The organism is Xanthomonas sp. LF02-5, assembly GCF_034105325.1.
In the GTDB taxonomy this organism is placed as follows: Bacteria; Pseudomonadota; Gammaproteobacteria; order Xanthomonadales; family Xanthomonadaceae; genus Xanthomonas_A; species Xanthomonas_A sontii.
In genome coordinates, this window is record NZ_JAXGGF010000007.1 from 1 (window position 1) to 113,775 (window position 113,775).

The following is a 113,775-nucleotide window of genomic DNA, read 5'->3' on the forward strand; positions in this document are numbered from 1 at the left end:
ACGGAACAACGCGGTGCGCGGCGCACGAATACCGGAAACGCCAACGCTTGGATGGGTGAAGCGCGGCCACCGAGGCCGCGCATCGACGACTTACTTGACCACGCGCAGGCGCGGCCGCTTGCCGGCGTCGTCGGAACCGCCCGGCCGCGGCGGTGGCGGGGTGTCGTCGCCCGGCGGCTCGCTGGCGCCGTGGATGTCGTCCGGCAGCGCCATCCCCTGCCCGGTCTCGCGCGCATACACGGCCAGCACCGCGGACATCGGCACCTGCACCGGGTAGCTGACGCCGCCGAAGCGGGCGGTGAAGCTGACCCCGTCGTTGTCGATCTGCAGACGCACCACGGCGCGCTCGGCGATGTTCAGCACCACCCGCCCGTCCTTGACCGCGCTCGGCGGCACCTGCACGCCGGGCAGGCCCGCATCCACCAGGATGTGCGGGGTCATGCCGTTGTCGTTGATCCATTCCACCAGCGCCCGCAGCAGGTACGGGCGATGGCTGGTCATGCGGGAAGTGTCTTCGGTCATGCGCCCATTCTACGTGCCGGCGCGCAACGCCGGTACAGCTCGGAACACAGCGGGGACGGCGCGACGCACGGCATCATGCCGGCAGGTCGCGCAGCTTCTTTTCCTGGTCGGTCAGGCTGCGGATGAAACCGGGATTGCGGAAGATGCGGTTGCCGTAATCCTCGATCGCCTTGCCGTCCTTCGGCAGCGGGATATCCAGCGCCTGCAGGCGCCAGATGATCGGCGCCATCGCGCAGTCGGCCAGGCTCATCTCCGGATTGAGGAAGAACTTGCTGGCCTTGAACAGCGGCACCGAGGCGGTCAGCAGTTCCTTCAGGCGCTTGCGCCCGGCTTCGGCCTGGGCCTTGTTGCCGAGCTGGATCGCCTGCACCTGCGGCACCCAGTCGTGCTCGATGCGCAGCATCGCCAGGCGCAGGCGCGCGCGCGAAAGCGGATCGACCGGCATCAGCGGCGGATGCGGATAGCGCTCGTCCAGGTACTCGCTGACCACCGAGGCGGCGTACAGCACCAGCTCGCGCTCGACCAGGGTCGGCACCGAGTGGTAGGGATTCAGGTCGATCAGATCTTCCGGCGGATTCTGCGGATCCACCGCCACGAAATCGTAGGTCACGCCCTTGGCCGCGAGCACCAGGCGGACGCGGTGGCACAGGACATCATCCGTGGAGGAAAACAACGTCAAGGTATTTCGCATGCGCAAACTCGCCGCCATTCAAGGCTCTCCCACGGCCGGAATCCGCCGGCCGCATCGACGCCGCCAGCACATTGCGGACGGTCGTCACGGCCCCTGAGTGTGCAACCCTCGCTCACAAAAGCCAATAGGATGAACAGGGGATCGGCTCAGCAACGGTGCAGCCGGGACGCGGCCGAAACGGCCGCGACTCAATGCACGTCCTTCCAGTATTCCTTCTTCAACAGATACGCCAGGAAGGTCAGCAGCGCCAGGAACAGCACCACCCACACGCCCAGGTTCTGCCGCTTCAGCGCCGCCGGCTCGCCGGCGTATTCGAGGAAATTGCTGATGTCGCGCACCGTCTGGTCGAACTCGACCGGGCTCTGCTTGCCCGGCGTCGCCAGTTGCAGCCGCTCCACCGGCTTGTCCACGCCCGGCTGCTCGGCCTTGCCGTAGACCGGCTGCTGCAGGCCCTGCAGGTCCCACAGCGGATTGGGCATGGAGGCGTTGGCGAACAGCTTGTTGTTCCAGCCCAGCGGCCGCGACTGGTCGAGATAGAACGACTTGAGGTAGGTGTAGACCCAGTCGGTGCCGCGCACGCGGGCGATCAGGCTCAGGTCCGGCGGCGCCTTGCCGAACCATTTGGTCGCCGCATCGTGCGGCATCGCCGTCTCGATGTGTTCGCCGATCTTGGCGCCGGTGAAGTTGAGGTTGTGCATCACCTCGTCCTCGCTCAGGCCCAGATCCTCGGCCATGCGCTGGTAGCGCAGGTACTTCAGCGAATGACAGCCGGAACAGTAGTTCATGAACAGCTTGGCGCCGCGCTGCAGCGAGGCGCGGTCGCCCAGGTCGTTGCCGGCCTGCAGGGTGGCGGCACCCTCGGCGGCCATGGCCGAGGCGGACAGCAGCAAGGCCGACGCGACGCCGGCGAGCACAGCGATCAGGCGCTTAGTCATGGCTGCTCACCCGCTCCGGCACCGGCTTGGTTCGATCCAGCGAGGTCCATATCGGCATCGTCAGGAAGAAGGCGAAATACAGCACGGTCAGCACGCGGCCGATGTAGGTCTCGATGATCTCGGTGCCGGGGCCGGAACCGATCACGCCGAGCCAGACGAAGCACACCGCAAGAATCCCCAGCATCACCCGCGAGATCCAGCCGCGGTAGCGGATCGACTTGACCTTGGCGCGATCCAGCCACGGCACCAGGAACAGGATCGCGATGGCCGAGAACATCACCAGCACGCCGCCGAGCTTGTTCGGCACCACCCGCAACATCGCGTAGTAAGGGGTGTAGTACCAGACCGGCTTGATGTGCTCCGGCGTCACCAGGCGGTTGGCCTCGGTGAAGTTGTCGTGCTCCAGGAACAGGCCGCCGAAGCCGGGCGCGAAGAAGATGATGAAGGCGCCGATCATCAGCAGGAAACCGACGCCGACCAGGTCCTTGACCGTGTAGTACGGATGGAACGGGATGCCGTCGGCCGGCTTGATCGGGCTCCAGCGATTGCCCTTGGGCCCCTTCTTGATCTCCACGCCGTCGGGATTGTTGGAACCGACCTCGTGCAGCGCGCCCAGGTGCAGCACCACCAGCAGCAACAGCACCAGCGGCAGCGCGATCACGTGCAGGGCGAAGAAGCGGTTGAGGGTGGCGTCGGACGGCAGGTAGTCGCCCATGATCCATTCGGTCAGGCCGTTGCCGATCACCGGGATGGCGCCGAACAGCGAGATGATCACCTTGGCGCCCCAGAACGACATCTGCCCCCAGGGCAGCACGTAGCCCATGAAGGCTTCGGCCATCAGCACCAGGTAGATCAGCATGCCCAGGATCCACACCAGCTCGCGCGGCTTCTTGTAGCTGCCGTACATCAGCCCGCGGAACATGTGCAGGTACACCACGATGAAGAACAGCGAGGCGCCGGTGGAGTGCATGTAGCGGATCAGCCAGCCCCACTCGACGTCGCGCATGATGTACTCGACCGAGTTGAACGCCTCGGCCGCGCTGGTCTTGTAGTGCATCGTCAGGAAGATGCCGGTGACGATCTGGTTGACCAGCACCACCATCGCCAGCGAGCCGAAGTAGTACCAGAGGTTGAAGTTCTTCGGCGCGTAGTACTCGGTGACGTGCTTGCGGTAGAACGGCATCAGCCCGGGAGCGCGCTCGTTGACCCAGTCGAACACGTTGCCCGCGGTGCGGGTGAGGATGTTGTCGGCCATGACTTACGCCCCTCCCTTCGCGGACGCGCTCGGGTCCACGCCGATCACCAGCGTGTTGTCGTCCTGGTAATGGTGCGGCGGCACCAGCAGGTTGATCGGCGCCGGCACGCCCTGGAACACGCGGCCGGACATGTCGAAGCGCGACTTGTGGCAGGGGCAGAAATAGCCGCCCTTCCAGTCGGGGTCGTAGGGTTCGGGGCGGATCTCGGCGACCATTTCCGGCGAGCAGCCCAGATGGGTGCACAGGCCGACCAGCACCGAGACGTCGGGCTTGATCGAGCGGTACTCCGGATTCTTCAGCACGTAGTCCGGCTGCTGGTCCTTGTTGGTGGACTCCGGATCCTTGAGCCGGCTGTCCAGCGACGGCAACGCATCGAGCATCGCCTTGGAGCGCTTGACGATCCAGATCGGCTGGCCGCGCCATTCCAGGATCAGGCGCTGGCCTTCCTGCAGGGCGCTGATGTCGGCGGTGACCGGCGCGCCGGCCAGCTTGGCCTTTGCGCTCGGATTCCAGGACTTGATGAAAGGAACCGCGACGAACCCCGCACCGACCGCGCCCACGACGGACGTGGTGGCGGTGAGAAAGCGGCGGCGTCCTACATTTACAGAATCGTTGACCCCATCGTTGGCCATCCGGCACTCCGATCTGTGATTGGGTAGCGTGAGGCTGCCAGCAGCTCGGTGGGGGTCGAGCCGCACTGAATCCACTGCAGTGTAGCGGAACCCTTAACGCGCCGACAATGGACGCGCAACGCCTCCTGCCGGGCCGCGGCGACGGCTCAATGCGCGGTCGCCAGCACGCCGCGGTAGCGCTCGGCGAGCACGCCGACCCGTTGCACGTAGCGTTGGGTCTCGCTGTACGGCGGCACCCCGCCGTGTTTGTCTACCGCGCCTTCGCCGGCGTTGTAGCCGGCCGCGGCCAGGCTGAGGTTGCCGTTGAAGCGCTTCAGCAGCCACGCCAGGTACTGCACGCCGCCGCGAATGTTTTGCGCTGCATCAAACGAATCGCTGACGCCGAAGCGGCGCGCGGTCGGCGGCATCAGCTGCATCAGCCCCTGCGCACCGGCGCGGCTGAGGGCCGTCGGGTTGTAGGCGGACTCGGCGTGGATGATGGCGCGCACCACCGCTTCGTCGACACCGTACTCGCGCGCGGCGGCGGCGATCTCGCTCTGGTAGGCGGTGGTGTTCAGGCGCACCGCACCGAAGTTGACCCCCGGATTGGCGCAGGCGTAGCAGGTTTCCATGAAGCTGTAGCGGATCGTGCGCACCGCGCCGAGATTGGCGACCTGGGTCGGACGCGCACTGGTGTAGTGGCGCACGCCGTCCTTCATGTACGAATACAGCTGACCGCTGACCAGACGCCGTGGCGCGCCACTGCTGCTGGGCGACACCGGGGCGACCCGGTTGGGCACGGCGTTGGCGGTCACCGGGGCCGGGGCGGCGACCGGCGCGCTGATCAGGGTGGCCGGCGCCACGGTGCCGGCGCTGGCGATGACGCCGCGGCTGGGCGGCCGCTCGGTGCTGGCCCTGGCCGGCGCCGGCGCCGGGGCGGTCCGCGCGGCGCGGCGGTCGGGGGTGTAGCGGCCGATCACGCTGCAGCTGGCGCCGGACACGCGCTTGCTGCCGTAGCTGGGCACGCCGTCGTTGCCGGTGCACTTGTACAGGGTGCCGGCGCTGGCCGGCGCAGCCGTCAACGTGGCGAGTCCCAGCCCCAGGAGCCACAGCATCCCCTTCATGGCGGCGAGTGTCCCAACTTCCCCGCCGCTTGCCAAGTCCGCACCGCCCGGGGCCGGAGCAGCGCCGGGCGGCCAGTGCGCCCTCCCCGTCCGTATCACCTACTCCACCGGTGCCGGCTCCGGCACCTGCTCCAGCAACGCGTTCAGCGCCCCGCGCAGCGCCGTCCGCACCTCGGCCGTGGCCTCCAGACCGGCGAACGGCACGCCGATGGTCAGCAATTGCGCCGCCAGCCACGGCACGGCGTCGGCCAGCAGCGACAGCCGGCAGTGGCCGTCGGCCTCGTCCTGCAGAGTGCCGCACCACAGTGGAATGCGCGCCCCCAGCTCGGCGGCGCTGCCACGCAGCCGCACACTGAGGGCGAAACCCATCGCCTGCGGGCTGTAGCGGATCGCCGCGTCGACCATGGCCGCCGGTTCCTGCGGCGGCAGGCGCAACGCCACCGCCGCGCCGAGCTGCAAGGGCGGCACGATGCGTTCGGCGCGGAAGGTGCGCCAGTCGGCACGATCGCGGTCCCAGGCCAGCAGGTACCAGCGGCGGCCGGCGTTGACCAGGCGCAAGGGTTCGACCAGCCGCTCGCTGGCGCGCCCGGAATGGTCGCGGTAGGCGAAGCCGAGCAGGCGCCGGTCGCGGCAGGCGCTGGCGACCCCGATCAACACCCGCGTGTCCGGCCGCAGCGGATCCTGGCCCAGCGCCAGGGTCGCCCCCTGCAAGGCCTCGGCGCGCTGGCGCACCCGCGTCGGCAGCAGCGGTTCGAGCTTGGCCAGCACCCGCACCGCGGTGTCCTCCAGGCCGGCCATGCTGGCGCAGGCCGCGCGCAGCGCCACCGCGACCGCCACCGCCTCGTCCTCCTCGAACAGCAGCGGCAGCATCTGTGCGCCGGCCGCCAGCCGGTACCCGCCGCCGATCCCGGCCGCAGCCTCCACGGTGTAGCCCAGCGCGCGCAGCCGCTCCACGTCGCGGCGCAGGCTGCGCCGGTCCACGCCGAGCCGCGCGGCCAGCTCGGCGCCGGACCACAGCCGGCGGGTCTGCAGCAGGGCGACCAGGCGCAACAGGCGGGCGGCGGGCGATGACATCGGCGCACGCTATTGCGGACAGGATCTGTCCGCAATGGGGTCTAGGGTGTGCAGACCGACATCGAGGAGCCGCCCATGACCAGCGACCGCCACATCACCCTGTTCCACAACCCGCATTCGCGCTCGCGCGGCGTGCTGATCCTGCTCGAGGAGCTGGGCGCCGACTACGCCATCGAGCGCATCGACTTCGATCGGCAGGCGCAACTGGCGCCGGACTACCTGGCGATCAACCCGATGGGCAAGGTGCCGGCGATCATGCACGCCGGCGCGGTGGTGACCGAGCAGGGCGCGATCTACCCCTACCTGGCCGACCTGTATCCCGAGGCCGGGCTGGCACCGCCGATCGGCGACCCGCTGCGCGGCCCCTACCTGCGCTGGCTGGCGTTCTACGGCGCCTGCTTCGAGCCGGCCCTCGTCGACCGCGCGCTCAAGCGCGAGCCGCCACCGCGGGCGATGTCGCCCTATGCCGACTGCGATACCGTGCTGGCGGTGGTGGACGCGCAACTGGCGCGCGGCGACTACCTGCTCGGCGCGCGCTGCAGCGCCGCCGACGTGCTGTGGGGCAGCGCGCTGGGCTGGATGCTGCAGTTCGGCCTGCTCGACCCGCCGGCGCCGACCCGCGCCTACGCCGCGCGCATGGCGGCGCGGCCGGCGGTGCAGCGCGCGCTGGCGGTGGATGCCGCAGCGGGCTAAGAGTGGCTGACAGAACGTCGCGAGCAGTCGCCAGGTGGGTGCGGACGGCGCGGAGGAACCGCAGTGTACGAGTGGTACATGAGGATTCCGAGCACCGTCCGCGCCCGCCTGGTGGCTGCGCAGTCGTTTTGTCGGCCACGCTTGGACCTGCGCCCGCGCGCGGGCACGAGTAGACTAGCCGGCTTCCTTTCCACCCGCCTGGATTAAGCGCCATGCCCGGGACCGTCCTGCATCCCCTGCCCTCCGCCGGCACCGCCGCCGCACCCGCGCCGGTGCGCGGCAAGCTGTACATCAAGACCCACGGTTGCCAGATGAACGAGTACGACTCGGCCAAGATGGCCGACGTGCTCGCCGCGTCCGAAGGCCTGGAGCTGACCGACAACCCCGAAGAAGCGGACGTGGTTCTGGTCAACACCTGCTCGATCCGTGAGAAGGCGCAGGAAAAGGTGTTCAGCCAGCTCGGCCGCTGGAAGGCGCTGAAGGCCGGCGGCAAGCCGGTGATCATCGGCGTCGGCGGCTGCGTGGCCTCGCAGGAAGGCGAGGCGATCGTCAAGCGCGCGCCCTACGTGGACCTGGTGTTCGGCCCGCAGACCCTGCACCGGCTGCCGGAGCTGATCCGCGCGCGCCGCGAATCGGGCAAGTCGCAGGTGGACATCAGCTTCCCCGAGGTCGAGAAGTTCGATCGCCTGCCGGAGCCGCGCGCCGAAGGCCCCTCGGCCTTCGTGTCGATCATGGAAGGCTGCTCCAAATACTGCTCGTTCTGCGTGGTGCCCTACACCCGCGGCGAGGAGATCAGCCGCCCGTTCGAGGACGTGCTGGTGGAAGTGGCGCAACTGGCCGCCCAGGGCGTGCGCGAGATCAACCTGCTCGGCCAGAACGTCAACGCCTACCGCGGCCCCTACGCCGACGCCGAGGCCGGCGAGGAAGCGCAGGTCGCCGACCTGGGCCTGCTGATCCGCAGCATCGCGCAGATCGAGGGCATCGGCCGCATCCGCTTCACCACCTCGCATCCGCTGGAATTCAGCGACTCGCTGGTGGAGGCCTACCGCGACGTGCCGCAGCTGGCCAACTACCTGCACCTGCCGGTGCAGGCCGGCAGCGACCGCATCCTCAGCGCGATGAAGCGCGGCTACACCGCGCTGGAGTTCAAGCAGAAGATCCGCAAGCTGCGCGCGGTGCGTCCTGACATCTCGATCAGCTCGGATTTCATCGTCGGTTTTCCCGGCGAGAGCGACGCCGACTTCGACAAGACCATGAAGCTGATCGAGGACGTGGGCTTCGACCAGAGCTTCTCCTTCATCTACTCGCGGCGCCCGGGCACGCCCGCCGCCGACCTGGAAGACGACACCCCCGAGGCGGTCAAGCACGCGCGGCTGGCGCGGCTGCAGGCGCACATCAACGCGCATGCGCAGCAGATCTCGCAGGGGATGATCGGCAGCGTGCAGACCGTGCTGGTGGAAGGGCCGTCGAAGAAGAACCCGGCCGAACTGACCGGCAAGACCGAGAACATGCGCTCGGTGAACTTTCCCGGCCACCCGCGCCTGATCGGCCAGTTCGTCGAGGTGACGATCACCGAGGCGCTGAGCAATTCGCTGCGCGGCCGCCTGCGCCTGGCCGAGGACGACGCCGCGGCCTGAGCGGCGCCGGGCGCGCGCTAGTCGAGCGCGCTGAGGAAGCGCTCGCCGCGCGGGCCGATCTGCACCGCCCGCGAATCCGGCACGCGCCGGGCCAGGCCGGTGTCGAAGAGATACCGGAGCAAGGCGCTGCCCAGCGCACCGGCGACGTGGTCGCGGCGCTCGCTCCAGTCCAGGCACGGCCGGCACAGCGGCCGCCGCGACGCACGCAGCGCCGCCACGTCGATGCCGATCGCCGCGCACCAGGCGGCGCCGGATGCGCTCAAGGCCATGCCGTCGCCGCACAGCAGATACCCGCGCGCTTCCATCTGTTGGCGCCAGCGGATCGCCAGTTCGCCGGCAAGGTGGTCGTAGCACACCCGCGCCCGGCGCAGACCGGGATCCGCCGGGCCGACCCGCCGCGTCATCGGCGGCGGCGCCAGTCCCATCATCGCCTCCACCGCCGCGGCGACGTCTGCGCCGGCCAGACGGAAATAGCGGTGCCGCCCTTGGCGGGCCACCGCGAGCAAGCCGGCGTCGACCAGTTGCGACAGGTGCCGGCTCGCAGTCGACGGCGCCACCGCGCCGTCCAGCGCCAGTTCGCTGGCAGTGCGCGCCTGTCCGCTCATCAGTGCCGCCAGCATGCGACTGCGCGCCGGGTCGCCGAGCAGAAAGGCGGCACGTGCAAGCAGGGTGTCCTCGCTCATGCTTCGATTCTAGACGAAGCATGCCGCCACGCTGGCGCCTACCTTGCCTGCTCCCCACACGAGGCAGACGCATGACCGACACGCTGCACCACTACGCTTCGCAGTTGCGCTGGACCGGCAACCGCGGCAACGGCACCGCCGACTACAGCCACTATGGCCGCGACTACACGCTGCAGATTCCCGGCAAGGCGGCACTGCCAGGCAGCGCCGACCCGCTCTTCCTCGGCGACCCGGCGCTGCACAATCCGGAAGACCTGTTCGTCGGCGCTCTCGCCGCCTGCCACATGCTCACCTACCTGGCGCTGTGCGCGCATACCGGCATCCAGGTGCTGGCCTACGAGGACCAGGCCCAGGGCTGGCTGGTGATGCGCCCCGGCCACGGCGGACGCTTTCGCGAGGTGGCGCTGGCGCCGCGCGTGACCATCGCGACGGACAGCGACGCGCACCGCGCACAGGCCTTGCACGCACAGGCCCACGCGCAGTGCTTCATCGCCAACAGCTGCGCCATGCTGGTGCGTTGCGAGGCGACGATCGTGCGCCCGGGCGAGCCGCCGGAGGCCGCGCGATGAAGGACGTCGAAATCCACCTCGAAGAACGCCCCGGCGCTCTGTCCGCCATGGCCCAGGCACTCGGCGCGGCCGGCATCAGCATCGAAGGCGGCGGCGTGTGGCGCGTGGACGGGCGCGCGGTCGCGCACTTCCTGTTCGATGCCGCCGCACCGGCAAGCGAGACCTTGCGCGCGCACGGTTTCCACGTGGCCGCCGAACACCCGGTGGTGAGCCTGCGCCTGGACCAGGACACGCCGGGACAGCTCGGCCTGCTGACCGGCATGCTCGGCGCCGCCGGCATCAACATCGCCGTGCAGTACAGCGACCACCACGGGCACCTGATCCTGGTCGTGGACGACCCCGCCGGTGCACGCGCGATTGCGGACGCCTGGATGCAGGCGCGCGACGCGCGGTGTTTAGACGGCGCTGGCGATGGTGATCGCCGCCAAGGCACGTCATAACCGATCCTGGAAAAGACGAACGCCGTTGCCACGGATGCATCGCCGGCCGCACGGGTGCGATTTTTTCGCCAGCACAGGGCGGCGCCTTGCGTGGCAAGGCGTTCGCGCGGTTGTCCACAGGCTTTTGGACAATCGATCCACATGCATTGTGGACAACGTTGCCATTGCCGCGGCGCGCAGGTCCGGGCGGTGGCGGGGCACGTGCGCTTGCAGATCCGCAAGGCGTACCTCGACCGCACCGGCGGGCCGACGCCGACGTCGCCGCCGCGCGCCCTTCACTGGCCCGGCTACGCGCCGCGCGCTACCCTTTGCGCCCCTCTTTTTTTCGACGTCGCCGCCGGCGGCGCGCGCCCGCCATGACCACCCCCGCGCAACGCGACTTCACCCTGGATCCCGCCGACACCGAGCGCCTGGCCAACCTGGCCGGCCCGTTCGATGCGCACCTGCGGCAGATCGAACTGCGCCTGGGCGTGGAGATCTCCAACCGCGGCAACGTGTACCGGGTGACCGGGCCGGAGCCGGCGGTGGCGGCGGCCGAGCGGCTGCTGCAGGCGCTGTACGCCGAGGCCGACCACGTCGCCTTCGACGACCAGGAAATCCACCTGCGGCTCAACCAGTCCAACGTCGACCAGGTGACGCAGCGCGCGTACCAGCCGCAGGACGTGGCGATCAAGGTCAGGCGCGGCACGGTGCGCGGCCGCGGCGCCAACCAGGCCAAGTACCTGCACCAGATCGCCACCCACGACATCAACTTCGGCATCGGCCCGGCCGGCACCGGCAAGACCTTCCTGGCCGTGGCCAGCGCGGTGGAAGCGCTGAACGAATCGCGGGTGCAGCGCCTGATCCTGGTGCGCCCGGCGGTGGAGGCCGGCGAGAAGCTGGGCTTCCTGCCCGGCGACCTCACCCAGAAGGTCGACCCCTACCTGCGCCCGCTGTACGACGCGCTGTACGAGATGCTGGGCGTGGAGAAGGTGGTCAAGCTGCTGGAGAAGAACGTCATCGAGATCGCGCCGCTGGCGTACATGCGCGGACGCACCCTCAACGACGCCTACGTGATCCTGGACGAGGCGCAGAACACCACCATCGAGCAGATGAAGATGTTCCTGACCCGGCTCGGCTTCGGCAGCACCGCCGTGGTCACCGGCGACCTGACCCAGATCGACCTGCCCAAGCACGTCAAGTCCGGCCTGCGCGATGCCGTCGAGGTGCTGCACGAGGTGGACGGAGTCAGCTTCACCTTCTTCGAGGCGCGCGACGTGGTCCGGCATCCGCTGGTGGCGCGCATCGTCAACGCCTACGAGAAGCGCGACGTGGTCGACCGCGCCAGCGGCCCATCCGCATGATCCGGCCCTGGCCCGGCCTGCTGGCAGCGCTGCTTTGCGTGGCCGGCGGCGCCAGCGGCCAGCCGCAGGATCCGCCGCCAGCGCAGGATCCGGCGCCGCAGCGCGTCGCCCTGGCGCAATCGCTGACCCCGCCGTGCCTGTCGATCATGCAGGACGCGGCCAGCATCGGGCTGCCGCGCGACGTCCTCGAGCGCGCCGCGGCGATCGCCCGTACCTCGCCGACCGCGCCGCGCGACGACGAGGCGCAACGCCTGGCCTGGATCGCCGGCACCCGCGCGCAGGCGCTGCTCGATGCGGCCGAAACCGCCGGTGCGACGCGCGACCGCTTCGGCTGCAACGCGCTGGCCTACGCAAAGGTGCCAGCGGACAGCCTCTACCTCGTCGGCCAACTGCTCGAACACGGCCAGGCCGCGGTGTGGCTGCCCGCGTCGGGGCGCTTCGCCGCCACGGTGGACATCCGGCGCGACAATCCGCAATGCCAGCGAGGCCCGATGGGCAGCCTGGCCTACCGCGTCGACGACGAAAAGACCCCGCTGCTGTTCCTGGTCGCATGCGTGACTTGAGCCTGCTGCTGCGCGCCTGTCGCGGCACTCCGTAGCGACCGCACGCACCACACGGCAGTGACCGACGTACACTGCGATGCTGCTGCCGTGCACGGGGAGGTGCCATGTTCCAGCGATCGTCGTCGTTCGCCTTTCTGCTCTGGCCGATCCTGGCCACTTGCGCCGCGCCAGCGGCTGCCGCCACGGCCGCGCCGCCCGCAGCAACGCCCGCGCGGCCCTTCGTCGAAACCAGCTACGTGGTCGCTCCCGACACCGTGGGCGACTTCAGCCTGCGCAGCAGCAAGTACGACCCGGCCGCCAAGGCCGCCGGCGCCGGCTTCCTCTACGTGCTGAAAGGTCATCCGGAACTGACCATCAACGTGTTCGTCTATCCCGCCGGACAAAAGGAATCGGCGCGGGCCATCGCCGACGGCATGGCGGGCTTCCGCGCCGATCTGGCCGCAGCGGTCTCCGGCGGCACCTACGCGGAACTGCACGAACTGGGCGCGCAACGGTTCGAGCTGGGCATCGTCGTCGAACCGGCGCCGAAGGCCGCCAGCGCCCTGGATAAGGCGCTGGTCGCGGCGATCGCCGAGGCCCAACGTGTGCCCGGAGAAAAGCTGCGGATGGAACTGCGCCTCGACCCGGAGGATGCACCGGCCCGCTCCAACGGCTATCTGTTCTACAAACAGCTCTACTACTTCAAGGTGCGCGTGTCGGCCGCTGCGCAGGACATCGGACCGGATGCCTTCGACACCCTCGCCGACCAGGCGGCGCGCGCGCTTGTGCCCGCCATCCAGGTGACCAATGTCGGCGGCTGCGCGACACCGACCATCCAGATCGACCCGAACGGCAAGCCGGAACAGGCGGCACTGCAGCTCGTCCGCCAGAGCACCCTCTACCAGGGCTTCAACTGCAGCAAATCCGCCGCAGACGCTGGCATCGACCGCGCGGCAGGCAATGCCGCCGTGATCGAGATCGCCTACGACGCCGGCGACTGGGCGTCGCCCTGAGCGCGCGTTAGCGCGATACTGTGGCTCCCACCGCAGCACCCGGCCGTTCCGCCATGACCAAAGGTCCCGTCCGCCTCGATGTCGGCGTCAGCTACGCCCTGCCCCGCGCCGGGCTGCCGGCGGCGCCGAGCTTCCGCAAGTGGGTCGCCGCGGCACTGAAGGGCCGCATCCGCGAGGCCGACCTGGCGATCCGTCTGGTCGACGACCGCGAAGGCCGCGCCCTCAACCAGCACTACCGCGGCAAGGACTACGCCACCAACGTGCTCAGCTTCCCGGCCGAACTGCCCGAGGGGTTGCCGAAGGGCGTCAAGCTGCCGCTACTCGGCGATCTGGTGATCTGCGCACCGGTGGTGGCGCGCGAGGCCGCCGAACAGGACAAGCCGCTCAACGCGCACTACGCGCACCTGACCGTGCACGGCGTGCTGCACCTGCTCGGCTGGGACCACGAGGACGACAAGGAAGCCGAGGCGATGGAGCAACTGGAGCGCGAGATCCTGGCCGACCTCGGCGTCTCCGACCCCTACGCCGGCGAGCGTTGATCCAGCGACGCCGACACGGCACTCTTCTGATCTTCCGCAGGAGATCGCCGCGCATGGATGCACCCACCGCCCCGCAATCCAGACAGGCGAGCGCGTCGCAGCGCCGGCACGGCATCGCCGCCTTGGTCCGGACGATCGCCCTGTGCTGCCACGTCTACCTCGGCCTGATCCGGCCAGCGCCCACGTTCGGCGGCAGCGGCGTCCTGTCCGCGTCCAGTCAGGCGGCATTGGGCCTGTTGACCCTGCTGGTGCTCGCGACCACCCCGAGCGCTTGGCGCTGGCTGTACCAGCGCCGGCACCGCACAGGCGCCGAACCAGTCCGCATCCCGGTGCGCGCCGGACGCGTGGCCCTGTTGTGCCCGCTGGCGTTCGCGGCGTGGCAGCGCCTGTCCGGCCTGCGCCGGCATGTCGATGCCAACAACACGCTGCTGGCGTTGTCGCTGCTGTTCCTCGCCGCCGGATTGCTGACCCTGCCTAACGCATGGCAATGGCTGCGGCAGGCGCGGCGCTCGACCAACGTATCCGAACCGAATTCCTCTGCTAGGTAATCGGGCTCTTCCGTCCTGCCTTGCCAATACCAGCCGCACGCTGTCCATCTGGAATGGACGAAAGCGTCATTGCGACACTGCGGCAACACCCTCGCACAGACCGCGTCCCGACCCCGGTGTCGTCCCGCCCTGGTCAAGCGCAGGCGCCGGCGGTAACGTGGCCGCGCGGCGATCGCCGCAGCCCCGTTTTCCTTCGAGGTTCCGTGCGTTGATCCGTCCCTCGCTCGTCCTGCTCGCGCTCGCCTGTGTCGTCCCCGCCGCTGTCGCCGCGCCTCCCGCACCACCGACTGCAGCGCCTGCCGCCACCGCAACCGCCGATCCGGCCATCGACCTGCCAGCGCTGCTGGAATGCCGCCAGCACGTGGCCGACTTCACTGCACTGGCGCCGCTGCTGGCCGATCCGCTGAAGGCGGTGGCGCACGGCTGGCGGCCGCTGCCGCAGTCCAACCTGTTCATGACCGAGTACGCGCTGACCCGGCCGATCCAGGTGTTCGGCTACAGCAGCGAGCGCATCGCCTTCTCCGGCGCCAGCGTGATGGCGATCCTGGACCTGCCCGACCCGCGGCCGCTGGCCAAGCGCCTGAATCTGGAAGCGGCGGTGGACACCCCGGAGAAGGCCATGTTCGGCCGCGAAGTGCTCAGCCGCGACGTCCACGATCCCAAGACCGGCGAGCCGATGATCGAGTCGATCATCCTCAGCGTGTCCACGGTGAAATCGCACCCCGGCAAGACCCTGGCCGGCTGCAGCTACAGCCTGGACCTGCCCGAGGAGCCGGGCGCGGAACCGGCACCGGACGCGCTGCACACGCCGGCCAAGGGCGGCTGAACCCGCGCCGGCGGGCCGCCGGTACCGGCCGCCGACGTCGCGATGCTGTCGCGAGCGCCCTGCTAGACTTGCGGTTACCGCCCGTTCGACCGGGCGCCTACCCACAGAACATGTCAGAAGACGGACCGAGTAGTACCTCCCCGGAATCCCACGAAAAACGTCGCGGCTGGCTGGAACGCCTGACCTCGGTGTTCTCCGGCGACCCGCACACCCGCGACGATCTGGTCGAGGTGCTGCGCGACGCGCAGCACGATGGCCTGATCGCCGCCGACACGCTGCGCATGATGGAGGGCGCGCTGTCGGTCTCCGAACTCACCGTCGGCGACGTGATGGTCTCGCGCGCGCAGATGGTGTCGCTGCCGGTGGAGTCGCGCTTCCTCGACCTGATGAAGCAGGTGGTCGAATCCGGCCACTCGCGCTTCCCGGTGCATGGCGAGAACAAGGACGACATCCTCGGCATCCTGCTGGCCAAGGATCTGCTGCGCGGCGTGGTCGCCGACCACGGTCCCGGCACGGTGCGCGAACTGCTGCGCCCGGCGGTGCTGATTCCCGAGTCGAAGAAGCTCAACGTGCTGCTCAAGGAGTTCCGGCTCTCGCGCAACCACATGGCGATCGTGGTCGACGAGTACGGCGGCGTGGCCGGGCTGGTGACCATCGAGGACGTGCTGGAGCAGATCGTCGGCGACATCGACGACGAGCACGACGACGCCGAGGACGAGGCCTCGCTGATCGCTGCGCAGGCCGACGGCCAGTACGTGGTGGATGCGCTGACCCCGATCGAGGATTTCAACGAGCGCTTCGGCGCCGACTTCCCGGACGACGACTACGACACCGTCGGCGGGCTGGTCACCGAGGCGATCGGCCACCTGCCCGAGACCGGCGAGGAACTGACCCTGGGCCGATTCGCGTTCCGTGTGGCGAAGGCCGACGCGCGCCGGGTGCAGGCGTTCCACGTCACCATCCTGCCGCCTCCCGCGCAGGACGGCGCTTGAGCACGCACCGCGTGCCGCGCATGCGCGCGGCCTGCTGGCTGGGAATGCTGCTGGCCCTATGGACCGGGCTGGCCTTCGCGCAGACCGCGCCTGCGGATCCGGCGGCACCGCCGCCGCTGGCCGCCCCGCCAGCGCCGACAGTGCCCACAGCCGACGCCAGCGACCCGGCGCCGCGCATCGGCGTGGCCACGATGCAGCCCGGCGAAGTGTTCTTCGAGCGCTTCGGCCACGACGCCATCGTGGTGCTCGACCCACGCACGGGCCAGGCCACCTCGTACAACTTCGGTTTCTTCGACCCCAGCGAACCGGGCTTCGTCGGCCGCTTCGCCGCCGGCGACATGCGCTACTACCTGGTCGCGCTGCCACTGCAGGAGGACCTGGAGCAGTACCGCCAGGCCGGCCGCGGCGTCGACATCCAGTGGCTGGACCTTGCCCCGGCGCAGGCACGCGCGCTGCAGCAGGCGCTGGCCTGGCGTGCGCGCCCGGAGAACGCGCGCTACCGCTACGACTACTACACCGCCAACTGCGCCACGATGGTCCGCGACGCGCTGGACCGGGCCATGGGCGGCGCGCTGCACGCGCAGCTGTCCGGCCGCTCGCGCGGCAATACCTACCGCAGCGAATCGGTGCGCCTGGCCTCGCCGGCACCGTGGATGTGGCTGGGCTTCGACCTGGGCCTGGGCCCGTACGCCGACAAGCCGCTGTCGCGCTGGGAAGAGGCTTTCGTGCCGATGCGCCTGGCCGAGAGCCTGAGCGAGGTGCGCAACAGCGAAGGCCGCCCGCTGGTGCAGGCGCGCCAGCAGTTGCTGCCGCAGCGGCTGCCGCCGGAACCGCCGGAACAATTGCGGCACTGGTGGCCGTGGCTGCTGGTGGGGCTGGTCGCGGCGGCGGGGGTGCTGGCGCTGGGCCGCCGCCCGCGCTGGCTGGCCGCGCTGGCGCTGCCGTTCTGGCTGCTGTGCGCGCTCGGCGGCGCGGTCCTGCTGTACCTGTGGGGCTTCAGCGAGCATCGCGCCGCCTGGGGCAACCGCAACCTGCTGCTGCTGGATCCGCTGTGCCTGCCGCTGCTGTTCGGCGGTCTTGCCGTGCTGCGCGGGCGCCGCCCCGGACGCTGGTTCGACGTGCTGCTGTGGCTGGTGGTGGCGCTGGCCGGTGCCGCGCTGCTGATCCACTGGCTGTCGATGCTGCAGCCGCAGTTCAACCTGCAATGGATCGCGCTGCTGCTGCCGGTGCACGCGGCGCTGGCCTGGGCGCTCACCCGCCCTCGCCCGCAGCGCTGATACCGTCGACGCCACTCGCCCCGCGCGCCTCAGTCGAACCCGCTCCCGCCATGGCCTCCGCGACCGCCAATCCCGCCTGCGTCATCAACTGCGTGCACTACGACGGCCACGGCCGCCGCCACGACATCGCCCTGGAGCAGATCAGCGACGTGCTGGCCGGCCACGACGACGGCTTCGTCTGGGTCGGCATGTACGAGCCCGGCGACGCGGTACTGCAGCAGCTCAAGGAGGAATTCCAACTGCACGAACTGGCGATCGAGGACACCCGCAAGGCGCACCAGCGGCCGAAGGTCGAGGCCTTCGGCAACTCGCTGTTCCTGGCGGTGCACACCGCGCAGGTGATCGACGAACGCATCGTCTACGGCGAAACCCACGCCTTCCTCGGCGCGCGATTCCTGCTGACCGTGCGCCACGGCGCCTCGCTGCCCTACGCGCCGGTGCGCGAGCGGCTGGAACGCGAGGCCTCGCTGATGAAACTGGGCCCGTCCTACGCGCTGTACGCGGTGCTGGACTATGTGGTGGACAACTACCAGCCGATCCTCGACGCCTTCCGGCAGAGCCTGGAACGGCTGGAGGCGGACATCTTCGCCGAGTCGTATCGGCGCGACACCGCGATCCGTCTGTACGAACTCAAGCGCGAACTCAACCAGATGCGTTTGGCGGTGGCGCCGCTGCAGGACGTGCTGGCGCACCTCAAGCGCCACCCCGGCCCGCTGATCGCCGAGGAAGTGCGGTTGTACGTGCGCGACGTGCTCGACCATGCGGTGCGCACCAACGACGCCATCGACACCCTGCGCGAAATGCTGGGCACCGCGCTGAGCGTGAACCTGTCGCTGGTCACCCTGGCCCAGGGCGAGACGGTCAAGCGCCTCGGCGCCTGGGCCGCCCTGCTCGCCGCTCCGACCCTGATCACCAGCTGGTACGGCATGAACTTCAAACAGATGCCGGAACTGGAATGGCCCTGGGCCTACCCACTGATGGTCGGCGGCGTCGCCGCGGTATGCGTGGCGCTGTATGTGGCGTTCAAGCGGGCGAGGTGGTTGTGAGCCGCCGCGCAGCGGCGGCGGGAATGGAGAAACGGGAATCGGGAATGGACAGCGCGCCGCAGTCGTGATGTAACGCTGCATCGTTAGGCGTGCAGCAATCATCCGTGACAGACGGCGCCATCAGGCGCCGCCGCTTCTCCCATTCCCAATTCTCCATTCCCGATTCCCACTCAAGCCACATACACCGACTTGATGTTCATGAACTCATGGATGCCATGCTCGGCCAGTTCACGGCCGAAGCCGGAGCGCTTGATGCCGCCGAACGGTAGGCGCACGTCGCTCTTGACGATGGCGTTGACGAAGGCGGCGCCGCACTGCAGCTGGCAGGCCACGCGTTCGCCACGGGCGCGGTCGGCGGTCCAGACGCTGCCGCCGAGGCCGAAGGTGGTGTCGTTGGCCACGCGCACGGCTTCGGCTTCGTCGGCCACGCGCAGGATCGCCGCGACCGGGCCGAACAGTTCCTCGTCGTAGGCCGGCATGCCTGGCGCCACCTGGTCGAGGATCGACGCCGGATAGCCGGCGTGGCTGCCGCGCTCGGGTTCGCAACCGAGCAGCGGCGTCGCGCCCTTGGCGACGCTGGCCTGCACCTGCTTGTGCAGTTCGTCGCGCAGGTCCTGGCGCGCCATCGGCGCCAGCGTGGTCGCCTCGTCCTGCGGGTCGCCGAGGCGGCGCTCGGCCGCGGCGGCGACAAAGCGGCGTACGAATTCGTCGGCGATCGCCTCCACCACCACGAAACGCTTGGCCGCGATGCAGGTCTGCCCGGCGTTGTCGAAGCGCGACTTCACCGCCGCGGCGACGGTAGCGTCCAGGTCGGCGTCGTCCAGCACCACGAAGGCGTCGCTGCCGCCCAGTTCCATCACGCACTTCTTCAGCTGCCCACCGGCGTTGGCGGCGATGGAGCGGCCGGCGCGCTCGCTGCCGGTCAGGGTGACCGCGGCCACGCGCGCATCGCGCAGCACCTCGGCGGCCTGGTCGTTGTCGATGTGCAGCACGTCGAACACCCCGTCCGGCACGCCGGCATCGGCCAGCACCTTGCGGATGGCGTCGGCGCAGCGCGGCACGTTGCTGGCGTGCTTGAGCAGGGCGACGTTGCCGGCCATCAGCGCCGGCGCCAGGAAGCGGAACACCTGCCAGATCGGGAAGTTCCACGGCATCACCGCCAGCACGCAGCCCAGCGGTTCGTAGCGCACGTAGCTGCGCTGCGCATCGGTGACCACCGCCTGCTCGCGCAGGTACTCGGCCGCGTGCTCGGCGTAGTAGTCGCAGGCCGCGGCGCACTTGTCCAGTTCGGCCAGGGCCTCCTTGCGCAGCTTGCCCATTTCCGCGGTCATCACCCGCTGGATCGCGTCGCGCTGTTCGCGCAGTTGCGCACCGACCTTGCGCAGCAGCGCGCCGCGCTGCTCCAGCGGCGTCGCCGCCCAGCCCGGAAACGCCTGCGCCGCAGCGGCCAGGCGCTGTTCGACGGCGGCGGCATCCATCAGCTCGAGACTGTATTCGACCTGGCCGTTGGCCGGATTGACGGTGTCGTAAGGCATCGCGCGGACTCCTGGAAAAGTGTCCGGCCAGCCTAGCGCCGTGGACGTTGCGGCGACGTGGCGATGCCAGAGAGCGCGATGGCTCACAGTGTTCCGCGTGGCCTGTATGAGTCGACTGTCATGCAGCAGCCAGGAGCGACGCTCCGTGCTTTCCGATGGCGCAATGCGTCGGGACTGAAGTCCCTCCCACAGTGCACCAGGCAAGCTCGCCGCAAGATCCCGTGGGAGCTGCTTAAGCCGCGACAGGCCTTACCGGCAATGCGTGTCGCGGCTGACGCCGCTCCACGGAAAAGCAGCGCACATCATCCCCCCTGCTGTTGCGCCAACTGCATGTCGCGCTGGCGGCGCTTCTCGCTGCGCGCCATCAGCCACCAGCCAACAAACGCGGCGATCGAGACCGCCAGCACCATCAGCGTGGCCAGCGCGTTGATCTTGGGCTTCAGGCCCATGCGCACCGAGGAGAACACGGTCATCGGCAGCGTGGTCGAATCCGGGCCGGCGACGAAGTTGGCGATCACCACGTCGTCCAGCGACAGGGTGAACGCCAGCAGCCAGCCCGACACCAGCGCCGGGGCGATGATCGGCACGGTGATCAGGAAGAACACCTTGAGCCGGTTGGCGCCAAGGTCCATCGCCGCCTCTTCCAGCGAGCGGTCCAGTTCCTGCAGGCGCGAGGACACCACCACGGTGACGAAGGACAGGGTGAAGGTGACATGCGCGGCCCAGATCGCCATCACCCCCTTGGGCGGGATGCCGAGCACGCCGCCCATCGATACCAGCATCATCATGATCGACAGGCCGATGATCACCTCCGGCATCACCAGCGGCGCGGTCACCAGCGCGCCGAACAGGCTCTTGCTGGGGAAGCGGCGGAAGCGGGTCATCGCCATCGCCGCCAGCGTGCCGAGCACCATCGACGCGGTGGCGGTCCAGAACGCCACCTTCAGGCTGATCCACGCCGCCTGCAGGATCTGCCGGTCGCGCAGCAGTTCGCCGTACCACTTGGTGGAGAAGCCGGCCCACACCGTCGCCAGCTTGGAGGCGTTGAACGAATACACCATCAACAGCAGGATCGGCAGGTACAGGAAGGCGAAGCCGGCGCCCAGCACCGTCCAGCGCAATACCCTGCCCATGCCGCCGCGCGCGCCGCTCATGCCTGACCGCCTTCGAGCTGGCGCTGCTGGTAGCGGTTGAAGATCAGGATCGGCACCATCAGCAGCGCCAGCATCGCGATCGCCACCGCCGAGGCGGTCGGCCAGTCGCGGTTGTTGAAGAACTCGCCCCACAGCACCCGGCCGATCATCAGCGTGTCCGGGCCGCCGAGCATCTCCGGGATCACGAACTCGCCCACCGCCGGGATCATCACCAGCATGCAGCCGGCGACGATGCCCGGCCGCGACAGCGGCAGGGTCACGGTCAGGAACGCCTTCCACGGCGGCGCGCCGAGATCGTAGGCGGCCTCGAGCAGGCGCTGATCGAGCTTGACCAGGGTCGCGTACAGCGGCAGCACCATGAACGGCAGATAGCAGTAGACGATGCCGATGTAGGCGGCGACCGGCGTGTACAGGATATGAAGCGGCGCATCGATCAGGCCCAGCGCCAACAGCGCCCGGTTGAGCACGCCATTGCTGTCGAGGATGCCGATCCAGGCGTAGACGCGGATCAGGAACGAGGTCCACGACGGCAGCACCACCAGCATCATCGCGATGTTGCGCGCCGACGGCGACAGCCGCGCGATCGCGTAGGCCATCGGGTAACCGATCAGCAGGGTCAGCGCGGTGGAGATGCCGGCGATCTTGATCGAGCCCCAGTAGGCCTCGATGTACTGGTGGTCGCGCAGCAGCGCCAGGTAGTTCTGCAGGGTCAGCTTCAGCGTCAGTGCGCCGTCGCGGAACTCCAGCAGTGCGCTGTACGGCGGGCTGCGGATCGCCTGCTCGGCGAAGGAGATGCGCAGCACGATCAGGAAGGGGATCGCGAAGAACAGCAGCAGCCACAGGTACGGCGCGGCGATCACCAGCCAGCGCAGCGCCGGTAGCGACCCCAGGCGCAAGCGCTGCTGCAGGCGCAGCCGTGGCGTCGGTTGCGGCGGCACCGGGACGACGGGCGCGCTCATGCGGTCAGCACCACGCCGTCGTTGTCGTCCCACGACACCCACACCGTGTCGCCCCAGGTCATGCCTTCGCTGTCCCAGCGCTTCTGGTTGGCGAAGTTGGATTGCACGCGGATGCCGCTGGGCAGGCGCACGTGGAAGATCGAGTGGCTGCCGAAATAGGCGATGTCCTCGATGGTGCCGCGCGCCTTGTTGTAGGTCTGCTCCGGTTCGCCCTTGGTGATCCAGACCTTTTCCGGACGCACCGCGAACGCCACCTCCTGCCCTTCCACGCCGGTGATGCCGTGGCTGATGTAGATCGGCACCGGGAACTGCGGGCAGAGCACGGTCACGTGGTCGGGATGGTCCTCGCCGATGCGGCCCTCGAACATGTTCACCGAGCCGATGAACTCGGCGACGAAACGGCTATTCGGCGACTCGTAGATGTCGCCCGGCGTGCCGACCTGGCGGATGCGGCCCTGCTCCATCAGCGCGATGCGCGTGGCCATGGTCATCGCCTCCTCCTGGTCGTGGGTGACCATCACGCAGGTCACCCCCGAGGTCTCGATGATCGAGACCAGTTCCAGCTGCATCTGCGAGCGCAGCTTCTTGTCCAGCGCGCCCATCGGCTCGTCCAGCAGCAGCAGTTTCGGCCGCTTGGCCAGCGAGCGCGCCAGCGCCACGCGCTGCTGCTGGCCGCCGGAGAGCTGGTGCGGCTTGCGCTTGCCGAGCGTGCCCAGCCGCACCAGCTCCAGCATCTCGCCGACACGGCTGGCGATGGCGCTGCGCGACAGGCCGTCCTGCTTCAGCCCGAAGGCGATGTTCTGCTCCACGCTCATGTGCGGGAACAGCGCGTAGGACTGGAACATCATGTTGAGCGGGCGCTGGTACGGCGGCAGCCCATCCAGCGGCTGGCCGTCGAGCACGATGCGGCCGCGGCTGGGCTGCTCGAACCCGCCCAGGCAGCGCAGCAGCGTCGACTTGCCGCTGCCGGAACCGCCGAGCAGCGCGAAGATCTCGCCCTGGCCGATGTCCAGATCGATGTCGTCCAGCGCGACGAACCCGTCGAATTCCTTGCGCAGGCCGGCGATGGACACATAGCCGGCGCCCTTGGCCGGCGGCGGTGCCGGCAGATGGTCGGTTCTCGCTTCGCTCAACGCCATCGGTGATTCCCCGTGAAGCACGCCGTCGTGCGGAGCGCCGCTGCGGCGGCGACCGCGGCGCGGTGAGCCTCAGTGTAGCCGTGGGCACCGCGTCGGCGATACCGCGGCGGCCACGCCGCGCGGCGGCGCGGGATTCGGGAGTCGGGATTGGGGATTCGCAGAAGCGGCGCGCTTACTGCGCCGTGGCTGGCGCTGGCGCGGACGCCGATGCCTGCGGTTCTCCCCAGCCCAGGCCCAGGCTCTTCTGCAGGGCCACGTAGCGCAGCAGCACCTGGGTATGCGCCTGCAGCGCACTGTCCTGGGCGGAGGCCTGCTGGCGCTGCACATCCAGCGCATCGATCAGCGACGAGGCGCCGGCGGCATAGCGTTGCTGCAGCAACGCAGCGGAACGATCGGCCGAGGCGGCGGCCTTGTCCGCGGCCAGCGCCTGCTGGCGCGCGGCGCCGAACCGCGCCAGGGCGCCGTTGGCATCCTGCAGCGCGGCCAGCACCGTGCCTTCGTAGGCGGCCAGCCGCGCGGCGTTGCCGGCGCGGGCCTGCTCGACCTTGGCGCGGGTGCCGCCGAAATCGAAGATCGACCAGCGCAGGAACGGCGCCACCACGCTGTTGACGGCGTCGCGACCGAGATCGCCCGGCGAGGTCGCGGCCATGCCGATGTTGCCCAGCAGCGTGACCTGCGGGAAGTACGCGGTCAGCGCTTCGCCGATCTTCGCCGACGAGGCGGCCAGCTGGCGCTCGGCGCGGCGCACGTCCGGGCGCCGGCGGATCAGCGCGCCGGCGTCGTCCACCGGCACCGTCGCCGGCAGCGTCGGCAACGGCCGGTCGGCGGCCAGTTCGGCATCGAGCGCGCCGGGCTCGCGGCCGATCATCAGCGCCAACTGGTCCAGCGCCACCTGCGCCTGCGCCTGCAGGTCCGGGAGTACCGCTTCCTGTTGCTGCAGTTGCGCCTGCGCGCGTTCCACCTGCAGGTCGGCGTCGGCGCCGCGCTCGCGGCGCTGCCGGGTCAGCTGCAGGGTCTGCCGGGCAGCCTCCAGGTTGCGCTGGGCCACGGCCATGCGCGCACGCGTGCTGCGGTAGCCCAGGTAGGCCTGCCCCACTTCGGCGGCAATCTGCACCTGGGTGTCGGCGAGGTCGGCCTCGTCGGCCTGGGCATCGGCCAGTGCGCCCTCGCTGGCGCGGCGGCGGCGGCCGAAGAAATCCAGTTCCCAGCTGGCATCGATGCCGACGCTGTAGAGCTGCGCGCGCGGATCGATCTCCACCGGCTGGCCGGTGCCGGCGGCGATGCTGCCCAGGCGGTCGGTCAGCGCATCCGGCGCGCGCGCGTTGAGATAGGCCGCGTTGGCGCCAACGCTGGGCAACTGCTCGGCGTGGCGCTGGTCGACCAGCGCGCGCGAGGCGCGCAGGCGCGCCTGCGCCACCCGCAGGTTCGGGCTGTGCTGCAGGGCCTGCTCGACCAGCATGGTCAATTGCGGATCCTGCAGGGTGTCCCACCAGCGCTGCGGCGGCGGTGCCGGCACCACGCCGGCGGCCGCGGCCGTGGCATCGGCGCGGTGCAGCCGCGGCTGCGCCAGCGCCGCCTCGGCCACCGGCGGCGGCTTCACGTAGTCCGGGCCGAGCATGCAGGCCGACAGCAGCGAGGGCAGCGCGGCGGCGACGAGAACGCGGGAGAAACGCAGGGCCATGGAATCCTCAATGCATCGCGAGCGGAGCGCCGCCCTTGGGCAGCGGCTTGAGCAGGAACGCCAGCGGGATCGTGCAGACCACGATCACCCCGAAGATCCAGAACAGATCGTTGTAGGTCATCACCAGGGCCTGCTGCTGCACCAGCCGCGCCAGTTGCGCCAGCGACTGCATCGCCGCGCCGGCGCCGGACACCGACTGCAGTTGCGCGGCGATGCCGTGCAGGTAGTCCTGCGCCAGCGGCGAATTGGCGGTGGTGCCGCTGCCGAGCATCTGCGTATGGAACACCATGCGCCGCTCCTGGAAGGTGGAGATCAGCGCCAGGCCGATCGAGCCGCCCATGTTGCGCGCGGCATTGAACAGGCCCGAGGCGTCGCCGGCCAGGTCCGGCGGCACCGAGGAGATCGCCGCCTGGTTGAGCGACATCATCGCCAGCGCCAGCCCGCAGCCCTGCAGCAGCTGCCCGGCGACGAAATGCATGCCGACCGACTCGGCGGTGAGGTGCATGTTGACGAAGCAGGCCGCGGCGAAGCAGCTCAACCCGCCGAGCACCAGCACGCGCACATCCACCGTGGTCAGCAGCTTGGGCATCATCGGCATCAGCAGCACCGTGGGGACGCCCGACAGCAGCACCACGTAGCCGGACTGCTCGGTGTTGTAGCCGGAGATCACCGCCAGGAACTGCGGGATCATGTACATGACCCCGAACAGGATCATGCCTACCGCCATCACCATCACGAACACCGCGCCGAAACTGCGCTGCAGCAGGATCGACAGGCGGATCACCGGCTGCCGGCTGAGGAATTGCGAGCCCACCAGGGCGATGAAGCCGACCAGCGACACCACGCTCAGCAGCACGATCTCGGTGGATTCGAACCAGCGCTCGCGCTGGCCTTCTTCCAGCACCACGGTGAGCGCGCCCAGTCCGGCGGTCAGGCCGAAGATGCCGAGCCAGTCGGCGTCGAGCAGACCGCGCAGATACATGCGCTCGTGCGGCAGCCCGAGCAGCAGCAGCGCCACCAGGCCGGCACAGACCGGCACGTTGAGGAAGAACGCGTAGTGCCAGCTCACGTTCTCGGTGAGCCAGCCGCCCAGCAGCGGCCCGATCACCGGACCCAGGATCACGGTCATGCCGAACAGCGCCGTGCCCAGGGTCTGCTGCGCCGGCGGCAGGCGCGTGGCGACGATGGTCAGCGCGGTGGGGATCAGCGCGCCGCCGGCGAAGCCCTGGCCGACCCGGCCGAGGATCATCATGGTCAGGCTGCTGGACAGCCCGCACACCACCGAGAAGAAGGTGAACAGCAGCGCGCAGATCAGCAGGAAGTTGCGCAGCCCCAGGGTGCGCACGAACCAGCCGGTCAGCGGGATCATCACGATCTCGGCGACCAGGTAGGAGGTCGAGATCCAGGTGCCCTCGGTGCCGCTGGCCCCGACCTCGCCCTGGATGGTCGGCAGTGCGGCGTTGACGATGGAGATGTCCAGCGTCGCCATGAACGAACCGATGGTGCCGGCGGCCACCGCCAGCCAGGCCCCGGTGTCGGCCTTGCCCGGCGCCTGCGCGCCAGCCGCCGCGGCCGCTTCGCTCACGGGGTGCGCCCGCGCGGGGCGACCGCATCCTGGCCCTGCGCGTCCTCTTCCTCCACGCGCTCCTTGGCATCCTTGGCGCTGCGCGTATCGACCGTCACCGTCACCGACATGCCCGGCACCAGCACCTTGCGCGCCTCGGCGCCGGCCTTGAGGCGGATCCGCACCGGCACCCGCTGCACCACCTTGGTGAAGTTGCCGGTGGCGTTCTCCGGCGGCAGCAGCGCGAACTGCGACCCGGTACCCGGGGCGATGCTCTCGACCACGCCATCCAGTTCCACCCCGGATAGCGCATCGACCTCGATCCGCGCCGGCTGCCCCGGCCGCATCAGCCCGACCTGGGTTTCCTTGAAGTTGGCGCTCAGGTACAGCGCGTCCACCGGCACCACGCTCATCAACCGGGTGCCGGCCGCGACGAACTGGCCGACCTGCACGGTCTTGTCGCCGATGCGGCCGGCGATGCGCGCGGTCAGGCGGGTGTCCTCCACCGCCACTTCCGCCTGCGCGGCGTCGGCCTGCGCCTGCACCAGCCCGGCGCGGGCCTGGTCGAGCTTGGCGCTGGTGCCCTGCACCTGGCTCTCCGCAGCGACGACCTGGGCCTTGGCCGCGTCGAACTGCGCCTGCGCGCGGTCGCGGTCGTGGACGATGCTTTCGTAGTGTTCGTGGGTGTCGGCGCCGGACGCGGCCAACGGCCCGAAGCGCTTGGCCTCGCCCTGAGCGAAGCGCAGGCTGGCGGCGGCGGCAGTGACCTGGGTGCGCGCCTGCAGCAGGCTGGCGCGCTGCGCCTGCAGCCCGGCCTCGGCGGCGGCGATGTCGGCCTGGCGCACCGCGATCGCGGCCTGCGCCTGCTCCAGGGTGGCGCGGTAGGTGCGCGGGTCGATCTCCAGCAGCGGCTGCCCGGCGGCCACGCTCTGGTTGTCGCGCACATACACCGCGGTCACGTAGCCGTTGACCCGCGGCGCCACCGCCACCGTATCGGCCTGCAGATAGGCGTTGTTGGTCTCCTGCAGGTAGCGGCCGGTGGTGAGATAATAGATCAGCCACACTACCAGGCCGATCACCACCAGCAGGCCGATCAGCAGCAGGGTCCATTTGACCTTGGGGTTCTTCAGCGGCGACGGCGTGTCGGACTTGCCGTCGTCGTCTTGGCCCTTGCCGTCATGGCCCTTGTCGTCCCGGGGCGAGCCGGACTGGCCCTGGCCGGCATGGGCGTCGCGCGCGGCGGCCTGCCGCGGCGCCTGTGAGGAGTCTGGGTCGTGGTTGCTCAAGTCGCTGATTCCTGGGGAGAGGAAGAACGTCGCCGGGTCGGAACGGCGACGCCACCAAACGGTAGCGTACGCCAGCCGGCGCATTATTTGTACCGGTGAGTACAGAGTGCGTGAGCGCGGCGTGGCGGTGGCGGTGGCGCTGCGGCGTCGCCGCGATGGCGGACGCTGTGCGGCGCCCGACCCGGCCGCTTGGCCGAGGGAGCGATGTCCCCGGTCTCTCATCCCGATGGGGGGAGCGATGTGTCGGGGCGCCCTTCGGCCGCGCGACGGGGCGCGATCGGGACGGCCCGTCGCGGCTGAAGCCGCTCCTGCGGGAGAGGGTGTTGCCGGCTCCGATCTCAACCGGGAGAGCGTGCCGGCGCGGTGCCTGCGTGGACCCGCAAAGAGGTAAGAGCGGCTTCAGCCGCGACGGGCGAAGACGCGATGCGTCCCAGGCAGCATCGCGTCGGGACTGAAGTCCCTCCCACAACAGCCGCTTACGCTCCCCCTGGCCGCTCGGGCAAGCGCAGCGCGATAGCGGTCCGGGTCAACCCGCAAAGCCTTACCCGGACCGCAACGCCACCGGCTCAACGGCCGGTCTTGATCTCCGTCCACAGGCGGGTGTACAGCTTGTCAACTTCGGGCGGGTTGATCGAATAGGTGAACATCTTCGCGGCCACGTCCGGCGGCGGATAGATGGTGGGATCGTTGCGGATCGCCGCGTCCACCAGCGGGGTCGCCTGCGGCACCGGGTTGGCGTAGTGGATGAAGTCGGTATTGGCCGCGGCCACCTTGGGCGTCAGCAGGTAGTTGATGAACGCGTAGGCGTTCTCCGGATGCTTGGCGTCCTTGGGGATGGCCAGCATGTCGAACCACTGCGGCGCGCCTTCCTTGGGAATCGAATAGGCCACGTGCACGCCGTTCTTGGCTTCCTCGGCGCGGTCGCGGGCCTGGATGATGTCGCCGGACCAGCCCACCGCCAGGCAGGTGCTGCCGTTGGCCAGCGAGGTCACGTACTGCGAGGAGTGGAAGTTCTGCACGTAGGGGCGGATGCGCTTGATCAGCGCCGCGGCCTGCTCGATCTTGGCCGGGTCGGTGGTGTGCGGATCCTCGCCCAGGTAATGCAGCGCGATCGGGATCAGGTCCGAGGGCGTGTCCAGCAGGGTCACGCCGCAGTCCTTGAGCTTGGACAGGTTCTCCGGCTTGAACACCAGGTCCCAACTGTTGGCGATGTCGGTGCTGCCGAACGCGGCCTTGACCTTGTCCACGTTGTAGCCGATGCCGGTGGTGCCGACCATGTACGGCACGCCGTACTTGTTGCCCGGATCCTGCTGCGCGATGCGCTGCATGATCTGCGGATCGAGATTGGCCAGGTTCGGGATCTTGCTCTTGTCCAGCGGCAGGAACACGCCGGCCTGGATCTGCCGGCCGAAGAAGTTCAGCGTCGGCACCACCACGTCGTAGCCGCTGCCGCCGGCCAGCAGCTTGGTCTCCACCATCTCGTCGCTGTCGAAGACGTCGTAGGTGACCTTGATCCCGCTCTGCTTCTCGAAGTCGGGAATCGTGTTCTCGGCGATGTAGTCCGAGTAGTTGTACACGTTGAGCACCTTCGCCTCGCCCTGCCCTGCCTTGTCCGCATCGCCGCCGGAGCCGCCGCAGCCGGCGAGCAGCGCCGTGGCCAGGGAAAGAGTGAGCAGTCGCAAGGTCATGGCAGGTCTCCGCAGGTCCATGGGCAAGAGGGGGAAGATCGGCGCCGCGCGCCGGATCCGGGGTGGACGTTCCAGACTACCCAGCGCCGGGCTATTTGCCCAGCGCCTGGGCCGTATCCTCCAGCGCCAGCCAGGCCTTGTCGAACAGTTCGTCGACCTGGGCACGGCTGAGGATCAGCGGCGGCGACAGCAGCATCGCGTCGTTGGTGGCGCGCAGGATCAGGCCGCGGCGCAGCGCATTGTCGCGGCACAATGCGCCGACCTTGCCGCGCTCGGGGAAGTACTGCCGGCGCGGCTTGTCCGGCACCAGTTCCAGCGCGCCGATCATGCCGACGATGCGCGCCTCGCCCACCAGCCGGTGCTCGCCCAGCTCGGCCCAGCGTTGCGCCAGGTACGGCGCGATCTCGTTGCGCGCGCGTTCGACGATGCCCTCTTCCTGCAGCAGGCGCAGGTTCTCCAGCGCCACCGCCGCGCACACCGGGTGCCCGGAATAGGTGCAGCCATGCGCCAACTCGCCGCCCTGCTCCTTCAGCACCGTGGCCACGCGCGTGCCGAACATCGCCGCGCCGAGCGGGATGTAGCCGGAGGTGATGCCCTTGGCGATGGTCATCACGTCCGGCTGGAAGCCGAAGTGTTGCGACCCGAACCATTCGCCGGTGCGGCCGAAGCCGCAGATCACCTCGTCGGCGACCAGCAGCACGTCGTAGCGGCGGCAGATGCGCTCGATCTCCGGCCAGTAGCTGCGCGGCGGAATGTACACGCCGATCGCGCCCATGATCGGCTCGCCGATGAACGCGGCCACCCGCTCCGGCCCCAGTTCCAGGATCTTGTCCTCCAGCCGCCGCGCGGCGAGCAGCCCGTATTCCTCCGGATCCATGTCGCCGCCGTCACCGAACCAGTACGGCGGATCGATGTGGTGGATGTCGGGGATCGGCAGGCCGCCCTGGCGGTGCATGCCCTTCATCCCGCCGAGGCTGGCGCCGGCCATGGTGGTGCCGTGGTAGCCGTCGTGGCGGCCGATGAAGATGGTCTTCTGCGGCTGGTCCTGCACAGCCCAGAAGTGCCGCACCAGGCGCAGGATGGTGTCGTTGGCCTCGGAGCCGGAGTTGGTGAAGAAGGCATGGTCGAGGTCGCCGGGCGCCAGTTCGGCGAGCTTGGCGGCCAGGCGGATGGTGGGTTCGGTGGTGCACTGGAAGAAGCTGTTGTAGTACGCCAGCTGTTCCATCTGCCGCGCGGCGGCCTGGCCGAGTTCCTTGCGCCCGTAGCCGACGTTGACGCACCACAGGCCGGCGAAGGCATCCAGCAACTGGTTGCCGTCGGCATCCCAGACGTAGGCGCCATCGCCGCGGGTGAGGATGCGGGTGCCTTTCTGCGCCAGGGCGGCGTTGTCGTTGAACGGGTGCAGGTGGTGCGCGGCATCCAAGTCCTGCAGGGCGCGCGTGTCGATCGGGTCCATATCCACTCCAATGTCGGTACCAAGGCCGCTACCGCGGCCAGGCTTTGCTGTTGCTGTTGCTGTTGCTCTTGCTCTTGCTCTTGCTGTCTTTGCCCTTGCCCTTGCCTTTGCCCTTGCCCTTGCCTTTGCCTTTGCCTTTGCCTTTGCCGTTGCCGTTGCCGTTGCCGTTGCTTTTGCCGTTGCTTTTGCTTTAACGGGTTCCCTTCCGAAGCGGCGGCCGGCCCGGGGAAAAACCCCGAAGGGGCGGCGCACATGGACGTGCGCCGTTCGCGGCAGGGGCAGGATGCCCCTTCCGCGAATCCCCGGGTTGGACGCGGACCCGGAGCGCGTTAGCGCGGAGGGCGCGAGGCAGGGTGTGCTTTCTTTTGGTTACTTTTCTTTGCACAAGCAAAGAAGTGCTTCTCAGCAGCCGAAGGCTGATCAAAGTGACTCGCCGCCAGGCGAAAGCTTTGCTCTTGAAGATGCTTCCGCCGTGGCTGAACTGTAGGAGCGGCGTCAGCCGCGACCGAGGCGATCAGCCGTGTCTGTCGCGGCTGACGCCGCTCCTACAGTTCTTCTCGTCTGACACTCAAGCTTGAAGCAACAGCAAAAGCTTTAAAGGCTTTCGCCCTTTCGGGCGAGTTACTTTTCTTTGCTCGCGCAAAGAAAAGGTAACCAAAAGAAAGCGCGCCCTGCCTTCGCGCCCTCCGCGCTGCGCGCTCCGGGTCCGCGTCCATCACGGGGATCCGCGGAAGGGGCATCCTGCCCCTGCCGCGGACGGCGTACATCCATGTACGCCGCCCTTCGGGTGTTTCCCCGCGATGGCCGCCGCTACGGAAGGGAACCCGGTAAGTCAAAAGCAACAACCGAAGCAACAGCAAAAGCAACGGCAACGGCAAGATCGAATCTGCTGCAGAGCGTAGGCATCACGCGAGCCACGAAAGGCACCAGGAACTCACACGTTCAACAACAAAAACTCCCGCTCCCACGAACTGATCACCCGGAAGAACGTCTCGTACTCCTTGCGCTTGACCGAAATGTACGCCCGCACGAAACGCGGCCCCAGCAACTCCTGCAACGGCGCACAACGCTCCAGCTCGTCCAGCGCCTCGCCCAGCGAGCGCGGCAACTGATAGCCCATCTCCTTGCCGCTGCCGGTGGTCGGCTCGGTCGGCTCGAGCTTCTCGCGGATTCCGAGCAAGCCGCAGGCCAGCGTCGCCGCCATCGCCAGATAGGGATTGGCGTCGGAGCCGGCGAAGCGGCTCTCCACGCGCATGTTCTCGATCGTGTCGATCGGTACGCGCAGGCCGCAGGTGCGGTTGTCGAAGCCCCACAGCACATTGCTCGGCGACACCTCGCCGAACATCAGCCGGCGGTAGGAATTGACGTTGGGCGCGAAGAACGCCATCGCCATCGGCACGTACTTCTGCAGGCCCGCCAGGTAATGGGCGAAGGTGCGGCTGTACTCGCCGGCGCGGCGGCCGCTGAAGACGTTCTTGCCGTGCTTGTCCACCAGGCTCTGGTGGATGTGCATCGCACTGCCCGGCTCGTTCTCCATCGGCTTGGCCAGGAAGGTGGCGTAGACGCCGTGGCGCAGCGCCGCCTCGCGCATGGTGCGCTTGAACAGGAACACCTGGTCGGCGCGCGACAGCGCGTCATCGTGGGTGAAGTTGACCTCCAGCTGCGCCGCGCCGGATTCGTGGATCAGCGTGTCCACGTCCAGCTCCATCGCGTCGCAATAGTCGTACATCAGGTCCAGGATCGGATCGAACTCGTTGACCGCGTCGATCGAGTACGACTGCCGTGCCGTCTCCGGCCGCCCCGAGCGGCCGGCCGGCGGCAGCAACGGAAAGTCCGGGTCGGTGTTCTTCTGCACCAGGAAGAACTCCAGCTCCGGCGCCACCACCGGCTTGCAGCCGATCGCCGCATACGCCTCCAGCACCCCGCGCAGCACGTTGCGCGGCGCCAGTTCGTGCGGCTGACCTTCCTTGGTATAGCAATCGTGGATCACCTGCGCGGTGGGATCGGCGGCCCACGGCACCATGCGCACCGTGTCCGGGTCCGGGCGCAGCTGCATGTCCGAATCCGACGGAGAAGTCAGGTCGTAGTAGTCGTCCGGGTAGTCGCCGGTGACGGTGGTGGCGAAGATGCCCTCGGGCAGGCGCGTGCCGTAGTCGTGCGAGAACTTGGCGGCGGGAATGATCTTGCCGCGCGCGTTGCCGGTGATGTCCGGCACCAGGCACTCGACCTCGGTGATGTGGCGTTCCTTGAGCCAGCGCCGCAGCGAGCTTTCCTGCTGTTCCGGGGTGTGCTTGCGCGATCGGGGTCGACTGGCCATGGGAATCAGTGCCTGCGGCTGGCCGCATAGTGGCGACAGGCGTCGCCGAAGGATTGGAAGATACCGAGATAGAACGGGTCGTCGAGGACCCGCCACTCCGGATGCCATTGCACACCGAGCAGGAAACCGGGGCCGATGCCGCGGAAGGCCTCGATCAGCCCGTCCGGCGCCAGCGCCTCGACGATCAGGTCGCCGCCGAGCCGGGCCACGCCCTGGCCGTGCAGCGAGTTGACCCGCACCCGCCCGCGGCCGGCGATCTCCTCCAGCCAACCGCCTTCGCTCAGCGCCACCTCGTGCGCCGGCGCGTACTGCGCTTCCAGCGGCGCCTGCGGATCCTCGCGGTGATCGGACAGCCCCGGCTGCGCGTGCACCTTCTGGTGCAGGGTGCCGCCGAGGGCGACGTTGACTTCCTGGAAGCCGCGGCAGATCGCCAGGATCGGCAGGCCCAGCGAGATCGCCTGCGGAATCAGGTCCAGCGTGTTGGCGTCGCGCGCCGGGTCATGCAGGTTGCCGAGCCAGCTCGGCTCGTCGCTGTAATGGTGCGGCTCGATATTGCTGACCGCGCCGGTCAGCAGCAGGCCGTCGAGCCGCGTCAGCCAGGCGCGGGCGTCGACCGGGGGCTGCAGCGACGGCAGCAGCACCGGGGTCACCCCGGCCCCGTCGACGGTGGCACGCAGATACTTTTCGCCCGCGGCCAGGAACGGATGCTGGCCGATGAGCTTGCGGTCGGTCGGCACGCCGACCAGGGGCGATACGGCCATGCGAAGAACTCGTGTGGCGTCCTCGCAAGTTACCGCGAGCGTTTTATTTTTACAACACGACACGCACTGGGACACGGCGCACAACGCACCTGCAGAGGCGCTGACCGGCCTGCACGATGCCGCAAAAATTCCTCCGCAGTGCCGCAAAAGCGCAACACGGCCAGCGTGCCGCGCGAGCGAGCGTCGGCACGTCGCCTCCTGCCGCTGTTGAGTATTCTTGACGCCATGGCGCTCTGCTAAGCTCCAAGCACTCCCGCCGTCCGCCGCGATGACCCGCATGCACGACGCTCCGCTGCTGCCCCCGGACGATGCCCAGACCCTGCAGCGCATCGCCGGCTGCGAGCAGATCGACCTGCTGCTGCCGGACTGCAACGGCCTGCTGCGCGGCAAGCGCATCGCCCGCGACGCGTTGGACAAGGTCTACCGCGACGGGGTATGCCTGCCGATGTCGCTGATCGCCACCGACATCACCGGCAATACCGTCGAGGAAACCGGGCTGGGCTACGACATCGGCGACGAGGATCGGCTGTGTTTCCCGGTGCCGGGCAGTCTGCGGCCGGTGCCGTGGGCGCCGGTGCCGTCGGCGCAACTGCTGCTAACGATGCAGGACGGCGCCGGCGGCGCGCTCGACTTCGCCCCGCGCCAGGTGCTGGCGCAGGTGCTGGCCCGCCTGCAGGCACGCGGGCTGACACCGGTCATCGCGGTGGAACTGGAGTTCTACCTGTTCGACCCGCACGCCGACGCGCACGGCCGCCCGCAGCCGCCGCTGCACGCCCACAGCGGACTGCGCAACGACAGCACCCAGGTCTATTACATGCAGGAACTGGACGACCAGCGCGGCTTCACCGACGCGGTCGCGCAGGCCTGCCGCGCGCAGGGCATCCCGGCCGACACCGCGGTCGCCGAATACGCGCCCGGCCAGTTCGAGATCAACCTCAAGCACCGCGCCGATGCGCTGGCCGCCTGCGACGATGCGGTGCTGCTCAAGCGCGCGATCAAGGCGATCGCGCAGCAGCAGGGCCTGCTCGCCAGCTTCATGGCCAAGCCGTTCGCCGCGCAATCCGGCAGCGGTCTGCACGTGCACGTGAGCCTGCTCGACGATGCCGGCCACAACGTGTTCGCTTGCACCCCGCAGGCGCCGGCCGCGCCGCTGCGCCATGCCATCGGCGGATTGCAGCACAGCGCCGAGGACTGCCTGCTGCTGTTCGCCCCGCACGCCAACAGCTACCGGCGCTTCGTCGCCAATGCCTTCGTCCCGCTCAACGACAGCTGGGGCTTCAACAACCGCACCGTGGCGATGCGGGTGCCGCACAGCGACCCGGCCAACACCCGCATCGAACACCGCATCGCCGGCGCCGACGCCAATCCCTACCTGGTCGTCGCAGCGGTGCTGGCCGGCATCGAACACGGCCTGGCGCAGGGCCTAGACCCCGGCCCGCCGACCCAGGGCAACGCCTACGCGCAACACGCCGCACGCGAACCGGACTGGCGCGGCGCGATCGCCCGCTTCCTGGACAGCGACTTCGCCGCCACCGCCTTCGGCACACGTTTCCGGCATATCTACGGCCAGCAGAAACGCCGCGAGCTGCTGGACTTCCAGGCGCAGGTCAGCGATGTGGACTATCGCTGGTATTTGCGCACGGTTTGAAGGCTGGGAATCGGGAATGGTGAATCGGGAATCGAAAGCAGGCACCGCGAATGCGCCTGCAGCCCGGCGCGTGGTGTGCCTGGGTCATCGCAACGGTTCGCCGCCATGACCGGCGCTTCTCCCATTACCCATTCCCGAGTCCCCATTCCCGGCGCGTCCTGGTACCTCGACAGCGCCGCACCGTTCCCGAAACAGGAACCACTACGAGGTCAGGTACGCGCCGACGTGTGCATCCTCGGCGCCGGCTATACCGGACTGAGTGCGGCGCTGGCCCTGGCCGAGGCCGGGTATCGGGTGGTGGTGCTGGAGGCGCAGCGGATCGGCTGGGGTGCATCCGGGCGCAACGGCGGCCAGGCCATCGTCGGCTACGGCTGCGAGCAGCACACCCTGGAAGCCCTACTCGGCCAGGACGATGCGCGGCTGCTGTTCGATTTCTCCCGCGACGGCATGCAGTTGCTGCGTACCCGCATCGCCCGCCATGGCATCGCCTGCGACTGGCGCGACGGCCATGCGCACGTAGCGATCAAGCCGCGCCAGGAACGCGCCTTGCGCGCCGGCATCATCGAGATGGCGCAGCGCTACGACTATCCGCTGCAATGGTGGGACCGCGCGCAGTTGCAGTCGCAGTTGCGCAGCCCACGCTACCTGGGCGCGATGTACGACGCGGCCAGCGGCCACCTGCATCCGCTGGACTACGCGCGCGGCCTGGCGCGGGCGGCGCTGGCGGCCGGGGTGCGCATCCACGAGCAGACCCCGGTCACGCAGCTGGTGCGCGGCGCGCGGCCGATCCTGCGCAGCGCGCACGGCGAGGTCGAGGGCGAGTTCGCCATCCTCGCCGGCAACGCCTGGTTGCGCGGCATCGCCCCGGAGCTGGAATCGCGGATCATGCCGGTCGGCACCTACATCGGCGCCAGCGCGCCACTGGGCGAGGCGCTGGCCCGCGAACTGATCGGCAACGACATGGCGGTGGCCGACGTCAACTGGGCGCTGGACTACTTCCGCCTCAGCCGCGACCACCGGCTGCTGTTCGGCGGCCGCGCCAGCTATTCGTCGCTGCCGCCGCCGGGCCTGCGCGGGGTGATGACCCGGCGCATGCGCCGGGTGTTCCCGCAGTTGCGCCAGATCGAGATGGACTCGGTGTGGGGCGGCTACGTCGACATCACCCGCAACCGCGCCCCGCATTGGGGCCGGCTGACCCCGAACGTGTACTTCGCCCAGGGCTTTTCCGGCCATGGGGTGGCCGCCACCGGCCTGGCCGGCGCGGTCATCGCCGCGGCGATCGCCGGACAGGCGCAGCGGCTGGACGTGTTTGCACGGATTCCGCACGCGCCCTTCCCCGGCGGCCGCCTGCTGCGCACGCCGCTGCTGGTGGCGGCGATGTCCTGGTACAAGCTGCGCGACGCGCTCTGGTAGCCAGCGACGTACCAGCGCCGCCCTCAAGTTTGCGCGCACACGGCCGCTAACCGGGTTCCATTCCTGGATTGCCGCCCGCGAGGCATGCATGTCGCACCCGTTGTCGATCGCCCCGATCGCCCCCGACGGCAGCCCCGCACAGCAGCGCATCCTGCTGGTGGAAAACTCGCGTACCTTCACCGACCTGCTGCGCGCGGCGATCGAGCAACGGGTCGAACTGCCGGTCGTGGTGGTCTCCACCCTGGCCGAGGCCGCCGCCGCCCTGGATGACGGCGGCCCCTGGTTCCTGGCGCTGACCGGGCTGGTGCTGGCCGACGGCGACCGCGACACCGTCGTGGACTTCTTCGTCGCGCGCGGGCTGCCCACCGTGGTGGTCAGCGGGGTCTACGACGAGAGCCTGCGCAAGCGCATCCTGACCCAGCAGATCATCGACTTCGTCCTGAAGAACGCGCCGGACAGCATCGACTACCTGGCCTGGCTGGTGCAGCGACTGGCGCGCAACCGCTCCATCACCGCGCTGGTGGTAGACGACTCGCCGTCGGCGCGCGCCTACGCCGCCTCCCTGCTGTCGATGTACGGCTACCGCGTGGTCGAGGCCGCCGACGGTGCCGCCGGGCTGCGCGCGATCGAGGCCAATCCGTCCATCCGCCTGGCGGTGGTGGACCAGGAAATGCCGGGCATGGAAGGCGTGGAATTCACCCGCCGGCTGCGCGCATTGCGCGCGCGCGACATGCTGGCGGTGATCGGCCTGTCCGGCAACAACGACCCGTCGCTGGTACCGCGCTTCCTCAAGAACGGCGCCAACGACTTCCTGCGCAAACCCTTCTCGCGCGAGGAGTTCTTCTGCCGGGTCTCGCAGAACGTGGATCAGCTGGAGCTGATCGGCACCCTGCAGGACCTGGCGACACGCGACTTCCTCACCAGCCTGCCCAACCGCCGGCACTTCCTCGAACAGAGCCAGCGCGTGCTGGCGAAGTGGCTGGCGCGGCAGGAGCCGGTCTGCGTTGCGATGCTCGACATCGACCACTTCAAGCACATCAACGACACCTTCGGCCACGAGGCCGGCGACGAAGCGCTGCGCGCGGTGGCGGCGACCCTGGCCGCGCACGCGCGCCCGCAGGACATGGTGGCGCGCTTCGGCGGCGAGGAATTCTGCATGCTGGTGCCGGGCCTGGCCCCCGCCGCGGCCGCCGATTACTTCGAAAGCCTGCGCGCGCGCATCGCCGACCTCGCGATTCCGCTGGGCATGCAGACCCTACGTCTCACCATCAGCATCGGCGTCAGCAGCAGCGGCCCGCAGCGGCAGACCCTGCATCCGCTGCTGACCGAGGCCGACAAGTACCTGTACCTGGCCAAGGCCGGCGGCCGCAACCGGGTCGAACACGCGCCGCCGGCGGAGCCGGCGCTCAGCGACGCGGCCGCCTGATCGCCAGCATGGCCAGCAAGGTCAGCAGCGCCGCCGCGCTGAGGTAGTAGCCCACCCACGGCAGGCCGTACTGCTTGGCCAGCCACACCGCGACATACGGCGCCGGCGCCGCACCGACGATGCCGGCCAGGTTGAACGCCAGCGAGGCGCCTGTGTAGCGCACCGGCACCGGATACAGTTCGGCCAGCAGCGTGCCGCAGGGGCCGTAGGTCAGGCCCATGAAGAAGAACCCCAGCGCCAGGAAGCCCAGCACCTGCCAGGGCTGCCCGGCCTGGAACAGCGGCGCGAAGAGCAGCCCGAACGCGACGATGGCCACACTGGCCACCAGCATCGCCGGGCGCGTGCCGCGGCGGTCGCCGTACCAGGCCGACAAGGGGATGCCGGCGGCGAAGAACAGGATGCCGACCATCTGCAGCAGCAGGAACTGCTCGCGGCTGTAGTGCAGCGTGGTGGTGCCGTAGCCCAGCGCGAACACCGTCATCAGGTAGAACAGCACGAAGGTCGCCAGCACGGCGAACGTGCCCAGCAGCGTCGCGCCGATGTGCTGCGAGAGCACCGTCTGCATCGGCAGGCGCACGCGTTCGTTGCGGTCCAGGGCGCGCTGGAAGTCCGGGGTCTCGTGGATGCGCAGGCGCACCCACAGCCCGGTGATCACCAGCAGGGCGCTGGCGACGAACGGAATGCGCCAGCCCCAGCGCAGGAACTGCGCCTCGTCCAGCAGCGCGCCCAGCAGCAGGAAGATGCCCGAACACAGCAGGAAGCCCAGCGGCGCGCCCAACTGCGGGAACATGCCGTACCAGGCGCGCTTGCCCGGCGGCGCGTTCTCGGTGGCCAGCAGCACCGCCCCGCCCCACTCCCCGCCCAGGCCCAGGCCCTGGCCGAAGCGGCACAACACCAGCAGCGCCGGCGCCCACAGGCCGATCCGGTCGTAGCCGGGGAGCAGGCCGATCAGCACGGTGGACAGGCCCATGGTCAGCAGCGCCGCCACCAGCGTGGCCTTGCGGCCGATGCGGTCGCCGAAATGGCCGAACAGCGCCGATCCCAACGGCCGCGCGACGAAGGCCACGGCGAAGGTCGCCAGCGACTGCAACTGCGCCGCATCGGCATCGCCTTCGGGGAAGAACAGCTTGGGGAACACCAGCACCGCGGCGGTGGCGTAGATGTAAAAGTCGAAGAACTCGATGGTGGTGCCGACCAGGCTGGCCAGCAGCACGCGACGCGGCGAGTTGACGGGCGGAACGGGAGACGCGGCAACGGTCATGGAGGCGACATCGACAGGCAATCGGCCGATTCTGGCAGATCGGCGCCGAGGCGACGCGCTTGGTTGCGCAGGCAACGATCGCCGGCGCGGCGCATCACCCCACGCAGGCCCGCGCGCGCCCGCCCTGCTTGGCCAGATACAACTGCGCGTCGGCTTGCGCCAGCAGTTGTGCGGCGCTGGCGTCCGCCTGAGGGACCGCCACCGCGCCGCCCAGGCTGATGCTCACGCAGGGCCCCACCAGCGAGGCGGCGTGCGCCAGCTGCAGCTCGGCGACCCGCTGCAGCATGCGCTGCGCCACTTCGCGCACGCCGTCGGCATCGCTGCCCGGCAGCAACGCCACGAACTCCTCGCCGCCATAGCGGGCCAGCAGATCGTGCGGGCGCAGCACGCAACCGGCCAGCGCCTGGGCGACGGCGCGCAGGCAGCCATCGCCGAGCTGATGACCATAGTGATCGTTGTAGCGCTTGAAGTAGTCCACGTCGATCATCAGCGCCCCGCAGGGCCTGCCTTCGCGCAGGCAGGCCTGCCAGTGCGTGGCCAGGGCGTCGTCGAAACGGCGGCGATTGGCCACCCCGGTCAGCCCATCCAGCAGCGCGACCTCGCGCAGCAGGTCGCTCTGCAGTTTCATGATCAGATGGTTCTGCACCCGCGCCCGCACCACCACCGGCTGCACCGGCTTGCTGATGAAATCGGCGCCACCGGCTTCCAGCGCGGCCACCTCGTCCTCCGGCGCATCCTGCCCGGTGACGAACACCACCGGGATGTCCGCGGTCGCCGGGTCGGCCTTGAGCCGGCGGCAGACCTGCAGGCCGTCCAGTTCCGGCATCATCACGTCCAGCAGCACCAGGTCCGGCGGCTGCTGCTGGCACAAGGCCAGGGCGCGCGCGCCATCCAGCGCCATGCTGACCTCACAGGCGTCGCGCAGCAGTTCGTGCAGCGCGTGGATGTTGATCGGCTGGTCGTCCACGATCAGCACACGCGGGCGCCGTCCCTGCGGGGCGAGGCGTCGGTAGGCAGCGAAATCGCTCATCGGGAAGTGGTCTCCAACAAGTTGTTCAACGTGACCAGGGCGTCGTCGAAGCGCAGCGTCTGTACCTGCTCGCGCAGGCGCAGCGCGTCGCCGGCCTGGGCGCCGGCGATGGCCGGCGGGGCCTGCTCCAGCAGGGTCAATGCGGCCAGGTCGGACTGGCGCAACAGCGGCTCCAGCGCGCGCAACCACGGCAGCAGGGCGTCTTCGGGCATGGCGTCCATACCGGCAGGTGGCGCGGGTGCGCGCAGCGGCGCGGCCGCGGTGCGCAGCGCCTCCAGATCCTGCGCGGCCGCCGCGCGCAGCGCCGCCAGCGTCGCCGCGACGTCGGGCAGGCGTCCGCCGCGGGCGTCCTGCTCCACCACGGCAGCGGCCTGCGCCAGGGTGGCCGCGCCCAGCGTCGCGGCGCTGCCTTTCAAAGCGTGTGCGGCATCGGCACTGGCACCGGCATCGCCATGCAGCAAGGCCGCCTCGACCCGCTGCAGCAGCGTGCGGTGCTCCTCGGCGAAGGCGTCCAGCATGCGCACGAAAAGGCCGGCGTTGTTGCCGAACCGCGCCAGGATCGCATCGAGCGCAGCCGGCGCCGCCGGCTCGGGCGGCGCCGGCTGCGGGGCCACCGATGCCGGCGCGGCGGTGCGGCCACTCAGGCGCAGCAGCGCCTCCACCATCTGTTCCAGATCGATCGGCTTGCCGATATGCGCATCCATGCCCGCCGCCAGGCAGGCGTCGACGTCGTCCTGCGCCGCATTGGCGGTCATCGCCAGGATCGGCAATCGCGCGAAACGCGCGTCGGCACGGATGCGCCGGGTCGCCTCCAGGCCATCCACGCGCGGCATCTGCATGTCCATCACCACCACGTCGAAGACCTGGCCGCTGTCGCGCACGCACTGCACGCCCGACAGGCCGTCCTCGGCCAGCGCCACCTGCGCGCCCTCGGCGCACAGCAATTCCTCGGCCACCTGCCGGTTCAGCGCATTGTCCTCGACCACCAGCACGCGCAGCCCGGGCAGACGCGCCACGCACTGCGACACCGGCACTGGCGCAGCGATCCTGGCACCCCCGCTCCAGGCCCGCTCCAGGGCTTCGATCACCTGGCACGGCGTCACCGGCTTGACCAGGTGATCGGCGAACGGCGGCGACACGTGGCGCTGCGTCTGGCCCAGCAGTTCGCTCTGGTAGGCGGTCAGCATCAGCACCAACGGCGGCGCGGCGCACATCGCGCGCAGTTGCGCCGCCGCGGTGACGCCGTCGATGCCGGGCAGGCGCCAATCCATCAACGCGGCGTCGAAGCGTGCGCCCTCGCGCTCGGCCGCGATCGCGCGCGCCACCGCGTCCTCGCCGCTGGCGACGCCCTCCACCTGCCAGCCGCAGGCGCCCAGCGCGTCGATCAGCACTTCGCGCACCAGCGCACTGTCGTCGACCACCAGCACATGCCGCGGGCGCGCGCAGCCGCATCCAGCCGCCGCCTCGCCGTTGGCATCCAGCATCAGCGGCAGATCGAACCAGAACCGGCTGCCCTCGCCGAGCACGCTGTGCACCTGCAGCTCGCCGCCCATCATGCCGATCAGGCGCCGGCTGATCACCAGGCCCAGGCCACTGCCGCCGAAGCGGCGGCTGATCGAGGCCTCGGCCTGGGTGAAGCTGTGGAAGATGCGCTGTTGCTGCTCGGCACTGATGCCGATGCCGGTGTCCTCCACGATCATCCGCAGGGTCACCGCCTGCGCCTGCCGCTGCAGCAGTTCAACGCGCATGCGCACATGCCCGTGCTCGGTGAACTTGAGCGCGTTGCCGGCCAGGTTGATCAGCACCTGCTGCAGGCGCAGCGCATCGCCGATCACGCGATCAGGGATACCGCGGTCGAGCTGGTACACGATCTCCACTTCCGGCCGCTGGTGATTGCCGGCCAGCACCACCGCCAGGTCGCGCAGCAACTCCTCGATGCGGAACGGATGCAGGTCCAGCTGCAGCTTGCCGGCCTCGATCTTGGAGTAGTCGAGGATGTCGTTGAGCAGGCTCAGCAGCGACTTGCCGGCCTTCTGCGCCTTGCCCACGTAGTCGTCCTGGCGCGCATCCAGCGCGGTGCGCTGCAGCAGTTGCAGCATGCCCAGCACCGCGTTCATCGGCGTGCGGATCTCGTGACTCATGTTGGCCAGGAACGAGGATTTGGCCTGACTGGCCTCGTCCGCGCGCGCCTTGGCCTGGCGCAGATCCTGCTCGGCCTGCAGTTGCGCGCTGATGTCGCGGTTGATGCCGATGACCCGGGTGACCCGCCCCTGCGCGTCGCGTTCGGTGTGCGCGCCGGCCTGGATATGCCGCAGGCCGCCGTCGCTGCGCTGCACCCGGAACACCGGGTCGTAGACCGTCCCCCGCTCCATCGCAGCCTGCAGGCTGGCCTCGGATATGGCGATATCGTCCGGGTGCACCTTCACCCGCCAATCGGAATAACGCAAGCCGCGTTCGCGCAAGGCCGCGGGCCACTCGTACAGGTCGTACATGCGCTCGTTGCATTCCAGCGCGTCGTCGCCCGGGGTCCAGGTCCAGATGCCGAGTTCGGCGGCATCGGCGGCCATCGCCAGCTGGTCGTGCGCGCGGGTCAGCGCCTGCCGCTGGCGATTGCGCTCGGTGATGTCGGCGATGACACCGACCACCAGGCATTCGCCGTCCATCCACATACTGCCGAGGCTGATCTCGATCGCGAACGCATCGCCGTTCTTGCGCAGCGCCTGCAGTTCGTGGGCGCTGTCGACGCGTTCCGGCCACGTGCCCATCGGCGGCACGTCGGCCGCCATCGCCGCGTGCAGGCTGGAGGCCGCCTCGGGCATCAGCCGGCTCACGTCCTCACCGACGATCTCCTCGGCGCCGTACCCGAACACGCGCTCGCCGGCGCGATTGACCGAGCGCACCTTGCCGCGCGCATCGAAGGTCATGATGGGATTGACCGCCGTGTCCAGGATCGCCTGGGTCAGGGCCATGCTGCGCGCCAGCGAGCGCTCGGCAGCCTGACGTTCGCTGATGTCCAGGGCGATGCCCAGGTAGCCGGAGAGTTCGCCCTGTGCGGTGCGGATCGCCGTGACCACCAGGCTCACCTGGCGGGTCGTGCCGTCGCGGCGCACATACGTCCACTCGCAGATGTCGGCGCCATCGCGCTCGGTCTTTTCCACGAATACGCGGAAGCCTTCCACCGGATACCCGAGTTCGGCGGCCAGCATCGCGCCGCGGGCGGCCACCTCCTCGGCCCGATGGAACGCAGCGGGAGTCAGCGTGCCGACCACGTCCTCGCGGCGGTAGCCGAGCAGGCGCTCGGCGCCGGTGTTGAACAGGGTGATGGTGCCGTCGCGGTCGGTGGCGATGATCGCCACTTCCGAGGCGGCGCTCAGCACGCCTTCGAGCATCGCCGTGCTGCGACTCAACTCGGCGGTCCGCGCCGCCACCTGGCTTTCCAGGGTGGCGTTCAGGGCCAGGATCTGCGCACGTACCGCCTTCTGCTCGGAGATGTCACGCACCGTCTTGGACGCGCCGATCGGCCGGCCTTGGGCGTTGTAGATCGGCGAGACGCTGACCAGCACGTCGATCATGCGTCCATCGGCATGCCGGCGCACGGTCTCGAAATACGGCACGTCCTCGCCGCGCCCGATCCGCCGCAGTACCGACTCCTCCTCGTGCATCAGTTCCGGCGGCACGATCAGCTCGCCCAGGCGCCGGCCCACCGCCTCGGCCTCGCTGAAGCCGAACAGCTGTTCGGCAGCGCGGTTCCAACTGGTGACCACACCCTCCAGGGTCTTGCCGATGATGCCGTCGGCCGAGCTCTGCACCACCGCGACCAGATTCGCCTGGTCGCGGGCAATCTGCCGGCGCCGCAGGTGATTGCTGCACAGCGCGAACGCCAGCGCCGACGCCAGCACGCTGAGCAGCGCGCCACCCAGCACCGCGGCGTGCACCGACCAGCGCGCGCTGGCGGCGACGAAGGCCGGGCTGGCGACCATGTCCATCCGCCAGTGCCGCCCCATCACGTCGCGCCGCAACTCGGCACGCGGCGCCTGCGCGAGCGTGGCCTGCGGCATATTGCGATAGAACGGCGTCGCGCCAGCATCCGCGTTCTCGTCGCTCAGCGTCAATTCGATCCGCTGCGGATCCAGATCCAGCGCCTGCATCACCTGCGGCATCAGCAGCGGCGCATAGGTCCAGCCCCGCAGTTCGCGTAGGCGTTGCGCCGCCGCTGGCGGCGTGGTGGCGCTGCGGTAGACCGGCAGCAACAACAGGAACGACTGCGCATGTTGCGCGCCGGCCTGCACCAGCGTGATCGGCCCGGTCAAACGCGATTCGCCGCTCAGCGCCGCCGCCATTGCCGCGCCGCGGCGCGAAGACTCCGAGGCGATGTCCAGGCCCAGCGCCGCGGCGTTGCTGTCCACCGGCTCGATGTACTGGATGACGAAGCGGTCGCCACTGTGCGGCGCCAATTGCCGGATATCGAAATCCTTACGCCCCAGCGCGCGTTCGGTGGCGACGAAGCGTTCCTGCTCGGCCGCCGCGACACGGCGGATGAAGCCGAAGCCGCGCGCGCCCGGAAACTCGCGGCGCAGATCGCGGCTCTGGCTGTAGCGCAGCACTTGATCGCTGTGCAATTCGTCGCCGGCGGTGACGATCATGCCGCGCATGCCGCGCAAGCCGTGGTCGTAGTTGGACAGCAGCTCTTCGATGCGATCGAAGGCGATGTGGGCTTTCGCGTCCAGTTGCGCTTGCGTGTGCCGCGCGTTGGCCCGTTGCAGTTGCAGCGCCACCGCGGTGGTGAGCGCCGCGCCGATCAGCAGCGTCGCCAGCGACCAATAGAACGGACTGCGCTTGAACAACAACCTGGACATCCTCAGGCCCCTCCCCGGAGCGCCGTGTCGGTGGATCGGGCCCTGCACGCGTTGTCGCAGTGCCAGTGTCCTGCCCTGGCGAACACGACGCGACACCCGCGATGCGTGATCGCCTCATCGGCATGGTGGAAGCAAACTTGACCGCCTGCGGCGCGGGCGCGGCGAAAAAATGCACCACGGGCTGGCAGGCTGGGTGCATCCCGTGGTGCGCATCACAGGCCGGCCCGACGGCCACCGCCGGACTCAGGGCGAGACAGCACCCGCCGCCTGCGCAGCGGCTCGGCCCGCCTCGGCAAGCACCGCGATCTCGCGTTCACCGCGACGCTCCACCCGCACCCAGCCCGGCCCCGGCTGCCCGGCGAGTTCGGCATCGCCCAGCCAGGCCAGCGTGCGCAGCAGCACGCTCATGCGAACGTCCAGGCGCTTGCACACACGCGCCAGCGCCATGCCGTCCGGCGCCTCGGCCAGCAGTCGCAACAGACGCGCGGTCAGCAGCGGATCAGCGGACAAGCGCCACACCGATGTCGCGCGGCGCCGCCGCGGCGTCGTCGGCCTGATGCGCGGTGACCACCACCGGAATCGATTTGGAGGTCGGCGTGCGCGCCTCGTCTGCGAAGCTGGACAAGGGCACCAGCGCATTGGTCTCCGGGTAGTAGGCCGCCAGGCAGCCGCGCGGGATGTTGTACTCGACCAGCAGGAAGCGCTTGGCCTGGCGCGGCACGCCGTCCTCGCAGAGGCTGTGCAGGTCCACCCAGTCGCCGGCGCGCATGCCCAGGTCGGCGATGTCGGCGGCGTTGATGAACAGCACGCGGCGCTCGCCGAACACGCCGCGGTAGCGGTCGTCCAGGCCGTAGATGGTGGTGTTGTACTGGTCGTGCGAGCGCGTGGTCGCCAGGGTGAACACCAGTTGCCCGGGGTGCTGACGGCGCGCGCGGTGGATCGGATTGTCGGTGGGCACCGCATGCACCTTGAACACCGCGCGGCCCTCCGGCGTGTCCCATTCGCGGTCGCGCGCGCCGTTGGACAGGCGGAAGCCGCCCGGCACCCGCACCCGCGCGTTGAAGTCGGCGAAGTCGTCGAACATCTGCCCGATCAGGTCGCGGATGCGGTCGTAGTCGGCCACCAGCCAGCGCCAGCGTATCGCGCTGCGCGCCCCCAGCGTGGCCTCGGCCAGCCGCGCCACGATCGCCGGCTCGGACAGCAACTGCGGCGAGGCCGGCGGATTGATGCCGCCGGACAGGTGCACCATGCTCATCGAATCCTCGACGCTGACGTGCTGCGGCCCGCCCTCCTGGATGTCGATCTCGGTGCGACCCAGGCATGGCAGGATCAGCGCATCGCGGCCGTGCACCAGGTGGCTGCGGTTGAGCTTGGTGGTGACGTGCACGGTGAGATCGCAGCGGCGCAGCGCGCGATGGGTCGCGTCGGTATCGGGCGTGGCGGTGGCGAAATTGCCGCCCATGGCGAAGAACACCTTGGCGCGGCCGTCGGCCATCGCCTCGATCGCACCGACCGTGTCGTAACCGGGCGCGCGCGGCGGGGCGAAGCCGAACACCGCCTGCAGCCGGTCCAGGAACGCCTCCGGCGGCTTCTCGTAGATCATCATCGTGCGGTCGCCCTGCACGTTGCTGTGGCCGCGCACCGGGCAGGCGCCGGCGCCGGGACGGCCGAGATGGCCGCGCAGCAGGAGCAGGTTGGCGATCATCTGGATGGTCGCCACCGAATGCTTGTGCTGGGTGATGCCCATGCCCCAGCAGGCGATCAGCCGCTCGGCCTTGAGGTAGATCTCGCCGGCCTTGCGCAGTTCGGCCTCGCTCAGCCCGGACTCCTCGACGATGGTGTCCCACGGCTCGGCCGCGACCTCGGCGGCGAAGGCCTCGAAGCCGACGGTATGGCGCGCGATGAACTCCAGGTCCAGCAGCCGCGGCTGGCCGCCGCTGGCCGCCTCGGCGTCGCGCTCCAGCACGTGCTTGATGATGCCCTTCACCGCCGCCAGGTCGCCGCCGATCTTGAGCTGGAAATAGTCCGAGGAGATGCGCGTGGAGCCGTTGTGCAGCATCTGCAGCTTGTCCTGCGGATCGGCGAACTTCTCCAGGCCGCGTTCGCGCAGTGGGTTGAACGAGACGATCGCCGCGCCGCGCTTGGCCGCCTGGCGCAGTTCGCCGAGCATGCGCGGATGGTTGGTGCCGGGGTTCTGGCCGAAGATGAAGATCGCATCGGCCAGTTCGAAATCCTGCAGCGACACGGTGCCCTTGCCGACCCCGATCTGCGCCTTGAGCGCGGTGCCGGACGGCTCGTGGCACATGTTGGAGCAGTCCGGGAAGTTGTTGGTGCCGAACTCGCGCACGAACAGCTGGTACAGGAACGCGGCCTCGTTGCTGGTGCGGCCGGAGGTGTAGAAGATCGCCTCGTTCGGCGAGGCCAGGCCATTGAGGTGCCGGGCGATCAGCGCGAACGCGTCGTCCCAGTCGATCGGCACGTAGTGGTCGGTGTCGGCGTCGTAGCGCAGCGGCTGGGTCAGCCGGCCCTGCCCTTCCAGCCAGTAGTCGCTGTAGCGGGCCAGTTGCGCGACGCTGTGCTGGGCGAACAGCTCGGGGGTGGCGCGGCGTGCGGTGGATTCGGCGGCCACCGCCTTGGCGCCGTTCTCGCAGAACTCGAAGGTGGAGGTGTGGTCGCGGTCGGGCCAAGCGCAGCCGGGACAGTCGAAGCCGTCGGGCTGGTTGACGTGCAGCAGGGTCTTGGCGCCCTGCACCGCCACGTCCTGCTCCATCAGGTGCTTGGCCACCGCGCGCAACGCCCCCCAACCGCCGGCCGGTTGCGTGTAGGGCTGGATGGTCTTCTTGCTCATGCGGGCTCTCCGGCGGGTTCTGTGTGCGCTAGGCGCTGCGGATGGCTGTAGACGACGTAATCGTGATCGCGGGCGAAGCCGATCAGGGTGAGGCCGGCGCTGTCGGCGAGCGCGATGGCCAGCGCGGTGGGCGCGGAAATGGCGGCCAGCAACGGGATACCGGCCTGCGTGGCCTTCATCGCCATTTCGTAGCTGGCACGGCTGGTGACCACCGCGAAGCCGGCGCCCGGGTCGAGGCCGGCGCCGGCCAGCGCGCCGATCAGCTTGTCCAGCGCGTTGTGGCGGCCGACGTCCTCGCGGATCAGCTGCAACTCGCCCTGCGCATCGGCCCAGGCCGCGGCATGGGTCGCGCCGGTCAGCGCGTTGAGGGTCTGCTGCGCGCGCAGCGCGCGAAGGGCCTGGGCCAGCGCCGCGGGCGCGATCGGGGTGCCGGCCGGCGCCGGCCGCGGCGCGCGCAACACCGCCTCCAGCGATTCGCTGCCGCACACGCCGCAGCCGCTGCGCCCGTCCAGGTTGCGGCGCCGCGCCTGTAAGGCCGCCGCCTGCGTCGGCGGAATCTGCAGGCGCAGCGACACGCCTTCCAGATACGTTTCCACCGCCTCGATGCGCAACTGCGCCGGCGCCGCGACGATGCCCTCGCTGAGCGAGAAGCCCAGCGCGAAATCCTCCAGGTCTTCCGGCGTGGCCATCATCACCACGAACGGCGTGTCGTTGTAGGCGAACGCCACCGGCACCTCGGCCGCGACCAGGTCCTGGGCGACGGCCGTGCGCCCGTCGCGGTGGCGACGCACGCCGCGCGCGACCGCACCTGGCCTGGATGACGCACCCGAATACATCGCGACCCTCCGGACTCAGTGGAACAGCACGAACGCATTCTGCCGTGCGACGGGGATGCCGGGGCACTCCCGTCGCTCGGCCGGACCAGCGGCAGCGGTGGCCGCCGTCGGCGACCGTGCCGCACGCCTGAAGGCCTTCCGCGGCTGCCGCCTCCCCGCGTCAGCCCACGACCAGCTTCATGCGGGCGCCCAATCGGACACGCCTTGCTACCTATCAAGGATGCTACAGCGTCGTGTTGTACACCTGTGAGGGCGGCAGGCCAATCGCCACTGGCAGCGCGGGTGACGCCCTGCCAACCCGACCCACGCACGTGCGGGCCGAAGCGCCGGCCAGCGCCTGGCCCAGCCACACGGTCGCCCGCGCACGTGGGCACGCTGCCGTTTCCAAGCGCCCGCGCAGGCACACCCAGCGACCCGCGACGGATGCCGCCCCCCCTTTCAACAGCCGCGCCCCCACCCGGCTATGATCGGCGCCGCGGCGCGCGGCAGGCGCCTTTCCTTGTGCGCTGCAAGAAGCCCCAGCGCAAGCCGCGTCGTGGCGACGCACACCGCCGCTACGTCGCGCTGCCGCCATCACCCGCCGGTCGGGTAGGCTGGCGGCCCCACGTTTGCGAAACCGTCCCATGCCCATCCCGTTCCGCCTCTGCCTTGCCGCCGGCCTTGCGCTGCTCGGCACCCACACCGCCAACGCCGCCGACCTGCCCGCCGATGTGCTGCGCCAAGTACCGGCCGGCTACCAGCCGCTGGCGCAGCTGCAGGCCGATCTCGATGGCGACGGCCGCGCCGATTACCTGGTCGCGCTGCAGCAGCGCGGCGAGGCGCAGCGCGATCCGGCCCCGGCGCGGCCGCTGCTGATCTTCGTGCAGCAGGCCGACGGCCACTACCGGCTGGCGGCGCGCAACGACCGGGTGATCCTCAAGCGCGACGAGGGCGGCCAGTGCGATCCGTTCACCGATGGCGACGAACCGTTCGCCGCCAAGGGTCGCTATTTCACCGTGCAGAACGGGGTTTCCTGCGGCCAGCACTGGACCGACTTCATCACCTTCCGCTACGACACGCAGCGCAAGCAGTGGCTGTTCCACAAGCGCATCCAGCAGCGCTGGGAGATGAACCCCAATCCTTCGCCCGACGCCGAGGCGCTGGTCAAGGACGGCGACCAGGTGCAGTCGGCCGATCCGCAGCATCCGGTCGCCTTCGCCGATTACCTGCCGCGCTGAGGCGCGGACGCGCCGCGGCGGCGGCACGGCATTGCTACCGAGACGCGCCGCACGGCCCGGCGCTGCGGGCATGCCGGACCGGGCACCGGTCGAATGCCGGGTCCGAATACGGCCAGCGCGGAATCGCGGCGAGCGGCAGGCTGCGCGCTCCATCCGTTCCTGGAGCGCCCATGTCCAGCTTCCGTTGCGTCGGCCTGCCGGCCGCCGCGTTTGCCCTGCTGTTCGACCTCGACGACGCACAGATGCAGGCACGTCACGCGCGGCGCCTCCGCGCCGACAGCGCGCTCGGCTATCCCTGCCGGATCAGCCTGGAGGACGCGCGGCCCGGCGAGGAACTGCTGTTGCTGCACTACCTGCACCAACCCGCGCAGACCCCGTACCGCGCCGCCGGCCCGATCTACGTGCGCCGCCACGTCGCCACCGCCACACCGGCGCCGGGCGAAGTACCCGATGCCATCTTCCGCCGCCTGATCTCGCTGCGCGGTTACGACGCCGGCGACATGCTGATCGCCGCCGACGTGCAGCCGGGCGAACGCATCGCCACCGCGATCGCCTGCGCCTTCGCCGACCCGCAGGTGCATTACCTGCACCTGCATCATGCGCGGCAGGGCTGTTTCGCGTGCCGGGTGGAGCGGGAGCCGGGATTGGGGAGTCGGGATCGGGGATGAGTGGCTGCGCCGCGACCTGGAACGCCCCCGGCGTTGCAGGAGCGGCTTCAGCCGCGATGAGCACTACCGGAAACGCCCATCGCCGCTGAAGCCGTTCCTACGACATCCGCAGCCGCAACCCCGCTTTTCACCAATCCCGAATCCCCAATCCCGAATCCCCGCTACTCACCCAGCTTGATCCAGGTCGCCTTCATCTCCGTGTACTTGTCGAAGGCGTGCAGCGACTTGTCGCGGCCGTTGCCAGATTGCTTGTAGCCGCCGAACGGGGCGGTCATGTCGCCGCCATCCCAGTAGTTCACCCACACGCTGCCGGCGCGCAGCTTGCGCGCCACGCGGTGCGCGCGGCCGATGTCGCGGGTCCACACGCCCGCCGCCAGGCCGTAGTCGCTGTCGTTGGCCATGCGCAGGGCGTGCGTCTCGTCGTCGAAGGCGATCACCGACAGTACCGGGCCGAAGATCTCCTCGCGGGCGATGGTGTGTTCGTGGCCGACCTCGTCGAAGATGGTCGGCTCCACGTAGCAGCCGCCGGGCACCACTTCCACGCGCTTGCCGCCGAGCAGCAGGCGCGCGCCTTCGGCGTTGCCGCGGGCGATGTAGTCGAGCACGCGGTGGGTCTGGGTCTCGTCCACCAGCGCGCCCATCGCCGCGTCGTCGTCGAACGGATGCCGCGGCTGCAGCGCGCGGCCGGCGGCGACCACGCGCTCGACGAAGGCATCTTTGATCGAACGCTCCACCAGCAGCCGCGAGGCGGCGGTGCAGACCTCGCCCTGGTTGTAGAAGATCGCCGCGGCGGCAGCCTGCGCCGCCTGTTCCAGGTCCGGCGCATCGGCGAACACCAGGTTCGGGCTCTTGCCGCCGCATTCCATGTACGCGCGTTTCATGTTCGACAACCCGGCGCACTGCAGCAGGCGCCGGCCGACCGCGGTGGAGCCGGTGAACACCAGCCCGTCCACGTCCATGTGCAGCGCCAGCGGCTCGCCGGCCCCCTTGCCGAAGCCCGGCACCACGTTGAATACGCCGTCGGGAATGCCCGCCTCGGCGACCAGTTCGGCCAGCCGCAACACGCTCAGCGGCGATTTCTCCGACGGTTTCAGTACCACCGAATTGCCGGCGGCCAGCGCCGGGGCGATCTTCCACGCGGCCATCAGCAGCGGGAAATTCCACGGCACGATCGCGCCGACCACACCCAGCGGCTCGCGGGTGATCAGGCCCAGTTCGTCCTGTCCGGTCGGCGCCACTTCGCCGTAGAGCTTGTCCACCGCTTCGGCGGTCCAGGACAGGCAACGCACCGTCGCCGCCAGGTCGACCCGGCGCGCATCGCGCACCGGCTTGCCCATGTCCAGCGACTCCAGCAAGGCCAGTTCGTCGGCATGGCGTTCGACCAGTTGGGCCAGCGCCAGCAGGGTCTTCTTGCGCTGCGCCGGCTTGACCTGCGACCAGTGCCCGGCCTCGAAGCTGCGCCGCGCCGCGGCCACCGCGCGATCGATGTCCGCGGCCTCGCCCTCGGCCACGCGGCCGAGCAGGCGGCCGTCGATCGGGCTGATGCAGTCGAAGGTCTTGCCACTGGCGGCGTCGACGTAGCGGCCGTCGATGAAGGCCTGGGTCCGCGGACGCAGCGTGTCGGCCAGCGCCTGCCAGGCGTCGCGGGTGCGGGGTGCGGTCATCGGGAACTCCTGCTGCGGCGGAAGGATCGGAAGCACGCGACGGCCGGCGGCGACGCGGCGCGCATGCGGCTCAGAATGTGGCCGGCGTATTGGCGCTGACCAGCACCGCGGTCTCGCGGCCGACGTTGCGGAACCGGTGCGGCACCCGGCTTTCGAAATAGTAGCCCTCGCCCGCGCGCAGCACCCGCACCTGGCTGCCGACGGTGATCTCCACCTCGCCGGCCACCACCACCCCGCCCTCTTCGCCGTCGTGCACCAGCATCGCGCTGCCGGTGTCGCTGCCCGGCGGCATCACCTCGCGCAGGATGCACATCTGCCGCTGCGGGCGATGCCGGCCGACCAGGTAGTAGTGGATGCCGTCGCTGCCGACGTCGGGCAGTTCGTCGGCGCGGTAGAACGGCGCATCGGCCGTGCCGGCGTCCAGGTCCTGGGTGAAGAATTCGGCCAGCGAGATCGGGATGCCGTCCAGCACTTTCTTCAGCGAACTGACCGATGGGCTGACCTTGTTCTGCTCGATCAGCGAGATGGTGCTGTTGGTCACGCCCACCCGCTTGGCCAGCTCGCGCTGGCTCAGGCCGTGGGCGGTGCGAACCCGATGCAGGCGGGCGCCGATATCCATCGCAGGGGAACGCCGGTGGCGGTGTTGCCGGATACTTTACACACCCGCCTCGGACGGTCAATTTCGCGCGACGCGCCCGTGTTGCGGCGCAACCAGGAAAAGCCCGCCCGATTCGCGCGAATTGCGACACCACGGGTCACACCCGGCGCAGCGGCATGGTGTAAAGTTTTTTCAACATCCCTCGCGTGGAGCCTGCGATGCGCCCTCAGCCGCCCCTCTCGTCCCAGGCGCTGTCCGACCATTACGCCGCGCAGGCCACCCGCGCGCCGGACACGCTGGAGGCGTTCTGGATGCCGTTCACCGCCAACCGCCAGTTCAAGGCGCGCCCGCGGCTGCTGGCCTCGGCCGAGGGCATGCACTATCGCAGCGTGGACGGGCGCCAGATCCTCGACGGCACCGCCGGCCTATGGTGCTGCAACGCCGGCCACGCGCGGCCGCGCATCGTCGAGGCGGTGGCACGGCAGATCGCCACGCTGGATTTCGCGCCGACCTTCCAGATGGGCTCGCCGTTGCCGTTCGTGCTGGCCGAGCGGCTGGTGGAACTGGCGCCGCCGGGCCTGGACCACGTGTTCTACACCAACTCCGGCTCCGAGTCGGTGGACACCGCGCTGAAGATCGCACTCGCCTACCACCGCGCCCGCGGCGAGGGCCAGCGCACGCGCTTCATCGGCCGCGAGAAGGGCTACCACGGCGTCGGCTTCGGCGGCATTTCGGTCGGCGGCCTGCCGAACAACCGCAAGGCGTTCGGCCAGCTGCTGCCGGGCGTGGACCATCTGCGGCACACGCTCGACCTGGAGCGCAATGCGTTCTCGCGCGGCCTGCCGACCCATGGCGCGGAACTGGCCGAGGACCTGGAGCGGCTGGTGACGCTGCACGACGCCTCCACCATCGCCGCGGTGATCATCGAACCCATCTCCGGCTCGGCCGGGGTGGTGCTGCCGCCGCACGGCTACCTGCAGCGCATCCGCGAACTGTGCGACAAGCACGGCATCCTGCTGATCTTCGACGAGGTCATCACCGGCTACGGGCGCGTCGGCCACGCCTTCGCCGCGCAGCGCTTCGGGGTGACCCCGGACATGATCACCACCGCCAAGGGCCTGACCAACGGCTGCGTGCCGATGGGCGCGGTGTTCGTGTCCCACGCCATCCACGAGGCGTTCGCGCACGGTCCGGCCAACGCCATCGACCTGTTCCACGGCTACACCTACTCCGGCCATCCGCTGGCCTGCGCCGCCGCGCTGGCGACGCTGGATACCTATGCCGAGGAACAGTTGTTCGACAAGGCGATCGAGCTGGGTCCGGTGTGGGAGGAGGCGATCCATCGGCTGCGCGACCTGCCGCACGTCATCGACATCCGCAACTTCGGCCTGATCGGCGCGATCGAACTGGCGCCGCGCAAGGGCGCGCCCGGCGCGCGCGCCTACGAAATCTTCGAGCGCTGCTTCCATGAAGGCGACCTGCTGATCCGCGTCACCGGCGACACCATCGCGCTGTCGCCGCCGCTGATCGTGGAGGCCACGCACATCGAGCGCATCTTCGCGGTGCTGGCGGACATGATCCGCAGCACGCCCTGACCCCTCCCTCACCCAACCCACCGCCCGCGCTCCCCACGCGCTGCGTCTGCCTGGAGAACCGCTCATGCTGGTCGGCGTTCCGAAAGAGATCAAGAACCACGAGTACCGGATCGGGCTGACCCCGTCCGGAGTGCGCGAACTGGTGCTGCACGGCCACCAGGTGCTGGTGCAGCGCGGCGGCGGCCAGTCCATCGGCCTGACCGATGCCGAGTACGAGCGCGCCGGCGCACGCATCGCCGAGGATGCGGCCAGCGTGTTCGCGCAGGCCGAGATGATCGTCAAGGTCAAGGAGCCGCAGCCGGAGGAATGCGCGATGCTGCGCCCCGGGCAACTGCTGTTCACCTATCTGCACCTGGCGCCGGATCCGCAGCAGGCCGCGGCACTGCAGCGCTCCGGCTGCACCGCCATCGCCTACGAGACCGTCACCGACGGCCACGGCGGCCTGCCGCTGCTGGCGCCGATGAGCGAGGTCGCCGGGCGCATGGCGATTCAGGCAGGCGCGCATGCGCTGGAGAAGGCGCAGGGCGGCTCGGGCGTGCTGCTCGGCGGCGTGCCCGGGGTCAAGCCGGCGCAGGTGCTGGTGATCGGCGGCGGCGTGGTCGGCATCAACGCCGCACGCATGGCGATGGGCCTGCACGCGCGGGTGACCGTGCTGGACCGCTCGCTGGAGCGGCTCAAGTACCTGGACGAACTCTACGGCCAGCAACTGACCACGCTGTACTCCACCCGCGATGCGATCGAGCAGTGCCTGCCGCACACCGACCTGGTGATCGGTGCGGTGCTGATCCCCGGCGCCGCCGCGCCCAAGCTGGTGTCGCGCGAGCAACTGGCGCTGCTGCGGCCCGGCTCGGTGCTGGTGGACGTGGCGATCGACCAGGGCGGCTGCTTCGAGACCAGCCACCCGACCACGCACCAGCAGCCGACCTACGAGGTCGACGGCATCGTGCATTACTGCGTGGCCAACATGCCCGGCGGCGTCGCCCGCACCTCCACCTTCGCCCTGACCAACGCCACCCTGCCGTTCGTGCTGCTGCTGGCCGAACACGGGCTGCAGGCGCTGCGCGACGACCAGGACCTGCGCAACGGCCTCAACGTGCACGCCGGCAAGCTCACCCACCGCGCGGTGGCGCAGGCGCTGGGCCAGGAGTTCGTGCGGCCGCTGGACGCGCTGGGCTGACGCTGTCCATCCGAGGATCGAGCACGATGCGCGACACCCTGTCCCACTACATCGACGACCAGCCCGTCGCCTTCCGCGGCGACGAGCACGCCGAGGTCTTCGACCCGGCCACAGGCGCCGTCCAGCGCCACGTGCCGCTGGGCGCCGCGCATGCGGTGGAGATGGCGGTGCACGCCGCCAGTGCCGCCTTCCCCGGCTGGGCGGCGACGCCGCCGCTGCAGCGCGCGCGGGTGCTGTTCCGTTTCCGCGAGCTGCTGGAACGCAATGCTGATGCACTGGCACGCTGCATCAGCGCCGAGCACGGCAAGACCGTGACCGACGCGCGCGGCGAAGTGGTCCGCGGCATGGAGGTGGTGGAGTTCGCCTGCGGCATCCCGCACCTGCTCAAGGGCGAGCATTCGCACGACGTCGGTCGCGGCGTGGACGCCTGGAGCGAATACGCGCCGCTGGGCGTGGTGGCCGGCGTCACCCCGTTCAACTTCCCGGCGATGGTGCCGCTGTGGATGCTGCCGGTGGCATTGGCCTGCGGCAACAGCTTCGTGCTCAAGCCCTCCGAACACGCACCCTCGGCGTCGCTGCTCCTGGCCGAATGGCTGCACGAGGCCGGATTGCCGGCCGGCGTGTGCAACGTGGTGCACGGCGCCAAACCGGCGGTGGACGCACTGCTGGCGCACCCGCAGGTGCAGGCGCTGAGCTTCGTCGGCTCCACCGCGGTGGCCGCCGACCTGTACGCGCGCGGCAGTGCGCTGGGCAAGCGAGTGCAGGCGCTGGGCGGGGCCAAGAATCACCTGGTGGTGCTGCCGGATGCCGACCTGAACGATGTCGCCGACGCCCTGCTCGGGGCCGGCTACGGCTCGGCCGGCGAACGTTGCATGGCGATCTCGGTGGCGGTGTGCGTGGGCGACGCGCTGGCCGATGCGCTGGTGGCCAGACTGGCGCCGCGCGTGGCCGCGCTGCACCTGGGCGCGGGCCAGGCCGACGCCGGCCGCGACGAGCCGGACATGGGCCCGCTGGTCAGCGCCGCGCACCGCGAGCGCGTGCTCGGCTACATCCACAGCGGCGTGGCCGAGGGCGCACGACTGGTTGTCGACGGCCGCCCGGCGAGCGCGGCCGACCACCCGGACGGCTTCTTCCTCGGCGGCAGCCTGTTCGACCACGTGCGCAGCGACATGCGCATCTACCGCGAAGAGATCTTCGGCCCGGTGCTGTGCGTGGTGCGGGTGGCCGACGCCGCCGCCGCGCTGCGCCTGATCGCCGACCACGACTACGGCAACGGCGCGGCGGTGTTCACCCGCGACGGCGGCGCCGCGCGTGCGTTCGCGCGGCAGGTGCAGGCCGGCATGGTCGGCATCAACGTACCGATCCCGGTGCCGATGGCCTTCCACAGCTTCGGCGGCTGGAAGCGCTCGCTGTTCGGTCCGCTGCATGTGCACGGCCCGGACGGGGTGCGCTTCTACACCCGGCTCAAGACCGTCACCGCGCGCTGGCCCGAGGCCGCGGCCGGCGCCGAGTTCGCGATGCCGACGATGCGGTAGAGGGGAATGGAGAATCGGGAATAGGGAATCGCAAAAGCATCGCGGCGCGCACCGGTCAACGGGCAGGCGCATCCCTTGCTGTTGCTGTTGCTGTTGCTGTTGCTGTTGCTGTTGCTGTTGCCATTCCCCATTCCCGACTCCCCATTCCCGGCCAAGCGCCAAGCGCCAAGCGCTTGGCTCGCCGCAGCGCAACACGCGCCGACCATGCCCGGGTGTAGCCTTGCGCCACCCGGCGCCCGGCCGGGACCCACCGCCGCCACAGGAGCCGCTCCATGATCAAGGTCAGCGTGATGTACCCGTACACGCCAGGCGCCCGTTTCGACCATGCCTACTACCGCGACACGCACATGCCGCTGCTGCAGGCGCGCATGGGCGCCGCCTGCCTGCGCTACACCGTGGACAAGGGCCTGTCCGGCGGCACCCCCGGCAGCGACCCGACCTACGTCGGCATGTGCCACATCTTCAGCGAGTCGGTGGAGGCCTTCCAGGCCGGCTTCGGCCCGCATGCGGAGGAGATCCTCGGCGACATCAAGAACTACACCGACCTGACGCCGGTGATGCAGATCAGTGAGGTGGTGGTGGGGTAAGGCTCGCTGCGCGAGCCGGGATTGGGGATTCGGGAGTAGGGATTCGGACAGCGCGCGGCAGCGTCGGACAGGCAGCTCGACGCTCTTGCGAATCCCGAATCCCCAATCCCCAATCCCTGCCCTCTACAATGCCGCCCCCGTCGCCACGCCGCACCGCCCGTTGATGAACATCGTTGTCAAAGAAGACCTCAAGGCCTATATCGATCCGCTGACCGCCGACGAATACGCTGCCCTGGAACGCAGCCTGCTGGCCGAGGGCTGCCGCGACGCGCTGGTGCTGTGGGGCGACATCCTGGTCGACGGGCACAACCGCTACGGCATCTGCCAGAAGCATGGGTTGCCGTTCCAGACCGTGCAGAACACCCGCTTCCAGTCGCTGCAGGACGTGCACCTGTGGATGATCGACCAGCACCTGGGCCGGCGCAGCGTCTCCGACTTCCAGCGCGGCGTGCTGGCGCTGCGCAAGCGCGAGATCCTCGCCGAGCGGCGCGCCAGCGCGGCTGCCGCAGAGGCGCCCGCAGCCGACGCCACTGACCCGGACGCGGCTGGCGAGACCGCCAACGACACCGACACCGACACGCCACCCTGGGCCGACGCACCGGCACCGCTCAGCCGCGCCGAACTGGCGCGCGTGGCGCGGCTCAGCAACAGCCAGGTGGTGCAGATCGAGAAGATCCAGAAGCAGGCCGCGGCCGAGGTGGTGGAAGCGGTCAAGTCCGGTGCGATCTCGATCAATGCCGCCGCGGCAGTGGCCAGCCTGCCCGAGGAGGAACAGCGCGCCGCGGCGATGGCCGGCAAGGACGAGCTGAAGCAGGCCGCCAAGCGCGCCCGCGAGTCCAAGCGCAAGCCCAAACCGGCGCCTGCGGACGCCGCCGAGGACGCGGCCCCGGCGGCGGATGCCGAGGGCGACACGGCGGCCACGCTGCGCCAGCGCGTGGCCGAACTCGAGGCCGAGAACCAGGCGCTGCGCGAGGAAGTGGCGGCGCTGCGCGCGCAGTTGCCGGGCTGATCCACGCGCACCGGCCATCCGTGCCGCGGCCGGATGACCTCGCCGCCGCGCGTGCAACCGCGCTCACCGCGCACTGCGTAGACTCGGCCGCATGAGCGTGTCTTCCGCCCCTGCCCTGCCCCCCGATCCGCGCCGCGCGCAGCTGCGGCGCATGAAGCTGCTGGCGGCGCTGTTGCTGCTGGCGATGCTGTGCGGCTTCCTGCTCAGCCATGCCATGGGCCTGCACGGCGTGTGGGCCTGGGTCGGCGCGTTCTGCGAAGCGGCCACGGTCGGCGCGCTGGCGGACTGGTTCGCGGTGGTGGCGCTGTTCCGGCATCCGCTGGGCCTGCCGATTCCGCACACCGCGATCATCCCGCACGGCAAGGCGCGCATCGCCGACAGCCTGGCGGTGTTCGTGCGCGATCAGTTCCTGGAACCGGGCGCGCTGCTGGCCAAGCTCAGCGCGTTCGATCCCGCGGCGCGACTGGGCCAGTGGCTGGCCGAACCGGCGCAGTCCGCACGGCTGGCCGATCTGGCCCGCGGCTGGGCGTTGCAGGCGCTGGACCTGCTGGACGAAGCCGCGGTGCGGCGCCGCATCCATGGTTTCGTGGTGGCGCGGCTGCGCGACTGGGACGCCGCCGCCACCGCCGGCGAACTGCTCGGCCTGCTCACCGCCGACGGCCGCCACCACGCACTGCTCGACGAAGCGCTGACCCGGCTCGGCCGGCACCTGGACGATGCCGCGGTCAAGCAGCGGGTGTCGGCGATGATCGTCAAGTACGCGCGGCGCGAATGGCCCAAGCTGGTCGGCACCGTGGAATGGGTGAAGCCGGTGGAAGGCATCGCCGACACCCTCGCCGAGCGCCTGGCGCACGCGCTGCTGGAGGAACTGCAGGAGGTGCTGTCGCAGCCGCAGCATCCGCTGCGCCAGGACTACGAGCGCTGGCTCGGCGGCTACGTGCAGCGGCTGCGCGCCGATCCCGCCACCGCCGAGAAAGTGCAGGCGCTGAAGCAGCGGCTGATCGACCACCCCGGCGTACAGGCGTACGTGCAGGGCCTGTGGGATCAGATCCACAGCGCGCTGCGCGAGGACCTGTCGCGCCAGGACGGCGCGCTGGTGCAGCACCTGCAGCGCGCCCTCGGCGCGCTCGGCCAGTCGCTGGCGCAGGATCCCGCCCTGCGCGAGGCGCTCAACCAGCACCTGCTCGGCGGCGCCGAGCGGCTGACCCAGCGCCTGCGCAGCGGCGTCACCGAGCACATCGCGCAGACCGTGAAGGGCTGGGACGAACGCCACCTGGTCGAGCAACTGGAACTGAGCGTGGGCCGCGACCTGCAGTACATCCGCTTCAACGGCACCCTGGTCGGCGGATTGATCGGGCTGGCGCTGCACGCTGCCGTCACGCTGCTTGGCTGAGCGTGCATGGCAAGGATGCACTGCGCCGCTGGAGCGGCCGGCCCGCTGCCGACGCACGATGCGACGCACGCACCCCACGACGGACCGCCGACCCGCGGCACCCGGTGCCATCCACGCAGCAAGGTGTAGACACGCCTCGACTCTTTGGACCGAAGGGCTGGCGCGACAGCCACGCCCGCGCTAGCGTTGGGGGACGACCTGCGGGGCCTGCGTCGCCGCTGTGAACGCCATCCCGCAACCGGTCGGGGGGAAGCCGATGCGCGTGCCGAACGCGCGTTCGCCAGAGGAAAGGGGAGCATGTCGAAGAAACGCCGGACACCCATCGCCGGCCCTGCGCGGCTTGCGCGGCTCGCCGCCCTGGCCGTGCTGGCCGTCGGGCTGCTCGCCGCGCTGCTGATCGCGCATGGCGTGCAGCAGCGCAACCGCGCGCAGGCGCAGGCGCGCTTCCAGCAACTGGTCTCGCACGTGGCCGGCGATCTGCGGCAGCGCCTGGACATGTACGAGCATGGCCTGCGCGGCGCGCGCGGTGCGGTGATCGCGGCCGGCGGCGACCGCATCTCGCGCGAGCGCTTCTCCCGCTACAGCGCCTCGCGCGACTATCTGCGCGAGTTTCCCGGGGTGCGCGGCTTCGGCTACATCCAGCGGGTGCCGCGCGCCGACGAGGCGGCGTTCCTGCAGCAGGCCCGCGCCGACGGCGCACCGTCGCTGCAGATCCGCGAACTGGCCCCGCACGACGGCGATCGCTTCGTCATCGTCTATATCCAGCCGGTGCAGTCCAACACGCCGGCGCAGGGCTTCGACATCGCCTCCGAACCGGCGCGACGCGACGCGGCGATCGCCGCCGCACACTCGGGCAAGCCCACCATCACCGCGCCGATCCGCCTGGTGCAGCGGCCGGGGCTGGGCAAGAGCGGCTTTCTGCTGTTGTTGCCGGTGTATCGCGAAGGCCTGCCGCTGCAGACCCCGGAACAGCGCTGGCAGGCCACCAGCGGCTGGGCATACGCCCCATTGAGCATCGCCGAGGTACTGGCCTCCTCCGACGACCACCGCAACGCGCTGCAGCTGAGCCTGGCCGACAGCCTGAACCCTGGGCAGCCGTTCTATCGCGACGACGCCACACCGATCCTGGCCGGAGGCCCCACCGCCGAACGCACCCTGGCGGTCTATGGACGCCAGTGGCGCATCGGTGCACACGCCACGCCGGGCTTCGTGCGCTCGCTCGACCAGACCTCGCCGCTGTTCGCCGGCGCGCTGGCCGCCGGTATCGCGCTGCTGCTCGCCACCCTGCTGTACGTGTTCCTGACCAGCCTGCGCCGCCGCGACCTGATCCTCAGCGAGCAGAGCCAACTGGCCGCCCTGGTCGCCGGCACCAGCGAAGCGATCGTCGCCGAAGACCTGAACGGCCGCGTGACCCACTGGAATCCCGCGGCCACGCGCATCTTCGGCTACACCCCGGAGCAGGCCATCGGCCAGCCGCTGCAGCGGTTGCTGGGCGCGCACGTCCGCGATCCCATCGACAGCGGCGACGGCGTCCGCGAGCTGCGCCACCGCGATGGTCACACCGTCAGCGTCCTGGCCAGCGTCTCGCCGATCGCCGGCACCCGCGGCGGCACCATCGGCCATTCGCACCTGCTGCACGACGTCACCGAACAGGTGCGCGCGCAGGCGCGGGTGCTGGAGCTCAACGCCACGCTGGAGCAGCAGGTGGCCGAGCGCACCAGCGAACTGGTGACCTATTCGGCGCTGCAGCGCGCGATCCTGGCCAATGCCGGCTACGCGATCGTCGCCACCGACCCGGACGGCGTCATCACCCTGTTCAACCCGGCCGCCGAGACCCTGCTCGGCTACGCCGCGCACGAACTGATCGGACGCAAGGCCACCGGCCTGTTCCTGGATCCGGAGCAACTGGCCGCACGCGCCGAGCGCATGGCCACGCAGTCGGGCATGCCGGTACAGCCCTCGTTCGAGTCGGTGGCGGCGCTGTCCACTTTGGGACGCAGCGACACCCGCGAATGGACCTACCTGAGCAAGGACGGCCATGCTTTCCCGGTGTTGCTCACCCTGAGCACGCTGCGCGACGACGACGACCGGGTGATCGGCTATCTCGGCATCGCCGTCGACCTGACCGAGCAGAAGCGCCACGAGCGCGAGCTGCGCCTGGCGATCGACGCGGCCGAAAGCGCCAACCAGTCCAAGAGCGATTTCCTGGCCAACATGAGCCACGAGATCCGCACGCCGATGAACGCGATCCTGGGCATGCTGTACCTGCTGCGGCACAGCGCGCTGTCGCAGGCGGCGCAGGACATGATCCAGAAGATCGAGCTGTCCGCACGCAACCTGCTGGAGATCATCAACGACATCCTCGACTTCTCCAAGATCGAGTCCGGACGCATCGACCTGGAATCGGCGCCGTTCGATCTCAACGAGTTGCTGGAGAACATCGCCGCGCTGATGACCTCGGCGAACAGCGCCAAGCCGGTGGAGATGATCGTCGAGCCGCTGCCGCCGGGCTGCCGCTGGTTGCGCGGCGACGCGCTGCGCTTGAACCAGGTGCTGATCAACCTGGTGGGCAACGCCATCAAGTTCACCGAACAGGGCGAGGTGGCGCTGTCGGTGCGCGCCTTCCCCGGCGCCGAACCCGGCAAGCTCAAGCTGCTGTTCTCGGTGCGCGACACCGGCATCGGCATCCCGCGCGAGAAGCAGAGCCTGATCTTCTCGCCGTTCCTGCAGGCCGACACCTCCACCAGCCGCCGCTACGGCGGCAGCGGCCTGGGCCTGACCATCAGCCGGCGCCTGGTGGAGCTGATGGGCGGGCAACTGGAAGTGCAGAGCGCCCCCGGCCAGGGCAGCGATTTCTACTTCGTCATTCCGTTCGCGGTGGCGCCGGCACCGGCCGACGACGCCGAACCGGCGCAGGCGCGGCGGGTGCTGATCGCCGACGACCACGACCTGGTGCGGCGCAGCCTGACCGACATCGCCAACGGCTTCGGCTGGCAGGTGGAAGCGGTGTCCAGCGGCACCGCCGCCTTGGCCGCGGCCGCGCCGGAACGGGCCGAGTTCGACGTGATCCTGCTGGACTGGCGCATGCCCGACCTGGACGGGTTGAGTGTGGCCCAGCGCATCCGCGCGCAATCGGCGCCGGACCGGCAGCCCATCATCGTCATGGTCACCGCTTACGAGCGGCGCATGATCCAGGAGCAGCAGCCTGGCGTCGCCGACGTGGATGCGGTGATGACCAAGCCGGTCACCGCCTCGGCCCTGCAGCGCACCATCGCCATGCTGCTGGCGCGTCGCAACGGCGAGCTGCCCGCGGCAGCGCCCGGCGACGGCGTCGCACGCCTGGCCGGGGCCCGCTTGCTGGTGGTCGACGACAGCGACATCAACCGCGAGGTCGCGCAGCGCATCCTCGAAGGCGAAGGCGCGCTGGTCGAGCTGGCGCAGGACGGCGCCCAGGCGCTGCAGCGGCTACGCCGCGATCCCGGCCGCTTCCACGTCGTGCTGATGGACGTGCAGATGCCGACCATGGACGGCTACGAAGCCACCCGGCAACTGCGTGCCGATCCGGACCTGGCCGCCGTGCCGGTGATCGCCCTCACCGCCGGCGCCTATCGCCAGCAGCAGGAGATGGCGCTGTCCAGCGGCATGAACGACTTCATCGCCAAACCGTTCCAGGTCGAGGACCTGATCGCGATCATCCGGCGGTTCCTGCCGCCGAACCTGACCGCGCTGCCGCTGCTGCCGCTGGCGGCGCCACCGCCGGTGCTGCCGGCGGACGACTGGCCGGCCAGCGACCCCGCGCTGCTCGATACCGTCCAGGCGCAGCGGCTCTGGGGCGAACGCGAGCCGTATCGGCGCTATCTGCTGAAGCTGTTGCAGGAACATCCCGACCCGGCGGCCAGCGTCCGCGCCCTGCTGGAAGCGCAACGGCCCGCCGAGGCCGTCTCGCTGGTGCACAAGTTGCGCGGCTCGGCCGGATCGCTGGCCTTGCCGGCATTGAGCATCGCCAGCGCCGCCTTGGAAGAACGCTTGAGCACGGCACCGACGCAGGCCGATGCCGAGATCGCCGCGCTGGCCGCGGCGATGGCCGACACCGCTGCCGAAGTGCTGCGCTTCGCCGACGCCACCCAGGGTGCGACGCCACCTGCGGCAGCGAACATCGCCGCGGTCGATCCGGCGACGCTGCAGGCCTCCTGGTATCAGGTGCTGCAGGTGCTGGACAGCGACGATCCGGACCGCATCGACCGCACGCTGCGGCAACTGGCGCCGGTCCTGCCGGCGGCGCAGGCCGCCGAGCTGCAACAGTTGCTGGAGAATTTTTCCTTCCGCGAAGCCGAGGCTCAAGTCAGGCGATGGCTGGCCGATGCACGCGATTGAGAGAGCGCCGCCCGCGCGGCGGCGCGTGTCCGACGGGAACCCACCATGACCCAGCCTTGCATCCTCTGTGTCGATGACGAACCCAGCAACCTGGCGCTGATCCGCCAGCTCCTGCGCGAGGACTACGCGCTGGTGTTTGCCAAGAACGGCGCCGAAGCCCTGCGCGGGGTGGCCAAGCACCGCCCGGCGCTGATCCTGCTGGATGTCGACCTGCCCGACATCGACGGTTACACCCTCGCCCGCACCCTGAAGGAAGATGCGCGCAGCGCGGCGATCCCGATCATCTTCGTCACCGCCAAGGACAAGGACACCGACGAGAGCATCGGGTTCGACGCCGGCGGCGTGGACTACATCACCAAGCCCTACTCGCCGAGCATTCTGCGCGCGCGGGTGCGCACCCACCTGTCGCTGGTCAGCGCCACCAGCCTGGCCGACAGCCATCGCGACGCGATCCAGATGCTGGGCATGGCCGGCCACTACAGCGACTCGGACACCGGCACGCATATCTGGCGCATGGCCGCCTACGCCCGCGCGCTCGCGCTGGCCGCCGGCTGGTCGTGCGAGGACGCCGACCTGCTGGAACAGGCCGCGCCGATGCACGACACCGGCAAGATCGGCATCCCCGATGCGGTGCTGAAGAAGCCCGGGCCGCTGGACGCCGACGAGTGGCAGGTCATGAAGCGGCACCCGCGGATCGGCTACGACATCCTCAGCCGCAGCAGCGCGCCGCTGTTCCGGCTCGCCGCCGAGGTCTCCCTGTACCACCACGAGCACTGGGACGGCGGCGGTTACCCGGCCGGCGTTTCAGGCACGCAGATTCCCGAATCGGCACGGATCGTGGCGCTGGCCGACGTGTTCGATGCGCTCACCTCACCGCGTCCGTACAAGGACGCATGGCCGCTGGAACAGGCGATGGCGCTGTTCCGCGACAAGGCCGGCAGCCAGTTCGAGCCGCGTCTGGTCGAGTTGTTCGAGGCGATCCTGCCGCAGATCCTGCAGATCCAGGCGTACTGGAACGAGCGCGAGACCGAGGATGACCCGCCGCCACGCGGCAAGGCGCAGGCCGCGCTGGGGCATCACGGCAGTTGATACAAGCCCCTCTCCCCCCGGGACAGGGGTTGGGGTGAGGGGACGGCGCGAAGCGACGCGCAGAGATCGAGGACACGCGGCGTCGCCCGTCCCCTCACCCGCCCCTTCGGGGCCCCTTCTCCCGGATGGAGAAGCAACAGCGCACTACGCTCCGCGATGGGCGTGACCGGTCACGCCCATCGCGGCTGAAGCCGCTCCTGCAGAAAGACACACGAGGCACCGCTTCTCAGCGCCGCTGCAGACGCCAGGCGCGGTGGATGCGCGGGTTGCGCTCGAAATCCACGTCGATGGTCTGCGCGCTGATCTCCTCGCACACCGCGAATTCGGCCAGCGCGTTCTCGTCCAGCTTGAAGCGGCGGAAGTTGTTGGAGAAGTACAGCACGCCCTCGGGCATCAGCCGCGCCACCGCCGCGCGCAACAGCCGCACGTGCTCGCGCTGGATGTCGAAATCCTCGGCGCGCGCGGAGTTGGAGAAGGTCGGCGGGTCGCAGAAGATCACGTCGTAGCGGTTCTTCTCCGCTTCCAGCCAGCTCAGCGCGTCGGCCTGCACCAGCCGGTGCTGGGCGCCGCCCTTGCCGTTGAAGGCCAGGTTGTCGGCGCACCACTGCAGGTAGGTGCCGGACAGGTCCACGCTGGTGGTGGAATCGGCGCCGGCCACCGCCGCCTGCACGCTGGCCACGCCGGTGTAGCAGAACAGGTTGAGGAAGCGCTTGCCGCGCGCCTGCTGCGCCATCACCCCGCGCAGCGGGCGGTGGTCGAGGAACAGCCCGGTATCCAGGTAGTCGAACAGGTTCACCCGCAGCAGCGCGTCGTGCTCGCGCACCACCAGGAACTCGCCGCGCTGCTCGAAACGGCCGTACTTGCTGCCGCCCTTGCCGCGTTCGCGGGTCTTCAGCGCCACCTGCTCGGCCGGCACCGCGAACACCTCGCGCGCGGCCGCCAGCAATTCGTTGCGGCGGCGGCGCACGTCCGCGTCGGGAATGCTGTCCGGCGCCGCGTACTCCTGCACGTGCAGGAAGGTGCGCGCCTGGCCGCCGTCCTCCTGGTACACGTCGATCGCCGCCGCGTACTCGGGCAGGTCGGCGTCGTAGGCGCGGTAGCAACCGATCCGCGCGCGCGCGCGCCAGGTCTTGAACTTGCGCAGGTTCTTGCGCAGGCGGTTGGCGACCATCTGCGCACCGTCGCTGAGCGCGCGCGGCTCCTCGCTGGCGCCCGCGCGCGGCGCGACCGCGATCGGGTCGCAGACGATCAACGGGCATTCCAGCGCGCCGTTGAACATCTGGTATTTCTTGGCCGCGCGCAGGCCGGTGGCATAGGCCAGTTCGTCGCTGCCGCACAGCAGGCTGGCGCGCCACTGCGGCACCGCGCGCTTGAGCGCATCGCCCAGGCGCCGGTACAGCGCCGCGTCGGCGGCCAGGCGCTCGTCGTAGGGGGGATTGCACACCACCGTGCCCAATGCCTGCGCCGGCGCAGGCAACACCGCGACGTCGTGCGCGGCGAAGGCGATCGCCTCGACCACGCCGGCCGCCAGCGCGTTCTCGCGCGCCGCGCGCAGCGCATGCGGGTCGATGTCGCTGCCGTACAGCACCGGCCGCAACGCGGCGCGACCGGCCTGGGCGCGCTGCCGCGCCTCGGCCAGCAGCGTACGCCAGGCCGCCACGTCGAACCCCAGCCAGCGGCTCGGCGCGGCATCGGCATCGGTGTCGCCGCGCTGCTGCGCCGCCAGTTCGCCGCGCAGCAAGCCCGGCGCGACATCGGCGGCCATCAGCGCGCCTTCGATCAGCAGCGTGCCGCTGCCGCACATCGGATCCAGCAGCCCGCCGCCCTGCGCATACAGCGCCGGCCACTGCCCGCGCAGCAGCACCGCCGCAGCCAGGTTCTCCTTCAGCGGCGCCTCGTTCTGCGCCTGGCGCCAGCCGCGCCGGTGCAGCGAGCCGCCGCCCAGGTCCACCGACAGCGTCGCGCGGCCCTTGCGCAGCGACAGGTTCAGGCGCAGGTCCGGGCGCTCCACGTCCACCGACGGCCGCTCCAGGCCCTCGCCGCGCAGCGTGTCCACCACCGCATCCTTGACGCGCTGCGCCGCGAAGCGCGCGTGGGTGATGCCGGTGCCGGACACATGCGCGTCCACCGCCAGGGTTTGCTGCGGCGCCAGATGGCTGCGCCACGGCAGCGCCGCCACGCCGGCGTACAGCGCCGCCTCGTCGGGGCAGTCGAAGGACTGCAACGGCCACAGCACCCGGCTGGCCAGGCGCGACCACAGCACCGCGCGCTGCGCGTCCTGCAGGCTACCTTCGGCATTGACCCCGGCGACGGTGGCGGTGGCCTGCGCCACGCCGAGCGCGAGCAGTTCATCGACGAGCAGGTATTCCAGGCCCTTGGCGCAGGAGACGAAGAATTTCACGGAAGGCGGACCAGGACGGACGGGAGGGAGGCACGGCGGACGCCGCGCGCGTGGCGCATCGCAGCGCCGGATCCGGCGTTACCGCGGCCGCGGCCGCGGATCGAGGGATGGGCACGCGCACGCACCGCACCGGAACGGCGCGCAGAATACCACAGGGTCCGTGCGCCCCTGTCTGCTGCGCGGTGCCCTGGCGCAGGGTGCGCCGCGGCCGTCACTGGCCTCGTGTGACGGGCACAGCGACGTCGCCCGCCGGCGTTCGCTTCGCGACCACCCCGCGCCGTGGCAGATGAAGCTGGCGCTGCAGACGCGCCCTCCTGCCGCCTTGGTGCGCGACGCATCGCGCAATGCGAGGCCACGAATCCGGCGCCGGGCATGCCCGGCGGCAGACCCCGTCGACGGCAGCGCAGGCCACTCACCACGGCGTCAGCCGCCACGCTTCGGCATCCGCCTGCAAGCGCTGCTGCAGGCGCAGCGTGTCCAGGAACTCCGCATCGTGCGAGACCACCAGCAGCGCGCCGGGGTACTGCAGCAGCACCGCGCGCAACGCGTCGCGGGCTTCTCGGTCCAGGTGGTTGTCTGGCTCGTCCAGCAACAGCAGTTCGGCCGGCGGCGTGCGGTAGAAGGCGCAGGCCAGCGCAGTCTTCAGCCGCTCGCCGCCGCTGAGCTGGCCGCAGGGCACGCCGATGCGCTGCGCGTCCAGGCCGAGCAAGGCCAGCCGCGTGCGCAGGTCGGCGAGTGCGATGCCGGGCGCGGCGGCCTGCACCTGCGCCAGCGCGGTGGCGTCCGGGTCCAGCGACACCAGCGACTGGTCCAGGTAGGCGCTGGGGGCGCGCACCCGGCAACTGCCGGACAGCGCCGCCACCTGCCCGGCCAACAGCCGCAACAGGGTGGACTTGCCGCTGCCGTTGGCCCCGACCACGCCGATGCGTGCGCCGCCCTGCACCACCAGGTCCAGCGGCTGCCGCGTCGCCGGCGCGAACGGCAGCCGCACTGCCTGCAGCTCGACCAGGCGCCGGGTGGCCGCATCGGCCGGCGGCGGCGCGAACAGCGCCACCGGCGCGTCGGGCTGCACCTGGCGCGCGGCCTCGGCGATGCGCTCCAGGCTGCGCGCCTGCGTGGCCTGATGATCGCGCACCCGCTTGCCGGCACTGTCCTGGCTGCGCTGCTTCTGCCGGCCGAGCAGGATCGGCGCCTGGTTGGCCGTGCCGGCCTGCTGCCGCCCGCGCGCACTGCGCCGCTGCTGTCGATCGTGCTGTGCCTGCCAGGTAGCGTTGTCGCGCGCGTGCTGCAGCTTGTGCTGCGCCAGTTCGGCCTGCGCGGCCTCGCGCTCGCGCGCCCGGCACTGCAGGTAGAACGCGTAGTCGCCGCCGTAGTCGCGCAGCCCGCCTGGCGACAGTTCCAGCGTGCGCTGCATGTCCTGCAGCAGCAGCGCATCGTGGCTGATCACCAGCAGGCCGCCCGGCCAGCGCTGCAGCGCCTCGCGCAGGCGCTGCCGCTGCGCCGCGTCCAGGTGCAGGGTCGGCTCGTCCAGGATCAGCGCATCGGCCTCGGCCAGCCAGGCGCCGATCAGCGCCACCCGCATCGCCTCGCCGCCGCTGAGCGTGGCCGCCAGGCGGTGCGGCTCCAGCGCGCCGAGATCGTGCGCGTGCAGCTGTGCCTGCAGGCGCTGGGCGATGTCCCAGCGCTCGCCCAGCGCGTCGAAATCCGCCACGTCGGCGCTGCCGGCCTCGATCCGCGCCAGCGCCCGCAACGCCGCGCCCACCCCGGCCAGATCGGCGACCGTGGCGTGCGGTGCCGGCGCGATCTGCTGCGGCACGTAATGCAGGCGGCCGTGGCGCACGCAGCGTCCGGCGCTGGGCGTCAGCTCGCCGGCGAGCAGGCGCGCGAACACGCTCTTGCCGACGCCATTGCGGCCGACCAGGCCGGTGCGGCGCGTATCGAGCGCGAAGTGCAGATCGGAGAACAGAATCCTGCCGTCGGGCAGAACATGGGTCGCGCTGTCCAGCGCAAGCAGCGGATGCGTCATGGGAACCTCCATGGATGCCGGTCGTGCCCGCCGATCGCTCGGCAGGTGGGACGAGGGCCGTCGCGAAGACGGCGGCATCAATGGCGCATCGGCGTGGATCCTCGATCGGAGTGGACGCGGGACGATGCTAACGCAACGCGGCCGCGACGGGCCACGGCGCGGCGCGCTGGCTCAGGCCGCGGACAGAAACGCCGGGTGGTAGGCCACCTCGGCCATCGGCGGCAGGCGCTCGCCGAAGGCCAACGCCTGGAAGGCCTCCACCGGCGCACCCGGCAGCGTCAGCCCGGGTTCCGGATGGAAGCCGAAGCGCGCGTAGTAGGCCGGGTCGCCCAGCACCACGCAGCCGGCCGCACCCAGCGCCTGCAACTGCGCCAGCGCCTCGCGCACCAGCCGCGTGCCCAGGCCCTGGCGCTGGTGGCCCGGCCCCACCGACAGCGGTCCCAGCCCGTACCAGCCGCGGCTTCCGTCGGACAGGCTCACTGGCGACACCGCGACGTGGCCGACGATGTAGCCCTCGTGCTCGATCACCAGCGACAGGGTCAGCGCGCCGTCCGCGCGCAGCCGTTCGATGATGTCCTGCTCGTCGTGGCGGCTGTGCGCGACGCGGAAGAAGGCGACCAGGGTCAGCGCCTCGATCGCCGCCGCGTCGGCCGGCCGCTCGGCGCGCAACAGCATGTCGCCGGATGCGCTCACAGGCGCTCCAGCAGTTCGGCGAAGGCCTGCGCCGAGGTCGCCACGTGCTCGCCCAGGCGGTGCGTGTCGTCGACCAGCAACAACCGCGCAGCACGCGCCTGCGCCCAGGCGATCACCTCGGCGGCGGGAATCAGTTCGTCGCGCCAGGCATGCACCACCGAGGTCGGCACCGGTGCCGCATCCAGCGCCGGCATGTGCCCCATCCGCGTCGGCGGCACCATCAGGAACAGGCCGCGCACCGGCACGTGCAGCGACACCTGCGCGGCGATGTAGGCGCCGAGGCTGGAACCGGCCAGCACCAGCGGCCCGCGCTGCGCCGCCGCCTGCGCCTGTTCCAGCAGGCGCTGCAGGCGGGTCGGCACGTCGCCGAGCGGGCTGATGTCGCGGCGCGCGTCCAGGTCGGTGTAGTCCGGGCGCGAATGGCTCCAGCCCAGGCGCTCCGCCACCTCGGCCAATGCGGTCACCTTGATCGCGTCCGGCCCGCTCTCGAAGCCGTGCGAGAGGATGCAGTGGCCGCGGCTCACAGCGCCACCACCGCATCGCCCAACCGCAGCGTGCCGCCCTGCACGATGCGTGCGCACAGGCCGCCGTGGCCACGCATGGCGTTGTAGCCGCCGGGCCCCAACGCCTGCTCCATGCGCGAGCACGGGTCGCACGGCGCGATGCCTTCCAGCTCGACCTCGCCGATGCGGAAACGGCGCCCCTTCAGCGCGATCAGCGGAATGCCCGACACCACCACGTTGCGCCGCAGGGTCGCCGGCGCCACCGCCGCATGCCCGGCCAGCGCGGCGATCGCCGGCAGGTGTTCGGCCTGGATCAGGGTGACGCCGCGCTTGCCGTTGCGGCCGGCGTAGCGGTCGCCGTGCAGGCCGCCATCGGTTTGCGCGGTGGCGGCGTCGACTTCGTGCATCGGCACATCGCGCGCCGGGCGCAGGCCGATCCATTCCACGCGTCCGGCGCGCGGCAGTGTGGCCAGCAGGGTCGCCAGCAGGCTTTCGGAATTCAGGGTCATCGGCGAATGCTAGCATCCGCGCATGCCGCCCACCTCGCCGTTGCCGATCCACGATGCGCCCCTGCCCTACGTCGGCCTGCTGCAGGAGCGCGTGCCGGACAGCATCACGCTGGCGGTGATCCACTGCACCGAGTTGCCGGACCTGGCCAGCGCGCGCCTGTACGGCGAACGCGTGCTGTATCCGTCGGGCACCGGCAACAGCGGCCATTTCTACATCGACCGCGACGGCAGCGTGCATCGCTATGTGCCGCTGCAGCGCGTCGCGCACCACGTGCGCGGCTACAACCAGCAATCGCTGGGCATCGAACTGGTCAACCGCGGACGCTATCCGCTGTGGCTGGATTCGCGCCACCAGGAGATGCGCGAGGACTACCCGCCGGCGCAAGTGCAGGCGCTGATCCGGCTGCTGCAGCAGTTGCGCGCGGAACTGCCGCAGCTGCACCACATCGCCGGACACGACGCGCTGGATCGCAGCCTGGAACCGGCCAGCGACGATCCGACGCGGCAGGTGCAGCGCAAGCTCGATCCGGGCCCGCGCTTTCCCTGGCCGCAGGTGCTGGAGGCGGTAGCGCTGGCACCGTATGCGCCGCCCGCTGATCAAGCCTTGTCGTAGGAGCGGCTTCAGCCGCGACCGGGCATTGCCGATTGCATCGGGTCGCGCCTGATCCCGCAAAAGACACCAGAAACGCTCGCACAAGAGCGCCGCACGCGCTCAGTGCGCGCCGACGTAGTTCTTCTCCCCAGCGGTCACCGCCACGTCCAGGCGATTGCCGACCGGCGCCAGCGGGCACACCACGTGCGGGGTGAACGCGCATGGCGGGTTCTGCGCCAGGTTGAAATCCAGCACGATGCGGCCACCCTGCGGCGCCGGCACGAACAGATAGCGGGCGCCGCCATAGCTCTCGCGGCCGCTGGTGCGATCGGAGAACGGCAGGAACAGACGCTGGCCGGCGCCGTCGCGCAGCACCTGCAGGCGGTAGCGCCGCCCCTGCAGCACGAAGTCGGCGCTGCCGACCAGGGCCAGCGGCTGCGGCGTGCCGATCGAGGTGAGCAGCACCATCGCCCGCGGCGCCGGTACCGGATGCCAGTCGGCCACCACCCGCCATCGCGGATCGATCGGGAAGTAGTCGATGCCGCGGAAGCGCGCGCGCGCCGGCGCCTGCGGATCGCGGAAGCGCCAGCCGAACAGGTTGCCGGTGCGCACCACGTAGAACTCCTGCGCTCCCAGCATCACCCGGGTCTCGGTGCCGTGCGCCGCGTCGGTCTCCAGGCGGCCGCCGGCGAACGGCTGACCGTTCACCTGCACCGTCGCGTCCGCTGCGGGCTGGAACTGCACGCCCTCCTGCGGATCCACCTGCAGCGTGCCCAGATGCGCCGGACCGGCCGGCAACTGCACGTCGTTGTCGGGTGCGCTGCCGACCCGGTGCAGGCCGCTGTGCAGGCGCCCGGAGCCGGTATAACTCAACCAGCCGGACGGCGCCCGCAACGTCGCCAGGCGCTGCGCGCGGCCACGCTGCACCGCCTCGCGATAGTGTGTGGCCGATTGCGCGCGCGGCGAGGCGTCGGCGCCATCGGCCGCCGCGCGGCGGTCGCCGCAGGCGGCCAGGCCCAGCAGCATCGCCAGCCCGCAGGCCTCACGCCAGCGCATGGTGCCGCCCCTGTCGCGTGCCATCGTGCATGCGTTCCGTGTGGACCGGCGCCGGCCCTAGCCGATGGCGCGCGGCCGTGCCGGATCGGCGATCCAGCCGCTCCAGGAGCCGGCATACACGCGCGCGCCGTGCAGGCCGGCATGCTCCAGCGCCAGCAGCAGATGGCAGGCGGTGACGCCCGATCCGCACATCAACACCACCTCGCGCGGATCGCGTCCCTGCAGCAACGGCTGCAGTTCCGCGCGCAGTTCCTGCGCCGGACGCAGGCGGCCATCGCGCAGGTTCTGCGCCAGCGGCCGGTTGAGCGCGCCGGGCACATGCCCGGGCAGCGGGTCGATCGGCTCCACCTCGCCACGGAAGCGCTCGCCGGGGCGCGCATCCAGCAACCAGCCCGGCGCCTCGTGCAGGCGTGCGGCGACCTCCTCGGCGGAGACGACGCGCGCCGCATCGAAGACCTGCGGATACGGCGGCAGCGGCGACGGCGCGGAGGCCGCGTCGGTTTCCGGCAGGCCGAGCCGGCGCCATTCGGCCAGGCCGCCGTCGAGCACGGCAACCCGGCGATGGCCGAGCAGGCCCAGCATCCACCACAATCGCGCCGCGGCCATGCTGCCGTCGCCGGCGTCGTACACCACCACCTGGTGCTGCGGACCGATGCCCCACTGCCCCAGGGTGCGCGCGAACGCCGCGTCGTCCGGCAACGGATGCCGGCCCAGGCCGGGACGGCCGAGATCGGACAGATCCGCGTTCAGATCGGCGTAGACCGCGCCGGGCAGGTGCGATTGCGCATAGGCCGCGCGCGCGGCCGCCGCAGCGGCGGGATCGAGCAGCGCCGCCGGCACGAACCGCGCATCGACCAGGCGCAGCGCGGGATCGCCGAGCGCGGCGGCCAATGCTTGCGCCTCGACCAGGGTGTGCCATGCGGGGGACGTTGCGGTCATGCGGCTTGCTCCAGTCGGCGGCGCAGGTTGAGCAGGATCGCCGCGGTCGCGCCCCAGATCCGCTGGCCGGGCCAGCCGTACTCCAGCACGACGCGCGGGCGTCCACGGTAATCGGTTTCGATGCTGCGCAGGTTGTCCGGCGCCATCAGATAGGCCAGCGGCACCTCGAACACCTCCGCCACCTCGCCCGGATGCGGCTGCGGCACGAAGCGCGGATCGATCGCCGCGACCACCGGCATCACCCGGAAGCCGCTGATGGTGACGAACGGATCCAGGTAGCCCAAGGGCTCGGCCTGCGACGCCGCCAGCGCGATCTCCTCCTCGCTCTCGCGCAGCGCCGCGGCCACCACATCGGCGTCGCTGGCCTCGATGCGGCCGCCGGGAAAACTGACCTGGCCGCCGTGGTGACGCAGGCTGTCGGTGCGCCGGGTCAACAGCACATGGGTGCCGTCGGCGCGCGGCACCAGGCCGGCCAGCACCGCCGCTTCCACCGGCGCGCCGTCCGGCAACAGATCCTGCAACTCGTGGTGGTTCCAGCCCGGCCCCGCCGGCGGCTGCTGCAGCGGGTGCAGTGCGCGCAGCAGATGCGCACGTTCGGCCAGGCGCTGCCCCGGCGACGGCGACCAGCCGCGGCCCGGCAGCACCTCGTCCATGTAGCGGCGGCGTTCGGCGTCGCTCATGCCGCGCCAGCGTGCGATCTCGTCGCCGCTGCGCAGGCAGCCGGCGCAATAGCCCTGCGCATCGAGACGGCAGAGACCGATGCAGGGCGTGAGCAGGGCATGCGGAACGGGATCCATCGGATTCGACACCTTGCCAGCCTAGCGCGATTCGTCGGCGCCGTCGTTGCCTGCCCAAAAAAATTGCGCCGGCATCGCTGCCGGCGCAATCGTCGTGCACTGAACCAGCGTGCTTACTTGACGCTGACCAGCTTGATCTCGAACTGCACCGCCACGTTCGGCGGGAACGGCGTACGCGGGTCGGCACCGTAGGCCTTGTCCGGCGGCAGGGTCACTTCCCACTTGGAGCCGGCCGGCATCTGCAGCAGCGTGTCGCGCATGGCCTGCATCTCGACTTCGCTGACCTTGATCGCCGGGATCTGCTGCGCCGGACGCGCCTGCGCCGGACGCTGGCCGAACGGGTACGGACCGGCCACTTCCAGCTGCACGGTGCTGGCCTGGGTCGGCTTGGCACCCTTGCCGGCCTCGATCACGCGGTACTGCACGCCGCTGGGCAGGGTCTGCACGCCAGCCTTGGCCTTGTTCTGGGCCATGAACTGGTCGCTCTTGGTCTTGTTCTCGGCAGCGGCCTTCTCGTAGTCGGCCTTGGCCTGCTGGGCGCGGGCCTGCTCGCGCTTCTGGAACGCTTCAACCGCCGGCTTCAGCTGGTCGGCGCTGACCGCCGGCTGCTTCTTGGCGTAGGCGTCCTGCAAGCCCTTCACCACCGCATTGATATCGAGCTGCTCGCCGCGGCCGGTGAGTTCGGCAAGGTTGTTGCCGTAGTCGTAGCCGAAGTAATAGCTCAGCTTGCCCTTCTCGGACGAGGTGTCCTGGGCGAACGCATTGCCGCTCAGGGCGAGGGCCGCGACAGCGACCGCAATAGAACGCAACTTCATCAAACAATTCTCCAGGGTGGTGGCACAGGGCGGCCCGTGCCGCCTGAGATGACGCGTTAGGATAGCCGCCGCGGCGCGTAACCGCTACCGACGACGCTGCTCTGACTGGTGCGGCCCGCCCAGAGTTCCCATTACCTTTTTTTAACAACCAGGAATGCACATGTCCGGCACGCCGGTCCTCGCCGATACCCAGGGTGCGATCCGCATCCTCACCGTGAATCGAGCCGACAAGCTCAACGCCTTGAATCGCCAGGTTTTGCAGGCGCTGGATGCGGCCTTCGCCGCGGCCGCGGACGACCCGCAGATCCGCGTGGTGGTGCTGACCGGCGCCGGCGAGAAAGCCTTCGTGGCCGGCGCCGACATCGCCGAGATGAACGAACTGACACCGGTGCAGGGCCGCGATTTCTCGCAACTGGGCCAGCGCCTGATGCGCCGGATCGAGCGCATGCCCAAGCCGGTGCTGGCGATGGTCAACGGTTTCGCCCTCGGCGGCGGGCTGGAACTGGCGATGGCCTGCCACCTGCGCGTGGCCGCCGAAGGCGCGCGCCTGGGCCAGCCGGAGATCAATCTCGGGCTGATTCCCGGCTTCGGCGGCACCCAGCGCCTGCTGCGGCTGGTCGGCCGCGCCGCGGCGCTGGAACTGTGCCTGCTCGGCGTGCCGATCGACGCGGCGCGCGCACTGCAATTGGGCCTGGTCAACCGCGTGGTCGCCGCCGGCGAACTGCAGGCGACCACGCTGAAATTGGCGCAGCAACTGGCCGATGCCGCGCCACTGGCGCTGCGCGGCATCCTCGACGCGATCCAGATCGGTGGCGAAAGCGCGATCGAACAGGGGCTGGAATACGAGACCGCGCAGTTCGGCCTGCTGTTCTCCAGCGAGGACATGCGCGAAGGCACCCGCGCCTTCCTGGAGCGGCGCCCGCCGCAGTTCCGCAACCGCTGAGCCCGCACACGATGTCGCACGCCCCCGCTCCCGCCACGCCGCTGCAGTTGCTGCGCTGGATCCTGGACGACGATCTGGATGCCGCGATCGACGGCGGCCTGATGGACTACCGCGGCACCGATCCGGAGGACGATCGCCTGGACCCGGCGCATCCGCAGTTGCGCGCGCAGGTGCTGGCCGCGCAGCAGCGCCTGCGCGATGCGTGGGACGCGCGTGCGCGCTACCGGGCGCGCAGCGCGCGCTTGGAACGCCGTGCCAATGCGCGCCAGGCGCGACGTGCGGCAGCGACACCGATCGCCTCGACGTCGACCACGGCCACACCGAGCGCGCCGGCCCTGCCGGCGGCCGCCGCGGCGATCCTGGCCCGCGCCAAGGCCAAGGCCGCGCAGCGAGGCGGCCAATGAGCGCGACCGCGAGCACGGGCGCAAGCACGCCTGCACGGCGCGGACGCCTGCTGAGCAAGGACGAGATCCACGAGCTGTTCTCGCGCCTGTCCGAACTCAACCCCAGCCCGACCACCGAGCTGGAATACGACAGCCCGTTCGAACTGCTGATCGCGGTGATCCTCTCGGCGCAGGCCACCGACGTCGGCGTCAACAAGGCCACGCGGCGCCTGTATCCGGTGGCGAACACGCCGGCCGCGATCCTGGCGCTGGGCGAGGACGGCCTGAAGCGCTACATCTCCACCATCGGCCTGTTCAACGCCAAGGCCAAGAACGTCATCGCCACCTGCCGCATCCTGGTCGAGCAGCACGGCGGCGAGGTGCCCCGCTCGCGCGCCGCGCTGGAAGCGCTGCCCGGGGTCGGCCGCAAGACCGCCAACGTGGTGCTCAACACCGCCTTCGGCGAACCGACCATGGCGGTGGACACGCACATCTTCCGCGTCGCCAACCGCACCGGGCTGGCCCCGGGCAAGGACGTGCGCGCAGTCGAAGATTCGCTGCTCAAGCGGGTGCCGCCGCAGTTCCTGCACGACGCGCACCACTGGCTGATCCTGCACGGCCGCTACGTGTGCAAGGCGCGCAAGCCCGACTGTCCGCAGTGCGCGATCCGCGACCTGTGCCGGTACAAGGACAAGACGCCGGGTTGAGCGGCCTGTCGCAACGCAGGCTGGTACACCACCAGGATGTCGGCTTCGGCAACTTGCGCGGCGCATGTCGTCCGCCGCTGCGCCCGTCGCGGTTGAAACCGCTCCTACAGTTCTCCACGAGAGGCCACCTGGCCGCTGTAGCAGCGACTATCGTCCACGGTCGTCGACGCGAACCGTGAAAGGCGCCCCGGCCCGCGCCCCATCGCGCGCCGCGGCGATCGCGCCGTAAAAAAGAAAGGCGGCGCAATGCGCCGCCTTTCGTCCCACGTGCGGGAATCTCCGCGAATCAGAACGACAGGTCACCCCAGACGCCGAATTCCTTGGTTTCCACGTCGGTCTTCTTGCTGGCGTTGTCCTGGTGCGTGTACTTGTACACGGTGGCCAGCTTCAGGTTCTTCAGCACCGGGAACTCGACGCCGACGTTCCAGTACTTGTCGGCCAGGGTCGGGTCGATGGTCTTGCTCAGGTCGGTCTTGTCGTAGCGGGCGAAGGCGTTGATGCCGCCGTCGGTCAGCGCCACGCTGCCCCACACCGACCAGCCGCTGGACTTGTCGGTGGCCGGGGTCAGCACGTTGTTGAGGTTCTTGGCCTGGAAGTACTCGCCGCCCAGACGGAAGTTGGAATCGGCGTAGGCGACCATCGCATCGGCGCGGGTGTAGTCGTGCTGCGCGTCGAGGATGTCGGTTTCCTTGCCCAGCTTGCCCGAGTAGGCGCCGACGGCGATGGCCAGGTTCTGCATCGGCATGTAGGCGACGCGGCCTTCCACGTCCATGCCCTTGCCGCGGGTCGGGTTCTTGTAGCCGGCGCCGTTGACCACCGACATCGCGTAGTTGACCTGCGAGCCCAGGTCGCCGAAGGCGTGCAGGCCCCAGTCGGAGGAGTTGGCGTACTTCAGGCGGTCGGTCAGGGTGTTCTCGACGTAGCGGTAGCCGTAGAACTTCTCGACGAACGGCACCCACGGCATGTCGGCGGCACCGATGCGCAGGGCGAAGGCGTCGTCGAACTTGCCCTGCACGTAGGCCTTCTTGACGAACAGCTGAGTGTTGGACAGCACCGAGCTGTACTGGAAGTCGGTGGTCAGGTTGGCCGACCAGATCTCGTTGAAGCTGTGGTCGACGGTCAGGTAGAAGCGCTTGACGTCCAGACCGGTGCCGCTGGCGGCGGTCTTGGCGCCGCCGCTGGTGCGGTCGATGTTGGTCAGGTCGAAGAACATGCGGCCGCCGATCTTGTTGTCGTTGACCAGCTTGGCGAGCTTGTCGACCTTGGCGGCGCTGGCCTGCGCCGTTTCGGTCGCCTGGGCCTGCACGACATTCACTTCCGACTGCGCGTCGGACTGCGCCTGCAGGGCTTCCGACTGCGCCTGCAGCTGCTGGACCTGGGTCTGCAGCGCTTCGATCTGGGCCTGCAGCTGCTGCAGCTGGGCAGCGCTGACGGCGGGCGGGTTGCTGCTGGCCTTGGCCTTCGCCGCGAACGCCTGCGGCGCCGACGCGAGGCCGAGGCTGGCGAGGATCGCCGTGGCGAGAAGATGGGAACGCATTAGAATCTCTCCGATGGGTGGTGGCAGGGTGGTATGGGTGCGGTGCGGCCCCAGTGCGATGGCCCGACCATTTGTAAAGATTCCGTCAAAGACATGACGGTTTTGAGTCAGCTTCGTTTCGAAACGAAGGCAACCCCGTCCGGGAAGGCTGTCACCGGACTGACATCTGATTTTCTTCAGACGTTCATGAAAAAGTCTTGGAATGCAGCCGATGCCGGCCGGGGTGCCGGCATTCCACCTATTTCAGGAGTTCTCCCGATGCGTTCCCTCAAGCTCCGACTGCTGGCAGCCGCCGCGGTCGCTACGTTTTCGCTCGCGGCGCAAGCCACCGATGTCACTGGCGCAGGCTCCAGCTTCGTCTACCCGGTGCTGTCGAAGTGGTCGGCTGCCTATGCTGAGAAAAGCGGCAACCGCGTCAACTACCAGTCGATCGGTTCCGGCGGCGGCATCGCGCAGATCCAGGCGGCCACGGTCGATTTCGGCGCCTCCGACAAGCCGCTGAGCGGCGCGGATCTGGAAAAGTTCGGCCTGGGCCAGTTCCCGGTCGTGATCGGCGGCATCGTGCCGGTGTTCAACGTGGCGGGCGTGGCCCCGGGTGCGATGAAGCTCGACGGCACCGTGCTGGCCAACATCTTCCTCGGCAAGATCACCAAGTGGAACGACCCGGCGATCGCCGCGCTGAACCCGGGCCTGACCCTGCCCGACCTGAAGATCACCATCGTGCACCGCTCCGACGGTTCGGGCACCAGCTTCAATTTCACCAACTACCTGTCCAAGGTTAGCCCGGAGTGGAAGAGCAAGGTCGGTGAAGGCACCGCCGTGCAGTGGCCGGCCGGCATCGGCGGCAAGGGCAACGAAGGCGTGGCCGCCTACGTCAAGCAGATCCGCGGCGGCATCGGCTACGTCGAGTACGCCTACGCGCTGCAGAACAAGCTCAGCTACGCCGGCATGAAGAACGCCGCCGGCCGTTTCGTGATGCCGGACGACAAGACCTTCTCCGCTGCCGCCGCCACCGCGGACTGGAAGTCGGCCAAGGACTTCAACCTGATCATGACCAACGCACCGGGCCAGGACGCGTGGCCGATCACCGCCACCACCTGGGCCATCATGTACAAGAAGGCCAAGAAGCCGGCGTCGTCGAAGGCCGCGCTGGACTTCTTCAAGTGGTCGTTCGAGCAGGGCCAGCCGCAGGCCAAGGCGCTGGACTACGTGCCGCTGCCGGAGCCGCTGGTCAAGCAGATCGAAGCCTACTGGGCGCAGAACATGAAGTAAGCCGGCGCCTCGCCCGTCCGGCGCTCGCGCGCCGGCACGGCGATGTCCCGAAGGCGCGGACCGCAGGGTCCGCGTCTTTTTTTGTCCCCGCTGGCGGAGCCGTGCGCAGGCCCAGCGGGGGCACGCCGCCCTGCCCTGCCACGGTTCCGGAAGGCGGCGCGAGCGCCGCATCCGGTGATGGCGTCCGCCAACCAGTCCGCAAGTCATCTCGCTGTAACAAAAATATCATTTCATAGCGAGCATCCGCCGGATGTCCCGGCGCTCTTCGCTACGGAGTGACCCCCATGAAACTGCAGCCGGCGCGCATTGCCGTCCTGTCCCTCGCCCTGGCCTTCGCCGTCACCGCCTGCCAGCCCGGCAACGGCGACAAGCAGGGTGCCGCCGATGCGGCAGGCGGGACGCCCGCTGCCGCGCCGGCCGCCGGCGCCAAGACCGCGGCGGAGATTTCCGGCGCCGGTGCTTCCTTCATCTACCCGCTGATCTCCAAGTGGTCGGCCGACTACAACGCGGCCACCGGCAACAAGATCAACTACCAGTCGATCGGTTCCGGCGGCGGCATCGCCCAGATCAAGGCCGGCACGGTCGATTTCGGCTCTTCCGACAAGCCGCTGGACAGCGCCGAGCTGGCCGCTGCCGGTCTCGGCCAGTTCCCCTCGGCGATTGGGGGGGTGGTGCCGGTGGTCAACCTGGACGGCATGGACGCGGGCAAGCTGCGGCTGACCGGCCCGGTGCTGGCGGACATCTTCCTGGGCAAGATCAGCAAGTGGAACGACCCGGCGCTGACCGCGCTGAACCCGGGCGTGACCCTGCCCGACACCAAGATCAACCTGGTGCACCGCTCCGACGGTTCGGGCACCAGCTTCAACTTCACCAACTACCTGTCCAAGGTCAGCCCGGAGTGGAAGGGCAAGGTCGGCGAAGGCACCTCGGTGCAGTGGCCGGGCGGCGTCGGCGGCAAGGGCAACGAAGGCGTGGCCTCGTACGTGCAGCAGATCAAGGGCTCGATCGGCTACGTCGAACTGGCCTACGCGCTGCAGAACAAGATGCCGTACGCGTCGATGCAGAACGCCGCCGGCAACTGGGTGCAGCCCAATGCCGAGAGCTTCGCCGCGGCCGCCGCGTCGGCCGACTGGGCCAACGCCAAGGACTTCAACCTGGTCATCACCAACGCCTCGGGCGCGCAGGCGTGGCCGATCACCGCCACCAACTTCATGCTGATGCACAAGCAGGCCAAGGACCCGGCGCGCAGCAAGGCGACCCTGGACTTCTTCAAGTGGGCCTTCGAGAAGGGCCAGCCGCAGGCCGACGCCCTGCACTACGTGCCGCTGCCGCCGGAACTGGTGCAGCAGATCGAGTCCTACTGGAGCAAGGAATTCAAGTAAGCGCCACCGCGGTGCGCACTGCGCGCAGCGCGGCGGCAACCGGCGACCGGCGGTGCAGTCCAGGCGCCGCCGGTCGCCGTCTCGGCAACTTGTGATCCGGACTTTCGGGTTCCCGCCTGTGCGGGAGCGATGCAACCACCCACCGCGCGCGGTCATCCCCGCCGCGGCCACGATCGGAGCGCGCAGGCGCGTGCTCCGGCGACGACCGAGCCCATGAACAGCACTGTCCTTCCCGAAGCGATGTCGGCGCCACGCGGACGCGACCTGCGTGACGCCCGCGCCGACCGATTGTTCCGCTGGATCCTCACCGCCACCGTCGTTTTGGTACTCGTGGCCCTCGGCAGCGCTGCGCTGTCGATGCTGTGGGGCGGCCGTCATGCCCTGCAGCTGCAGGGCATGAGCTTCTTCTACTCCAGCGAGTGGAACCCGGTCGAGAACAAGTACGGCGCACTGGCGCCGATCTACGGCACCCTGGTGACCGCCTTGATCGCGATGCTGATCGCGGTGCCGGTGAGCTTCGGCATCGCCTTCTTCCTGACCGAAGTGGCGCCACGCTGGCTGCGCGGCCCGGTCGGGACCGCGATCGAACTGCTGGCCGGCATCCCGTCGATCATCTACGGCATGTGGGGTCTGTTCGTGCTGATCCCGATCATGTCCGAGTACGTCACGCCCTGGCTCAACGACCACCTCGGCACGTTGCCGGTGATCGGCCCGATCTTCCAGGGACCCCCGATCGGCATCGGCCTGCTCACCGCCGGCTTCGTGCTGGCGATCATGGTGATTCCCTTCATCTCTTCGGTGATGCGCGAAGTGTTCCTGACCGTGCCGACCCGGCTCAAGGAGTCGGCCTACGCGCTCGGCTCCACGCGCTGGGAGGTGAGCTGGGACATCGTGCTGCCCTACACCCGCTCGGCGGTGATCGGCGGCATCTTCCTGGGCCTGGGCCGCGCGCTCGGCGAGACCATGGCGGTGGCCTTCGTGGTCGGCAACACGGTGCGCCTGTCGCCCTCGCTGCTGGAGCCGGGCACCACCATCGCCGCGCTGATCGCCAACGACTTCGGCGAGGCCACCGGCGATTACCGCTCGGCACTGCTGCTGCTGGGCTTCGTCCTGTTCCTGGTGACCTTCGTCGTGCTGGCGATCGCCCGCCTGATGCTGGCGCAACTGTCGCGCAAGGAGGGCAACTGAGATGGCCGCCGACATCGCACACCGCCTGTACAACCGCCGCCGCGTGGTCAACTTCGTGGCGCTCACCCTGTCCTGCCTGACCGCGCTGTTCGGGCTGGTGTTCCTGGCCTGGATCCTGTGGACCCTGCTGGCCAAGGGCATCTCCGGCATCAACCTGGACCTGTTCACGCGCATGACCCCGCCGCCCGGCGAGGACGGCGGCCTGGCCAACGCGTTCTTCGGCAGCGCGGTGATGTGCGGCCTGGCGCTGCTGATCGGCACGCCGCTGGGCGTGGCCGCCGGCACCTGGCTGGCCGAGTACGGCAACGCGCGCAAGACCGGCCAGGTGGTGCGCTTCGTCAACGACATCCTGCTGTCGGCGCCGTCGATCGTGCTCGGCCTGTTCGTCTACACCCTGTACGTGATGCAGACCGGCGGCAATTTCTCGGCGCTGGCCGGCGCGCTGTCGCTAGCCTTCATCGTGCTGCCGGTGGTGGTCCGCACCACCGACGAGATGCTGCGGCTGGTGCCGGCGCAGATGCGCGAGGCCGCGCTGTCGCTGGGCATCCCGCAATGGAAGGTGACCATCCAGGTGCTGTACCGCAGCGCCTCGGCCGGCATCGTCACCGGCGTGATGCTGGCGCTGGCGCGCATCAGCGGCGAGACCGCGCCGCTGCTGTTCACCTCCTTCGGCAACCTGTACTGGAACAACAACATCCTCAAGCCGATGGCCAGCGTGCCGGTGGTGATGAACAACTTCGCCGGCAGCCCCTACCCGACCTGGCAGCAACTGGCCTGGTCCGGCGCGCTGGTGCTCACCGTCTTCGTCCTGCTGGTCAGCCTCGGCGCGCGCGCCCTGCTGGTGCGCAACAAGATCTCCAACGATTGATTCCCCTATGGACCCGGCCATGAACGATCACCACAACGCCGCCCCGATGCACCGCATCGCCATGCCCAACGGGCACACCGCGCTGGCGCCGTCGCCGGTCAAGATCGCCGCGCGCGGCCTGGACTTCTACTACGACAAGTACCATGCGCTGAAGGGCATCAACCTGGAAGTGCCGGAGAAGCGCGTCACCGCACTGATCGGCCCCTCCGGCTGCGGCAAGTCCACCCTGCTGCGCATCTTCAACCGCATCTACGCGCTGTACCCGAAGCTGGAAGCGCGCGGCGAGGTGCTGCTGGACGGCGAGAACATCCTCTCGCCGAAGTACCCGATGAACCGCCTGCGCAGCAAGGTCGGCATGGTGTTCCAGAAGCCGGTGCCGTTCCCGATGACCATCTTCGAGAACGTCGCCTACGGCATCCGCCACCACGAGAAGCTGTCCAAGGCCGACATGGCCGACCGCGTCGAGCAGGCGCTGCGCCAGGGCGCGCTGTGGGACGAGGTCAAGGACAAGCTCGGGCAGAGCGCGCTGGGCCTGTCCGGCGGCCAGCAGCAGCGTCTGTGCATCGCCCGCGCGGTGGCGTTGCGTCCGGACGTGCTGCTGCTCGACGAGCCGACCTCGGCGCTGGACCCGATCTCGACCAGCCGCATCGAGCAGCTGGTGGAAGAGCTGAAGAACGACTACACCATCGTCATCGTCACCCACAACATGCAACAGGCCGCGCGCGTGTCCGACTACACCGCCTTCATGTACCTGGGCGACCTGATCGAGCACGACCGCACCGAAATCATCTTCTCGCAGCCGAACAAGCAGCAGACCGAAGACTACATCACCGGCCGTTTCGGCTGAGCCGCTGCGGCCGCCGCTGCCTCGACGCAGCGGCCGCGCCCGCCGCCCCACGGGCGGGCGCCCGGCGACGCCAGCACCGCACCGCCAGGCATGGCCGCGGCGACACCAACGCACCTATTGGACCTACGACATGAACACTCAGCCCAACGAGCACATCGTGAAGAGCTACGACGAAGAACAGCATCGCCTCGCCGCCGAGATCGTGCGCATGGGCGAAACCGCGGTGGCGCAGTTGGAAGCGGCGCTGGACGTGGTCGAACGCCGCGACGACAACGCCGCGCTGCGCATCGTCGTCAACGACGAAGCGATCGACGCGCTCGAGCACTCCATCAGCCACGACGTCATGCGCCTGGCGCTGCGCGGACCGATGGCGCGCGACCTGCGCGAGATCCTGGCCGGCCTGCGCATTCCCGCCGACGTCGAACGCATCGGCGACTACGCCGCCAACGTCGCCAAGCGCTCGATCGCGCTGAACATGTCGCCGCCGATGCCGCAGACCCTGGGCCTGCGCCAGCTCGGCAAGCTCGCCGCCGAACAGGTGCGCGCGGCGCTGGCCGCCTACCAGAACAACGACGCCGACGCCGCGCTGCTGGTGCGCCAGGGCGACGCGCAGCTCGATGCGCAGTACACCGCGCTGTTCCGCGAGCTGCTGACCTACATGATGGAAGACCCGCGCAACATCACCCCGTGCACGCATCTGCTGTTCATGGCCAAGAACCTGGAGCGGATCGGCGACCACGCCACCAACATCGCCGAGAACGTGTGGTTCCTGGTGCACGGCGACGAACCGCTGCCGCCGCGCGACAAGCGCGACGAGACCAGCTCCACCAGCGGCATCTGATCCCCGGCGTGCGGACCGGCCATGCGCCGTTCCGCCGCCGCTGGCGTCCCAAGGCTCCGTGCGCAACGGAGCCTTTTTTGTCGCCACGCACCGCCGCATGCAGCGCGGTGCGGCAGCGGGTAGGCTTGGCGCACTGCCGGCCACCCCGACCGGCCCCCGTCCATCGCCAGGAGCCTGCGCATGTCCACGTCGTCCCGTCCGTCCTCTGCCCTCGCCGGTGCGGTCCTGCTTGGCGGGATCGGCCTGTCCGCCTCCGCGCTGGCGATGACCGACCTCGCCCAGGGCTATGCGCTGGGCGCGCAGGCTGCCGTCACCCCGCCGCAAAGCACCGAGGCGAGCGCGCCGGCAACGCCGACGCCCGCGCCGACGGCGCACAACGGGCAGGCCGCCGACCCGGCCAAGGCCAGCGAAGGCGGCTGCGGTGCCAAGGCCGGCGACGGCAGTTGCGGCGCGCACGCCCCGGCGGCGCCGCCGGCCAAGCCCGCGGCGGCCGGGAGCGCCGCCACGCCCCAGGCCAAGCACGACGACAAGGCCATGGCCGAAGGCAAGTGCGGCGAGGGCAAATGCGGTGGCAGCCTCTGAACCACCCCCGTACGACGCCCGGCCGCTGGCCGCGGCCAGCGCCGGCCTCGGGCTGCGCCGTGGCCTGCTGCAGGACCTGCTGCAGGCGCAGGCGGACGCGTTCGACTTCCTCGAATGCGCGCCGGACAACTGGATCGGCGTCGGCGGCCGCCCCGGCGAATTGCTGCAGACGCTGAGCGCGCGGCATCCGCTCAGCTGCCACGGCCTGTCGCTGTCGCTGGGCGGCGTGGCGGCGCTGGACACCACCCTGCTGCAGCAGACCCGGCAGTTCCTCGACCGGCACCGGGTCGCGCTGTACAGCGAACACCTCAGCTACAGCGCCGACGACGGCCACCTCTACGAACTGCTGCCGCTGCCGTTCACCGACGAAGCGGTGCGCCACGTCGGCGCGCGCATCGCCCAGGTGCAGGACGCGCTGGGCCGCCGCATCGCGGTGGAAAACGTCTCCTACTATGCCGCGCCGGGCCAGGCGATGAGCGAAGCCGCATTCGTGACCGCGGTGCTGGCCGAGGCCGACTGCGACCTGCTGCTGGACGTCAACAACGTGCACGTCAACGCCAGCAACCACGGCGACGACGCGCTGGCCTTCCTCGCCGCCCTGCCGAGCGCACGCATCGCCTCGTACCACGTCGCCGGCCATCGTGACGATGCCGCCAGCGGACTGAAGATCGACACCCACGCCGCGCCGGTGGCCGACCCGGTGTGGGACCTGCTTGCCGCCGCCTACCGCCTGCACGGCGTGCGTCCCACCGTGCTCGAGCGCGACGGCCAGTTCCCGCCGTTGGGCGAGCTGCTCGACGAAGTGCAGTGCATCCGCGCCGCGCAGGCGCATGCGCCGTCGCCCGACGCATGAGCGAGACGCTGCGCGCGCAGCAGTTCGCGCTGACCCTGCATCTGCGCGATCCGCAGCGACACCCGCCGCCGGCCGACATCCCGCCGCAGCGCCTGGCGGTGTACCGCGCCCTGTTCTTCGACAATCTGGCGCAGCTGCTGAGCGGCCAGTTCCCGGTGCTGCGCGCCACCCTCGGCGACGCCGACTGGGAGGCGCTGCTGCGTGCGTTCTGCGCCGAACACCGCGCTCGCACGCCACTGTTCCCGCGCCTGGGCGAGGAACTGGTGGCGTTCCTGGCGCAGCGCGCACCCGATCCGCAGCATCCCTGGCTGGCCGAACTGGCGCACTACGAGACCGTGGAACTGCAGGTGCAGATCGACGATGCGGCGCTGCCGCCGCACGATCCGCGCGGCGACCTGCTCGACGGCATCCCGCTGCTGTCGCCGTGGCTGCGCCTGTTGCGCTACCGCTGGCCGGTGCAGCGCATCGGCCCGGCCTGGCAGCCGGACACGGCGCCGGCGCAGCCGACCTGTCTGCTGGCGCGGCGCGAGGCCGACGGCCAGGTGCGCTTCGCCGAACTGGCGCCGCTGGCCTACGCCGTGCTGGCGGCGCTGCAGCCAGGCACGCGCAGCGGACGCGCACTGCTGCTGGATCTGGCCGCCGCGCACGGCCTTGCGTCTGGCGCCCTGCTGGACGAGGGCGCGGCCCTGCTGGAACGGCTGCGCGCGCAGGGCAGCGTGCTCGGCACGCGTTTGCCGGAGTGACGCCGCGGCGGCCGGAGGCCGCGCTCTGCTAACCTTGGCGGATGAACGATTCGGTCGACAGTCCCTCGCAACCCCTGGTCATCACCCCGATGTCGCGGCGTTTCCGCGGCTACCTGCCCGTGGTGGTGGACGTGGAAACCGGCGGTTTCGACTGGAACAAGCATGCGCTGCTGGAGATCGCGGTGGTGCCGATCGAGATGGACGATTTCGGCCAGCTCTATCCCGGCGTCACCGCCAGCGCGCACGTGGTGCCGGCGCCCGGCACCCTGATCGATCCGAAGTCGCTGGAGGTCACCGGCATCGTCCTGGACCATCCGTTCCGCTTCGCCAAGCCCGAACGCGAGGCGCTGGACCATGTGTTCGCGCCGGTGCGCGCGGCGGTGAAGAAGTACGGGTGCCAGCGCGCCATCCTGGTCGGCCACAACGCCCATTTCGATCTCAACTTCCTCAACGCCACGGTCGCCCGCTGCGGCCACAAGCGCAATCCGTTCCACCCCTTCAGCGTGTTCGACACCGTCACCCTGGCCGGCATCGCCTACGGCCAGACCGTGCTGGCGCGCGCGGTGCAGGCCGCCGGCTTCGACTGGAACGCCGCCGACGCGCACAGCGCGGTCTACGACACCGAGCAGACCGCGCGCCTGTTCTGCAAGATCGCCAACGCCTGGCCGGCCCCGCCGGTCGGCGCAGCGCCATAGCCGCGGCATGGATCGCAAGGCACGCGCGCGCCGCCAGCCGCTCGCTTGACCCGCCACCTGCTGTTCGTCTGCAGCCGCAACCGGCTGCGCAGCCCCACCGCGGAACAGGTGTTCGCCACCTGGCCCGGCGTGGACACCGCCTCGGCCGGCGTCGACCACGACGCGGACACCCCAATCACCCCGGAACTGCTGGAGTGGGCGGACATCGTCTTCGTCATGGAACCGGCGCATCGCAACAAGCTGTCGCGCCGGTTCAAGCGCCATCTCGGCCGCGCACGCATCGTCTGCCTCGACATCCCCGACGACTACGGCTACATGGATCCGGCGCTGGTGCAGCTGCTGACCGCGAAGGTAGCGCGCTACCTGGCTGCGCGCTGATCCTGTGCTCGCCCGCCGCACCCAGCGCGCAGACGCCCCCCACGAACGATCACCCTTCCAGTGAACAAGACCGACGCCCTGACCTTCCTGCGCGCGCAGCAACCGCTGCCCGACGACGACCAGCTCACCCAGGACCTGATCGACGCCTATGACGCGGCGCGACGCCTATTCCTCGCCGCTCCGGACCACGCCGCGCTGCCGCTGTTCCTGCGCTCCTTCGGCAAGGGCGATGGCTGGGGTGTCTACCCGCTGGTCGAGGACGTGTTCCATGCCTGCGACCGCAGCGATACCGTCGCCGCGATCCGGGAGGCGCTGGAAGATCCCACGCTCCCTGGCGGTAGCCGCTACTGGGTTACGCAGTTGGCCGCCGCCTTTGCGGATCCGACCTTGCGCGCGGGGCTGGCCCTGTCGTTGCGGTCGGAACGTCCAGACACCCGTGAGGCGGCGGAGATGGCGCTGGAGATGCTGGACCAACACGCCGCACGCTGAAACGCTCGCGTCTGCGATCACGCGACAAGGTAGAACGACAGCACTCGATCCACATGCCCGGACGCATGCACTCAGCCCACGCACACCCGATCGCGCCCCATGCCCTTGGCCCGGTACAGCGCGCCATCGGCGCGCTCCAGCCACTGGCTCGGCGTGTCGTCCGGGCGCAGCGCGACCAGGCCGGCGCTGAAGGTGACGCGCAGCGCCGGCGCCTCGGGCGCCCACTGCAGGCGTGCATGGAACAGGTCGCGCAGGCGCGTGGCCAGGCGCTCGGCGTCGGCCAGCGGCGTGTCGCCGAGCAGCACCGCGAACTCTTCGCCACCCAGGCGCGCCGGCAGGTCGGAGGCGCGGCAGGCGCTCAGCAGCAGTTGCCCGACTTCGCGCAGCACCGCATCGCCGGTGGCATGCGAGTAGCCGTCGTTGATCTGCTTGAAGCGGTCGATGTCCATCACCAACAGGCACAGCGGCGCGCCACTGCGCTGCGCGCGTTGCATGCTGTGCACCAGCACCTCGTCGAAGTGACGCCGGTTGGGCAACGCGGTCAGCGCATCCTCGTGCGCCAGGCGCTCGAACGCGGTGGCCTGGCGCTGCAGTTCCGCCAGCAACTGGCTCTTTTCGGCATCGGCCTGCAGCAGGCGCTCGGTCTGCAGCCGCAGCGCGCTGGTGCGCCGCGCCACCAGCCGCTCCAGGCGCAGGGCGCGACGCTTGTAGCGCGCGATCAGGTAGCGGTACAGCAGCACCAGCGCCAGCAGCATCGCCACCGCGGCCGCCGCATGGACGCTGTGCCGCTGCCACCACAGCGGCGCCACGCTGAAGCGCCACACGGCTTCGCGGGTGCTCCAGGCGCCGTCCGGATGCGCCGCGGCCACGTGCAGGGTGTAGTCGCCCGGCGGCAGCCCGATGAACTCCACGCTGCGCTGGTTGCCGCGATCGATCCAACCGGTGTCCAGGCCGTCGAGCCGGGTGCGGTAGCGGATGCGCTCAGGCAGCAGGTAGCTGAGGCCGACATAGGACACGGTGATGCGCTTGGCGCCGGGCAGTTGCGACGTGTTCTGCCACGGGAAGGGCTGGCCATCCAGCAACACGCTCTCGATCGCCGCCGGCGGCGGCAGGCGATCGCGGAAGCGCGCCAGGCGCCGCGGATCGACCATGCTGACGCCGCCGGCGGTGACCAGCCACACCGTGCCGTCGTGGCGCAGGATCATCGACGGCCCGGAGCTGCCATTGCCCTGGGCGTTGGACATGCCGTCGATCTCGTCGTAACGGCTCACCTGCAACCGCGCCTGGCGGCCGTCGGCGACCGCGTCCAGCGCCGCCGCGGTGGTCCGCAGCACGCCGCGGTTGCTGCTGATCCAGACGTTGCCGAGGCGGTCGCGGATCAGTTGGAACACCGTGTCCACCGGCATGCCCTGCTCCAGCCCCACCCGCGCCAGCTGGCCGTCGCGGTCGCGGTGCAGGCCGCGGTCGGTGGAAATCCACACATCGCGGCCCAGCGCCTGGAATCCGAACACGGTGCGCGCGCCGCCCAGCGGTTCCAGCGCCAGCTTCCGCACCCGGCCGTCACGCAGTACCGCCGCGCCTTCGACCGAGCCGATCCACAGTGCGCCGTCGACGCTGGCCAGGGCGGTGATCAGGCCGCGCGGCAAGCCGGGCACGTCCGGCACCGACAGCCGGTCGCCGTCGATGCGCATCACCCCGCTGCGCGTGCCGATCCAGACCGTCCCAGCGGCATCGACGCTGAGCGCACGCACCTGCCCGCTGGGCAAGCCCTCGTTGGTTCCGTAGTGGCGCACGACGCGGCCGTCGCGCAGGCGGAACACGCCGTCGGCGTAGGTGCCCATCCACAGGTCGCCGTCGCGGCCGCGCGCCAGGCTCAGGACCGATGGCGCGTCGCGCAGCGCAACCGGGGCGATGCGGCCATCCGGCGCCATCCGGTCCAGCCCGGCGGCGCTGCCGATCCACAGTGCGCCGTCCGGCGTCTCCAGCAGCGCGCGCACGTAGTCGCCGCTGAGTCCGTCGCGGCGGGTGTAGCCGGCGAACAGCGTCTCGCGCAGCCGGAACAAGCCGCCGTTGGCGCCGATCCAGATGCTGCCCTCGGCGTCCTGCAGCAGGCTGACGATGCGCCCGTTGGGCAGCACGTCGCCCGGCAGCATGCGCTCGATGCCGTGCACACTGATCCGCAGCAGTCCCTGGTTCTCGGTGCCCAGCCAGATCGCGCCATCGCGGTCGCGCAGCATCGAGGTGAAATGGCCGTAGCCCGGCAGGTGCTGCACCAGCACCGCCCGCTCGCCCTGCAGTCGGTACAGGTTTTCGCCGGCCACCAGCCACAGCGAGCCGTCCGGTGCCCGATACGGCCAGGCCAGCCCCGGCGGCAGGCCGAACGCGGCCGGCGCGCGCCGCAGCACGCCCTGCGGGTCGCGATACAGCAGGCCATCGAGACTGCCGATCCAGATCCGCCCCTGATCGTCGGCAGCCATGTGCGGGAAGCTCGCCGCCAACGGCAGGTCGCGCGGCGCCGGCTGGTAATCGAAGCGACCGTCCGGCCACAGGCAGCCCAGGCCGTTGCCTTCGAACAGCAGCCACATGCGGCCGTCGCGGTCCTGGGTCATGGCGTGGATCAGCGCATGCGGCCAGCCCGACGGCTGCCGCCAGAAGCGCCAGTTGCCGGCCGCATCGTGGCGGCCGAGATTGCCGCGCGAATCGCTCAGCCACAGCGCGCCGGCGCGGTCCACGTACAGCGAGCCCACGCCGTTGTCGGGCAGGCCCGGGCGGGTGCTGCGGTCGATGACGGCGAAGTCCAGGCCGTTGTAGCGCACCAGCCCTTCCCAGGTGGCGAACCACAGGCGGCCGTCCGGGGTCTGCGCCAGATCGCGCAGGGAGTTGTGCGGCAGGCCGTTGCGCGAGGTCCAGGAATCGATCGCGTAGTCGCGTAGCGGCGGCACCCCGTCTGCGCCACCATCGGCGGCCACGGCGCGCCAGGCCACGCCCAATGCCAGCAGCAAGAACAGCAGCACCGGCCACGCGCGCCCGCAGTCGCGTGCGAACGCCGTCTCCCCCCTCCCCCTGGCGACGTTCACTGTCCCGACCCGATCCGACGCAGGCGGGGCGCGACAGGACCCTGGCGCGGGGGTCCAGCGTCAAGGGGACGGGGGCGACACAGACTCATTACCGGAGCGGAACACGGGACGAGCGCCCATGGTAGGCAAAAAAGCGTCGCTGCGGGTGGAGGCGGTAACAGGCTGCGGGAAAAGGACGCGTGAAGATTGCGCGGCGGTTAAGCCGGAGCGGCCTTCGCAGAGCGCAGCAGCAACAACATTCCATCGCAGCACGCTCCCTTCTCCCATCGGGAGAAGGTGCCCCGCAGGGGCGGATGAGGGGACGGGCGAAGCCTGGGAAAACATCGATCGCAGCGGCGACAAGCGCGCGGGCGCAGCCTGGTGTCGTTCTGATGCGCGAAGGCTTCGCCCCGTACCCTCACCCCAACCCCTCTCCCGGGGGGAGAGGGGCTCCAGCCGCAGCGCGTTCCCTTCTCCCACCGGGAGAAGGTGCCCCGAAGGGGCGGATGAGGGTACGGGCGAAGCTTGGAAGACATCGATCGCAGCGGCGACAAGCGCGCGGGCGCAGCCTGGTGTCGTTCAGATGCGCGAAGGCTTCGCCCCGTGCCCTCATCCCAACCCCTCTCCCGGGGGAGAGTGGCTCCAGGCGCCACGCGCTCCCCTTCTCCCGCCGGGAGAAGGTGCCCCGAAGGGGCGGATGAGGGTACGGGCGAAGCCTGGGAAGACATCGATCGCGGCGGCTGGCAAGCGTGCGAGCGAAGCCTGGTGTCGTCCTGATGCGCGAAGGCTTCGCCCCGTACCCTCACCCCAACCCCTCTCCCGGGGGGAGAGGGGCTCCAGGCGCCACGCGCTCCCCTTCTCCCGCCGGGAGAAGGTGCCCCGAAGGGACGGATGAGGGTACGGGCGAAGCCTGGGGAAACGTCGATTGCAGCGGCGACAAGCGCGCGGGCGAAGCCTGGTGTCGTTCTGATGCGCGAAGGCTTCGCCCCGTACCCTCACCCCAACCCCTCTCCCGGGGGGAGAGGGGCTTTGCTTGCTCCAGGCATGAGGAGGCGCCGACGGCTTCACAACCGCGGCATCAATGCACCGGGCGCTCAGCCCAGGCGCTGTCGCACCGCCTCGAACAAGGTCACGCCGGCGGCGACCGAGACGTTGAGGCTCTCGATCTCGCCCGGCATCGGGATCCGCACCAGGCCATCGCAATGCTCGCGGGTCAGCCGGCGCAGGCCGTCGGACTCGCCGCCCAGCACCAGCGCCACGTTGCCGCGCAGGTCCTGCGCGTACAGCGAGGTCTCGGCCTCGCCGGCCAGGCCGTAGATCCACACGCCCTGCTTCTGCAGCTCGCGCAGGCAGCGCGCCAGGTTGGTCACCGCCACGATCGGCAGGCGGTCGGCGGCGCCGGCCGAGGTCTTGCGCACGGTGGCGTTGACCGGCGCCGATTTGTCCTTGGGAATCACCACCGCGGTCACCCCGGCCGCGGCGGCACTGCGCAGGCAGGCGCCGAGGTTGTGCGGATCCTGCACACCGTCCAGCACCAGCAGCAGCGCACGGCCCTCGGCGGCGCTGACCAGGCCTTCCAGCTCGCTCTCGGCCCAGGTCCGCGCCGCGGCATAACGCGCGGCCACGCCCTGGTGCCGCACCGAGCCGCCGACGCCGTCCAGCGCCTGCGTGTTCACCCGCCGCACGTCGATGCCCTTGCGCCGCGCGTTCTCCTCGATCTCCTGCAGACGCGGATTCTTGCTGCCCGCTTCCACCAGCACCTCGCGCACGTTGTCCGCGTCGTTCTCGATCGACGAGGCCACGGCATTGACGCCGACGATCCACTGGTTCTGCTTGCTCATGAGGCGGGACTACGCGTAAGGAAAGCGGGCATGGTAGGGGTTGTGGCCGCTGGCGTCATGCCTGGGGCTGGGATTGGGGATTCGGGATTGGAGATTGGTAGAAGCGGCTTGGCCGTGACGTCGCACTTTCCTGCGATGCCCGGGGCCTGCGTGTCGCGACAGCAAGACCAACGACGCAGCGCCATCCAGACAAGGCGCGGCGCAGCCTTGTGGGAGGGACTTCAGTCCCGACGCGATGACGTCGGGAACACCGGCCAGCTGCCTGGCGCGACCGATTCCCGAGGTCGCCAGCGATCTCCCGACAACGCGCCACGCGAGGTCGGCACTGTCAGTCACGGCTCAAGCCGGCCAGCGCTCGGTGTCGTGGTCCGGATGCTGGCGCGAGACGACATCGGCCAGGAACGGCGCGGCGACCAGATCGCCCTCGGTGCGGATCGCCGACAGGCGATGCAGGGCGTCGACGAATGGCAGCTTCGCTTCGATGCCGTACTGGATGGTCGGCGGCACGGCCTCCGGATGGTCGAAAGCGCCGGCGGCCACGGCGATGCCGTCCGGCGCTTCGTAGGTCAGCGGCGTGCCGCAGTCGGCGCAGAAGCCGCGCTGCACCAGATTGGACGAGGCGAAGCGCCTGGGCGCGCCGCGGGTCCAGGTCAGGTCCGCACCGCGGGTGGAGACCAGCGGCGCGTAGTAGGCGCCGAACGCCTTCTGGCACATCCGGCAATGGCAGATCGAGGCGTCGTGCAGCCGCCCGCGCACGCGGAAACGCACCGCACCGCACTGGCAACCGCCGCTGTACTCCTGCTCCATATCCGCTCTCCGCTGCGAACCGCATCGCGCAGGTGGCTCCCGCACGACGCACGGGAAGCGCGATCGCGGCGGCCGCCGTTCGGTCGCCGCGACGCTGCGCCGTCAGTACTTCTTTTTCTTGCGCTTGGCCGGCTGCCCACGCGGTGGCGGCGGCGGCAACTCGTCATGCGCCGACGAGCCTTCCTCGACCAGGCGAAAGTCGATCTTGCGCTCTTCCATGCTCGCCTTCAGCACCAGGATGCGCACGCGGTCGCCCAGGCGGAACTCGCGCCCGCGGCGCTCGCCGGTCAGGGTCTTGCGGGTCGCGTCGAAGTGGTAATAGTCCTGCGGCAACTGGGTCACGTGGATCAGGCCGTTGACCTTGGACTGGTCCAGTTCGACGAACAGGCCGAAGCTGGTGACGCCGCTGACCACGCCGTCGAACTGCCCGCCGACGTGCTTCTCCATCCACGCGGCGCGGTAGCGCTCGTCGACCTCGCGCTCGGCCTCGTCGGCGCGGCGCTCGCGCTCGGAGCACTGCAGCGCCAGCGCCGCCATCGCGCGCGGCGCGTACAGGTACTTGTCCGGCGCGCCGCGGGTCAGCGCGTACTTGATCGCGCGGTGCACCAGCAGGTCCGGATAGCGGCGGATCGGCGAGGTGAAGTGCGCGTACGCCTCCAGCGCCAGGCCGAAGTGGCCGGCGTTGTCGGGCGAGTACACCGCCATGCTCTGGCTGCGCAGCAGCACCGATTCCAGCAGCGCCGCGTCCGGGCGCTCGCGCACCTTCTTCAGCAGCTTGGTGTAGTCGCCCGGCACCACCTTGCTCCACGCCGGCAGGCTCAGCTTGAACTCCTTGAGGAACTCCAGCAGGTCGGCGTACTTGGATTCCGGCGGGCGCTCGTGCACGCGGAACGGCGCCGGAATGTGCGTTTCCAGCAGGTAGCGCGCCGCGGCCACGTTGGCGGCGATCATGCATTCCTCGATCAGCTTGTGCGCGTCGTTGCGCACCAGCATGCCGGCCTGGGTCACCTCGCCGGTGTTGTCGAGCACGAAGCGCACTTCCGCGGTCTCGAACTCGATCGCGCCGCGGCGCGCGCGCGCCTTGGCCAGGATCTGGTACAGCTGATGCAGCCGCTCCAGCTGCGGCAGCACCGCCGCCACGTCCTTGCGCACCTGCTCGTCTTTCTCGCCGACCGCCTGCCACACCTGTTCGTAGGTGAGCCGCGCGTGCGAGTTCATCACCGCCTCGTAGAAGCGCGCACCGGCCACCTCGCCCTGGCGGTCGATCTGCATGTCGCAGACGAAGCACATGCGGTCGACCTTGGGGTTGAGCGAGCAGATGCCGTTGGACAGCGTCTCCGGCAGCATCGGCACCACGAAACCGGGGAAATATACCGAGGTCGCGCGCTTGACCGCCTCGGTGTCCAGCGGCGTGCCCGGACGCACGTAGTGCGACACGTCGGCGATCGCCACCACCAGGCGGAACCCGTCGGCGTTGGACTCGCAGAACACCGCGTCGTCGAAGTCCTTGGCGTCGGCGCCGTCGATGGTCACCAGCGGCGTCTGCCGCAGGTCCACGCGGCCCTTGATCGCCGCCGGCTCCACCGTCAGCGGCACCGCCGCGGCTTCGTCCAGCACCTCTTGCGGGAACTCGTAGGGCAGCTCGTGGCCGTGGATCGCCGCTTCCACCAGCAGCGACGGGGTCAGCTTGTCGCCCAGCACGGCGATGATCTTGCCGATCGGCGGGCGCCGCGCGTCCGGCGCGGAGGTGAGTTCGCACACCACCAGTTGCCCGTCGCGGGCCTCGCCGACGGCGTCGGCGGGGATCTGCACGTTGCGCTGGATGCGCTTGTCGTCGGGCACCACGAAGGCGATGCCGGCTTCCAGGCTGAAGCGGCCGATCATCCGAGTCAGGCCGCGCTCGAGCACGCGCGCGATGCTGCCTTCGCGGCGGCCGCGGCGGTCGATGCCGGTGACGTTGGCCAGCGCGCGGTCGCCATGCAGCACCTTGCGCATTTCGTACGGCGGCAGGAACAGGTCGTCGCCGCCCTCGTCCGGGCGCAGGAAGCCGAATCCGTCCGGATTGGCGATCACCACGCCGGGGATCAGGTTGGTCTGCTGCAGCGGCGCGTAGCCGCCGCGGCGGTTCTGCACGACCTGGGCCTCGCGCAGCATCGCACCCAGGCGCTTGCTCAGCGCTTCCTTGCGGGTCGGCTCGGTCAGACCGAGCTGTTCGGCCAGTTCGTCCAGGGTCTGCGGACCGTCGCAGCGTTCGAGCAGTTGCAGGATCGCCTCGCGGCTGGCGATCGGCTGCGCATAGCGCTCGGCCTCGCGCGCGGCATACGGATCCTGGATCGGCGCGGCAGTGTCGGGCGCGGCCGCCGGCGGTGGCGACGGAGGGTGCAGCGGTTGCAGCGGCGGCTTGGGGCCACGGCGCAGGAAGCTGGGCATCCAGGCGGGCAGACGCGATTTCTTCGGCGTATCGGAGGTGGGCGCGTCGCCGGACGCGGATTTGCCGGGCTTGCCGGACTTGCTTTTGCGAGTTGTCATCCGCGCATGGTACTCCCATGCAGGTGGCGTCACCCGAACCGGGCGGCGCGCTGCGGCGAACGTGCGCCCCAGAAACGACGAAGCCCGCGTCAGCGGGCCGGTCGGTGCGAGAGTTCAGCGCTCTCGCGATCTTGCATGTGGTGCCCAGGAGAGGACTCGAACCTCCACGGTTTTACCCGCTAGTACCTGAAACTAGTGCGTCTACCAATTCCGCCACCTGGGCGCTGAAGGCCGCGAATTCTGCGGTGCCGCCGCGACCTTGTCAACGCCTATTTTTGCGCCGCTCTCGATTGCCGGCATCGATGACGCGATCCGACCGCGGCACGCAGCGGTGCGGCGCACGTGCCAACCGCCGCGCGGCTGTGCGCGCGCGCACGCTTCGGCGGTGCGCGGATTCGGCGGAAAACCGCATGCGCGATGCCGATTCCGACACAGCGTTGTCACAAGCGGACCCGCTTCGAAGATCCGGCGTGACCGCGGCGGGAGTTCGCGATTTTGTCGGTTGACCCGGATCGGCGCCTCGCTAGTTTGCATCCGGCAATCCGTCGCCCTCCCCCACGCTCCGGAGCATCCCCATGCACAGCCTGTCCGCTTCCCTGCTCGCCGCCGCCCTGTTCGCCAGCGCCACCAGCGCCTCCGCCGCCGGCGCCGACGACGCCACGCTCAATTCCCTCACCGAGATCCAGCGCGCCCTGGACAGCGGCGCCTCGGTCGCCGTGGCGATCGACCTGAGCCAGTGCACGCCCACCTCCGGCGGCGCCACGCCCAGCCAGACCCGCGGCGGCCTGCGCATCGGCGCCTACCGCGTCACCGCCGACGGCACCCTGTCCTTCGCCGACGAGCACGTGACCGTCGGCCGCGACGGCAAGCCGATCCAGCAGTTCCTGCGCTACCAGGTACATCCGGACAACAGCATCGACTTCACCATGTTCGTGTTCGCCCTGCCCAGCTACCAGCAGACCGGCAGCACCCTCGGCTACCGCTGCGCGATCAACCAGGGCCTGCGCTTCAACGTCGGCTACTGAGGTCGCCACCGACGCGTCCGCGACGGCGCTGCACTGCCGCCGTCGCAAAACGCTTGACAGCGTCTGCTGCCACGCGCACAATTCTCGTTCTGAGTTGCCCAGGTGGCGGAATTGGTAGACGCACTAGTTTCAGGTACTAGCGGGTAAAACCGTGGAGGTTCGAGTCCTCTCCTGGGCACCACGACCGACAGGTCGAGCAAGATCTCAAAACCCGCTTCGGCGGGTTTTTTGTTGGCTGCGCGCAGGCCGCGGCGCTCAGCGCTGCGGCGGACGCAACGGACCGATGTCCACGCGCACGCCCTTCACCCACACCGCCACCTTGTAGGCACGGTAGCCCGGGTTGTGGCGTTCGGCCGCACGCGCGGCCAGGTAGGCATTGGCGGCATGCACCAGCACCTGCAAGGACGGCTCCAGTTGCGCGACGCGCCGGAGTCTCACTTCGTAGGTGGCCATGCGCCCTCCCCCACGTACCGGCAGGCGCCGCGTCGTGCCGCGATCGGCCAATGCATGGCGGCGGCGCACCGCGGCGCCGACACCCTTGTGTCCACAACATCCATGTCCTGCATGCGCAGCCTCGCGCGTCCGTGCATTCCGCACCGCACGAGTATTGAATCTCCGAACAATTGGAGTCAAGCGTGACTGTACGACAAGCCGGCGGATGCTCCATATCTTGGTAGGCCCGCCGTCCCCCAAGGCCCACCGCGATGAATAGCTTCGGCGAGCGTTTGCGCGAAGCCAGAAAAGCCGCCGGGCTCACCCAGGAGCAGTTGGGCTTCGCGCTGGACGTCACCAAGTCCTCGGTGTCGGCCTGGGAGAACGACCGCGAAACGCCGAGCTTCCGCCTGCTGCCGACGCTGCGCAGCGTGCTGAACCGCTCGCTCGACGAACTGGTGTGCGGCGTCGGTCCCGGCAAGCGTGTGCAGGACCTGCCCGCCGACTATCCGTTGCTGGCGCAGGACGCGCAGGAGCGCGCCCTGCTCGCGCGCTATCGCAACGCCTCGGTGCGGCGCCGCGAAGCCGTGCTGGAATTGCTCAAGCCGGACAACGGCTGAGTCACACTGGCGGCGCGTGTGGCGTTCGGGCATCGCCAGTAACGACGGGATGTCGTTCGCAGAAGCGGCTTCAGCCGCGACCAAACCCTACCGGCATGCCCGTCGCGGCTGAAGCCGCTCTTACGAGGACGACCACGCTTCTCGCTGAGGCGCGGCACGCGTGATGTTCGAGACGCTCTTCAGCCGCCGACGCCGAGCGTGCGCAGCGCCTCGCCCCAGATCGCGTAGCCCGCTTCGCTGGGATGGGTGCCATCGGGCATCAGCGCCGCCGGCAGCGTGCCGTCCGGCTGCAGGAAGCGCGCGCCGATGTCGAGCCAGCGCACCTGCGGGTCGTGGGCGAAGCGCGCGGCCAGCAGGCGGTTGGTCTGCAGGATCGGCGCACGCTGCGGCGCATCGGCGGCGAAGCCGCGCGGGAAGATGCCCATCAGCACGATCCGGCTGCGCGGCAGGCGCCGCCGGATCTCGGCGACCACCGCCGCCACGCCGTCGGCGGTCTCCTGCGGCGTGTTGGTGCGCGCATGCTCGGTGCCGACGAGGTTGTTGGTGCCGAGGTTGATCACCACCCAGCGCGGCGCCAGACCGTCGACCTCGCCCTGGCGCAGCCGCCACAGCACGTTCTGGGTGCGGTCCCAGCCGAAGCCCAGGTTCAGCACCCGCGCGTCGCCGAAGGTGCGCTGCCAGGCCTGCGCGCCATTCACCCGGATCGCCTGCGGCGCGCCCGCCCAGAAATGGGTGATCGAGTCGCCGAGCATCACCACCTGCGGCTGCAACTGCCGCGCGGCGTCCAGCGCGGCATGGTGGCGGCCGTACCAGTCGTAGGAATCCTGCTCCAGCCAGGGCACCGCGATGCGCGCGGTGTCGACGTCGGTCATCGCGTCCAGCGGCACCCGCGGCGCCTCGTCGAGCAGGTGCGCCAGGGTCGGCTCGATGGCCTCGGCCATGCGCCGCTGCCCACGCGTGTCCGGATGCAGCGCGCCACTGCCGGGACGCTGCCGCGGATCGTAGAACAGGCTCGGGTCCAGCGTGCCATCGACGCGCTGGAACACGGTGCCGATGTCCAGGTAGGCCACACGCGGATTGTCGCCGTAACGCACCGCCAGCGCGCGGTTGACCTCGGCGTCGCGCGCACTCTTCTGCGCCGACAGTGCGCTGGGCAGCAGGCCGAGCAACAGGATGCGGGTGCGCGGCAGGCGCTGCTCCAGCGTGGCGACCACCGCATCGATCCCGCGCACCGTGTCCGCCGCGCTGTGCCCTTGGTGGCCGGTATTGTTGGTACCGATCAGCAGCAGCGCGACCTTGGGCCGCAGACCGTCGACCTCGCCGTGCTGCAGACGCCACAGCACGTGTTCGGTGGCGTCGCCGCTGAAGCCGAGGTTGAGCGCGCCGCGGCTGCCGTAGAAGGTCTGCCAGGTCGACTGGAAGTCTTCGTCCGGCGCCTGCGCCTTCTCGTCGTTCTGGGTGATCGAATCGCCGATCAGCAGCAGCGGCGCATCCGGGTGCGCGCGTCCCTGCGCCAACACCTGTTGGTGGCGCTCGGCCCACCAGGTTTCGTGCAGGCGATCGGCCGGGGTCACCGGCACCGGCGAGGCCGCCGGCGGCGGCGCGGCCTGCGCATGGTCCGGGTGCGCTCCAAGGCATAGCAGTACGAGGACGGCCGCGCGCGGAAGCGATGCGGCGAAGCGGGCGCCGAAGGCGCGGAGAAAGCGCTGCATGTGCGGGGCTGCCGAAGCCTGCGAAGAGCCGCATTCTGGTGCGCAGGCCGCGGCAGCGGCAAGTGTCCCCGCGCCGGAGCGCGACGCCGGACACGCATGCCACTTGGCATGCCCGGGTGCGGCGCGCCGGACGGCACGCCATCAGGCAATGGGGTGCATGCGCCGCGATCGCACCACCATTGCAGCGGCACGGAACGGCACAGGGCGTGGTGCCGTCCGTGCCGACGTGCGGCCGTCGAGGCTCAGTGGCCGCCAGCCGCCGCCGCGCCACCGCCGCCGCCGAACGGCGGCTTGGCCAGCCACAGGAAGAAGATGATCCCGAGGAAGGTCCAGCCCAGCAGGTAGAAGATGTCGTTGAAGCCCATCTGCGAGGCCTGGTGGTTGATGGTGTTGTTGAGCAGCGCCGCGCCGTTCTGCAGGCTGCCGTTGCCCATCATCTGCACCTGTTCCTGCATACCCGGCGTGTAGGTGGAGATGTGCTCGGTCAGGTGCGCATGGTGCAGCTGCGTGCGCTTGGCCCACAGGTAGGTGGTCAGCGAGGCGGCGAAGCTGCCGCCCAGCGTGCGCAGGAACGTGGCCAGGCCGGAACCGGCGGCGATCTCGCGCCCGTCCAGGTCCGACAGCAGGATCTGCAGCACCGGCATGAAGAACAGCGCCACGCCCACGCCCATCAGCAACTGCACCCCGGCCACGTGCGGGAAATCCACCTGCAGGTTGAAGTCCGAGCGCATGAAGCTGGTGGTGGCCATGAAGATGAAGGCGATGCTGGCCAGCAGCCGCAGATCGAAGCGCGAGGCGTACTTGCCGACGAACGGGGTCATGATCACCGGCAGGATGCCGATCGGCGCGGTGGCCAGGCCGGCCCAGATCGCGGTGTAGCCCATGTCGCGCTGCAGCCACTGCGGGATCAGCAGCGAAACGCTGAAGAACGCGGCATAGGCGACGATCAGCGCCATGGTGCCGGCGCGGAAGTTGCGGTGGCGGAACAGCCGCAGGTCGACGATCGGATCCTTGTCGGTCAGCTCCCAGATCAGGAACACCGCCAGCGCCACCGCCGAGATCGCGGCCAGCACGACGATCTTGGTCGAACTGAACCAGTCCTCGTCGTTGCCCAGGTCCAGCACCACCTGCAGGCAGCCGACGCCGATGATCAGGGTGATCAGGCCGACGTAATCCATGCGCGGGCGCTCGATCGGCTCGGGACGGTCGCGCAGCTGCGAGCCGACCACGGTCGCGGCGATGATGCCCAGCGGCACGTTGATCAGGAAGATCCATTCCCAGCTGTAGTTGTCGGTGATCCAGCCGCCGAGGATCGGCCCGGCGATGGGCGCGACCACGGTGATCATCGCCAGCAAGGCCAGCGCCTGGCCGCGTTTCTCGCGCGGGTAGATCGACACCAGCAGGCTCTGGGTGATCGGGTACATCGGGCCGCAGACGAAACCCTGCAGCGCGCGCGATACCACCAGCATGCCCATGCTCTGGGCCAGGCCGCACAGCAGCGAGGCCGCGGTGAAGGCCAGCGTGGCCCACACGAACAGCTTGGTCTCGCCGAAACGGCGGCTGAGGAAGCCGGTCAGCGGCAGCGCGATGGCGTTGCTGACCGCGAAAGAGGTGATGACCCAGGTCGCCTGCTGCGAACTGGCGCCGAGGTTGCCGGCGATGGTGGGCAGCGAGACGTTGGCGATGGTGGTGTCGAGCACCTGCATGAACGAGGCCATCGCCAGGCCCACCGTGCACAACGCCACACTGGCCGGGCGGAACCCGGCGGCCGGTGCGCCCGGAACCCCGGGCGCGGCGGGAGCGGCAGCTTGGTTGGACATGACCGGGCTCAGTTCGCCTTGGCGGCGTCGGGCAGGTTGGCGTGGATGATCTGCTTCACGGCCGCATCGGCCTGCTGCAGCTGCTGCGCATACACATCGGTATCCAGCAGCGTGCCGCTGGCCGGCTTGGTCGGCAGCACCGCGCCGTTCTGGTCATGCAGGTTGACGTCGGCCTTCATCGACAGGCCGATGCGCAGCGGATGCTGCTCCAGCTGCTTGGCGTCGATGGCGATGCGCACCGGCACGCGCTGCACGATCTTGATCCAGTTGCCGCTGGCGTTCTGCGCCGGCAGCAGCGAGAACGCACTACCGGTGCCGATGCCCAGGCTCTGCACGGTGCCGTGGTAGGTCACCGCGCTGCCGTACACGTCCGACTCCAGTTCCACCGGCTGGCCCAGGCGCATGTGCTTGAGCTGGGTTTCCTTGAAGTTGGCGTCCACCCACACCTGGTTCAGCGGCACCACCGCCATCAGCGCGGTGCCGGGCTGCACGCGCTGGCCGACCTGCACCGAGCGCCGCGCCACGTAGCCGGCCACCGGCGCGACGATGGCGCTGCGGGCGTTGTTGAGGAAGGCCTGGCGCACCTGCGCGGCGGCGGCCTGCACGTCGGGCTGGTCGGCCACGCCGTTCTCATCGATCAACGCGCGGTTGCGCGCCAGGGTCTCGCGCGAGCCGCTGACCGCGGCCTCGGCGGCGGCCAGCTGATCGCGGGCATGCGCCAGCTCTTCGGCGGAAATCGCACCGGTGGCAACCAGGCTGGCGCGGCGGGCGACGTCGGCGCGGGCGCGCTGCAGGGTCACCTGCTGCGCGGACAGTTCGGCCTGGGCGCCCTCGACCGAGCGGTACAGACCGCGCACCTGGCGCACGGTGCGCGCCAGATTGGCCTCGGCCTGCTGCAGGGCGACCTCGGTGTCGGCCGGGTCGAGCTTGACCAGCGGCTGGCCGCGCTCCACCCGCATGCCGTCGTCGGCGTCGATGCGCACCACGGTGCCGGCCACCATCGGGGTGATCTGCACCAGGTTGCCCTGCACGTAGGCGTCGTCGGTGTCCTCGTGCCAGCGGCCGACCAGGAAATACCAGATCGCCAGCGCGATCAGCACCAGCACCACTACCACGGCCAGGCCGCGCAGCAGCTTGCCGCGCCGGCTGGGGGCGGGAGCGGAGGAAGCGGGGGTCGTTGTCTGATTCATTGCAGCGATCTCAGGAATGCGAAGGTGCGGAAGAAGAAGAGCTCGGCGCATCGGCGGCGGAGGTGGCGTCGTAGCCGCCGCCCAGCGCCTGATTCAGGCGCACCGAGACCAGGATCTGATTGGATTGCAGCGACGCCAGGCGCTGCTGCGCGTCCAGCAACTGCTGTTGCGCGCTGAGCACGTCCAGGTAGTTGCCGATGCCGGCGCGGTAGCGCTGCTGCGACAGGTCGAAGGCGGCTTGCGCCGTCTGCAGCGCCTGCGCCTGCTGCTGCGCCTGCTCGGCCAGCGAACGCGCGGCGTTGACCTGGTCGGCCACCTCGCGCAGCGCCGCCACCAGGGTCTGGTTGTAGTTGGCCACCGCCAGGTCGTACTGCGCATCGCGCTCGGCCAGCTGACTGCGCAGCCGCCCGCTGTCGAACAGCGGCAGGCTCACGCCGGGGCTGAGCAGGCCCAGCACCGACGAACTCTTGAACAGGTCGCCCGGATTGGTGGCGGCGACGCCGCCCAGCAGGGTCAGATTGATGCTGGGATAGAACTGCGCCTTGGCCGCATGGATGCCCTGCGAGGCGGCTTCCACGCGCCAGCGCGCGGCGACCACGTCGGGCCGGCGGCCGAGCAGGTCGCTGGGCAGCACCGACGGCACCCGCGCGGCCTGCGGGTCGAGCAGGCGCGGGCGCTCGATCTGCAGCCCGCGATCCGGGCCGCGGCCGAGCAAGGCCGCCAGGGCGGTGCGCGCTTCGTCGATCTGCTGCTGCGCCGCCGCCTGCTGCTGGCGCGCCGCCGGCACCCGCGCCTCGGCCTGGCGCAGCTGCAGGTTGTTGTCGATGCCGGCATCGCGGCGCTGCCGCACCAGCTTCAGGCTGTTCTCCGAGCGCGCCAGTTCGGCGCCGGCCAGGTCGTACAGATGCCAGGCGTAACCCAGTTGCGCATAGGCGCGGGCGACGCCGGCCGACAGGTCCAGGCGCGCGGCCTGCGCGTCGACCTCGGCCGCATGCGCCTGGTCCACCGCCGCCTCCCACGAGGCGCGCTTGCCGCCCCACAGGTCGAAGCCGTAGCTGAAGTCCAGCAGCGCCTGCTCGTTGTGGATGTACTTGCCGCCGATCTCGTCGCCGACCAGGCCCTTGGGCAGTTGCAGGCCGGTGTAGCCGGCCGACAGCGACAGCTTGGCGCCGCGGTCGGCATCGGCCGCGCCGGCCTGGGCCTGCGCCAGGCGCAGCCGCGCATCGGCCGCGTCCAGGCTGGGCGTGCCCTGCAGGGCCTCGGCGATCAGCGCGTCGAGCTGCGGATCGCCCAGCGCCTTCCACCAGTCCTGCTGCGGCCACGGCGCCGGCGCCAGCGCGTCGGCGGCCAGGGTCTTGCCGATGTGCAGCTGGCGGTCGGCATCGAGCCGGCGCCCCTGCGGTTCCAGGCCACGGCTGCTGGCGCAGGCCGCCAGTGCCAGGGTGAGGGCCGCGACCGCGAACGGGCGCAGGCGGGAGGGAGAAGAAGACAGAGTCATGTGGGCGGGTTCAGGGCGAATTGAGGGAATCGCGGACGCGGACCAACAGCGAAAACAAGTGCTCGCGCTCGTCGGCGGACAGATCGCGCAAGGCATCGGCGATGACGTCGTCGCCGCGCTGCTTGAGCTGCTGCCACAGCGCCTGGCCTTCGTCGGTCAGCACCAGGCGCAACGCGCGGCGGTCCTGCGCGTGCGCCTCGCGGCGCACCCAGCCCAGGTCTTCCAGCTTGTCCAGCAGGCGCGTCACCGCGCTGGGGTTCTGGTCGATGGCCTGGGCCAGTTCGTTGGCGGTGCACGGCGCCATGTGGGCCAGGGCCTTCATGCCGATGTAGTGGCTGAAGCCCAGGTCCGGCTCCAGCCCGGCCATGGCGCGGTCGAGGCGGCGCATCAGGCCGTCACGCACCTGGCGCAGCAACAGGCCGAACGAGGGCTGGCCAGGAAAGGAGGGAGCGCAGTTCATGGGCGCCCATTATTTTCATTTAGAAATATATGTCAAGAAAATATCCCCAAGGAAACTAGATGCTGCGTTGCAGTAGAGGAACGCTGACGGCGAGCGCACTGTAGCGGCGCGCGGCCATGGCTCGGTATTACAATCCGGACAATGGATATCGAAATCGCGCCAACCCAGCCGGCCGACGTTCCGGCCAGCGTCGGCTCCGACAGCGCGCTGGACCCGCGCGCCATGGAGTGGTTCGAACGCGCCGATGGCCCGCCCGCGCTGGCCTTCATCGCGCATTCGCCGGTGTCGCTACGGCGCGAGGTGGACTGGCACCGCCACGTGCGCGGGCAATTGATCTATGTGGAGGACGGCGTGCTGAGCACCCGCACCGCTCACGGCCAGTGGTCGCTGCCGCCGGGCTGTGCCGGCTGGATGCCGCCGCAGGAACTGCACACGGTGCAGGTGTCCGGGCGGGTGCGCAGCTACCTGGTGCTGATCCGCCCCGACGTCTGCGCCGACCTGCCGCCGCGGACCTGCGTGATCGGCATGAACGGCCTGTTCCGGGAGGCGCTGCGGCGGATGAGCCAGTGGGGGGTGCCGCCGGTGCTGGCGGCCGAGCAGCAGCGCCTGTGCGCGGTGCTGCTGGACGAGGTGCGCAACGCCCCGGTCGAGCATCTGCACCTGCCGATGCCGCGCGACCGCCGGCTGCTGCGCATCGCCACCCAGTTGCTGGAAACCCCCGCCGACGACCGCTCGCTGGCGCAATGGGCGCACTGGGCCGGGCTGTCGGCGCGCAGCCTGAGCCGCCACTTCCGCGACGAGACCGGCTTCGGCTTCGCCGGCTGGCGCCAGCAGGCGCGGCTGGCCGAGGCGCTGCGCCGGCTCAGCGACGGCGCCAGCGTCGCCGACACCGCCTTCCGGCTGGGCTACAGCAGCCCCAGCGCCTTCGTCACCGCCTTTCGCGGCCGCTTCGGCCATCCTCCGGCCCGTTACCTGGCCAGCGCCGGCGGCACCCGCGGCTTGGCATCGCCGGCCGCATCCGGATAATCGACCGGCTGACCTGCGGCGCCTGGCGCCGCGTTCCCCTATAGGTATTTCCTGCGCATGACCGATCTCGCCCGCCCCGCCTTCCATGGCTTCGAACAGCTGCCGCTGCGCGAATACGCCGAACGCGCCTACCTCGACTACTCCATGTACGTGGTGCTGGACCGCGCCCTGCCCTTCCTCGGCGACGGGCTCAAGCCGGTGCAGCGGCGCATCATCTATGCGATGAGCGAGCTGGGCCTGAACGCGACGGCCAAGCCGAAGAAGTCCGCGCGCACCGTCGGCGACGTGATCGGCAAATACCACCCGCACGGCGACAGCGCCTGCTACGAAGCGCTGGTGCTGATGGCGCAGCCGTTCTCCTACCGCTACCCGCTGATCGAAGGCCAGGGCAACTTCGGCTCCACCGACGACCCGAAGTCGTTCGCGGCGATGCGCTACACCGAGTCCAAGCTGACCCCGATCGCCGAAGTGCTGCTGGGCGAACTGGGCCAGGGCACGGTGGACTGGTCGCCGAACTTCGACGGCACCCTGGACGAGCCGACCTGGATGCCGGCGCGGCTGCCGCACCTGCTGCTCAACGGCACCACCGGCATCGCCGTGGGCATGGCCACCGACGTGCCGCCGCACAACCTCAACGAGATCGTCAGCGCGCTGATCCGCCTGCTCGACGACCCCGACGCGAGTGTCGCCGACCTGTGCGAGCACGTGCGCGGCCCGGACTACCCGACCACCGCCGAGATCATCACCCCGGCCGCCGACCTGCGCGCGATCTACGAGACCGGCCATGGCAGCGTGCGCGCCCGCGCCACCTACCAGAAGGAAAACGCCAACATCGTGGTCACGGCGCTGCCCTACCAGGTGTCGCCGTCCAAGGTGATCGAGCAGATCGCGCAGCAGATGCGCGCCAAGAAGCTGCCCTGGCTGGAAGACATCCGCGACGAGTCCGACCACGCCAACCCGGTGCGGGTGGTGCTGGTGCCGCGTTCCAACCGGGTCGACGCCGAGCAGTTGATGGGCCACCTGTTCGCCACCACCGACCTGGAGCGCAGCTACCGGGTCAACCTCAACGTGATCGGCCTGGACGGCCGCCCGCAGGTGAAGAACCTCAAGACCCTGCTGGAGGAGTGGCTGCGCTTCCGCAGCGACACCGTGGTGCGCCGCCTCAACCATCGGTTGGAGAAGGTCGAGCGCCGTCTGCACCTGTTGGAAGGCCTGCTGACCGCGTTCCTCAACCTGGATGAGGTGATCCGCATCATCCGCACCGAGGACGAGCCGAAGTCGGCGCTGATCGCGCGCTTCGGACTCAGCGAGGAACAGGCCGACTACATCCTGGAGACGCGCCTGCGCCAGCTCGCGCGGCTGGAAGAGATGAAGATCCGCGGCGAGCAGGACGCGCTGGCCAAGGAACGCGAGCAGCTGCAGGCGCTGCTGGCCAGCAAGACCAAGCTGAAGAAGCTGATCAAGGACGAGCTGACGGCCGACGCCAAGAAGTTCGGCGATGCGCGGCGTTCGCCGCTGGTGCAGCGCGGCGCGGCCCAGGCCATCGACGAGACCGAGCTGGTGCCGAGCGAGCCGATGACCGTGGTGATGTCGGAGAAGGGCTGGATCCGTGCGGCCAAGGGCCACGACGTGGACCCGGCGGCGCTGTCCTACCGCGACGGCGACGGCCTGCTGGCGGCGGTGCGCGGGCGCAGCACGCAGCAGGTGGCGTTCCTGGATTCGGAAGGCCGTGCCTATTCGACCCTGGTGCATACCCTACCCTCGGCGCGCGGCAACGGCGAGCCGCTGACCGGACGCTTCTCGCCCGCGGCCGGTGCCTCGTTCCAGGCCATCGCCAGCGGCGAGAACGACAGCCGCCTGGTGCTGGCGTCCTCGCACGGCTACGGCTTCGTCACCCGCTTCGAGAACCTGACCAGCCGCAACAAGGCCGGCAAGGCCATGCTCAACCTGACCCCGAACGCCAAGGTGCTGCCGCCCGCGCCGGTGAGCGGCGCCGGCAGCGACCGCATCGTCGCGGTCACCAGCGCCGGCCACCTGCTGGCGTTCCCGGTCGCCGACCTGCCCGAGCTGGACAAGGGCAAGGGCAACAAGATCATCGACATCCCCAAGGCCAAGCTCAGCACCGAACGGGTGGTGGCGATCGCCGCGGTGGCGCCGGGCAACACGCTGCTGGTCAAGAGCGGCCAACGCACCATGTCGCTGTCGTTCAAGGACCTGGACGCCTACCTCGGCGCCCGCGCCAGCCGCGGCGGATTGCTGCCGCGCGGGTGGCAGAAGGTCGACGATCTGGCGGTGGAGTAAGCGCGCCTCACTGGACATCCGTCCAGCCCCGGCTTGTCAGTCCTCTCAACGAAGGAACGCAACGATGAACGAGAACGTGAGCAATGCCGGCAATGACGCTTCCTTGATTGCCAGGGTGGAGCGGCTGGAGCAACAACTCCAGGCCAAGGACCAACGCCTGCGCCGTGCCGTGACGGTCAACCGGGTGCTGCTGTTCGGCGTCGCCGCCCTGGTGGTCGCCAGCGCCGGCGCCATCACCAGCGTCGGCGAACAACTGAGCCAGTTCATGGAGTTCTCCAGCACGCCGGTGTCCGCGCCGGCGCTAGACACCTCCGTGCGCTGGGGCCGGCGCGATGCGTCCAATGTCGGCCCCGGCTACACCAACGAGATCCTGTCGCTGATCTCCGAGTCCGACCAGCAGAACTCCTTCAGTTGGCCGCTGTACATTCAGCTCAATGCGACCAAACATCCCAACGCGACCCAGGACAGTTCGCAGAGCGTGGGCGCCACCGTCCGGGCGTTCCAGCGCAGCACCGGGTCGCCGTGGCTGGCGGGTTTCCACAGCGAACTGTTCCACGGCTACGACGGTATCGCCGGGCAGAACGTCGCAACGCACGGCACCAGCATCCTGTTCAACGGCGAATTGACCTCCTACACCAACGGCGGGTCGACGATCGGCCTCAATCTGCTCAACACCCCGGGTTCCAGCACCGCCGGCACGCATGCCATCCAGATCCAGCCGGGCACGCGTGGCTGGCAGAACGGCATCCACTTCGACAGCGGCGCGCTCGGCAACATCGGCATCAACTTCGACCAGTCCAACTACAACATGGGCATCGACCTTGGCGACAACAGCCTGAGAATGAATGCCAATCAGCGCATCATCCTCGAGAAGTACGGCAGCGTGTATCTGCGCTACAACAGTACGAGCGACAAGGTGGAAGTGGTCAAGAAGGGCAGCGTCGTCGCTTCCTGGTGAGACATCCGCGGGATCGGAACTTACGGGGATACCGAAGTGGATCCACTCCTATCGTAGGAGCGCCTTCAGCCGCGACACCTCAGCGTGTCGCGGCTAGCGCCGGCCGCTCCGACGATAAGAAGCACAGTGGTCTGCGCGCCCGTTCTCGGGGATATTCTCGCTAGGCCGCATCGCGCAACTGCTCGATATGGCTGGCGATCATCGCCGCCACCGTGTCGGCCACCGCGCGCGCGCTCAGGCGGGTATCGAACAACAGTTCCACCGTGGCATAGATCAGGTCGACCACGATGCGGCTGACCAGGCGCAACTGGCGCGGGTCGGCGTCGGGGAAGGCCTCGCTGAGGAAGCGCACCTGGCCCTTGGTCACCTGCGCATGCGACTCCAGGCGCACCTGCTGCAGCGCCGGCACCGCGCGCAGCGCGCGCAGCACCCAGACGCCACCCTCGGTCGCCTTGGTGACGCGGTAGGTATCCAGCACCAGTCCGGCCAGCGCACGCTGCAACTCCTCGCGCGTGCCGCTCATCGCCTGCAGGGTGATCCACTTGGGGATGAGCTGGTTCTGCCGCTCCATCAGCCGCCGGCCCAGTTCCGACAGCAGCGCGTACTTGTTCGGGAAATAGCGGTACAGCGCCGGCGGCGTCAGCCCGGCACGCGCGCACACCAGGTTGGTGGACAGCCGCTCCACGCCGACGTCGCCGAGCAGTTGCGCGGTGACCGCGAGGATCTGTTCGTAGGTCTCGGTGGCGCGATGCTGGGCCGGCACCTTGTTCCCGGTCAGGCGCGGGCGGTGCGGTGCGGAGGGACGCGGCGTGTCGGCGGGCATGGGATCTCGATGGTGGTAAAGCAGCAGGCGCCGCAGTGGCGGCACGTCGCCAGCCTGACGGCACGCATCGCCGCGGCAATGGGTGCGCGGGCTGCGCCGCGACGTCGCGGCACGCGCCGACATCGCATCTTACCGCGCCCGCCGCTGGCACACCGGCAACGTCGCTCAGCGCCGCGCCAGCCAACCGCTGAGGCCGGCCGCCAAGCGCCGCTGCAACGTGGTGTACGGAGGAAAGAACGCCTTGACGATCGGCAGTCGGCCGCCGCGCAGCAGCGCGCGTTCGTGCGAGAAGGTGCGGAAGCCGTGCACGCCGTGCGCGCTGCCGAATCCCGAGGCGCCCACCCCGCCGAACGGCAAACCGCTGTGCACGAACTGCTGCAGGCAGTGGTTGACCACCGCGCTGCCGGAACTGGTGCGCGCCAGCACCTGGGCGATGCCGGCACGGTCTTGGCTCCACAGGTACAGCGCCAGCGGCTTGGGCGCGACGTCGAGCCGATCGAGCACCTCGTCGAGGCGCGCGAACTCGACCACCGGCAGTACCGGACCGAAGATCTCTTCCTGCGCGATCCGCGCCTGCGCCGGCACCTGCGCCAGCAGCGTCGGCGCCACGTAGCAGCTCTCCGCGTCGTGCTCGCCACCGGCCAGCAACTGCGCGCCGCCGGCGCGCGCTTCGTCGATCAGCGCGGCCACCCGCGCGGCATGCGCCGGGTGGATCATGCGCGCCAGGTGCGGGCTGGCGGCGACCGCCTGCGCGTCGGCACCGTAGCGCTGCGCCAGCAGGGCGCGGCAGTGTGCGAGCAGGCGCGCGCTGACGTCGCGATGCACGAACAAGGTATCCGGCGCGATGCAGGTCTGTCCGGCATTGACCAGCTTGGCCCAGACGATCACCTCGGCGGCAAGACGCAGGTCGGCGCTGCGGTCGACGATCACCGGCGACTTGCCCCCCAGTTCCAGGGTCACCGGCGTCAATTGCCGCGCCGCCGCGGCCATCACCTCCCGGCCGACCGACGCCGAACCGGTGAAGAACACATGGTCGAACGGACAGGCCAGCAAGGCCTGCGCAGTCGCCGCACCGCCCTGCACCAGGACCACCTCTTCCGGTGCGAATGCCTCGTCCAGCACCGCCTGCAGCACCGCGTTGACCTGCGGGGTGAATTCGGAGGGCTTGATCAGCGCCGTGTTGCCGGCGGCCAGTGCCGACACCAGCGGCCCCAGCACGGTGGCCACCGGGTAGTTCCAGGGCCCGATGATCAGGCAGCGGCCCTTGGGCTGGAACGCGATGCGCGCGCGCGTGCCCAGGGCCAGCAGGGTCGGGGCGACCTTGCGCGGACGCATCCAGCGCGGCAGCTGCGCGATGGCGGTGGCGATCTCGTCGACCACCGGCAGCAGCTCGGTCAATTCCACTTCCAGTGCGGGCTTGGCGAAATCGGCGGCGAAGGCGGCGATCAGCGCCTGCCGTCGCGCCAGCAAGGCATCGCGCAGCGCACGCAGATGCGCGCGCCGCGTGTTCGCC

96 protein-coding genes, 2 tRNA genes and 1 other RNA gene (1 of these 99 only partly in view) are annotated in these 113,775 nt (G+C 69.9%); 48 read left to right on the forward strand and 51 right to left on the reverse strand.

Annotated elements, in window-relative coordinates:
- Positions 1-90 precede the first annotated feature (90 nt).
- The 7 genes from SLW52_RS17080 to SLW52_RS17110 form a co-directional block, all read right to left on the reverse strand.
- Entirely contained in the window at positions 91-522 is a 432-nt protein-coding gene (locus SLW52_RS17080) for a ClpXP protease specificity-enhancing factor (protein WP_010342123.1), read from the reverse strand.
- Positions 523-595: 73 nt separating this feature from the next.
- A complete protein-coding gene (locus tag SLW52_RS17085; RefSeq protein WP_010342124.1) occupies positions 596-1,231 on the reverse strand; it encodes a glutathione S-transferase N-terminal domain-containing protein in 636 nt (211 codons plus the stop codon).
- A gap of 170 nt (positions 1,232-1,401) precedes the next feature.
- A complete protein-coding gene (locus SLW52_RS17090) occupies positions 1,402-2,148 on the reverse strand; it encodes a cytochrome c1 (protein WP_026144236.1) in 747 nt (248 codons plus the stop codon).
- Positions 2,141-3,403, reverse strand: coding sequence for a cytochrome bc complex cytochrome b subunit (locus tag SLW52_RS17095; protein WP_152236428.1), 1,263 nt, complete (start codon positions 3,401-3,403; stop codon positions 2,141-2,143). Before SLW52_RS17095 ends, SLW52_RS17090 begins: the two co-directional genes overlap by 8 nt.
- A 3-nt stretch (positions 3,404-3,406) precedes the next feature.
- On the reverse strand, positions 3,407-4,036 hold the full coding sequence (gene petA / locus SLW52_RS17100; protein ID WP_026143542.1) for a ubiquinol-cytochrome c reductase iron-sulfur subunit: 630 nt from the start codon (positions 4,034-4,036) through the stop codon (positions 3,407-3,409).
- 146 nt (positions 4,037-4,182) lie between these two features.
- Entirely contained in the window at positions 4,183-5,139 is a 957-nt protein-coding gene (locus tag SLW52_RS17105) for a lytic transglycosylase domain-containing protein (protein ID WP_152240071.1), read from the reverse strand.
- Between the two features lie 99 nt (positions 5,140-5,238).
- The gene (locus tag SLW52_RS17110; RefSeq protein ID WP_320740807.1) at positions 5,239-6,213 is read right to left on the reverse strand and encodes a WYL domain-containing protein; all 975 of its coding nucleotides are present in this window, start codon (positions 6,211-6,213) and stop codon (positions 5,239-5,241) included.
- Positions 6,214-6,288: 75 nt separating this feature from the next.
- On the opposite strand from SLW52_RS17110, the gene SLW52_RS17115 reads away from it, so the two are divergent.
- Complete coding sequence (locus SLW52_RS17115) at positions 6,289-6,906, forward strand: glutathione S-transferase (RefSeq protein ID WP_320740808.1); 618 nt, start codon at positions 6,289-6,291, stop codon at positions 6,904-6,906.
- A gap of 4 nt (positions 6,907-6,910) precedes the next feature.
- On the opposite strand, the gene SLW52_RS17120 is transcribed toward SLW52_RS17115, so the two are convergent.
- A non-coding RNA gene (locus tag SLW52_RS17120) (sX9 sRNA) lies at positions 6,911-6,986 on the reverse strand.
- A 132-nt stretch (positions 6,987-7,118) separates the two neighbouring features.
- Between SLW52_RS17120 and miaB the strand changes: the two genes are divergently transcribed.
- Positions 7,119-8,543 carry a tRNA (N6-isopentenyl adenosine(37)-C2)-methylthiotransferase MiaB gene (gene miaB / locus SLW52_RS17125; RefSeq protein WP_267092478.1) on the forward strand — a complete coding sequence of 475 codons (1,425 nt, stop codon included), beginning with the start codon at positions 7,119-7,121 and terminating at the stop codon, positions 8,541-8,543.
- A 17-nt stretch (positions 8,544-8,560) separates the two neighbouring features.
- Here miaB and SLW52_RS17130 read toward each other — a convergent pair whose 3' ends face one another.
- On the reverse strand, positions 8,561-9,226 hold the full coding sequence (locus tag SLW52_RS17130; protein ID WP_320740809.1) for a winged helix-turn-helix domain-containing protein: 666 nt from the start codon (positions 9,224-9,226) through the stop codon (positions 8,561-8,563).
- A gap of 71 nt (positions 9,227-9,297) precedes the next feature.
- Here SLW52_RS17130 and SLW52_RS17135 point away from each other — a divergent pair, with 71 nt between their 5' ends.
- From SLW52_RS17135 to SLW52_RS17185, 11 genes are all read left to right on the forward strand, one after another.
- Positions 9,298-9,795, forward strand: coding sequence for an OsmC family protein (locus SLW52_RS17135; RefSeq protein ID WP_320740810.1), 498 nt, complete (start codon positions 9,298-9,300; stop codon positions 9,793-9,795).
- A complete protein-coding gene (locus SLW52_RS17140) occupies positions 9,792-10,235 on the forward strand; it encodes a hypothetical protein (RefSeq protein ID WP_320740811.1) in 444 nt (147 codons plus the stop codon). The genes SLW52_RS17135 and SLW52_RS17140 overlap by 4 nt, the downstream gene beginning before the upstream one ends.
- Before the next feature lie 356 nt (positions 10,236-10,591).
- On the forward strand, positions 10,592-11,578 hold the full coding sequence (locus tag SLW52_RS17145) for a PhoH family protein (RefSeq protein WP_148828102.1): 987 nt from the start codon (positions 10,592-10,594) through the stop codon (positions 11,576-11,578).
- A complete protein-coding gene (locus tag SLW52_RS17150) occupies positions 11,575-12,141 on the forward strand; it encodes a hypothetical protein (protein ID WP_320740812.1) in 567 nt (188 codons plus the stop codon). The genes SLW52_RS17145 and SLW52_RS17150 overlap by 4 nt, the downstream gene beginning before the upstream one ends.
- A gap of 104 nt (positions 12,142-12,245) precedes the next feature.
- Positions 12,246-13,133: a hypothetical protein gene (locus tag SLW52_RS17155; protein ID WP_320740813.1), complete on the forward strand. Its 888-nt coding sequence runs from the start codon at positions 12,246-12,248 to the stop codon at positions 13,131-13,133.
- 53 nt (positions 13,134-13,186) lie between these two features.
- Positions 13,187-13,672, forward strand: a complete 486-nt coding sequence (gene ybeY, locus SLW52_RS17160) for an rRNA maturation RNase YbeY (protein WP_017908182.1) — start codon at positions 13,187-13,189, stop codon at positions 13,670-13,672.
- 53 nt (positions 13,673-13,725) lie between these two features.
- Positions 13,726-14,220, forward strand: coding sequence for a hypothetical protein (locus tag SLW52_RS17165; protein ID WP_320740814.1), 495 nt, complete (start codon positions 13,726-13,728; stop codon positions 14,218-14,220).
- A 229-nt stretch (positions 14,221-14,449) separates the two neighbouring features.
- Positions 14,450-15,046, forward strand: coding sequence for a hypothetical protein (locus SLW52_RS17170; protein ID WP_320740892.1), 597 nt, complete (start codon positions 14,450-14,452; stop codon positions 15,044-15,046).
- A 110-nt stretch (positions 15,047-15,156) separates the two neighbouring features.
- The gene (locus SLW52_RS17175; RefSeq protein ID WP_026144230.1) at positions 15,157-16,038 is read left to right on the forward strand and encodes a transporter associated domain-containing protein; all 882 of its coding nucleotides are present in this window, start codon (positions 15,157-15,159) and stop codon (positions 16,036-16,038) included.
- A complete protein-coding gene (locus SLW52_RS17180; RefSeq protein WP_320740815.1) occupies positions 16,035-17,315 on the forward strand; it encodes a DUF4105 domain-containing protein in 1,281 nt (426 codons plus the stop codon). Before SLW52_RS17175 ends, SLW52_RS17180 begins: the two co-directional genes overlap by 4 nt.
- Positions 17,316-17,365: 50 nt before the next feature.
- Complete coding sequence (locus SLW52_RS17185) at positions 17,366-18,361, forward strand: magnesium and cobalt transport protein CorA (protein WP_017908178.1); 996 nt, start codon at positions 17,366-17,368, stop codon at positions 18,359-18,361.
- Between the two features lie 170 nt (positions 18,362-18,531).
- Here the strand turns inward: SLW52_RS17185 and SLW52_RS17190 are convergent, their stop codons facing one another.
- The 11 genes from SLW52_RS17190 to SLW52_RS17240 form a co-directional block, all read right to left on the reverse strand.
- Complete coding sequence (locus SLW52_RS17190) at positions 18,532-19,896, reverse strand: NAD-dependent succinate-semialdehyde dehydrogenase (RefSeq protein ID WP_320740816.1); 1,365 nt, start codon at positions 19,894-19,896, stop codon at positions 18,532-18,534.
- Positions 19,897-20,198: 302 nt separating this feature from the next.
- Positions 20,199-21,050 (reverse strand): ABC transporter permease subunit, encoded by an 852-nt coding sequence (locus SLW52_RS17195; RefSeq protein ID WP_150410992.1) that lies wholly within the window; start codon positions 21,048-21,050, stop codon positions 20,199-20,201.
- Complete coding sequence (locus SLW52_RS17200) at positions 21,047-22,009, reverse strand: ABC transporter permease subunit (RefSeq protein WP_267119957.1); 963 nt, start codon at positions 22,007-22,009, stop codon at positions 21,047-21,049. Before SLW52_RS17200 ends, SLW52_RS17195 begins: the two co-directional genes overlap by 4 nt.
- Positions 22,006-23,148, reverse strand: coding sequence for a polyamine ABC transporter ATP-binding protein (potA, locus tag SLW52_RS17205; protein ID WP_017912269.1), 1,143 nt, complete (start codon positions 23,146-23,148; stop codon positions 22,006-22,008). Before potA ends, SLW52_RS17200 begins: the two co-directional genes overlap by 4 nt.
- Before the next feature lie 172 nt (positions 23,149-23,320).
- A complete protein-coding gene (locus tag SLW52_RS17210) occupies positions 23,321-24,823 on the reverse strand; it encodes an efflux transporter outer membrane subunit (protein ID WP_295937872.1) in 1,503 nt (500 codons plus the stop codon).
- Between the two features lie 13 nt (positions 24,824-24,836).
- Positions 24,837-26,414 (reverse strand): DHA2 family efflux MFS transporter permease subunit, encoded by a 1,578-nt coding sequence (locus SLW52_RS17215; RefSeq protein ID WP_152236415.1) that lies wholly within the window; start codon positions 26,412-26,414, stop codon positions 24,837-24,839.
- Positions 26,411-27,679 (reverse strand): HlyD family secretion protein, encoded by a 1,269-nt coding sequence (locus tag SLW52_RS17220; protein WP_267101394.1) that lies wholly within the window; start codon positions 27,677-27,679, stop codon positions 26,411-26,413. The genes SLW52_RS17215 and SLW52_RS17220 overlap by 4 nt, the downstream gene beginning before the upstream one ends.
- A 566-nt stretch (positions 27,680-28,245) precedes the next feature.
- Entirely contained in the window at positions 28,246-29,367 is a 1,122-nt protein-coding gene (locus SLW52_RS17225; RefSeq protein ID WP_295921188.1) for a polyamine ABC transporter substrate-binding protein, read from the reverse strand.
- Between the two features lie 91 nt (positions 29,368-29,458).
- Entirely contained in the window at positions 29,459-30,823 is a 1,365-nt protein-coding gene (locus SLW52_RS17230; RefSeq protein ID WP_267116917.1) for an aspartate aminotransferase family protein, read from the reverse strand.
- 934 nt (positions 30,824-31,757) lie between these two features.
- On the reverse strand, positions 31,758-33,140 hold the full coding sequence (locus SLW52_RS17235; RefSeq protein WP_017908479.1) for a glutamine synthetase family protein: 1,383 nt from the start codon (positions 33,138-33,140) through the stop codon (positions 31,758-31,760).
- A 5-nt stretch (positions 33,141-33,145) separates the two neighbouring features.
- Complete coding sequence (locus SLW52_RS17240; protein WP_295927709.1) at positions 33,146-33,901, reverse strand: gamma-glutamyl-gamma-aminobutyrate hydrolase family protein; 756 nt, start codon at positions 33,899-33,901, stop codon at positions 33,146-33,148.
- Positions 33,902-34,169: 268 nt separating this feature from the next.
- On the opposite strand from SLW52_RS17240, the gene SLW52_RS17245 reads away from it, so the two are divergent.
- The 3 genes from SLW52_RS17245 to SLW52_RS17255 all read left to right on the forward strand — a co-directional run bounded on the left by SLW52_RS17245 (position 34,170) and on the right by SLW52_RS17255 (position 38,388).
- The gene (locus SLW52_RS17245) at positions 34,170-35,549 is read left to right on the forward strand and encodes a glutamine synthetase family protein (protein ID WP_320740817.1); all 1,380 of its coding nucleotides are present in this window, start codon (positions 34,170-34,172) and stop codon (positions 35,547-35,549) included.
- 105 nt (positions 35,550-35,654) lie between these two features.
- A complete protein-coding gene (locus SLW52_RS17250; RefSeq protein WP_320740818.1) occupies positions 35,655-36,962 on the forward strand; it encodes an FAD-binding oxidoreductase in 1,308 nt (435 codons plus the stop codon).
- Between the two features lie 88 nt (positions 36,963-37,050).
- A complete protein-coding gene (locus tag SLW52_RS17255; RefSeq protein WP_295910527.1) occupies positions 37,051-38,388 on the forward strand; it encodes a diguanylate cyclase in 1,338 nt (445 codons plus the stop codon).
- Here SLW52_RS17255 and SLW52_RS17260 read toward each other — a convergent pair.
- The 6 genes from SLW52_RS17260 to fdhD all read right to left on the reverse strand — a co-directional run bounded on the left by SLW52_RS17260 (position 38,369) and on the right by fdhD (position 49,219).
- Positions 38,369-39,649 (reverse strand): MFS transporter, encoded by a 1,281-nt coding sequence (locus tag SLW52_RS17260; protein ID WP_320740819.1) that lies wholly within the window; start codon positions 39,647-39,649, stop codon positions 38,369-38,371. The genes SLW52_RS17255 and SLW52_RS17260 overlap by 20 nt on opposite strands.
- A gap of 94 nt (positions 39,650-39,743) precedes the next feature.
- Positions 39,744-40,679, reverse strand: a complete 936-nt coding sequence (locus SLW52_RS17265; protein WP_320740820.1) for a diguanylate cyclase — start codon at positions 40,677-40,679, stop codon at positions 39,744-39,746.
- Positions 40,676-45,535, reverse strand: coding sequence for a PAS domain S-box protein (locus SLW52_RS17270; RefSeq protein ID WP_320740821.1), 4,860 nt, complete (start codon positions 45,533-45,535; stop codon positions 40,676-40,678). Before SLW52_RS17270 ends, SLW52_RS17265 begins: the two co-directional genes overlap by 4 nt.
- A 243-nt stretch (positions 45,536-45,778) precedes the next feature.
- Positions 45,779-46,045, reverse strand: coding sequence for a hypothetical protein (locus SLW52_RS17275; RefSeq protein ID WP_152181761.1), 267 nt, complete (start codon positions 46,043-46,045; stop codon positions 45,779-45,781).
- Positions 46,035-48,383: an FdhF/YdeP family oxidoreductase gene (locus tag SLW52_RS17280; protein WP_320740822.1), complete on the reverse strand. Its 2,349-nt coding sequence runs from the start codon at positions 48,381-48,383 to the stop codon at positions 46,035-46,037. The genes SLW52_RS17275 and SLW52_RS17280 overlap by 11 nt, the downstream gene beginning before the upstream one ends.
- Positions 48,380-49,219, reverse strand: a complete 840-nt coding sequence (gene fdhD, locus SLW52_RS17285; protein ID WP_295951690.1) for a formate dehydrogenase accessory sulfurtransferase FdhD — start codon at positions 49,217-49,219, stop codon at positions 48,380-48,382. Before fdhD ends, SLW52_RS17280 begins: the two co-directional genes overlap by 4 nt.
- A 623-nt stretch (positions 49,220-49,842) precedes the next feature.
- Between fdhD and SLW52_RS17290 the strand changes: the two genes are divergently transcribed.
- Both SLW52_RS17290 and SLW52_RS17295 read left to right on the forward strand, forming a co-directional pair.
- Positions 49,843-50,436: a hypothetical protein gene (locus SLW52_RS17290; protein WP_295967645.1), complete on the forward strand. Its 594-nt coding sequence runs from the start codon at positions 49,843-49,845 to the stop codon at positions 50,434-50,436.
- Positions 50,437-50,606: 170 nt separating this feature from the next.
- A complete protein-coding gene (locus tag SLW52_RS17295) occupies positions 50,607-51,104 on the forward strand; it encodes a DUF1203 domain-containing protein (RefSeq protein WP_295967647.1) in 498 nt (165 codons plus the stop codon).
- 161 nt (positions 51,105-51,265) lie between these two features.
- On the opposite strand, the gene SLW52_RS17300 is transcribed toward SLW52_RS17295, so the two are convergent.
- Complete coding sequence (locus SLW52_RS17300) at positions 51,266-52,768, reverse strand: aldehyde dehydrogenase (protein ID WP_320740823.1); 1,503 nt, start codon at positions 52,766-52,768, stop codon at positions 51,266-51,268.
- 70 nt (positions 52,769-52,838) lie between these two features.
- Positions 52,839-53,387: a cupin domain-containing protein gene (locus tag SLW52_RS17305; protein ID WP_295941714.1), complete on the reverse strand. Its 549-nt coding sequence runs from the start codon at positions 53,385-53,387 to the stop codon at positions 52,839-52,841.
- 197 nt (positions 53,388-53,584) lie between these two features.
- Between SLW52_RS17305 and SLW52_RS17310 the strand changes: the two genes are divergently transcribed.
- The 8 genes from SLW52_RS17310 (at position 53,585) to SLW52_RS17345 (ending at position 66,125) form a co-directional block, all read left to right on the forward strand.
- Positions 53,585-54,961, forward strand: coding sequence for an aspartate aminotransferase family protein (locus SLW52_RS17310; protein ID WP_295917311.1), 1,377 nt, complete (start codon positions 53,585-53,587; stop codon positions 54,959-54,961).
- Between the two features lie 64 nt (positions 54,962-55,025).
- Positions 55,026-56,138, forward strand: a complete 1,113-nt coding sequence (gene ald, locus SLW52_RS17315) for an alanine dehydrogenase (RefSeq protein ID WP_017912338.1) — start codon at positions 55,026-55,028, stop codon at positions 56,136-56,138.
- A gap of 26 nt (positions 56,139-56,164) precedes the next feature.
- The gene (locus tag SLW52_RS17320) at positions 56,165-57,673 is read left to right on the forward strand and encodes a CoA-acylating methylmalonate-semialdehyde dehydrogenase (RefSeq protein ID WP_320740824.1); all 1,509 of its coding nucleotides are present in this window, start codon (positions 56,165-56,167) and stop codon (positions 57,671-57,673) included.
- A gap of 272 nt (positions 57,674-57,945) precedes the next feature.
- A complete protein-coding gene (locus tag SLW52_RS17325) occupies positions 57,946-58,260 on the forward strand; it encodes an EthD family reductase (RefSeq protein WP_017908811.1) in 315 nt (104 codons plus the stop codon).
- A 163-nt stretch (positions 58,261-58,423) separates the two neighbouring features.
- Positions 58,424-59,269 (forward strand): plasmid replication/partition related protein, encoded by an 846-nt coding sequence (locus tag SLW52_RS17330; protein WP_152236404.1) that lies wholly within the window; start codon positions 58,424-58,426, stop codon positions 59,267-59,269.
- A gap of 151 nt (positions 59,270-59,420) precedes the next feature.
- Complete coding sequence (locus SLW52_RS17335) at positions 59,421-60,662, forward strand: DUF445 family protein (protein WP_017913507.1); 1,242 nt, start codon at positions 59,421-59,423, stop codon at positions 60,660-60,662.
- A gap of 297 nt (positions 60,663-60,959) precedes the next feature.
- Positions 60,960-65,036, forward strand: coding sequence for a CHASE domain-containing protein (locus SLW52_RS17340; protein WP_320740825.1), 4,077 nt, complete (start codon positions 60,960-60,962; stop codon positions 65,034-65,036).
- A gap of 45 nt (positions 65,037-65,081) precedes the next feature.
- Positions 65,082-66,125 (forward strand): HD domain-containing phosphohydrolase, encoded by a 1,044-nt coding sequence (locus tag SLW52_RS17345; protein WP_267117261.1) that lies wholly within the window; start codon positions 65,082-65,084, stop codon positions 66,123-66,125.
- Positions 66,126-66,351: 226 nt separating this feature from the next.
- Here SLW52_RS17345 and rlmKL read toward each other — a convergent pair whose 3' ends face one another.
- The 5 genes from rlmKL to SLW52_RS17370 all read right to left on the reverse strand — a co-directional run bounded on the left by rlmKL (position 66,352) and on the right by SLW52_RS17370 (position 72,257).
- Positions 66,352-68,526: a bifunctional 23S rRNA (guanine(2069)-N(7))-methyltransferase RlmK/23S rRNA (guanine(2445)-N(2))-methyltransferase RlmL gene (gene rlmKL, locus SLW52_RS17350; RefSeq protein WP_295966249.1), complete on the reverse strand. Its 2,175-nt coding sequence runs from the start codon at positions 68,524-68,526 to the stop codon at positions 66,352-66,354.
- A 412-nt stretch (positions 68,527-68,938) separates the two neighbouring features.
- Positions 68,939-70,552 (reverse strand): ABC-F family ATP-binding cassette domain-containing protein, encoded by a 1,614-nt coding sequence (locus tag SLW52_RS17355; protein WP_295966251.1) that lies wholly within the window; start codon positions 70,550-70,552, stop codon positions 68,939-68,941.
- A gap of 171 nt (positions 70,553-70,723) precedes the next feature.
- Positions 70,724-71,227 (reverse strand): N-acetyltransferase, encoded by a 504-nt coding sequence (locus tag SLW52_RS17360; RefSeq protein ID WP_193312595.1) that lies wholly within the window; start codon positions 71,225-71,227, stop codon positions 70,724-70,726.
- 14 nt (positions 71,228-71,241) lie between these two features.
- Entirely contained in the window at positions 71,242-71,769 is a 528-nt protein-coding gene (locus SLW52_RS17365) for an alpha/beta fold hydrolase (RefSeq protein ID WP_320740826.1), read from the reverse strand.
- Positions 71,766-72,257, reverse strand: a complete 492-nt coding sequence (locus tag SLW52_RS17370) for an MOSC domain-containing protein (protein WP_295935803.1) — start codon at positions 72,255-72,257, stop codon at positions 71,766-71,768. The genes SLW52_RS17365 and SLW52_RS17370 overlap by 4 nt, the downstream gene beginning before the upstream one ends.
- 22 nt (positions 72,258-72,279) lie before the next feature.
- Here SLW52_RS17370 and SLW52_RS17375 point away from each other — a divergent pair, with 22 nt between their 5' ends.
- The gene (locus SLW52_RS17375) at positions 72,280-72,870 is read left to right on the forward strand and encodes an N-acetylmuramoyl-L-alanine amidase (protein WP_295935802.1); all 591 of its coding nucleotides are present in this window, start codon (positions 72,280-72,282) and stop codon (positions 72,868-72,870) included.
- 99 nt (positions 72,871-72,969) lie between these two features.
- Here SLW52_RS17375 and SLW52_RS17380 read toward each other — a convergent pair whose 3' ends face one another.
- From SLW52_RS17380 to SLW52_RS17395, 4 genes are all read right to left on the reverse strand, one after another.
- On the reverse strand, positions 72,970-73,905 hold the full coding sequence (locus tag SLW52_RS17380; RefSeq protein ID WP_320740893.1) for a DUF1684 domain-containing protein: 936 nt from the start codon (positions 73,903-73,905) through the stop codon (positions 72,970-72,972).
- Positions 73,906-73,962: 57 nt separating this feature from the next.
- On the reverse strand, positions 73,963-74,844 hold the full coding sequence (locus SLW52_RS17385) for a sulfurtransferase (RefSeq protein WP_320740827.1): 882 nt from the start codon (positions 74,842-74,844) through the stop codon (positions 73,963-73,965).
- Positions 74,841-75,641 (reverse strand): DUF1289 domain-containing protein, encoded by an 801-nt coding sequence (locus tag SLW52_RS17390; RefSeq protein WP_267092512.1) that lies wholly within the window; start codon positions 75,639-75,641, stop codon positions 74,841-74,843. Before SLW52_RS17390 ends, SLW52_RS17385 begins: the two co-directional genes overlap by 4 nt.
- Positions 75,642-75,754: 113 nt before the next feature.
- Positions 75,755-76,456, reverse strand: a complete 702-nt coding sequence (locus tag SLW52_RS17395; protein ID WP_242159305.1) for an FKBP-type peptidyl-prolyl cis-trans isomerase — start codon at positions 76,454-76,456, stop codon at positions 75,755-75,757.
- A 160-nt stretch (positions 76,457-76,616) separates the two neighbouring features.
- Between SLW52_RS17395 and SLW52_RS17400 the strand changes: the two genes are divergently transcribed.
- From SLW52_RS17400 to nth, 3 genes are read left to right on the forward strand one after another with little or no spacing between them, the layout of a single operon-like run.
- The gene (locus tag SLW52_RS17400; protein ID WP_043095165.1) at positions 76,617-77,399 is read left to right on the forward strand and encodes an enoyl-CoA hydratase-related protein; all 783 of its coding nucleotides are present in this window, start codon (positions 76,617-76,619) and stop codon (positions 77,397-77,399) included.
- 11 nt (positions 77,400-77,410) lie between these two features.
- Positions 77,411-77,803 (forward strand): hypothetical protein, encoded by a 393-nt coding sequence (locus SLW52_RS17405; RefSeq protein ID WP_320740828.1) that lies wholly within the window; start codon positions 77,411-77,413, stop codon positions 77,801-77,803.
- A complete protein-coding gene (gene nth / locus SLW52_RS17410; protein WP_150409158.1) occupies positions 77,800-78,489 on the forward strand; it encodes an endonuclease III in 690 nt (229 codons plus the stop codon). The genes SLW52_RS17405 and nth overlap by 4 nt, the downstream gene beginning before the upstream one ends.
- 286 nt (positions 78,490-78,775) lie before the next feature.
- Here the strand turns inward: nth and SLW52_RS17415 are convergent, their stop codons facing one another.
- Entirely contained in the window at positions 78,776-80,026 is a 1,251-nt protein-coding gene (locus SLW52_RS17415) for a porin (protein ID WP_320740829.1), read from the reverse strand.
- A gap of 258 nt (positions 80,027-80,284) precedes the next feature.
- Between SLW52_RS17415 and pstS (SLW52_RS17420) the strand changes: the two genes are divergently transcribed.
- The 12 genes from pstS (SLW52_RS17420) (at position 80,285) to SLW52_RS17475 (ending at position 90,164) form a co-directional block, all read left to right on the forward strand.
- The gene (gene pstS / locus SLW52_RS17420; protein ID WP_017910159.1) at positions 80,285-81,298 is read left to right on the forward strand and encodes a phosphate ABC transporter substrate-binding protein PstS; all 1,014 of its coding nucleotides are present in this window, start codon (positions 80,285-80,287) and stop codon (positions 81,296-81,298) included.
- A 284-nt stretch (positions 81,299-81,582) separates the two neighbouring features.
- Positions 81,583-82,680: a phosphate ABC transporter substrate-binding protein PstS gene (pstS, locus tag SLW52_RS17425; RefSeq protein ID WP_148828066.1), complete on the forward strand. Its 1,098-nt coding sequence runs from the start codon at positions 81,583-81,585 to the stop codon at positions 82,678-82,680.
- 213 nt (positions 82,681-82,893) lie between these two features.
- Positions 82,894-83,868, forward strand: coding sequence for a phosphate ABC transporter permease subunit PstC (pstC, locus tag SLW52_RS17430; RefSeq protein WP_026143658.1), 975 nt, complete (start codon positions 82,894-82,896; stop codon positions 83,866-83,868).
- Between the two features lies 1 nt (position 83,869).
- Positions 83,870-84,736, forward strand: coding sequence for a phosphate ABC transporter permease PstA (pstA, locus tag SLW52_RS17435; protein ID WP_017910162.1), 867 nt, complete (start codon positions 83,870-83,872; stop codon positions 84,734-84,736).
- Positions 84,737-84,755: 19 nt separating this feature from the next.
- Positions 84,756-85,583, forward strand: a complete 828-nt coding sequence (gene pstB, locus SLW52_RS17440; protein WP_010343978.1) for a phosphate ABC transporter ATP-binding protein PstB — start codon at positions 84,756-84,758, stop codon at positions 85,581-85,583.
- A gap of 130 nt (positions 85,584-85,713) precedes the next feature.
- Positions 85,714-86,424: a phosphate signaling complex protein PhoU gene (gene phoU / locus SLW52_RS17445; RefSeq protein ID WP_017914020.1), complete on the forward strand. Its 711-nt coding sequence runs from the start codon at positions 85,714-85,716 to the stop codon at positions 86,422-86,424.
- A 180-nt stretch (positions 86,425-86,604) separates the two neighbouring features.
- A complete protein-coding gene (locus tag SLW52_RS17450) occupies positions 86,605-87,006 on the forward strand; it encodes a hypothetical protein (RefSeq protein WP_152247534.1) in 402 nt (133 codons plus the stop codon).
- On the forward strand, positions 86,993-87,859 hold the full coding sequence (locus SLW52_RS17455) for a DUF692 domain-containing protein (protein WP_267113874.1): 867 nt from the start codon (positions 86,993-86,995) through the stop codon (positions 87,857-87,859). The genes SLW52_RS17450 and SLW52_RS17455 overlap by 14 nt, the downstream gene beginning before the upstream one ends.
- Positions 87,856-88,602, forward strand: coding sequence for a putative DNA-binding domain-containing protein (locus SLW52_RS17460; RefSeq protein WP_267113873.1), 747 nt, complete (start codon positions 87,856-87,858; stop codon positions 88,600-88,602). The genes SLW52_RS17455 and SLW52_RS17460 overlap by 4 nt, the downstream gene beginning before the upstream one ends.
- Positions 88,603-88,643: 41 nt before the next feature.
- A complete protein-coding gene (gene rnt / locus SLW52_RS17465) occupies positions 88,644-89,297 on the forward strand; it encodes a ribonuclease T (RefSeq protein WP_017911007.1) in 654 nt (217 codons plus the stop codon).
- Positions 89,298-89,342: 45 nt separating this feature from the next.
- Complete coding sequence (locus tag SLW52_RS17470) at positions 89,343-89,675, forward strand: low molecular weight protein tyrosine phosphatase family protein (RefSeq protein WP_320740830.1); 333 nt, start codon at positions 89,343-89,345, stop codon at positions 89,673-89,675.
- 60 nt (positions 89,676-89,735) lie between these two features.
- Positions 89,736-90,164: a hypothetical protein gene (locus SLW52_RS17475; RefSeq protein ID WP_320740831.1), complete on the forward strand. Its 429-nt coding sequence runs from the start codon at positions 89,736-89,738 to the stop codon at positions 90,162-90,164.
- A gap of 71 nt (positions 90,165-90,235) precedes the next feature.
- Here SLW52_RS17475 and SLW52_RS17480 read toward each other — a convergent pair whose 3' ends face one another.
- The 5 genes from SLW52_RS17480 to SLW52_RS17500 all read right to left on the reverse strand — a co-directional run bounded on the left by SLW52_RS17480 (position 90,236) and on the right by SLW52_RS17500 (position 98,620).
- Positions 90,236-93,148, reverse strand: coding sequence for a diguanylate cyclase (locus SLW52_RS17480; protein ID WP_320740894.1), 2,913 nt, complete (start codon positions 93,146-93,148; stop codon positions 90,236-90,238).
- A gap of 1,166 nt (positions 93,149-94,314) precedes the next feature.
- Positions 94,315-95,061 (reverse strand): 23S rRNA (guanosine(2251)-2'-O)-methyltransferase RlmB, encoded by a 747-nt coding sequence (gene rlmB, locus SLW52_RS17485; protein ID WP_017913459.1) that lies wholly within the window; start codon positions 95,059-95,061, stop codon positions 94,315-94,317.
- Positions 95,062-95,400: 339 nt separating this feature from the next.
- Positions 95,401-95,868 (reverse strand): GFA family protein, encoded by a 468-nt coding sequence (locus tag SLW52_RS17490; protein ID WP_320740832.1) that lies wholly within the window; start codon positions 95,866-95,868, stop codon positions 95,401-95,403.
- 102 nt (positions 95,869-95,970) lie between these two features.
- Positions 95,971-98,397, reverse strand: a complete 2,427-nt coding sequence (gene rnr / locus SLW52_RS17495) for a ribonuclease R (RefSeq protein ID WP_320740833.1) — start codon at positions 98,395-98,397, stop codon at positions 95,971-95,973.
- Positions 98,398-98,535: 138 nt separating this feature from the next.
- A tRNA-Leu gene (locus SLW52_RS17500) sits at positions 98,536-98,620 on the reverse strand.
- Positions 98,621-98,972: 352 nt separating this feature from the next.
- Between SLW52_RS17500 and SLW52_RS17505 the strand changes: the two genes are divergently transcribed.
- Together SLW52_RS17505 and SLW52_RS17510 are read left to right on the forward strand one after the other, a co-directional pair.
- The gene (locus SLW52_RS17505) at positions 98,973-99,422 is read left to right on the forward strand and encodes a VirK family protein (RefSeq protein ID WP_043092440.1); all 450 of its coding nucleotides are present in this window, start codon (positions 98,973-98,975) and stop codon (positions 99,420-99,422) included.
- Positions 99,423-99,518: 96 nt separating this feature from the next.
- Positions 99,519-99,603 (forward strand) — tRNA-Leu (locus tag SLW52_RS17510).
- A gap of 74 nt (positions 99,604-99,677) precedes the next feature.
- Here the strand turns inward: SLW52_RS17510 and SLW52_RS17515 are convergent.
- On the reverse strand, positions 99,678-99,875 hold the full coding sequence (locus SLW52_RS17515) for a hypothetical protein (RefSeq protein ID WP_010343993.1): 198 nt from the start codon (positions 99,873-99,875) through the stop codon (positions 99,678-99,680).
- 251 nt (positions 99,876-100,126) lie between these two features.
- On the opposite strand from SLW52_RS17515, the gene SLW52_RS17520 reads away from it, so the two are divergent.
- Positions 100,127-100,474 (forward strand): helix-turn-helix transcriptional regulator, encoded by a 348-nt coding sequence (locus SLW52_RS17520; RefSeq protein WP_017910998.1) that lies wholly within the window; start codon positions 100,127-100,129, stop codon positions 100,472-100,474.
- Positions 100,475-100,653: 179 nt separating this feature from the next.
- Here the strand turns inward: SLW52_RS17520 and SLW52_RS17525 are convergent, their stop codons facing one another.
- The 5 genes from SLW52_RS17525 to SLW52_RS17545 all read right to left on the reverse strand — a co-directional run bounded on the left by SLW52_RS17525 (position 100,654) and on the right by SLW52_RS17545 (position 107,154).
- Positions 100,654-102,186: a GDSL-type esterase/lipase family protein gene (locus SLW52_RS17525; RefSeq protein WP_320740834.1), complete on the reverse strand. Its 1,533-nt coding sequence runs from the start codon at positions 102,184-102,186 to the stop codon at positions 100,654-100,656.
- A gap of 242 nt (positions 102,187-102,428) precedes the next feature.
- Positions 102,429-104,006: a DHA2 family efflux MFS transporter permease subunit gene (locus tag SLW52_RS17530; protein WP_026144761.1), complete on the reverse strand. Its 1,578-nt coding sequence runs from the start codon at positions 104,004-104,006 to the stop codon at positions 102,429-102,431.
- A gap of 8 nt (positions 104,007-104,014) precedes the next feature.
- The gene (locus SLW52_RS17535; RefSeq protein ID WP_267113869.1) at positions 104,015-105,196 is read right to left on the reverse strand and encodes an efflux RND transporter periplasmic adaptor subunit; all 1,182 of its coding nucleotides are present in this window, start codon (positions 105,194-105,196) and stop codon (positions 104,015-104,017) included.
- A gap of 10 nt (positions 105,197-105,206) precedes the next feature.
- On the reverse strand, positions 105,207-106,694 hold the full coding sequence (locus SLW52_RS17540) for an efflux transporter outer membrane subunit (protein WP_320740835.1): 1,488 nt from the start codon (positions 106,692-106,694) through the stop codon (positions 105,207-105,209).
- Between the two features lie 10 nt (positions 106,695-106,704).
- Positions 106,705-107,154: a MarR family transcriptional regulator gene (locus SLW52_RS17545; protein WP_026144760.1), complete on the reverse strand. Its 450-nt coding sequence runs from the start codon at positions 107,152-107,154 to the stop codon at positions 106,705-106,707.
- Positions 107,155-107,376: 222 nt separating this feature from the next.
- On the opposite strand from SLW52_RS17545, the gene SLW52_RS17550 reads away from it, so the two are divergent.
- The 3 genes from SLW52_RS17550 (at position 107,377) to SLW52_RS17560 (ending at position 111,439) form a co-directional block, all read left to right on the forward strand.
- Positions 107,377-108,180 (forward strand): helix-turn-helix transcriptional regulator, encoded by an 804-nt coding sequence (locus SLW52_RS17550; RefSeq protein ID WP_320740895.1) that lies wholly within the window; start codon positions 107,377-107,379, stop codon positions 108,178-108,180.
- A gap of 57 nt (positions 108,181-108,237) precedes the next feature.
- Complete coding sequence (gene parC, locus SLW52_RS17555; RefSeq protein ID WP_320740836.1) at positions 108,238-110,481, forward strand: DNA topoisomerase IV subunit A; 2,244 nt, start codon at positions 108,238-108,240, stop codon at positions 110,479-110,481.
- A 64-nt stretch (positions 110,482-110,545) separates the two neighbouring features.
- On the forward strand, positions 110,546-111,439 hold the full coding sequence (locus SLW52_RS17560) for a hypothetical protein (RefSeq protein WP_017914916.1): 894 nt from the start codon (positions 110,546-110,548) through the stop codon (positions 111,437-111,439).
- A gap of 160 nt (positions 111,440-111,599) precedes the next feature.
- Here SLW52_RS17560 and SLW52_RS17565 read toward each other — a convergent pair whose 3' ends face one another.
- Positions 111,600-112,262 (reverse strand): TetR/AcrR family transcriptional regulator, encoded by a 663-nt coding sequence (locus SLW52_RS17565; RefSeq protein WP_320740837.1) that lies wholly within the window; start codon positions 112,260-112,262, stop codon positions 111,600-111,602.
- 165 nt (positions 112,263-112,427) lie between these two features.
- A protein-coding gene (locus tag SLW52_RS17570) for an aldehyde dehydrogenase family protein (RefSeq protein ID WP_320740838.1) crosses the window boundary here: on the reverse strand, positions 112,428-113,775 show its 3' portion. The gene runs 95 nt beyond the window's last position; only the last 1,348 of its 1,443 coding nucleotides appear in the window; its start codon lies off the right edge, out of view; it ends in the stop codon at positions 112,428-112,430.

What these genes read in the sequence shown, in the direction of transcription:
- SLW52_RS17080 (WP_010342123.1), bottom strand. Translation starts at nt 522, where the DNA reads ATGACCGAAGACACTTCCCGCATGACCAGCCATCGCCCGTACCTGCTG.
- SLW52_RS17085 (WP_010342124.1), bottom strand. Translation starts at nt 1,231, where the DNA reads ATGGCGGCGAGTTTGCGCATGCGAAATACCTTGACGTTGTTTTCCTCC.
- SLW52_RS17090 (WP_026144236.1), bottom strand. Translation starts at nt 2,148, where the DNA reads ATGACTAAGCGCCTGATCGCTGTGCTCGCCGGCGTCGCGTCGGCCTTG.
- SLW52_RS17095 (WP_152236428.1), bottom strand. Translation starts at nt 3,403, where the DNA reads ATGGCCGACAACATCCTCACCCGCACCGCGGGCAACGTGTTCGACTGG.
- petA (WP_026143542.1), bottom strand. Translation starts at nt 4,036, where the DNA reads ATGGCCAACGATGGGGTCAACGATTCTGTAAATGTAGGACGCCGCCGC.
- SLW52_RS17105 (WP_152240071.1), bottom strand. Translation starts at nt 5,139, where the DNA reads ATGAAGGGGATGCTGTGGCTCCTGGGGCTGGGACTCGCCACGTTGACG.
- SLW52_RS17110 (WP_320740807.1), bottom strand. Translation starts at nt 6,213, where the DNA reads ATGTCATCGCCCGCCGCCCGCCTGTTGCGCCTGGTCGCCCTGCTGCAG.
- SLW52_RS17115 (WP_320740808.1), top strand. Translation starts at nt 6,289, where the DNA reads ATGACCAGCGACCGCCACATCACCCTGTTCCACAACCCGCATTCGCGC.
- miaB (WP_267092478.1), top strand. Translation starts at nt 7,119, where the DNA reads ATGCCCGGGACCGTCCTGCATCCCCTGCCCTCCGCCGGCACCGCCGCC.
- SLW52_RS17130 (WP_320740809.1), bottom strand. Translation starts at nt 9,226, where the DNA reads ATGAGCGAGGACACCCTGCTTGCACGTGCCGCCTTTCTGCTCGGCGAC.
- SLW52_RS17135 (WP_320740810.1), top strand. Translation starts at nt 9,298, where the DNA reads ATGACCGACACGCTGCACCACTACGCTTCGCAGTTGCGCTGGACCGGC.
- SLW52_RS17140 (WP_320740811.1), top strand. Translation starts at nt 9,792, where the DNA reads ATGAAGGACGTCGAAATCCACCTCGAAGAACGCCCCGGCGCTCTGTCC.
- SLW52_RS17145 (WP_148828102.1), top strand. Translation starts at nt 10,592, where the DNA reads ATGACCACCCCCGCGCAACGCGACTTCACCCTGGATCCCGCCGACACC.
- SLW52_RS17150 (WP_320740812.1), top strand. Translation starts at nt 11,575, where the DNA reads ATGATCCGGCCCTGGCCCGGCCTGCTGGCAGCGCTGCTTTGCGTGGCC.
- SLW52_RS17155 (WP_320740813.1), top strand. Translation starts at nt 12,246, where the DNA reads ATGTTCCAGCGATCGTCGTCGTTCGCCTTTCTGCTCTGGCCGATCCTG.
- ybeY (WP_017908182.1), top strand. Translation starts at nt 13,187, where the DNA reads ATGACCAAAGGTCCCGTCCGCCTCGATGTCGGCGTCAGCTACGCCCTG.
- SLW52_RS17165 (WP_320740814.1), top strand. Translation starts at nt 13,726, where the DNA reads ATGGATGCACCCACCGCCCCGCAATCCAGACAGGCGAGCGCGTCGCAG.
- SLW52_RS17175 (WP_026144230.1), top strand. Translation starts at nt 15,157, where the DNA reads ATGTCAGAAGACGGACCGAGTAGTACCTCCCCGGAATCCCACGAAAAA.
- SLW52_RS17185 (WP_017908178.1), top strand. Translation starts at nt 17,366, where the DNA reads ATGGCCTCCGCGACCGCCAATCCCGCCTGCGTCATCAACTGCGTGCAC.
- SLW52_RS17190 (WP_320740816.1), bottom strand. Translation starts at nt 19,896, where the DNA reads ATGCCTTACGACACCGTCAATCCGGCCAACGGCCAGGTCGAATACAGT.
- SLW52_RS17195 (WP_150410992.1), bottom strand. Translation starts at nt 21,050, where the DNA reads ATGAGCGGCGCGCGCGGCGGCATGGGCAGGGTATTGCGCTGGACGGTG.
- SLW52_RS17200 (WP_267119957.1), bottom strand. Translation starts at nt 22,009, where the DNA reads ATGAGCGCGCCCGTCGTCCCGGTGCCGCCGCAACCGACGCCACGGCTG.
- potA (WP_017912269.1), bottom strand. Translation starts at nt 23,148, where the DNA reads ATGGCGTTGAGCGAAGCGAGAACCGACCATCTGCCGGCACCGCCGCCG.
- SLW52_RS17225 (WP_295921188.1), bottom strand. Translation starts at nt 29,367, where the DNA reads ATGACCTTGCGACTGCTCACTCTTTCCCTGGCCACGGCGCTGCTCGCC.
- SLW52_RS17230 (WP_267116917.1), bottom strand. Translation starts at nt 30,823, where the DNA reads ATGGACCCGATCGACACGCGCGCCCTGCAGGACTTGGATGCCGCGCAC.
- SLW52_RS17235 (WP_017908479.1), bottom strand. Translation starts at nt 33,140, where the DNA reads ATGGCCAGTCGACCCCGATCGCGCAAGCACACCCCGGAACAGCAGGAA.
- SLW52_RS17240 (WP_295927709.1), bottom strand. Translation starts at nt 33,901, where the DNA reads ATGGCCGTATCGCCCCTGGTCGGCGTGCCGACCGACCGCAAGCTCATC.
- SLW52_RS17245 (WP_320740817.1), top strand. Translation starts at nt 34,170, where the DNA reads ATGACCCGCATGCACGACGCTCCGCTGCTGCCCCCGGACGATGCCCAG.
- SLW52_RS17250 (WP_320740818.1), top strand. Translation starts at nt 35,655, where the DNA reads ATGACCGGCGCTTCTCCCATTACCCATTCCCGAGTCCCCATTCCCGGC.
- SLW52_RS17255 (WP_295910527.1), top strand. Translation starts at nt 37,051, where the DNA reads ATGTCGCACCCGTTGTCGATCGCCCCGATCGCCCCCGACGGCAGCCCC.
- SLW52_RS17260 (WP_320740819.1), bottom strand. Translation starts at nt 39,649, where the DNA reads ATGACCGTTGCCGCGTCTCCCGTTCCGCCCGTCAACTCGCCGCGTCGC.
- SLW52_RS17265 (WP_320740820.1), bottom strand. Translation starts at nt 40,679, where the DNA reads ATGAGCGATTTCGCTGCCTACCGACGCCTCGCCCCGCAGGGACGGCGC.
- SLW52_RS17270 (WP_320740821.1), bottom strand. Translation starts at nt 45,535, where the DNA reads ATGTCCAGGTTGTTGTTCAAGCGCAGTCCGTTCTATTGGTCGCTGGCG.
- SLW52_RS17280 (WP_320740822.1), bottom strand. Translation starts at nt 48,383, where the DNA reads ATGAGCAAGAAGACCATCCAGCCCTACACGCAACCGGCCGGCGGTTGG.
- fdhD (WP_295951690.1), bottom strand. Translation starts at nt 49,219, where the DNA reads ATGTATTCGGGTGCGTCATCCAGGCCAGGTGCGGTCGCGCGCGGCGTG.
- SLW52_RS17290 (WP_295967645.1), top strand. Translation starts at nt 49,843, where the DNA reads ATGCCCATCCCGTTCCGCCTCTGCCTTGCCGCCGGCCTTGCGCTGCTC.
- SLW52_RS17295 (WP_295967647.1), top strand. Translation starts at nt 50,607, where the DNA reads ATGTCCAGCTTCCGTTGCGTCGGCCTGCCGGCCGCCGCGTTTGCCCTG.
- SLW52_RS17300 (WP_320740823.1), bottom strand. Translation starts at nt 52,768, where the DNA reads ATGACCGCACCCCGCACCCGCGACGCCTGGCAGGCGCTGGCCGACACG.
- SLW52_RS17305 (WP_295941714.1), bottom strand. Translation starts at nt 53,387, where the DNA reads ATGGATATCGGCGCCCGCCTGCATCGGGTTCGCACCGCCCACGGCCTG.
- SLW52_RS17310 (WP_295917311.1), top strand. Translation starts at nt 53,585, where the DNA reads ATGCGCCCTCAGCCGCCCCTCTCGTCCCAGGCGCTGTCCGACCATTAC.
- ald (WP_017912338.1), top strand. Translation starts at nt 55,026, where the DNA reads ATGCTGGTCGGCGTTCCGAAAGAGATCAAGAACCACGAGTACCGGATC.
- SLW52_RS17320 (WP_320740824.1), top strand. Translation starts at nt 56,165, where the DNA reads ATGCGCGACACCCTGTCCCACTACATCGACGACCAGCCCGTCGCCTTC.
- SLW52_RS17325 (WP_017908811.1), top strand. Translation starts at nt 57,946, where the DNA reads ATGATCAAGGTCAGCGTGATGTACCCGTACACGCCAGGCGCCCGTTTC.
- SLW52_RS17330 (WP_152236404.1), top strand. Translation starts at nt 58,424, where the DNA reads ATGAACATCGTTGTCAAAGAAGACCTCAAGGCCTATATCGATCCGCTG.
- SLW52_RS17335 (WP_017913507.1), top strand. Translation starts at nt 59,421, where the DNA reads ATGAAGCTGCTGGCGGCGCTGTTGCTGCTGGCGATGCTGTGCGGCTTC.
- SLW52_RS17340 (WP_320740825.1), top strand. Translation starts at nt 60,960, where the DNA reads ATGTCGAAGAAACGCCGGACACCCATCGCCGGCCCTGCGCGGCTTGCG.
- SLW52_RS17345 (WP_267117261.1), top strand. Translation starts at nt 65,082, where the DNA reads ATGACCCAGCCTTGCATCCTCTGTGTCGATGACGAACCCAGCAACCTG.
- SLW52_RS17355 (WP_295966251.1), bottom strand. Translation starts at nt 70,552, where the DNA reads ATGACGCATCCGCTGCTTGCGCTGGACAGCGCGACCCATGTTCTGCCC.
- SLW52_RS17360 (WP_193312595.1), bottom strand. Translation starts at nt 71,227, where the DNA reads ATGCTGTTGCGCGCCGAGCGGCCGGCCGACGCGGCGGCGATCGAGGCG.
- SLW52_RS17370 (WP_295935803.1), bottom strand. Translation starts at nt 72,257, where the DNA reads ATGACCCTGAATTCCGAAAGCCTGCTGGCGACCCTGCTGGCCACACTG.
- SLW52_RS17375 (WP_295935802.1), top strand. Translation starts at nt 72,280, where the DNA reads ATGCCGCCCACCTCGCCGTTGCCGATCCACGATGCGCCCCTGCCCTAC.
- SLW52_RS17380 (WP_320740893.1), bottom strand. Translation starts at nt 73,905, where the DNA reads ATGCGCTGGCGTGAGGCCTGCGGGCTGGCGATGCTGCTGGGCCTGGCC.
- SLW52_RS17385 (WP_320740827.1), bottom strand. Translation starts at nt 74,844, where the DNA reads ATGACCGCAACGTCCCCCGCATGGCACACCCTGGTCGAGGCGCAAGCA.
- SLW52_RS17390 (WP_267092512.1), bottom strand. Translation starts at nt 75,641, where the DNA reads ATGGATCCCGTTCCGCATGCCCTGCTCACGCCCTGCATCGGTCTCTGC.
- SLW52_RS17395 (WP_242159305.1), bottom strand. Translation starts at nt 76,456, where the DNA reads ATGAAGTTGCGTTCTATTGCGGTCGCTGTCGCGGCCCTCGCCCTGAGC.
- SLW52_RS17400 (WP_043095165.1), top strand. Translation starts at nt 76,617, where the DNA reads ATGTCCGGCACGCCGGTCCTCGCCGATACCCAGGGTGCGATCCGCATC.
- SLW52_RS17405 (WP_320740828.1), top strand. Translation starts at nt 77,411, where the DNA reads ATGTCGCACGCCCCCGCTCCCGCCACGCCGCTGCAGTTGCTGCGCTGG.
- nth (WP_150409158.1), top strand. Translation starts at nt 77,800, where the DNA reads ATGAGCGCGACCGCGAGCACGGGCGCAAGCACGCCTGCACGGCGCGGA.
- SLW52_RS17415 (WP_320740829.1), bottom strand. Translation starts at nt 80,026, where the DNA reads ATGCGTTCCCATCTTCTCGCCACGGCGATCCTCGCCAGCCTCGGCCTC.
- pstS (WP_017910159.1), top strand. Translation starts at nt 80,285, where the DNA reads ATGCGTTCCCTCAAGCTCCGACTGCTGGCAGCCGCCGCGGTCGCTACG.
- pstS (WP_148828066.1), top strand. Translation starts at nt 81,583, where the DNA reads ATGAAACTGCAGCCGGCGCGCATTGCCGTCCTGTCCCTCGCCCTGGCC.
- pstC (WP_026143658.1), top strand. Translation starts at nt 82,894, where the DNA reads ATGAACAGCACTGTCCTTCCCGAAGCGATGTCGGCGCCACGCGGACGC.
- pstA (WP_017910162.1), top strand. Translation starts at nt 83,870, where the DNA reads ATGGCCGCCGACATCGCACACCGCCTGTACAACCGCCGCCGCGTGGTC.
- pstB (WP_010343978.1), top strand. Translation starts at nt 84,756, where the DNA reads ATGAACGATCACCACAACGCCGCCCCGATGCACCGCATCGCCATGCCC.
- phoU (WP_017914020.1), top strand. Translation starts at nt 85,714, where the DNA reads ATGAACACTCAGCCCAACGAGCACATCGTGAAGAGCTACGACGAAGAA.
- SLW52_RS17450 (WP_152247534.1), top strand. Translation starts at nt 86,605, where the DNA reads ATGTCCACGTCGTCCCGTCCGTCCTCTGCCCTCGCCGGTGCGGTCCTG.
- SLW52_RS17460 (WP_267113873.1), top strand. Translation starts at nt 87,856, where the DNA reads ATGAGCGAGACGCTGCGCGCGCAGCAGTTCGCGCTGACCCTGCATCTG.
- rnt (WP_017911007.1), top strand. Translation starts at nt 88,644, where the DNA reads ATGAACGATTCGGTCGACAGTCCCTCGCAACCCCTGGTCATCACCCCG.
- rlmB (WP_017913459.1), bottom strand. Translation starts at nt 95,061, where the DNA reads ATGAGCAAGCAGAACCAGTGGATCGTCGGCGTCAATGCCGTGGCCTCG.
- SLW52_RS17490 (WP_320740832.1), bottom strand. Translation starts at nt 95,868, where the DNA reads ATGGAGCAGGAGTACAGCGGCGGTTGCCAGTGCGGTGCGGTGCGTTTC.
- rnr (WP_320740833.1), bottom strand. Translation starts at nt 98,397, where the DNA reads ATGACAACTCGCAAAAGCAAGTCCGGCAAGCCCGGCAAATCCGCGTCC.
- SLW52_RS17505 (WP_043092440.1), top strand. Translation starts at nt 98,973, where the DNA reads ATGCACAGCCTGTCCGCTTCCCTGCTCGCCGCCGCCCTGTTCGCCAGC.
- SLW52_RS17515 (WP_010343993.1), bottom strand. Translation starts at nt 99,875, where the DNA reads ATGGCCACCTACGAAGTGAGACTCCGGCGCGTCGCGCAACTGGAGCCG.
- SLW52_RS17520 (WP_017910998.1), top strand. Translation starts at nt 100,127, where the DNA reads ATGAATAGCTTCGGCGAGCGTTTGCGCGAAGCCAGAAAAGCCGCCGGG.
- SLW52_RS17525 (WP_320740834.1), bottom strand. Translation starts at nt 102,186, where the DNA reads ATGCAGCGCTTTCTCCGCGCCTTCGGCGCCCGCTTCGCCGCATCGCTT.
- SLW52_RS17530 (WP_026144761.1), bottom strand. Translation starts at nt 104,006, where the DNA reads ATGTCCAACCAAGCTGCCGCTCCCGCCGCGCCCGGGGTTCCGGGCGCA.
- SLW52_RS17535 (WP_267113869.1), bottom strand. Translation starts at nt 105,196, where the DNA reads ATGAATCAGACAACGACCCCCGCTTCCTCCGCTCCCGCCCCCAGCCGG.
- SLW52_RS17540 (WP_320740835.1), bottom strand. Translation starts at nt 106,694, where the DNA reads ATGACTCTGTCTTCTTCTCCCTCCCGCCTGCGCCCGTTCGCGGTCGCG.
- SLW52_RS17545 (WP_026144760.1), bottom strand. Translation starts at nt 107,154, where the DNA reads ATGAACTGCGCTCCCTCCTTTCCTGGCCAGCCCTCGTTCGGCCTGTTG.
- SLW52_RS17550 (WP_320740895.1), top strand. Translation starts at nt 107,377, where the DNA reads ATGGAGTGGTTCGAACGCGCCGATGGCCCGCCCGCGCTGGCCTTCATC.
- parC (WP_320740836.1), top strand. Translation starts at nt 108,238, where the DNA reads ATGACCGATCTCGCCCGCCCCGCCTTCCATGGCTTCGAACAGCTGCCG.
- SLW52_RS17560 (WP_017914916.1), top strand. Translation starts at nt 110,546, where the DNA reads ATGAACGAGAACGTGAGCAATGCCGGCAATGACGCTTCCTTGATTGCC.
- SLW52_RS17565 (WP_320740837.1), bottom strand. Translation starts at nt 112,262, where the DNA reads ATGCCCGCCGACACGCCGCGTCCCTCCGCACCGCACCGCCCGCGCCTG.